The 114,410-nt window shown below is 61.5% G+C and carries 106 protein-coding genes, 1 tRNA gene and 1 riboswitch (2 of these 108 running past the window's edge); of the genes, 59 read left to right on the top strand and 48 right to left on the bottom strand.

Annotated features, from left to right (window positions below):
• Positions 1-585 carry the 5' portion of a lipoyl(octanoyl) transferase LipB gene (lipB, locus tag KYK83_RS11475; protein WP_222828334.1) on the bottom strand. The gene continues 87 nt to the left of window position 1, outside the view, so 585 of the gene's 672 nt are visible here — the first part of the coding sequence; the start codon lies at positions 583-585; its stop codon lies beyond the left edge, outside the window.
• Positions 586-643: 58 nt separating this feature from the next.
• Here lipB and KYK83_RS11470 point away from each other — a divergent pair, with 58 nt between their 5' ends.
• Positions 644-1,468, top strand: coding sequence for a glycerophosphoryl diester phosphodiesterase membrane domain-containing protein (locus tag KYK83_RS11470; protein ID WP_222828333.1), 825 nt, complete (start codon positions 644-646; stop codon positions 1,466-1,468).
• On the opposite strand, the gene KYK83_RS11465 is transcribed toward KYK83_RS11470, so the two are convergent.
• Positions 1,465-2,073 (bottom strand): class I SAM-dependent methyltransferase, encoded by a 609-nt coding sequence (locus KYK83_RS11465; RefSeq protein ID WP_346729464.1) that lies wholly within the window; start codon positions 2,071-2,073, stop codon positions 1,465-1,467. The genes KYK83_RS11470 and KYK83_RS11465 overlap by 4 nt on opposite strands.
• Before the next feature lie 121 nt (positions 2,074-2,194).
• Here KYK83_RS11465 and KYK83_RS11460 point away from each other — a divergent pair, with 121 nt between their 5' ends.
• On the top strand, positions 2,195-3,559 hold the full coding sequence (locus tag KYK83_RS11460) for an MFS transporter (RefSeq protein WP_222828331.1): 1,365 nt from the start codon (positions 2,195-2,197) through the stop codon (positions 3,557-3,559).
• On the opposite strand, the gene arsC is transcribed toward KYK83_RS11460, so the two are convergent.
• The 3 genes from arsC to KYK83_RS11445 are packed head-to-tail and all read right to left on the bottom strand — an operon-like array spanning position 3,556 to position 5,258.
• Entirely contained in the window at positions 3,556-3,900 is a 345-nt protein-coding gene (gene arsC / locus KYK83_RS11455) for an arsenate reductase (glutaredoxin) (protein WP_222828330.1), read from the bottom strand. The genes KYK83_RS11460 and arsC overlap by 4 nt on opposite strands.
• A 22-nt stretch (positions 3,901-3,922) precedes the next feature.
• The gene (locus tag KYK83_RS11450; protein WP_196846817.1) at positions 3,923-4,468 is read right to left on the bottom strand and encodes a (2Fe-2S)-binding protein; all 546 of its coding nucleotides are present in this window, start codon (positions 4,466-4,468) and stop codon (positions 3,923-3,925) included.
• 22 nt (positions 4,469-4,490) lie between these two features.
• Complete coding sequence (locus KYK83_RS11445; protein WP_196846818.1) at positions 4,491-5,258, bottom strand: class II aldolase/adducin family protein; 768 nt, start codon at positions 5,256-5,258, stop codon at positions 4,491-4,493.
• A gap of 119 nt (positions 5,259-5,377) precedes the next feature.
• Here KYK83_RS11445 and KYK83_RS11440 point away from each other — a divergent pair, with 119 nt between their 5' ends.
• From KYK83_RS11440 to KYK83_RS11400, 9 genes are all read left to right on the top strand, one after another.
• A complete protein-coding gene (locus KYK83_RS11440) occupies positions 5,378-6,727 on the top strand; it encodes an MATE family efflux transporter (RefSeq protein ID WP_222828329.1) in 1,350 nt (449 codons plus the stop codon).
• Positions 6,728-6,789: 62 nt separating this feature from the next.
• A complete protein-coding gene (locus tag KYK83_RS11435) occupies positions 6,790-9,177 on the top strand; it encodes a chemotaxis protein CheA (RefSeq protein ID WP_248284410.1) in 2,388 nt (795 codons plus the stop codon).
• Entirely contained in the window at positions 9,174-9,608 is a 435-nt protein-coding gene (locus KYK83_RS11430) for a chemotaxis protein CheW (protein WP_103022430.1), read from the top strand. The genes KYK83_RS11435 and KYK83_RS11430 overlap by 4 nt, the downstream gene beginning before the upstream one ends.
• Before the next feature lie 57 nt (positions 9,609-9,665).
• Complete coding sequence (locus tag KYK83_RS11425) at positions 9,666-10,031, top strand: response regulator (RefSeq protein WP_103022429.1); 366 nt, start codon at positions 9,666-9,668, stop codon at positions 10,029-10,031.
• 11 nt (positions 10,032-10,042) lie between these two features.
• Complete coding sequence (gene cheB, locus KYK83_RS11420; protein WP_248284409.1) at positions 10,043-11,137, top strand: chemotaxis-specific protein-glutamate methyltransferase CheB; 1,095 nt, start codon at positions 10,043-10,045, stop codon at positions 11,135-11,137.
• A complete protein-coding gene (locus KYK83_RS11415; RefSeq protein WP_222828328.1) occupies positions 11,128-11,991 on the top strand; it encodes a CheR family methyltransferase in 864 nt (287 codons plus the stop codon). The genes cheB and KYK83_RS11415 overlap by 10 nt, the downstream gene beginning before the upstream one ends.
• A gap of 145 nt (positions 11,992-12,136) precedes the next feature.
• Positions 12,137-13,636: a putative bifunctional diguanylate cyclase/phosphodiesterase gene (locus KYK83_RS11410; protein ID WP_248284408.1), complete on the top strand. Its 1,500-nt coding sequence runs from the start codon at positions 12,137-12,139 to the stop codon at positions 13,634-13,636.
• Complete coding sequence (locus tag KYK83_RS17250; protein ID WP_248284407.1) at positions 13,633-15,435, top strand: methyl-accepting chemotaxis protein; 1,803 nt, start codon at positions 13,633-13,635, stop codon at positions 15,433-15,435. Before KYK83_RS11410 ends, KYK83_RS17250 begins: the two co-directional genes overlap by 4 nt.
• Positions 15,436-15,491: 56 nt before the next feature.
• Positions 15,492-16,838, top strand: a complete 1,347-nt coding sequence (locus KYK83_RS11400) for a methyl-accepting chemotaxis protein (RefSeq protein ID WP_222828326.1) — start codon at positions 15,492-15,494, stop codon at positions 16,836-16,838.
• Between the two features lie 42 nt (positions 16,839-16,880).
• On the opposite strand, the gene KYK83_RS11395 is transcribed toward KYK83_RS11400, so the two are convergent.
• A complete protein-coding gene (locus tag KYK83_RS11395; protein ID WP_222828325.1) occupies positions 16,881-20,207 on the bottom strand; it encodes an amidohydrolase family protein in 3,327 nt (1,108 codons plus the stop codon).
• A gap of 28 nt (positions 20,208-20,235) precedes the next feature.
• Positions 20,236-21,264, bottom strand: coding sequence for a LacI family DNA-binding transcriptional regulator (locus KYK83_RS11390; RefSeq protein ID WP_222828324.1), 1,029 nt, complete (start codon positions 21,262-21,264; stop codon positions 20,236-20,238).
• A 130-nt stretch (positions 21,265-21,394) separates the two neighbouring features.
• Here KYK83_RS11390 and KYK83_RS11385 point away from each other — a divergent pair, with 130 nt between their 5' ends.
• From KYK83_RS11385 to KYK83_RS11365, 5 genes are all read left to right on the top strand, one after another.
• The gene (locus KYK83_RS11385) at positions 21,395-21,700 is read left to right on the top strand and encodes a hypothetical protein (RefSeq protein ID WP_196846826.1); all 306 of its coding nucleotides are present in this window, start codon (positions 21,395-21,397) and stop codon (positions 21,698-21,700) included.
• A gap of 139 nt (positions 21,701-21,839) precedes the next feature.
• Positions 21,840-23,348 carry a flavin-containing monooxygenase gene (locus KYK83_RS11380; RefSeq protein ID WP_222828323.1) on the top strand — a complete coding sequence of 503 codons (1,509 nt, stop codon included), beginning with the start codon at positions 21,840-21,842 and terminating at the stop codon, positions 23,346-23,348.
• 32 nt (positions 23,349-23,380) lie between these two features.
• Positions 23,381-24,139, top strand: coding sequence for a competence/damage-inducible protein A (locus tag KYK83_RS11375; protein ID WP_222828322.1), 759 nt, complete (start codon positions 23,381-23,383; stop codon positions 24,137-24,139).
• 51 nt (positions 24,140-24,190) lie between these two features.
• A complete protein-coding gene (locus tag KYK83_RS11370) occupies positions 24,191-25,159 on the top strand; it encodes a polysaccharide deacetylase family protein (RefSeq protein WP_222828321.1) in 969 nt (322 codons plus the stop codon).
• Positions 25,156-26,082, top strand: a complete 927-nt coding sequence (locus tag KYK83_RS11365) for a GNAT family N-acetyltransferase (RefSeq protein ID WP_222828320.1) — start codon at positions 25,156-25,158, stop codon at positions 26,080-26,082. The genes KYK83_RS11370 and KYK83_RS11365 overlap by 4 nt, the downstream gene beginning before the upstream one ends.
• 83 nt (positions 26,083-26,165) lie before the next feature.
• Here KYK83_RS11365 and rplA read toward each other — a convergent pair whose 3' ends face one another.
• Together rplA and rplK are read right to left on the bottom strand one after the other, a co-directional pair.
• Positions 26,166-26,858, bottom strand: a complete 693-nt coding sequence (rplA, locus tag KYK83_RS11360) for a 50S ribosomal protein L1 (protein WP_103022418.1) — start codon at positions 26,856-26,858, stop codon at positions 26,166-26,168.
• 4 nt (positions 26,859-26,862) lie between these two features.
• Positions 26,863-27,294, bottom strand: coding sequence for a 50S ribosomal protein L11 (rplK, locus tag KYK83_RS11355; RefSeq protein WP_103022417.1), 432 nt, complete (start codon positions 27,292-27,294; stop codon positions 26,863-26,865).
• Between the two features lie 248 nt (positions 27,295-27,542).
• Here rplK and KYK83_RS11350 point away from each other — a divergent pair, with 248 nt between their 5' ends.
• The gene (locus tag KYK83_RS11350) at positions 27,543-28,541 is read left to right on the top strand and encodes a retroviral-like aspartic protease family protein (protein ID WP_222828319.1); all 999 of its coding nucleotides are present in this window, start codon (positions 27,543-27,545) and stop codon (positions 28,539-28,541) included.
• On the opposite strand, the gene KYK83_RS11345 is transcribed toward KYK83_RS11350, so the two are convergent.
• A complete protein-coding gene (locus KYK83_RS11345) occupies positions 28,542-29,468 on the bottom strand; it encodes a copper resistance protein B (protein WP_222828318.1) in 927 nt (308 codons plus the stop codon).
• Positions 29,465-31,201 carry a copper resistance system multicopper oxidase gene (locus KYK83_RS11340; RefSeq protein ID WP_222828317.1) on the bottom strand — a complete coding sequence of 579 codons (1,737 nt, stop codon included), beginning with the start codon at positions 31,199-31,201 and terminating at the stop codon, positions 29,465-29,467. Before KYK83_RS11340 ends, KYK83_RS11345 begins: the two co-directional genes overlap by 4 nt.
• Before the next feature lie 69 nt (positions 31,202-31,270).
• Between KYK83_RS11340 and KYK83_RS11335 the strand changes: the two genes are divergently transcribed.
• On the top strand, positions 31,271-31,549 hold the full coding sequence (locus KYK83_RS11335) for a metal-sensitive transcriptional regulator (RefSeq protein ID WP_103022413.1): 279 nt from the start codon (positions 31,271-31,273) through the stop codon (positions 31,547-31,549).
• A 93-nt stretch (positions 31,550-31,642) separates the two neighbouring features.
• Here KYK83_RS11335 and nusG read toward each other — a convergent pair whose 3' ends face one another.
• Both nusG and secE read right to left on the bottom strand, forming a co-directional pair.
• Entirely contained in the window at positions 31,643-32,179 is a 537-nt protein-coding gene (nusG, locus tag KYK83_RS11330) for a transcription termination/antitermination protein NusG (protein ID WP_103022412.1), read from the bottom strand.
• 30 nt (positions 32,180-32,209) lie between these two features.
• Entirely contained in the window at positions 32,210-32,413 is a 204-nt protein-coding gene (gene secE, locus KYK83_RS11325; protein ID WP_103022411.1) for a preprotein translocase subunit SecE, read from the bottom strand.
• A gap of 254 nt (positions 32,414-32,667) precedes the next feature.
• Between secE and KYK83_RS11320 the strand changes: the two genes are divergently transcribed.
• On the top strand, positions 32,668-34,206 hold the full coding sequence (locus tag KYK83_RS11320) for an alanine/glycine:cation symporter family protein (protein ID WP_103022410.1): 1,539 nt from the start codon (positions 32,668-32,670) through the stop codon (positions 34,204-34,206).
• A gap of 77 nt (positions 34,207-34,283) precedes the next feature.
• On the opposite strand, the gene KYK83_RS11315 is transcribed toward KYK83_RS11320, so the two are convergent.
• From KYK83_RS11315 to KYK83_RS11295, 5 genes are all read right to left on the bottom strand, one after another.
• Positions 34,284-34,433: a hypothetical protein gene (locus KYK83_RS11315; RefSeq protein ID WP_173829935.1), complete on the bottom strand. Its 150-nt coding sequence runs from the start codon at positions 34,431-34,433 to the stop codon at positions 34,284-34,286.
• A gap of 47 nt (positions 34,434-34,480) precedes the next feature.
• The gene (locus KYK83_RS11310) at positions 34,481-35,641 is read right to left on the bottom strand and encodes a glycosyltransferase family 87 protein (protein ID WP_222828316.1); all 1,161 of its coding nucleotides are present in this window, start codon (positions 35,639-35,641) and stop codon (positions 34,481-34,483) included.
• Positions 35,642-35,647: 6 nt separating this feature from the next.
• Positions 35,648-37,471: a DUF885 domain-containing protein gene (locus tag KYK83_RS11305; protein WP_222828315.1), complete on the bottom strand. Its 1,824-nt coding sequence runs from the start codon at positions 37,469-37,471 to the stop codon at positions 35,648-35,650.
• A gap of 127 nt (positions 37,472-37,598) precedes the next feature.
• A complete protein-coding gene (locus tag KYK83_RS11300; RefSeq protein ID WP_222828314.1) occupies positions 37,599-38,867 on the bottom strand; it encodes a metal-dependent hydrolase family protein in 1,269 nt (422 codons plus the stop codon).
• A 65-nt stretch (positions 38,868-38,932) separates the two neighbouring features.
• A complete protein-coding gene (locus KYK83_RS11295) occupies positions 38,933-39,784 on the bottom strand; it encodes a MipA/OmpV family protein (RefSeq protein WP_103022406.1) in 852 nt (283 codons plus the stop codon).
• Between the two features lie 127 nt (positions 39,785-39,911).
• On the opposite strand from KYK83_RS11295, the gene crtY reads away from it, so the two are divergent.
• The 6 genes from crtY (at position 39,912) to KYK83_RS11265 (ending at position 47,862) form a co-directional block, all read left to right on the top strand.
• On the top strand, positions 39,912-41,087 hold the full coding sequence (crtY, locus tag KYK83_RS11290) for a lycopene beta-cyclase CrtY (protein ID WP_248284406.1): 1,176 nt from the start codon (positions 39,912-39,914) through the stop codon (positions 41,085-41,087).
• On the top strand, positions 41,084-42,622 hold the full coding sequence (locus KYK83_RS11285) for a phytoene desaturase (RefSeq protein WP_222828312.1): 1,539 nt from the start codon (positions 41,084-41,086) through the stop codon (positions 42,620-42,622). Before crtY ends, KYK83_RS11285 begins: the two co-directional genes overlap by 4 nt.
• Before the next feature lie 8 nt (positions 42,623-42,630).
• Positions 42,631-43,212, top strand: a complete 582-nt coding sequence (locus KYK83_RS11280) for an LOG family protein (RefSeq protein WP_103022403.1) — start codon at positions 42,631-42,633, stop codon at positions 43,210-43,212.
• Positions 43,213-43,229: 17 nt separating this feature from the next.
• Complete coding sequence (locus KYK83_RS11275) at positions 43,230-44,231, top strand: phytoene/squalene synthase family protein (protein ID WP_346729462.1); 1,002 nt, start codon at positions 43,230-43,232, stop codon at positions 44,229-44,231.
• 152 nt (positions 44,232-44,383) lie between these two features.
• Positions 44,384-46,255, top strand: a complete 1,872-nt coding sequence (locus KYK83_RS11270; protein ID WP_222828311.1) for an acetyl/propionyl/methylcrotonyl-CoA carboxylase subunit alpha — start codon at positions 44,384-44,386, stop codon at positions 46,253-46,255.
• 56 nt (positions 46,256-46,311) lie between these two features.
• The gene (locus KYK83_RS11265; RefSeq protein WP_222828310.1) at positions 46,312-47,862 is read left to right on the top strand and encodes an acyl-CoA carboxylase subunit beta; all 1,551 of its coding nucleotides are present in this window, start codon (positions 46,312-46,314) and stop codon (positions 47,860-47,862) included.
• On the opposite strand, the gene KYK83_RS11260 is transcribed toward KYK83_RS11265, so the two are convergent.
• Positions 47,859-49,124, bottom strand: a complete 1,266-nt coding sequence (locus tag KYK83_RS11260; protein WP_103022399.1) for a multidrug effflux MFS transporter — start codon at positions 49,122-49,124, stop codon at positions 47,859-47,861. The two genes, KYK83_RS11265 and KYK83_RS11260, sit on opposite strands and share 4 nt — an antisense overlap.
• 65 nt (positions 49,125-49,189) lie before the next feature.
• On the opposite strand from KYK83_RS11260, the gene dinB reads away from it, so the two are divergent.
• Positions 49,190-50,311 (top strand): DNA polymerase IV, encoded by a 1,122-nt coding sequence (dinB, locus tag KYK83_RS11255; RefSeq protein ID WP_222828309.1) that lies wholly within the window; start codon positions 49,190-49,192, stop codon positions 50,309-50,311.
• On the opposite strand, the gene KYK83_RS11250 is transcribed toward dinB, so the two are convergent.
• The 4 genes from KYK83_RS11250 to KYK83_RS11235 form a co-directional block, all read right to left on the bottom strand.
• A complete protein-coding gene (locus KYK83_RS11250) occupies positions 50,308-50,778 on the bottom strand; it encodes an NUDIX domain-containing protein (RefSeq protein ID WP_222828308.1) in 471 nt (156 codons plus the stop codon). The genes dinB and KYK83_RS11250 overlap by 4 nt on opposite strands.
• Positions 50,766-51,386: a 6-phosphogluconolactonase gene (locus KYK83_RS11245; RefSeq protein WP_222828307.1), complete on the bottom strand. Its 621-nt coding sequence runs from the start codon at positions 51,384-51,386 to the stop codon at positions 50,766-50,768. Before KYK83_RS11245 ends, KYK83_RS11250 begins: the two co-directional genes overlap by 13 nt.
• A 73-nt stretch (positions 51,387-51,459) precedes the next feature.
• Entirely contained in the window at positions 51,460-51,921 is a 462-nt protein-coding gene (locus KYK83_RS11240) for a Dps family protein (RefSeq protein WP_222828306.1), read from the bottom strand.
• A gap of 92 nt (positions 51,922-52,013) precedes the next feature.
• Positions 52,014-52,577, bottom strand: coding sequence for a hypothetical protein (locus KYK83_RS11235; RefSeq protein ID WP_222828305.1), 564 nt, complete (start codon positions 52,575-52,577; stop codon positions 52,014-52,016).
• Positions 52,578-52,653: 76 nt separating this feature from the next.
• On the opposite strand from KYK83_RS11235, the gene KYK83_RS11230 reads away from it, so the two are divergent.
• Complete coding sequence (locus KYK83_RS11230) at positions 52,654-53,448, top strand: SDR family oxidoreductase (protein WP_222828304.1); 795 nt, start codon at positions 52,654-52,656, stop codon at positions 53,446-53,448.
• 148 nt (positions 53,449-53,596) lie between these two features.
• Here KYK83_RS11230 and KYK83_RS11225 read toward each other — a convergent pair whose 3' ends face one another.
• The gene (locus KYK83_RS11225) at positions 53,597-55,468 is read right to left on the bottom strand and encodes an ABC-F family ATP-binding cassette domain-containing protein (protein WP_222828303.1); all 1,872 of its coding nucleotides are present in this window, start codon (positions 55,466-55,468) and stop codon (positions 53,597-53,599) included.
• A gap of 90 nt (positions 55,469-55,558) precedes the next feature.
• Here KYK83_RS11225 and KYK83_RS11220 point away from each other — a divergent pair, with 90 nt between their 5' ends.
• Positions 55,559-55,819 carry a hypothetical protein gene (locus KYK83_RS11220; protein WP_103023887.1) on the top strand — a complete coding sequence of 87 codons (261 nt, stop codon included), beginning with the start codon at positions 55,559-55,561 and terminating at the stop codon, positions 55,817-55,819.
• A 54-nt stretch (positions 55,820-55,873) separates the two neighbouring features.
• On the opposite strand, the gene KYK83_RS11215 is transcribed toward KYK83_RS11220, so the two are convergent.
• Entirely contained in the window at positions 55,874-57,073 is a 1,200-nt protein-coding gene (locus KYK83_RS11215; protein ID WP_222828302.1) for an MFS transporter, read from the bottom strand.
• 202 nt (positions 57,074-57,275) lie between these two features.
• Between KYK83_RS11215 and KYK83_RS11210 the strand changes: the two genes are divergently transcribed.
• Positions 57,276-57,464 carry a DUF1328 domain-containing protein gene (locus tag KYK83_RS11210; RefSeq protein WP_103022701.1) on the top strand — a complete coding sequence of 63 codons (189 nt, stop codon included), beginning with the start codon at positions 57,276-57,278 and terminating at the stop codon, positions 57,462-57,464.
• A gap of 78 nt (positions 57,465-57,542) precedes the next feature.
• On the opposite strand, the gene KYK83_RS11205 is transcribed toward KYK83_RS11210, so the two are convergent.
• Complete coding sequence (locus KYK83_RS11205) at positions 57,543-58,325, bottom strand: GGDEF domain-containing protein (RefSeq protein WP_222828301.1); 783 nt, start codon at positions 58,323-58,325, stop codon at positions 57,543-57,545.
• Between the two features lie 454 nt (positions 58,326-58,779).
• Here KYK83_RS11205 and KYK83_RS11200 point away from each other — a divergent pair, with 454 nt between their 5' ends.
• Positions 58,780-59,721, top strand: a complete 942-nt coding sequence (locus KYK83_RS11200; RefSeq protein ID WP_222828300.1) for a LysR family transcriptional regulator — start codon at positions 58,780-58,782, stop codon at positions 59,719-59,721.
• 82 nt (positions 59,722-59,803) lie between these two features.
• On the opposite strand, the gene KYK83_RS11195 is transcribed toward KYK83_RS11200, so the two are convergent.
• Positions 59,804-59,877 (bottom strand) — tRNA-Gly (locus KYK83_RS11195).
• Positions 59,878-60,117: 240 nt separating this feature from the next.
• Here KYK83_RS11195 and KYK83_RS11190 point away from each other — a divergent pair.
• From KYK83_RS11190 to mmsB, 13 genes are all read left to right on the top strand, one after another.
• Positions 60,118-60,324: a hypothetical protein gene (locus tag KYK83_RS11190; protein WP_222828299.1), complete on the top strand. Its 207-nt coding sequence runs from the start codon at positions 60,118-60,120 to the stop codon at positions 60,322-60,324.
• A 145-nt stretch (positions 60,325-60,469) separates the two neighbouring features.
• Positions 60,470-61,543 carry a PLP-dependent cysteine synthase family protein gene (locus tag KYK83_RS11185; RefSeq protein WP_222828298.1) on the top strand — a complete coding sequence of 358 codons (1,074 nt, stop codon included), beginning with the start codon at positions 60,470-60,472 and terminating at the stop codon, positions 61,541-61,543.
• Between the two features lie 30 nt (positions 61,544-61,573).
• Positions 61,574-62,788: a DUF819 family protein gene (locus KYK83_RS11180; RefSeq protein ID WP_222828297.1), complete on the top strand. Its 1,215-nt coding sequence runs from the start codon at positions 61,574-61,576 to the stop codon at positions 62,786-62,788.
• 91 nt (positions 62,789-62,879) lie between these two features.
• On the top strand, positions 62,880-64,373 hold the full coding sequence (locus KYK83_RS11175) for a CoA-acylating methylmalonate-semialdehyde dehydrogenase (protein WP_222828296.1): 1,494 nt from the start codon (positions 62,880-62,882) through the stop codon (positions 64,371-64,373).
• Between the two features lie 27 nt (positions 64,374-64,400).
• Entirely contained in the window at positions 64,401-64,862 is a 462-nt protein-coding gene (locus KYK83_RS11170; protein WP_222828295.1) for a hypothetical protein, read from the top strand.
• Between the two features lie 11 nt (positions 64,863-64,873).
• On the top strand, positions 64,874-65,176 hold the full coding sequence (locus KYK83_RS11165; RefSeq protein ID WP_103022385.1) for an I78 family peptidase inhibitor: 303 nt from the start codon (positions 64,874-64,876) through the stop codon (positions 65,174-65,176).
• Positions 65,173-65,571, top strand: a complete 399-nt coding sequence (locus KYK83_RS11160) for a Rid family hydrolase (protein ID WP_222828294.1) — start codon at positions 65,173-65,175, stop codon at positions 65,569-65,571. The genes KYK83_RS11165 and KYK83_RS11160 overlap by 4 nt, the downstream gene beginning before the upstream one ends.
• A gap of 81 nt (positions 65,572-65,652) precedes the next feature.
• Positions 65,653-66,186 carry a hypothetical protein gene (locus tag KYK83_RS11155; protein ID WP_222828293.1) on the top strand — a complete coding sequence of 178 codons (534 nt, stop codon included), beginning with the start codon at positions 65,653-65,655 and terminating at the stop codon, positions 66,184-66,186.
• Positions 66,187-66,358: 172 nt separating this feature from the next.
• Positions 66,359-66,892 carry an HdeD family acid-resistance protein gene (locus KYK83_RS11150; protein ID WP_222828292.1) on the top strand — a complete coding sequence of 178 codons (534 nt, stop codon included), beginning with the start codon at positions 66,359-66,361 and terminating at the stop codon, positions 66,890-66,892.
• Between the two features lie 111 nt (positions 66,893-67,003).
• Positions 67,004-68,158, top strand: a complete 1,155-nt coding sequence (locus KYK83_RS11145; protein WP_221598035.1) for an acyl-CoA dehydrogenase family protein — start codon at positions 67,004-67,006, stop codon at positions 68,156-68,158.
• A complete protein-coding gene (locus KYK83_RS11140; protein ID WP_103022380.1) occupies positions 68,155-69,198 on the top strand; it encodes an enoyl-CoA hydratase/isomerase family protein in 1,044 nt (347 codons plus the stop codon). Before KYK83_RS11145 ends, KYK83_RS11140 begins: the two co-directional genes overlap by 4 nt.
• Positions 69,195-69,977, top strand: coding sequence for an enoyl-CoA hydratase-related protein (locus KYK83_RS11135; RefSeq protein ID WP_222828291.1), 783 nt, complete (start codon positions 69,195-69,197; stop codon positions 69,975-69,977). Before KYK83_RS11140 ends, KYK83_RS11135 begins: the two co-directional genes overlap by 4 nt.
• Before the next feature lie 40 nt (positions 69,978-70,017).
• Positions 70,018-70,884: a 3-hydroxyisobutyrate dehydrogenase gene (mmsB, locus tag KYK83_RS11130; RefSeq protein WP_222828290.1), complete on the top strand. Its 867-nt coding sequence runs from the start codon at positions 70,018-70,020 to the stop codon at positions 70,882-70,884.
• Here mmsB and KYK83_RS11125 read toward each other — a convergent pair.
• Entirely contained in the window at positions 70,871-71,593 is a 723-nt protein-coding gene (locus KYK83_RS11125) for an Nmad3 family putative nucleotide modification protein (protein ID WP_222828289.1), read from the bottom strand. The two genes, mmsB and KYK83_RS11125, sit on opposite strands and share 14 nt — an antisense overlap.
• Positions 71,594-71,631: 38 nt before the next feature.
• Between KYK83_RS11125 and KYK83_RS11120 the strand changes: the two genes are divergently transcribed.
• Positions 71,632-72,399 (top strand): hypothetical protein, encoded by a 768-nt coding sequence (locus KYK83_RS11120; RefSeq protein ID WP_248284405.1) that lies wholly within the window; start codon positions 71,632-71,634, stop codon positions 72,397-72,399.
• A 134-nt stretch (positions 72,400-72,533) separates the two neighbouring features.
• On the opposite strand, the gene gcvPB is transcribed toward KYK83_RS11120, so the two are convergent.
• The 10 genes from gcvPB to KYK83_RS11070 all read right to left on the bottom strand — a co-directional run bounded on the left by gcvPB (position 72,534) and on the right by KYK83_RS11070 (position 84,439).
• Entirely contained in the window at positions 72,534-74,123 is a 1,590-nt protein-coding gene (gene gcvPB, locus KYK83_RS11115; protein ID WP_222828288.1) for an aminomethyl-transferring glycine dehydrogenase subunit GcvPB, read from the bottom strand.
• Positions 74,120-75,487, bottom strand: a complete 1,368-nt coding sequence (gcvPA, locus tag KYK83_RS11110) for an aminomethyl-transferring glycine dehydrogenase subunit GcvPA (protein ID WP_222828287.1) — start codon at positions 75,485-75,487, stop codon at positions 74,120-74,122. The genes gcvPB and gcvPA overlap by 4 nt, the downstream gene beginning before the upstream one ends.
• Positions 75,488-75,580: 93 nt before the next feature.
• Positions 75,581-75,952: a glycine cleavage system protein GcvH gene (gene gcvH / locus KYK83_RS11105; protein WP_222828286.1), complete on the bottom strand. Its 372-nt coding sequence runs from the start codon at positions 75,950-75,952 to the stop codon at positions 75,581-75,583.
• Positions 75,953-75,955: 3 nt separating this feature from the next.
• Entirely contained in the window at positions 75,956-77,131 is a 1,176-nt protein-coding gene (gene gcvT, locus KYK83_RS11100; RefSeq protein ID WP_248284404.1) for a glycine cleavage system aminomethyltransferase GcvT, read from the bottom strand.
• 155 nt (positions 77,132-77,286) lie between these two features.
• A riboswitch (glycine riboswitch) is annotated at positions 77,287-77,383 on the bottom strand.
• A 74-nt stretch (positions 77,384-77,457) separates the two neighbouring features.
• Entirely contained in the window at positions 77,458-78,399 is a 942-nt protein-coding gene (locus KYK83_RS11095; RefSeq protein WP_222828285.1) for a sulfite exporter TauE/SafE family protein, read from the bottom strand.
• Entirely contained in the window at positions 78,375-80,978 is a 2,604-nt protein-coding gene (metH, locus tag KYK83_RS11090) for a methionine synthase (RefSeq protein ID WP_222828284.1), read from the bottom strand. The genes KYK83_RS11095 and metH overlap by 25 nt, the downstream gene beginning before the upstream one ends.
• A complete protein-coding gene (locus tag KYK83_RS11085) occupies positions 80,975-81,511 on the bottom strand; it encodes a GNAT family N-acetyltransferase (RefSeq protein ID WP_222828283.1) in 537 nt (178 codons plus the stop codon). The genes metH and KYK83_RS11085 overlap by 4 nt, the downstream gene beginning before the upstream one ends.
• Positions 81,508-82,548 (bottom strand): homocysteine S-methyltransferase family protein, encoded by a 1,041-nt coding sequence (locus KYK83_RS11080; protein ID WP_103022369.1) that lies wholly within the window; start codon positions 82,546-82,548, stop codon positions 81,508-81,510. The genes KYK83_RS11085 and KYK83_RS11080 overlap by 4 nt, the downstream gene beginning before the upstream one ends.
• A 2-nt stretch (positions 82,549-82,550) precedes the next feature.
• Positions 82,551-83,450: a methylenetetrahydrofolate reductase [NAD(P)H] gene (gene metF, locus KYK83_RS11075; RefSeq protein ID WP_173829945.1), complete on the bottom strand. Its 900-nt coding sequence runs from the start codon at positions 83,448-83,450 to the stop codon at positions 82,551-82,553.
• A gap of 17 nt (positions 83,451-83,467) precedes the next feature.
• The gene (locus KYK83_RS11070) at positions 83,468-84,439 is read right to left on the bottom strand and encodes an ArsR/SmtB family transcription factor (RefSeq protein WP_103022368.1); all 972 of its coding nucleotides are present in this window, start codon (positions 84,437-84,439) and stop codon (positions 83,468-83,470) included.
• 132 nt (positions 84,440-84,571) lie between these two features.
• On the opposite strand from KYK83_RS11070, the gene KYK83_RS11065 reads away from it, so the two are divergent.
• From KYK83_RS11065 to KYK83_RS11040, 6 genes are all read left to right on the top strand, one after another.
• The gene (locus KYK83_RS11065) at positions 84,572-86,605 is read left to right on the top strand and encodes a glycoside hydrolase family 3 C-terminal domain-containing protein (RefSeq protein ID WP_222828282.1); all 2,034 of its coding nucleotides are present in this window, start codon (positions 84,572-84,574) and stop codon (positions 86,603-86,605) included.
• An 89-nt stretch (positions 86,606-86,694) separates the two neighbouring features.
• On the top strand, positions 86,695-87,672 hold the full coding sequence (moaA, locus tag KYK83_RS11060; protein WP_222828281.1) for a GTP 3',8-cyclase MoaA: 978 nt from the start codon (positions 86,695-86,697) through the stop codon (positions 87,670-87,672).
• A gap of 58 nt (positions 87,673-87,730) precedes the next feature.
• Complete coding sequence (locus KYK83_RS11055; protein ID WP_103022365.1) at positions 87,731-88,144, top strand: DUF2946 family protein; 414 nt, start codon at positions 87,731-87,733, stop codon at positions 88,142-88,144.
• 65 nt (positions 88,145-88,209) lie between these two features.
• On the top strand, positions 88,210-90,219 hold the full coding sequence (locus tag KYK83_RS11050) for a TonB-dependent receptor family protein (RefSeq protein ID WP_430299207.1): 2,010 nt from the start codon (positions 88,210-88,212) through the stop codon (positions 90,217-90,219).
• A 13-nt stretch (positions 90,220-90,232) separates the two neighbouring features.
• On the top strand, positions 90,233-91,612 hold the full coding sequence (locus tag KYK83_RS11045) for a PepSY-associated TM helix domain-containing protein (RefSeq protein WP_222828280.1): 1,380 nt from the start codon (positions 90,233-90,235) through the stop codon (positions 91,610-91,612).
• A 132-nt stretch (positions 91,613-91,744) separates the two neighbouring features.
• On the top strand, positions 91,745-92,656 hold the full coding sequence (locus tag KYK83_RS11040) for an ROK family protein (RefSeq protein ID WP_346729461.1): 912 nt from the start codon (positions 91,745-91,747) through the stop codon (positions 92,654-92,656).
• A gap of 45 nt (positions 92,657-92,701) precedes the next feature.
• Here KYK83_RS11040 and KYK83_RS11035 read toward each other — a convergent pair whose 3' ends face one another.
• A complete protein-coding gene (locus KYK83_RS11035) occupies positions 92,702-93,511 on the bottom strand; it encodes a class I mannose-6-phosphate isomerase (RefSeq protein WP_222828279.1) in 810 nt (269 codons plus the stop codon).
• A 113-nt stretch (positions 93,512-93,624) separates the two neighbouring features.
• Here KYK83_RS11035 and KYK83_RS11030 point away from each other — a divergent pair, with 113 nt between their 5' ends.
• Entirely contained in the window at positions 93,625-95,874 is a 2,250-nt protein-coding gene (locus KYK83_RS11030; protein ID WP_222828278.1) for a sensor histidine kinase, read from the top strand.
• Here KYK83_RS11030 and KYK83_RS11025 read toward each other — a convergent pair.
• The gene (locus KYK83_RS11025; protein ID WP_222828277.1) at positions 95,860-96,459 is read right to left on the bottom strand and encodes a response regulator; all 600 of its coding nucleotides are present in this window, start codon (positions 96,457-96,459) and stop codon (positions 95,860-95,862) included. The two genes, KYK83_RS11030 and KYK83_RS11025, sit on opposite strands and share 15 nt — an antisense overlap.
• 326 nt (positions 96,460-96,785) lie before the next feature.
• On the bottom strand, positions 96,786-98,018 hold the full coding sequence (locus KYK83_RS11020) for an RsmB/NOP family class I SAM-dependent RNA methyltransferase (protein WP_222828276.1): 1,233 nt from the start codon (positions 98,016-98,018) through the stop codon (positions 96,786-96,788).
• Positions 98,019-98,074: 56 nt separating this feature from the next.
• On the opposite strand from KYK83_RS11020, the gene KYK83_RS11015 reads away from it, so the two are divergent.
• Complete coding sequence (locus KYK83_RS11015; protein ID WP_103022359.1) at positions 98,075-98,233, top strand: DUF1674 domain-containing protein; 159 nt, start codon at positions 98,075-98,077, stop codon at positions 98,231-98,233.
• Here KYK83_RS11015 and KYK83_RS11010 read toward each other — a convergent pair whose 3' ends face one another.
• The 4 genes from KYK83_RS11010 to KYK83_RS10995 are packed head-to-tail and all read right to left on the bottom strand — an operon-like array spanning position 98,234 to position 103,936.
• The gene (locus KYK83_RS11010) at positions 98,234-99,634 is read right to left on the bottom strand and encodes a cytochrome P450 (protein ID WP_222828275.1); all 1,401 of its coding nucleotides are present in this window, start codon (positions 99,632-99,634) and stop codon (positions 98,234-98,236) included.
• Between the two features lie 38 nt (positions 99,635-99,672).
• Positions 99,673-100,701: a ferrochelatase gene (hemH, locus tag KYK83_RS11005; RefSeq protein ID WP_222828274.1), complete on the bottom strand. Its 1,029-nt coding sequence runs from the start codon at positions 100,699-100,701 to the stop codon at positions 99,673-99,675.
• The gene (locus KYK83_RS11000) at positions 100,698-102,995 is read right to left on the bottom strand and encodes a xanthine dehydrogenase family protein molybdopterin-binding subunit (RefSeq protein ID WP_222828273.1); all 2,298 of its coding nucleotides are present in this window, start codon (positions 102,993-102,995) and stop codon (positions 100,698-100,700) included. Before KYK83_RS11000 ends, hemH begins: the two co-directional genes overlap by 4 nt.
• Positions 102,974-103,936: an Mrp/NBP35 family ATP-binding protein gene (locus KYK83_RS10995; RefSeq protein ID WP_283249947.1), complete on the bottom strand. Its 963-nt coding sequence runs from the start codon at positions 103,934-103,936 to the stop codon at positions 102,974-102,976. Before KYK83_RS10995 ends, KYK83_RS11000 begins: the two co-directional genes overlap by 22 nt.
• A 76-nt stretch (positions 103,937-104,012) precedes the next feature.
• Here KYK83_RS10995 and hflK point away from each other — a divergent pair, with 76 nt between their 5' ends.
• From hflK to KYK83_RS10980, 3 genes are all read left to right on the top strand, one after another.
• On the top strand, positions 104,013-105,191 hold the full coding sequence (gene hflK, locus KYK83_RS10990; RefSeq protein ID WP_222828271.1) for a protease modulator HflK: 1,179 nt from the start codon (positions 104,013-104,015) through the stop codon (positions 105,189-105,191).
• A gap of 1 nt (position 105,192) precedes the next feature.
• Complete coding sequence (gene hflC, locus KYK83_RS10985; RefSeq protein ID WP_103022354.1) at positions 105,193-106,026, top strand: protease modulator HflC; 834 nt, start codon at positions 105,193-105,195, stop codon at positions 106,024-106,026.
• Positions 106,027-106,177: 151 nt separating this feature from the next.
• Positions 106,178-107,710 carry a Do family serine endopeptidase gene (locus tag KYK83_RS10980; RefSeq protein ID WP_221598061.1) on the top strand — a complete coding sequence of 511 codons (1,533 nt, stop codon included), beginning with the start codon at positions 106,178-106,180 and terminating at the stop codon, positions 107,708-107,710.
• Between the two features lie 109 nt (positions 107,711-107,819).
• On the opposite strand, the gene KYK83_RS10975 is transcribed toward KYK83_RS10980, so the two are convergent.
• Entirely contained in the window at positions 107,820-109,991 is a 2,172-nt protein-coding gene (locus tag KYK83_RS10975; RefSeq protein ID WP_222828270.1) for a transglycosylase domain-containing protein, read from the bottom strand.
• Positions 109,992-110,101: 110 nt separating this feature from the next.
• Positions 110,102-110,503 carry a peptide-methionine (R)-S-oxide reductase MsrB gene (gene msrB, locus KYK83_RS10970; RefSeq protein WP_222828269.1) on the bottom strand — a complete coding sequence of 134 codons (402 nt, stop codon included), beginning with the start codon at positions 110,501-110,503 and terminating at the stop codon, positions 110,102-110,104.
• 211 nt (positions 110,504-110,714) lie between these two features.
• Here msrB and rpsT point away from each other — a divergent pair, with 211 nt between their 5' ends.
• The 4 genes from rpsT to KYK83_RS10950 all read left to right on the top strand — a co-directional run bounded on the left by rpsT (position 110,715) and on the right by KYK83_RS10950 (position 114,195).
• Positions 110,715-110,975 (top strand): 30S ribosomal protein S20, encoded by a 261-nt coding sequence (rpsT, locus tag KYK83_RS10965; RefSeq protein WP_103022351.1) that lies wholly within the window; start codon positions 110,715-110,717, stop codon positions 110,973-110,975.
• A gap of 439 nt (positions 110,976-111,414) precedes the next feature.
• Positions 111,415-112,878 (top strand): chromosomal replication initiator protein DnaA, encoded by a 1,464-nt coding sequence (dnaA, locus tag KYK83_RS10960; protein WP_103022350.1) that lies wholly within the window; start codon positions 111,415-111,417, stop codon positions 112,876-112,878.
• A gap of 112 nt (positions 112,879-112,990) precedes the next feature.
• The gene (locus KYK83_RS10955; RefSeq protein ID WP_221598064.1) at positions 112,991-113,425 is read left to right on the top strand and encodes a DUF983 domain-containing protein; all 435 of its coding nucleotides are present in this window, start codon (positions 112,991-112,993) and stop codon (positions 113,423-113,425) included.
• Entirely contained in the window at positions 113,422-114,195 is a 774-nt protein-coding gene (locus KYK83_RS10950) for a HesA/MoeB/ThiF family protein (RefSeq protein WP_222828268.1), read from the top strand. The genes KYK83_RS10955 and KYK83_RS10950 overlap by 4 nt, the downstream gene beginning before the upstream one ends.
• On the opposite strand, the gene KYK83_RS10945 is transcribed toward KYK83_RS10950, so the two are convergent.
• Positions 114,184-114,410: the final stretch of an NAD-dependent deacylase gene (locus KYK83_RS10945; RefSeq protein WP_196846889.1), read on the bottom strand. 475 nt of this gene lie beyond the right edge of the window; only the last 227 of its 702 coding nucleotides appear in the window; its start codon lies off the right edge, out of view — the gene reads right to left on this strand; its stop codon occupies positions 114,184-114,186. The two genes, KYK83_RS10950 and KYK83_RS10945, sit on opposite strands and share 12 nt — an antisense overlap.

The raw sequence follows: 114,410 nt of genomic DNA, 5'->3' as shown, positions 1-114,410 counted from the left end.
AAGATCGATTCCAAGCCGCTGCAGACTGGTCACACCAAACTCCTCAATGCCACACGGGACGATCCCCGTGAAATGCGACAGGTCCGGGGCGAGATTGACGGAAAAGCCGTGCATGGTGACCCACCGGCGGACACGCACGCCAATGGCACCGATCTTGGCCTCGCGCCCATCGATGTCACGCGTCCAGATGCCGATCCGCCCTTCACTGCGCCAGCTTTCGACACCGATGTCGGCGAGCGTGTCGATGACCCATCCTTCAACCGCATGAACGAAGCAGCGCACGTCACGCCCGCGCTCCTTCAGGTCGAGCATGACATACCCCACCCGCTGACCGGGCCCGTGATAGGTGTAGCGCCCCCCGCGGCCCGCCTCGACAACCTCAAATCTGGGATCGAGCAGTTCGGAACCGGTCGCGCTTGTTCCTGCCGTATAGACAGGGGGATGTTCCAACAGCCACACCATTTCCCGCGCCTCCCCTTCGGCAATGGCGCGGTTGCGTACAGTCATTTGGTCTAGCGCTTCACGATAGCCTACAGGCGCTATCTCGCTCCGCCATTCGACGTTTTCGGGGGCTATGGTCGACATGTGCGATTGCGTGGCGACTGACGAAGCGCTTATCAAGGGGCAAACAGAGGGAAGCTGCATGAAATTCGATCTCGACACCGCCTGGAAAGACACCACCAGCCTGTTGACCCGGAACCTCGGGCTTCTGGCAGTCATAGCCGGGGTCTTCTTCTTCATTCCCTATGCTGGGATCGCCATCGCGCTGCCCGGGATGGGCGAACTCGAAACGGCACAGGCCAGCGGAAATGTCGATGCCATGATGGCTGCTGTCACCGACCTCTATAAAACCTACTGGTGGGTCTTCCTGATCATCGCGATTCTTCAGGGGATCGGACTTCTTTCGATGCTCGCGCTGGTGCGACGCCGTGCCAATCCGACCGTAGGAGAGGCGCTCTCCACCGGTTTGCGATCCGTGCCGAGTTACATCGCGGCGCAGCTTCTGCAGACGGCCCTTATCGCCATCATAGCCGCATTGCTCGTTGGTATCGGGGCGGTGACGGGCGTCTCTGCGCTCGCGGCGCTGGGCGGCATAATCGCCTTTGTCGTGATCTGTTACGTCGTGGTCAAACTGTCGCTAGCGGCACCGATCATCGCAATCGAAGGGGAATTGAACCCGGTCAAGGTACTGAGGCGATCCTGGGCGCTGACACGCGGCAACAGCGTTCGCCTGTTTTTCTTCTATCTGCTGCTTCTCGTCGCGTTCATCGTTCTCTCTGCGGTCATTTCGCTCGTACTGGGGCTGGCGTTCGCGTTTGCGGGCGAGCAGGCGGCACTGTTCGGCGACGCCGTAGTTTCGGGCATTGTAAACGCGGCAATGATCATCGCCATGGTTTGCGTCATGGCGGCGGTGCACACCCAGCTATCGCGATTTGCCAGCCATGGTACGCCGGGCGCGGAGGACTAGTCCTTAGCGTCTTTCCAGCCCCAGAAGAGCTGGCAGGGGAGCACGTTCCAAAGCTCGAAACCGCGATCGATCCTGCGAAAGTGTTTCGCCATGAAATCGCGCGCCTTGGCCGAGAACTGGTAAACAAGGAACGCGCCGCCCGGACGCAGGACTTCGTGCGTCGCTTCGGCGATGGCGGGCCCTACGCCGTCGGGGAGCGTCGAAAAAGGCAGGCCGGACAGGACGTAGTCCGCGCCGTCATGACCATGAGCCTTCACGATGTCGATCACATCAACAGCAGAGCCATGTACGGCATGAAACCGGCTGTCGCGGAAATGCTTCTTCAGATAGTCGATATAGAGCGGGTTGGTATCGATGACGATCAGTGACCCATCCCGCCGAAGCCGGTCGAGCACAGGCTGGCAGAACGTTCCGACACCGGGGCCGTATTCGACGAACACCTCGCAGCGTTGCCAATCCACCGGCGCCAGCATCTTGTTGATCGTAAAGCGCGAGGATGGGATAATTGAACCCACCATCCGCGGCTCTTCGACGAACCCGCGAAAAAACACGCCCCACTGCCCGAAAAGCCGCGAAGCCCGCTTGCGCAAACTCGGCCGTGCGATGGCACCAGCACCGTGATGTCCGGTCAAAATTGCGTACCCTGTGACTGTTTCATCGAACCCCGCCTGTGCCAGCCTGTCCAACCCATTGCAAGGTCGCTGACGGCGGCGTACCGCCGGCACCATGGCCGACTTTGACCCCGTGAAAACCAGGACCGCGCCTCCAGCGTCGCGTTCGCACGCTATCCCGCGTTCGCGCATGGCGCTGCTATTCATGGTCATGCTGACGACGGCCGCGGGCAATACCGCCATGCAATCCGTCATGCCTTCGATCGGCACTTCGCTCGGCGTGGACGATGTATGGATCAGCTTGGCTTACAGCTGGTCGGCGCTGCTTTGGGTGGTCTGCGCCCCGATCTGGGCGGAACGTTCAGATAGAAGGGGACGCAAGGCGATGATGGCGCTCGGCATATCCGGCTTCATTGCCAGCTTCCTGCTGTGCGGGCTGATGCTGTGGCTGGGCCTTGCCGGCATTCTCCCCGCGTTCTGGGCGCTGCTGCTGTTTGCCGCAGCGCGCAGTTTGTACGGCGGTTTCGGCAGTGCTGCACCACCGGCGGTCCAGGCCTATGTTGCTAGCCGTACGCCGAGGTCGGAACGCACGCAGGCGCTTTCCCTTATCGCCTCCAGCTTCGGCCTTGGAACGGTGATCGGGCCGGCGCTGGCGCCTTTGATGGTCATGCCGGTGCTTGGCCTTGCCGGGCCGTTTCTCGTTTTTGCCCTGATCGGGGCGGTCACCCTGATCGCACTAAGGCTGCGTCTTCCGAACGACGAACCCCAGTTCGCCGCTCGCGGCAGCGCGTATGAATCGCCCTATTCCGGCAGCCCTACATCCGAAGTTGCGGAGGAAACCCGCGATGGCGACGAGGATGAGGATTACGGGCCTGAACCAGGCAAATTACGCTGGTTCGAGCCGCGGCTGCGCCCCTGGGTCATCTGCGGCCTTCTTGGCGGACATGCCCAGGCAATGGTTTTGGGCATTGCAGGGTTTCTGGTGCTCGACAGGTTGGGACTTCGTAGCGATCCCATGGCGGGTGCGGGGCCTGTAGGTCTGGTCCTCATGGCCGGTGCGATCGCCACGCTTCTTGCCCAATGGGGTCTGATACCGCGCCTCAATCTCGGCCCCCGGGCAGCTTCGCTTTCGGGCATCGCCATTGCCGCGGTCGGCACGATCGTTCTCGCTCTGGGGCAGAACCTGCACACGATCGCGCTCGGCTATTCCATCGCTTCCTTGGGCTTCGGACTTTTTCGCCCGGGGACCACATCCGGAACATCCTTGGCCCTGACCCGTGCGGAGCAGGGTCGAGCGGGCGGCATTACGGCGTCGGTCGCCGGTGCGAGCTTCATCTACGCGCCGGCTCTAGGGGTCTGGCTCTACAACCATTCCGACTGGCTCGGCTTTGGTTTGATCGTAGCGCTCTGTAGCATCGTACTGGTTTACGGCTGGACCGCTTTGCAGGCCGACAGCACGCTGACACAGGATCGCCGCTAGAGGATTTCGAGTACCAGATCCTGCGGACGGCACAGACGCGCACCCTTTTCCGTTTCCACCAGTGGCCGTTCGATCAGGATCGGATCGTTCGCCATTGCCGCCAGGATCTCCTCGTCCGGAGCATCGGGAAGTCCGCGTTCTTCGGCATCGGTCCCGCGCATTCGCAAACCGTCTCTCGGTGCGATCCGTGCATCCCGGTACAGCTGCGCGAGCTTTTCCGCGCTGGGCGGGTTTTTCAGATACTCGACCACTTCGACATCGACTGAAGACAGGTTTTCGAGAATGGCCAGCGTCTTGCGCGATGTGCCACACTTCGGATTATGCCAGATGGTCGCTTTCACGCCTCGATCTCCATGGTTCTGTTCAGTTCTCGCTTGGGTCCGACAAAGCCGGAATCTCGCGCGCTGCGTCGCTCGCGCTTATCCCTGGCGCCGGCGCCGCGCTAATGATCTCCTGCCGCTTGGCGACGCGTCCCGCGCGCTGGATGGACCGGACTAACCGCGGATACACCCCGCAACGGCATAGGTTGGGGATTGCAGCCTTTATCTCTGCCTCCGACGGAGAACCGTTCTTTGCCAGCAGAGCGCTGGCCGCCATGACTATCCCCGGCGTGCAATAACCACATTGGATCGCCTGCTCTGCTACCATAGCCTGCTGGACAGGGTGCGATCGGTCGCGGCTGAGCCCTTCGATCGTCGTGATGAAGCGACCTTCGGCTTCGGCGATGGTGATCAGGCAGGAACGCAGCGCTTCGCCATCGACGTGTACCATGCAGGCACCGCAATCACCCTCACCGCACCCATATTTGGTGCCGGTCAGGTTTGCCGCATCACGCAACGCCCATAGGAGCGGGGTATCCGGTTCCAGTAGGAAACGCACCGGTTTCCCATTGACAGTCATGCTGGTCATGAAACGGGCTTAGCTCAGGAAGTCAATATTTCCAGCTATCGTCGATCTTCGACACGCGGCGTTTCCACGCTTCGAAATCGAACACGCCAGCACCGCCCTGCGATGCCATGACCGAAAGGTCGCGTTGATGAACATCGACCACGTCCTGCGAGATGATGTTCGCCTCGCCCTGGCTGAGCGTAGCCACCTGAATTTCGCAGGCCCGCTGCAATGCCCACATTTTCACGAACATACCTGGAATGGTCTTGTCCATGACTACCGGGCCATGATTGCGCAGCATCAAGATCGAATGATCGCCGAGGTTTTCGACAAGTCGCTCGCCTTCCTCTGCGCGCACCGTGACACCTTCGAAATCGTGGTAACCGATCTGGTTCTGAAAGTTGCAGGCATAGAAATTCGTCGGAACCAGTCCGTCTTTATGGCTGCAGACCGCCATGGTCGCTGTGGTGTGTACGTGGCAGATCGCGTCTGCGCGCCGGCCCAGATGTTTATGGAAATAGGCGTGCTGCGTGAAGCCGGCCTTATTGACCATATATTGCGACTGGCCGACGTTGTTTCCTTCCACGTCGATCTTGACGAGGTTCGAAGCCGTAACTTCGTCATACAGCAGGCCGAACGGGTTGATCAGAAACACGTCCTCCTCGCCCGGCACGGCAACCGAAATGTGATTGTAGATGCTCTCGCCCCAGCCGAGATGGTCGAAGATGCGATAGCAGGCCGCAAGGTCCTGACGCGCCTGCCATTCCGCATCGCTGCATTCGAAATCGCGTGTCTTCATCTGGGTTGCCATGGCGCTCTCTCCATAAGAGGTTTTGTTTCAGGACCTGTATCGCATGGCGTCGCACCTTTGCGCAAGCGAGCCGACTTCGCGCTAGGCAAGCCCGCCGCACCCCGCTAACGCCCCGACCGATGAGCGAGACGGCCAAACTCACCCGCGGGAGTATTCGCGGCCATCTCGTGGGACAGACCCTGCCGATGATATTCGGCGTTGCCGCCATCATGTCGGTCGGCCTCATCGATGCTTATTTCATCGGCAAGCTTGGCGCACGCGAACTTGCAGCCGTCAGCTTTATCTTTCCTATAACCATTGCGCTCTCCAGTCTTGGCGTCGGCGTAATGGTCGGAATCAACTCGGTCATTGCCCGGGCGCTCGGCGAAGGCGATGTCGCGCGCGCGGAGCGACGGGCGAATTTCGGAGCGATCTTTTCACTCGCTACCGGCGTCCTCCTGGGGCTGGTTCTGTATGTATTGCTCGATCCGCTATTCCGATTGATGCAGGCATCTGACGCGCTGTTGCCACTGATCGGGGACTATATGCGCCCCTATGCCCTTGGCCTCCCTGTCCTTCTTCTCCAGATGGGCCTCAACGGTGTCCTTCGCGGACAGGGTGAAGCAAGGAAAACGAGTTACGTTTCGCTGACCTACTCGGTCGCCAACTGGATACTCGACCCGATCCTGATTACTGGCGCATTCGGTTTTGAAGGCTTCGGCGTGGCTGGCGCAGCCTATGCCACCATCATCGGCTTCTTCATCGCCATCCTGGTCGCGTTGTGGTTGATCAAGGGCGCTCAGCTCCAAATCCATCCAGGCACGATCCGCGAATGTGATATGCGCGCTTCGAGCAAGGCGATCTTGTCAGTCGCGGGCCCCGCTGCCTTCTCCAACGCCATCAACCCGGTCGGCCTGTCCGTACTCACCGCCCTGCTTGCAAGTCAGGGAGAAGCCGCAGTTGCGGGGTTTGGCGCTGCCGGTCGTCTGCAAAGCTTCGCTGTCGTGCCGCTCTTGGCACTCTCTGGCTCGATTGGTGCAATCGTTGGGCAGAACTGGGGCGCGAACCGACCGGACCGCGCGCGACGAGCCATGTGGTGGTCGGGCCTATTTTGCGTCGTATACGGGCTGGCAACGGCCATCGTTCTGTTTCTAACCGGTAATTGGTTCGCCGATTTCTTTACCGACAATCCAGCCGTCATCGAGGAATTCGATCGCTATCTCGTAATCTCGGTTTGGGGCTACGCTGGCTTCGGATTGCTCATAGTAGCCAACGGTGCACTCAATGCAGTCGACAAGGCAGGTTTCGCCCTCGCGCAGAGCGCGGCACGCGTCTTTCTCGTAATGCTGCCTTTTGGCTGGCTGTTGAGAGCGAGCTATGGTTCTGATGCCATTTATGCCGCCGAACTGATCGCCAATCTCGTAGGCGGCGCACTGGCCGCCTTTATCGTTTGGCGCATCCTTCGTGCCGGCCCCGAAAAGGTCGGGTAACGCCAAACCAAACGTTAACCATCGTCGTCCATAGCCTCTCCTGATCGTACGAGGGGCGTTACATGATGGATGACCTGCTGGCGGATTTCGTAGCAGAAACCCGCGAGATGCTGGAAGCGAGCGGCGGCGAGATCGTCGCATGGGAAGCCGATCCCACGGATCGGACGCGGCTCGATACAATTTTTCGTTTCGTTCACACCGTGAAGGGCAATTGCGGCTTCTTCGATTTTCCTCGCCTGGAAAAGCTCAGCCACGCTGCCGAGGATGCCTTGGCCGAATGTCGTGCCGAGCGCCGCGAACCGGACAGCACGCTCGTTTCGGCAGTCCTCGCCATCATCGATCGCATCAGCGAGATGACCGATGCGATCGGGGCCGGCGAAGAGTTTCCCGAAGGCGGCGACGATGCGCTGATCAATGCACTGCAGCCCAAAGAAACCATCGACATCGTGGGTGAACTTGCCTCGGCAAAAACGGATCACCTGACCGCCGAGATCAGCGACGATCCATCCACGCCCAAGACTGCGCGCACATCCGTCCAGCGTTCGATCCGCCTTTCGACCGAATTGCTCGACGAGGTGATGAAGGGCGTTTCCGATATGGTCCTGGCAAGAAACGACCTCGCCCGCCGGTTGCGCGAAGCGGGCGATCAGCCTGGAATCGATGGACCGTTCGATCGCCTCAGCGCCATCCTGACCGATGTTCGAGCATCGATCACTCGAATGCGCATGCAGCGACTGGAGCATCTCTTCACCACCTTCCCGCGACTGGTGCGGGATCTGTCGACCGAACTTGGCAAGCAAGTCATGGTGGATTTCGAAGGTGGCGAGGTCGAACTCGACCGCGAGATGGTGGAAATGGTGCGCGATCCATTGACGCACATTATCCGCAACGCGATCGATCACGGACTGGAAGGTCCGGGCGAACGCCTGAAAACCGGTAAGCGGGAAATCGGTCTGCTGAAATTCGCCGCGCGCCAGGCAGGTAATCAGATAACGATTGTCATCACCGATGACGGTCGCGGTATCGATACAGACCGCCTTGCGGCCAAGGCCGTCGCGGCAGGAATCTACAGCCAGTCCGAAGTCGACGAAATGTCCGAGCGCCGTCGACATTATCTGATCTTCGAACCGGGCCTCTCCACAGCCGAACAGGTCAGTTCCGTGTCGGGCCGCGGCGTGGGCATGGATGTCGTGCGAGCGAATATCGAGCGCGTCGGCGGCTCGATCGCCGTGTCGAGCAAGCCGGACGAAGGGACGAGCTTCTTTCTTAGGCTGCCCCTCACCCTCAGCATCATTGCCGCTCTGACCGTCAGCAGCGGTGGTCAGCGCTATGCCATCCCACGCAGTTACATCGAGGAAATCGTTTTTGGATCGAGCGACCATGTCGATTTCGCCGATGCAGGAGACCGTCGTTTGGTGACCTTCCGCGGCAAACGCGTGCCGTGTCTGTCGCTTGGCCATATTCTTGGCACCGAGGCGAACGACGAAGTCGATTGGAAGAATACCACTCTCGTTCTCATTCGGCTTGCCACCGATGACGTCTTCGCCCTCGCCGTCGACAGGGTTTACGATCACGAAGACGTGGTGGTTAAGCCCATCGCACCGGCCATCATGGAAACCGGTCTCTACGCCGGCACGACCCTGCTAGACGATGGACGGCCGATGATGCTTCTCGACCTGCCGAATATCGCCCAGACGCATCGCCTTGTGAACGAGATGCGAAGCACGGCGCGAGTGGCCGAGCAGAATCAGGTCGAGCAGCGCAAGACGCTCCCGGTCATGCTCTTCCTTGGCCTTGACGGACGGCGGCGCGCCGTTCGCCTGGAACTTGTGCGGCGAATAGACACTGTCTCGCGAGATGCTCTCGATATCGAAGGCGCACGTGCACAGGCCGTCATCGACGGCTCGATCTTTACGCTGGTCGGGCATGAATTTGGCGCGTTACCAGAGGAAAAATGCCGTTTGCTGCGCCTGTCGGACGCTGAATGCGAAATCGCCTATATCGTGCGCGAAGTGCTGGACGCAGCGAACATTAATGGCGAGATCGTTCCCTCGAACGACGAGCCGCTGATCGAAGGAACGACCCTTATCGATAACGGGCTGGTTCCCGTTATCGATGGGCATGCCCTTTTTGCCGTTCATCGGCCCACCGACCGTGGTTGCCAGCCGCTGTCATGCCGACTTCCGACCGACAGCGAATGGGTACGCACCATTCTCGAACCCCTGGTCGAAGCAGCCGGATACCGCATCTCGACCGACGAGAGCGAGGAAACGGACGTGGCGATCCGTCTGGCGGAAAATGCTGCAGAAGTGTTCGGACCGGCACGCCGCGTGATCCATTTGCGACCAGAGCCCGAGGTTGGCGAAAATGACCTCGGCAGCATCTATCGCTACGATCGCGATGCTCTGCTGGCGGCGCTTAAACAAGCTCGCACGGGGACCAGAGCATGAGCGAACTTTTGTTGATGTGCATCATCGGCGGGCATCGCGCAGCGATCCCTGCCATCCGCGTGCAATCCGTCATCGAAATCGAAGAGATCACTCCGATCCCCGGCGTGCCGTCGTTTATTCTCGGGCTTACGGCCCTGCGCAGTCAGGCTCTGACTGTGATCGACTGCTCGGCAGCGCTCGGATTCGAAAGCTGCGGCGACATCACCGAACGGCGCGCCGCAGTCGTCGATGTCGAAGGGCATCTTTATGCGCTGCTGGTGGACGAGGCCTATGATGTCGGCGAAGCGCGCAGCGAACCAGTCGATGTTCCTGGCGGCTTCGGCCCGGGCTGGCAGGCCGCAGCACGCGGCATGGTCGAAACCGATGGAGGCCCGGCGGTGCTTATCGATGTGGAAGTGCTCGTGAAGGGGCGCGTCGCACAGGCAGCTTAAGCGAATAGTTACCTCCCGAAGGTACGAATCGCGTGAAAGCACCAGAGGTCATTTGAAATGAAAACCTGCCTTATCGTCGATGACTCGCGCGTAATCCGCAAGGTATCGAGACACATTCTCGAAACGCTCGGGTTCCAGGTCGAGGAAGCGGAGAACGGACAGGAAGGGCTCGATCGCTGCACCGAAGCGATGCCCGATGTGGTTCTGCTGGACTGGAACATGCCGGTCATGACAGGCATCGAGTTCATCACGCAGTTGCGCGTGCGCGAAGGCGGCGACAAACCCAAGGTGGTTTTCTGCACTACCGAGAACGACGTCGCTCATATTCGGGAAGCCATCAGTGCCGGCGCCGACGAATATGTCATGAAGCCGTTTGATCACGAGACTCTGCAGATCAAGCTTCAGCTTGTCGGCATGGCCTGAGGTAGCGTGACATGGGCGTGCTTCTCCACTCCGATCACGTAATGGCGGATCAATCTTCCCGGATTGGCGCCGACCCGGTGCGGGTCATGATCGTCGACGATTCGCTGACCGTGCGCACCGTATTTTCTCGCATGATCAAGCTGGCAGACGACATGATTGTCGTCGGGACCGCCAGCACTGCGGAAAGCGGCATTGCAGAGCTGGCCGCAACCAGCCCGCACGTCATGCTCCTCGATCTCGAAATGCCGGGCATGGGGGGTATCGAGGCACTCCCCAAGATTATGGAAGCGGCACCCGATACCAAGGTGCTCGTAATATCGTCCCTCACCGCTGATGGAGCCGAAGCAACCATCAAGGCGCTTTCGCTTGGCGCAGCCGACACGATGCTCAAGCCGCGCCCCGGCGGCTTCGACGATGATTACAAGGCGAGCCTCCTTGGCAAAATACGCGCGCTGAAAGGGATCAGGCCAGCAGAGGCAGCCACGGCTGCAAGCAAGCCTCTCTCCACTCGCGCAACCAAATCGCCCCAGGTCGTCGCCATAGGCGCGTCGACCGGCGGCATTCATGCCCTGAACCTGTTCCTGCGCAACGTGCCGAAGAATTTCGATCTCCCGATCCTGATCACTCAGCATCTTCCGTCGAGTTTTATTCCGGTCTTTGCCAAGCAGATGGAAATGGCCGCAGGTCGCGAAGCGATCCTGGCCGACGAGGGCGTCGAAATACTGCGCGGCAAGATTTATATCGCTCCGGGTCACGGCCATATGGTCGTACGCAAATCCGCCGGGCGACACGTACTCGGGCTCGCCTATCACCCAGTCAAAAGCGGCTGCATGCCCTCGGTCGATCCCATGTTCGAAACCATTGCCGAATCGTTCGATGGCAAAGTCGCCGGCGTGCTTCTTTCGGGAATGGGCCGCGATGGATCAGATGGCGCCCAGTCAATCGTAAACGCAGGCGGCTCGATGTATGCCCAGGATGCGGAAACCTGCGCGGTCTGGGGAATGCCGCGAGCGGTAACGGAGCTGGGACTTGCGACGGCCGTCCTGCCGCCTGCGGAACTGGCCGATGCGCTCGTTGACAACGCAGGAGCCGGGGCGTGGAAATAAATGATGCTTCGCACCGCATCATCGGCGAACTTCTTACCCAGCGCACCGGTCAGCAACTGACGGAAGGCCGTCGCTGGCGCGTGTCGAGTGCCTTGTCCGGCCTCTTCCGCGAACTGGGTATCGAGAATGTGGACCAGCTCGCCTGCATGCTCGAAAGACCTGGCGAACAGCGTCTGGCGACAAAGGTCGTCGAATCGCTTTTGAATAACGAGACCTATTTTTTCCGCGATCAGGCCTATTTCTCGCAGCTTTCCAATCATGTCCTGCCTGATCTCGCGCGTAGCCGGGCCGAGTCGAAGCGACTATCGATTTGGTCGGCGGGTTGCTCGACCGGGCAGGAGGCGCTCAGCCTCGCGATGATATTTGCCGAACAGTCGCCCCGTTGGAAAAACTGGACGATAGAAATCCTTGGCACCGACGTTTCGGGCAAGGCCGTCGAGACTGCTCGGAGCGGCCTTTACACCCAATTCGAAATTCAACGCGGCATCAGCGTGGCGCAGATGCTGAACTTCTTCGCGGATTGCGGCGGCCACTGGCAGGCGTCCGACAAGATCCGGTCGATGACGCGTTTCCAGCAGCACAATATCCTCGACTATCCGCCATCGCCTGGCCGGTTCGATCTGGTCATGTGCCGCAACGTATTGCTGTACTTCGATCCTGCGACACGGTCCGCTGCGTTTGACCGCGTGGCCACTGGTATCGCAAGCGATGGCTGGCTGATGCTTGGGGCCGGCGAAACGGTTGTCGGCCAGACCGAACGCTTCAGGCCGGCCAATTGTGGTTCGTCCCTATACCGGCCCGTTCAGGTCGATCTGTCGATGGCGCAGCCAAGTCTTCGGGCAGCCATGCGATGAGGCACCGGCGGGACAACGGTTAGCCTTAAGTCTTGTTTTACCGTTCCTTAGCGAATGCACTCTAGCCCCTTCGAAAAGGTCGCAAACGTGGGGCGCATAGCGGAAAATGACTGCGGGTTCGCAAACTTCTGTCCATAGAGCAGGCTTGCGGACCGTCATCTTCGGTCCGATCGCAGCGCTCGCCAGCATATTCGTCCTGACTTGGGCGGTTGCTGTTGCCAACCGGCTTTACGGCTTCACTTCGCCCTATGCCGTCCTTGGGGTCGGTACCGTTCTGTTTGCTGCAACGACAGCGCTCAGCACCTGTTTCGGCCTTCGCCAGTTGCGCGCTATCGATCAACTTGCACGAAGTGACAGCCTCACCCAGCTGCCCAACAGGCGGGCGCTGCACAGCGATATTCAGGATGAAATCCGCCAGGGGCACGAAGTCGCGCTGGCGATGATCGACCTCGACGGCTTCAAGCTGACCAACGATCATTACGGGCATTTCGTCGGCGATGCCGCCCTCCGGCAATGCGCGGAAATCTTCAAGCAGATCAGCGATGGTGAAGCTCGCGTCTACCGCTTGGGCGGTGACGAATACGCCATGATGATCGGGGGGGCAGTCGCCGGTACCTTGCTGGAAGGCTTGAGCCGCCGGATCATCGAACGGCTGGCCAAGCCGATCCACGTCGAAGACAGGCGTCTGACGATCGGCGCCAGTATCGGGCTGGCCCGCCGTGCTCCCCAGGATGATGTCACGTCGTCGGAACTGCTGCGCCGCGCGGATATCGCAATGTATGCCTCCAAACGCGGCGGCAAGATGCGCTGCACGTGGTTCAACCCGGCGTTCGACCAGAGCCGTGAACAGCTCAAGGAAATGGACGACGAGTTACGCAGCGCGCTCGTCAACAAGGAATTCCGGCTTCACTATCAACCACTGGTGGATAGCACGACGCGCATGATCGTGTCCGCCGAATGCCTGATGCGCTGGGACAGGCCGGACGGTAAACGCATCGGGCCGAATGTCTTCATCCCCGTTGCGGAAGAAAGCGGCCTGATCAATTCGATCGGCCTTTGGGTGCTGCGGCAGGCATGTTGCGACGCGCTCGAATGGGATGGCATCTCGCTGTCGGTCAATATTTCGGCAGCACAGCTACGCAATCCCGAATTCCCAATTCAACTTGGCCACATTCTCGAAGAAACCGGTTTTCCTGCTGGAAGGCTGGAACTCGAAATCACGGAAACGTGCCTGGTTCTGGATCCGGTTGTCGCAGAGCGCAGCCTGGCCGTCATACGGGGCTTTGGGGTGCGCATAGCGCTCGACGATTTCGGAACCGGCTATGCATCGTTCGGCTTCTTGCGCCAGTTCCGGTTCGAAAAGCTTAAACTCGATCGCAGCCTGGTCGTTCAGGCAGGTCAGGACGATGGCAGCCGCGCGATGATGCTGTCCAGTATAACGGTAGCTCGCGCCATGAAGATGGGGGTCACCGCCGAGGGGGTCGAGACCGAAGAGCAGGCCGATATGGTCCGTGCCGCCGGGTGCGACCAGATCCAGGGGTGGCTCTATTTCAAAGCGATGCCGTCAGAGGAAATCACGCAACATCTGGGCAAGCCAATCGGACTTCCGCTCAAGACGAATGACAGGGAAAGCAAAGTCGCATGAGTGCGCTTCAGGATATGGCAAATGACTTGGTGGCCGAACGTAGCGTTCGGCCCGAAGAGCACGTGCCTGAAATTGCGACAATTGGCGTGACCTCGCACGCCTCGGAAAGATCTTATCATGACAGGGCAGGTGGCGTTGCTGCATGGCTGAACCGGCAATCGGTAGGGGAGAAGCTGCGAGCCATTTCGTTCATCAACGCCGGAATCGTTCTGGCTACCCTCCTGGTGGTGCTGGTCTGCGCGTACTTCGCGATCAGTGCCCGCATCGAACGCATGGCGTTGTCTTCGGCGGCCATTGCGGCTGAGCGGCTCGTGGCCGACACCAATGAAGGACGGCTCTTCGTCCAGCGCTACGCCATTTCCGGTAACCGGGACGATCTGACCTCAGCCCTGCGATCGCTCGACCGCGCTGATCGCGATGTCGAACTCTTCGAAGATCGAGCCATCAGTCACGCTCCCACGGTTCTGCCGAAATTGCGGGAACAGGGCGCGATGCTTGAAGGACTGCGGGTTCGGATCACTGGGTCGCAGAACCTGCGCTTCTCGGACGCTAGCCGACATGCCTTCGCTGATGCAATTGACGCGGATGGCCAGAAGATTGTCGATCTGGCCATTATGTCTCGCGAAGAGATCGAACGTATCGGCAATATTGCCGACGCAGAAGCTCGCGCCATGATAACCTGGTTGCTGGTCTGCCTCCTCTTGGCCGCGGTCGTCGGAACCGTGGTCGCCTGGATCAGTCATCGCGTTCTCGCGCGCGACGTTTCGGGCACCCTTCGCCAGATGACTAACGTTGCCGGCCGCTTGGCCGAAGGCGAAAAAGACATGCATATTCCCGCAACGCACCGAAAGGACGAGATCGGCGAACTCGCGCGTGCGCTCGAGGTATTTCTTCATACGTCGCGCCAGATCGAAGAGTTTGCTCAGGAGCGAGAAGCATCGCGCCGTGAGCACGGGCAAGAGCTTGTACGCCTTGCACAGCGTTTCGAAGCCACCGTCGGCGAAGTCGTCAACGGTGTTGCCGCTGCAGCCGCTCAGTTGCAGACAACTGCGGGGTCGATGGCAACCACCGCCGAACAGACGACTTCGAAGGCAGCGATCGTGTCGGATTCCATGATGCAGGCATCCAGCGGCGTCACCGCAGCGGCTGCCGCGTCCGACGAGTTCGCCATGTCCATAGGGGAAATCAGTCGCCAGGCTGCCCATTCTGCAGAACTTGCCCGCAATGCGGCAAACGCAGCAAATGGAGCCGACGAGACGATCTCCGCGCTTGCCGTATCCGCAGACCAGGTCGGGCAGATCATCGAACTTATCCAGTCGATCGCGAAGCGCACCAACCTCTTGGCCCTCAATGCATCGATAGAAGCTGCCAGGGGCGGAGAAGCCGGCCGGGGCTTCGCGGTCGTTGCCAGCGAAGTTAAGGAACTGGCCGCTCAGACGAGCAAAGCGACAGAGGAAGTCGCCAGTCAGATCCGCTCGATGCAAGATTCGACCGGGGCCAGCGTCAGCGCGCTGCGTTCGATCGCAGGCCAGATCAAGGAACTCGAAACAACTTCCGTGTCGATCGCCAGCGCTGTGGATCAGCAGTCGTTTGCCGGTCAGGATCTGGCACGCAGCATCGATCTTGCGGCTCGCTCGACCGATGAAGTTGCGTCGAATATCGACCATGTGCGCGAGACGAGTTTGGCGACCGGTGCTGCTGCGAGTCAGGTACTTAATTCCTCCACGGAACTCGAGGCTCAAGCGCGTACCTTGAAATCGCAGGCAGCCGACTTCCTCCTGCACGTGAAAGCGGCTTAACGCGATTTCAAGCATTCGCCCCGTACAGTTTACGTGACGTTGAGGGGGATGCCGGGATGAATGCTCATAGTTCGCAGATCTACGACGAGGAACTCGCGCGCGAAATCGCAGATGTTGAGATCGTGAACGCCGCGGACGTCCGCGCAATGCGTGGATGGAGCCGCTGGCTTATGGAGCAGCCGCTTGCAAATAAGGCGAAGCTGGCAGCGACCTTCTCGCTTGGCGGCATGACGGTAATCACCGCTCTCGCCTTGGCTGGATTTTACGTGCCGTCCTTTGCGGCAACCGCACAGATACTCATGATCGCTATATTGAGTGCGGCATTCGTCAGTGGAATTGCCAGCGTCCGGTTCGTGCTGAGGCATGTCATCGAACCTTATCTGCAAATCTCCGCGGACATGTCCCGCCTCGCGAACGGCGATCGCGATTTCACCGTATCCAATACCCATCGCCCGGACGAGATTGGCGATCTTGCCCGCACGTTCGCGGTCTTTCTCAGGTCTGGTCACAAACTCGACGAACTCTTTGCCGGCCGCAAGGCAAACGCGGAAGCCCGCAAGCAAGAACTGATGCGCATGGCGAAGGAATTCGAAAATGGCATCGGCGACGTTGTAGGCGGTGTCGCCGCCGCCGCCAGCCAGCTCAATGCTACCGCATCGGGCATGGCCACATCGGCGGAACAAGCCTCGAGTAAATCCCAACTGGTCACCTCGCTCATGGAGCAGGCCAACAACGGCGCCACTGCTGCCGCTGCCGCGTCCGACGAATTTGCCATGTCGATTGGCGAAATAAGCCGCCAGGCCTCACATTCCGCAGACCTTGCACGGCGAGCGACCGATACTGCCAACGGAGCGGACGAAACCATTTCCGCCTTGGCCTCTTCGGCTGAACAAGTCGGAAAGATCGTCGAGCTTATCCAGTCGATCGCGCAGCGGACGAACCTTCTCGCGCTGAATGCCTCGATCGAGGCTGCGCGTGGCGGGGAGGCCGGCCGCGGCTTCGCGGTCGTTGCCAGTGAAGTGAAAGAACTGGCCGCCCAGACGAGCCGCGCGACCGAGGAAGTCGCCGAGCAGATCCGTGCCATGCAGCAATCCACCGGAGCGAGTGTCGGCGCCCTGCGTTCGATCGCCGGGCAGATCAAGGAACTGGAATCGACCGCCATCTCGATCGCCAGTGCCGTCGATCAGCAATCCGTGGCAGGCCAGGACCTGGCACGCAGCATCGATCTTGCCGCACGGTCCACCGACGAGGTTTCGTCTCACATCGGACAGGTCCGCGAGACCAGCCTTGCGACCGGAACCGCCGCAAGCCAGGTCCTCAATTCCGCAAGCGAGCTGGAAGAGCAGGCTGGCGCTCTCAAGAGCCGCGTCGACTCGTTTCTCGGCCAGATCCGCGCAGCCTGAAGCAGAGCGGCGCGTAGCTAGCTGCGCGCCGCCCCTGATACCTCACTCCCACCAATACGGCAGGCGCCGCGCGTCGCCCGTCTCGACCTCGTTCATGGTCCGGGCATCGTATAGCCGCCCGCCGATCATCACGCGCTCGATCTTGTCCGAATTGCGGATGTTCTCGCTCGGATCGGCATCGAGTACGATCAGGTCGGCCAGCTTGCCTGCCTCGAGGCTACCGATATCGCGGTCCATGCCCAGCGATCGTGCGGATTCGATCGTCCCTGCACGTAGCGATTCGACGGGTGTCATGCCGCCACGCACGAAGCTCCACAGCTCCCAGTGCGAGCCGACACCGGCCTGCTGGCCATGGGCCCCGATGCTCACCTTCACCCCGCGCTGCGCCAGCTTTTTGGCTTCACGGGCCGCCTCGTCGTCGACGAAGGCCCATTCGGGGGCCGTCACCCTGCGCGCGGTTTCCGCAATCAGCTGCCGCGGCGGGGTGTGGACCATCAGGGGATTGTCGAACACATCGGTCGCCTGACGCCAGTAGGGGTCGGCCGCCAGCCCGCCATAGGTGACGACCAGTGTCGGCGTGTAATTGGACTGCGATCCGGCCCAATACTGCAGCACGTCTTCGTAAAAGACTTCGCCCGGGACATTATGCTCGATGGTCGAATTGCCATCGGCGATGAGGTTCATGTCCATGCCGAACAGCGAACCGCCCTCTGCCACCACCAGCATGTTTTCCGCACGGGCGGCGGCGACGACCTGCTGGCGCTGTTCACGCCGCGGCTGATTGTAGTTCTTGATCGAAATACCGCCCTGCGCCTTGATACGCTGGATGTGGGCCAGCGCATCCTCGTAACTGTCGATGCGGGCATAAACGCCGGGGGCCTTGGCTCCGTACACCACTTCCGCAGTCGAAAAGATACGCGGTGCCAGCATGTTGCCGGCCTGCTGCCGCTCCGAGGCGGAGAAGATCATGCTGGCGCTGGAAGACGGATCGTGGATCGTGGTCGTACCCATTGCCAGGTTCTGGACGAGCGACCAGTTCTGCTGCGGCACCAGGTCGCCCACACCTTGCGGACCATGCGCATGGGCATCCACCAGCCCCGGCATGATGGTCTTGCCCGCAGCGTCGATCATCGTCGCGCCCTGCGGTATCTGGACGGACAAGGCTGGACCTACCGCGGCAATCCTGTCGCCGACGATGACGATGGTGCCATCGGCAATCTCGCCCGCACCGTCGCCCGTCATCGTGAGGATCTTCGCACCCGTGATCGCCACGGTTGCGCGCGGCTTGTCCGCGCTGACCGTACGCTCAAGCGACGTGCCAGTGGTCGGCGGCACGAACTTCGGTGCGTCCTTGTCCTTCGGTGCGCTGGCGAACATCGATGCCAGGCTGGCGCGATAGAGAACGGGTCCCATCGACCAGGTCAGCATATCGCCGCCTTCGGTCCACCCGATATAATCCGCTCCGCCTTTGGATGCGCGCACGACCGGTAGCGAGCTTGCTTCCTCGCCGACCGTGACCGCCTGTCCGCCCGGCAGCAGCGGCATGGCGAATGCCTCGTAATTCTCCCGGAAGGCCACGAAATCGCCGCGCGGACTGACGTGATATTCGGTCGCCAGTTCGCCTTCGGCATGGACTTGCCTCGCATCGCCATCGAGATCGGCAGACAGAAGCTGGAGCTTGCCGTCCTGCCTGCCAAGCATGAACACTCTGTCGTTCTGGGCACCGAACTGGGGATTGGTCGTATCCCGCGCGATCAGTTCCGGTACGCCGCCGCTCGCGCTGACGCCGTAAACCCCGGCATTCTCCGAAAACTCTGGCGAGGTCAAATAGCCTCCCGAACGTTTTTCGAAAACGATCGTGCTGCCATCCGGCGAAAAGCTCGGCTGCGCATAGTGGCCCTGCATGCTGGTGACCACGCGCACATTGGACCCATTGGCATTGGCGGTCATGATTTGCCCGAGGCCCGCATCGGTCCAGCGCACATACGTGAGCCGCCGCCCGTCGCGGGACCATGACGGCCACAGTTCGAGTGCATCGTCATCGGCGGACGTCACTCGCCGCGCCGTTCCGCCCGCCACCGGCTTCGAATACAGCTTGCCCAAGCTTTCGAACACCACTGTTCGTCCATCGGGCGATACGCTCGTGAACCGCGGGATCTTGGCGGTAAAGCTGTCGGGCGAAACCGGGATTACCGGGTGGGGTGCATCGGCAACGCCGCGCGTATCGTCGATGGTAAAGGGAATAACGCTGGCGCCGCTGCCATCGGCGGCGACGCGCTGTAACTTGCCGCCTGCCCACAGCACGATGGAATTGCCGTCCGGCATCCAGTCCATCAAGGGATAGAAACCATGCACGGCCCAGGTTTCCTGCATGTCCATGTCGAGGTCGCCATAGATCATGCGCTGCTGACCGCTCGCCAGATCCTTGACCCAGAGCTCGGTCTTGTCCTTGTCCCGGCGGATAAAGGCGATGTTCTTGCCATCGGGCGAAGGCTGCGGGCGAACCGCGCCGCCATATCCGCTGACGGCTGTCGTCACTTCGCCGGTTGCCAGGTCGTAGCGCTCGATGGCGAAGGTTCCCTGCGTGGAATCCTGTGCATATTCGAAAATCGGCCCGGATGTGACGTTGCGCGAATAATACACCGCATCGCCATTGGGCGAATAGACGGGCTCGCCCAGTTCCTTTTGCAAGGTGTCGCTCGCCCGCTTCACCAACTGGACACCGCCCCCACCCGAAACATGATAGATCCAGATCTCGCCTGTGCCGAGCGAACGCTGGGTGGTGAAATGCTTCTTGGCGACGATATAATTGCCGTTGGGCGACCAGCTTGCCTGATTGATGAGGCGGAAATCCTCCTTGGTCAGCTGGCGCTTGTCCGACCCATCGGCATTCATGATCCAGATGTTGTCGCCGCCGCCCCTGTCGGAGGTGAAGGCGATGCGGCGGCCATCGGGTGAAAACCGCGGCTGCACTTCCCATGCCAGACCTTCCGCCACACGGGTTGGCGTTCCGCCTGTGACTGGCATGGTGTAGATGTCGCCCAGCAGTGCGAACGCCAGTGTTCGGCCATCGGGGGACACATCGACATCCATCCACGTACCCTCGTCGGTACGGATCGGCACCTGCCGGATATTGGCGCCGCGTGGCGCAGTGACGTCCCACTTCGCTTCATCCGTGCGCTCGGCTGCAGGGTTGGCGGTCGCCGCGGCCGCCTGGACTGTCTGGCCGCTGCCTTCTGCGGGTCCATCCTGCGAAGACGCCTCGACCTCCTGCTCCTCGACGGGATTGGGGCTCGGTTCGGAATCCTGGGCATACGCAGCCTGTCCCGCGAATAGGACGGCAAGAACGGAAGCAATACTTGTCTTCATGATATTCCCCTGAAAGCGAATGCGACGATCAACGCACACTGGCGCGTTCGACGAGGTGAACCTTGACACGTCGTTCGGGGCGATCTTCCCCGGATGCGAGAGCCGTATCGACCAGCGACATGCCGGCCTGAGCGAAATCGGGTTGTACGGTGGTGAGCGGGGGAGCGCTGAATTCGCCGGATCCAAGTCCGTCGAATCCGATCACACCGACCTGATCGGGCACTGCGATCCCGAGCGAGGCCAGTTCCTCCAGCGCACCGAGCGCCATGGCATCGCAGGCGAAAAAGAGCCCGTCGAACCCTGCGCCGCTGTCAGCCATCTGCCTGATCGCGTTGCGTCCTTGGGACACGCGATCCTCGCCGTCGCTGATGACCGGCTCGACCGGCGACAGGCCAGCCTGCTCCATGGCGTCGCGATACCCTTCGTATCGTTCCCGGAACTGACGCTGCGATGACGCCGTATCGCCGACGAAAACGATCCGCTCCGCCCCGCTACGCGCCAGCCGCTCGACCGCCAGGCGCCCGGCTTCCCGATTGTCGGAACGTACCCAGACGCTGTCGTCGAAAGGTGATCCCCAAAAGGCCATGCCTTTCGATTGCTCGGCGCAGGTGCGGAAATAATCCCATGCCGCCTCGTTGGTCGCCGTCCCGATGACCACCACGCCGTCGGCCTGCCTGCGGGCCACATAATGGCCGAAGAATTCCTCCGCTCGCGCCTGGAACGATACCAGCGCCTCGTACCCTCGCTCCGCTGCGGCGGCACAGGTACTGCCCAGCAGGCTGTAGTAGAACGGATTGATTGCCGCCGGCCCCTGCCCTTCGCGGCCGATCACCACGATGGCGATCGTTCCGGTTTCCCCGCGCCTCAGACCGGCAGCGCGCGCGTTGACATGATATCCCAATTGCTCGGCCGCCAGTTCGACACGGCGGCGGGTCGCTTCGGTGATCGTCTCGCTGCCCGACAAGGCACGGCTGACGGTCGATTGGCTGACCCCGGCCCGCTCGGCAACATCGATCGATGTCACTCTACGTAAAGGGGGTTTGTCGTTATTATTCATTGTTAACCGGCTCTCCCCTATGATCGATGCCCTAACGCAGCCGCTTCACGAAAGCGATAGCGAAGCATTTCTTGTCTAAATACTTCTGCCGTCGCTATCGTGGAAAAAAGGGTCACTACGAGAATCGGAAATGTCCAAGGAGTATCGTAGAGAAACGCGGCATACCGTCACTGTTGCAGGGCGCTATCGTGCGCGGCAAGGCGGCGCGCGCGATGTCTGGATCAAGGACATCTCCGAATACGGTTGCCGGTTTTTCGACAAGTTCTCGGTTCTTCAGACGGAAGCCGGAATCCTCGTCAAAGTCGGGAACGTCGGGCCGATCCCGGCTGACGTGAAATGGCGCAAGGGTCATGTCGTCGGCGCGGAATTCGAACAGCCGCTGCATCCCAGCGTGCTCGAACATATCATCCGCGAAATGGATCAGGGCGAAGAATAGACCTCTGGCGTCCCAATGTTCTCGCATCGTCCCGGCACATCCGCGTGGGCGACCGGGAAGCATTTAGGTTTCTCACTGCAACCGAGGCTGGCGCTGAAGCGAAGTCTGGGTTAGGCTCTTCCACACTTGGGAGAGTGACATGAAGAACACGGCGACCGATTTCGATGTTTTGATCGTCGGTGCGGGCATTTCCGGCATCGGTATGGCTGCGCATATGAAAGAGAAGGCGCCTGACCACAGTTTCGTCATCGTGGAACGCCGCGAAAGTCTCGGCGGGACCTGGGACCTCTTTCGGTATCCCGGCATCCGCTCCGACAGCGACATGCACACGCTTGGCTTCGATTTCGAACCGTGGCGCCATGAAAAATCGATCGCGGACGGTCCCTCGATTCTCGAATATCTCGAACGGATCGTTGATGAGCGTAAAATCCGTGACCATATCCGGTTGGAACACAAGGTCCTTGCCGCCGACTGGCGCGAAAGCGATGCACGCTGGCATGTCACGCTGGAAACCGGTGAAGGCGAGCGCAAGCATCTGACCGCCAACTGGCTGTATCTCGGCTCGGGCTATTACGATTACGACGAACCTTACGATCCGGGGTTCGATCTGGGCGAGTTCGAAGGGCAGGTTCTCCACCCCCAGTTCTGGCCGGATGATCTCGATTATTCGAATCAGGATGTCGTCGTCGTTGGCTCGGGCGCGACTGCCGTCACCATCGTTCCATCGATGGCGGACAAGGCGGCGAAGGTCACCATGCTTCAGCGCACCCCGACCTGGATGTTCAGCCGTCCGGCGAAGGATGCCCTTGCGAATTTCCTGCGCAGGATCCTGCCCGAGAAACTGGCTTACCGGCTGACCCGGTGGAAGAACATCACGATGCAGGATTTCGCCTTCAAGATGGCGCGCAACAAGCCGGAGAAGGTTAAGGAAGGGCTGCACAAGCGCATCCGCAAATCCATGGGTGAGGATTACGATCTGGCGCCGTTCACCCCGCCCTACAATCCGTGGGACCAGCGGCTTTGCCTCGTTCCGGACGACGATCTGTTCCAGGCGATGAAGAACGGGAAAGCCGAAGTTGTGACGGGTCACATCAAGGCTTTCGAAAAGGGAGGCGTCCGCCTGAAGGACGACCGCTTCCTACCCGCCGACATCGTCGTTACGGCGACAGGGTTGAAGCTGGCTGTCGCGGGCAAGATCGCGCTTTCGAAAGAAGGTCAGCCGATCGATCTCGCCCAGCACTTCTACTACAAGGGCTGCATGTTCTCGAATGTGCCGAATCTTGCAGTGGTCTTCGGCTATCTCAACGCCAGCTGGACGCTGCGCGCTGACATCAATTCGGATTTCATCTGCCGTGTTCTGAACGAAACACGCAAACAGGGTGTCGACGTGGCCGAACCGATACTCACGCCGCAAGCGGAAGCCGCGATCGAGGAAGACGATATTTTCGATTTCTCATCGGGCTATATCCAGCGCAGCAAGCATATCATGCCGCGGAACGCCGTGGCCTATCCCTGGCGCCTCAATCAGGAATATGTGCTGGACCGCAAGCGTATGAAGCAGGACGCGGTCGATGACGGGTTGCTCGAATTCCGTCGTCACGGGGCGAATGCGAAATTTGCCGATCAGCAACTGGAAGCTGCAGAGTAGCATTCGCCCGCCGACCGCGTTACGCCCTTCCCATGACCGAACGCATCTTTACCGCAGGACTTGTCATCATTGGTGATGAAATCCTGTCGGGCCGAACGCACGACAAGAATATCGCCCAGATCGCAAGCTGGCTTCAGATCCAGGGCATCAGGCTCGCCGAAGTGCGCGTCGTGCCGGATGTGATGGAACGGATCGTCGAAGCGGTGAACGCGCTGCGCGAAGGCAACGATTACCTGTTCACCACGGGCGGCATCGGCCCCACCCATGACGATATTACCGTCGATGCCGTGGCCCAGGCACTGGGTGTGAATGTGGTCGTTCATCCGCAGGCGCGTGCGATTTTGGAAAAGTACTATGCCGACAAGCCCGGCGGCTTGACGGATGCGCGCCTGCGCATGGCGCGCGTGCCCGAAGGAGCGGACCTGATACCGAACCGGATGTCGGGGGCGCCCGGCATCAAGATCGGCAATGTCCACCTGATGGCCGGCGTCCCGCACATCACCGCAGGCATGCTCGATGCACTTACCGGAACGCTGGAAGGCGGCGCCCCGCTCCTGTCGGAAACGGTGGGGTGCTGGACACCCGAAAGCGAAGTCGCAGACATCCTCCGGCAGGTCGAGAAGGCGCACGAACATTGCCAGATCGGCAGCTACCCCTTCTTCCGCGATGGGCGTGTGGGTGCCAATTTCGTGGTTCGTTCGACCAGCGCACAAGAACTGAAAAGCTGCGTCGACAGCCTCTGCGATGGCCTCGCGATGGCGGGGTTTGATTTTACCCCAGGCGGAATTTAAGAACATCCGGATCTGGAGTAACTGTTAACTCCCCTGTTGTAGGTATCGAGAATGACTGCAGTCTACATGACGATCGATACCGAATACTCCGCGCGACTTGCCACGCGCCTGGGCCTGCACGCGCGCCAGGAAGTCTTCGAACGCTCGATTACCTGCGTGACGGACTTCGGCGACGTGGGCATCGGTTACCAGATGGACGTGATGGAAGAGTACGGGATGAAGGGAATCTTCTTCGTCGATCCAATGCCGGCACTTGTCTGGGGCACGTCAGCCATCGCAGCCGTGGTCGAGCCGATCCTGAAGCGCGGTCATGAAATCCAACTCCACCTGCATCCCGAATGGCTGAAAATCGCAGGAGAAGCCAATCCCCTGCCCGGCCGGACGGGCCGCAACATGCATCAGTTTACGGAAGAAGAGCAGGTCGAACTGCTCGAGATCGCGCGCGACCACCTCATGCGTGCCGGGGCGCCCGCCCCCACCGCATTTCGCGCAGGCAATTACGGCGCCAACGATGCCACCCTTCGCGCGCTGGCACGCGTGGGCATCCGCTATGACAGCAGTCATGTCCCGGGGATCAGCCGGTCCGAATGCCGCATCTCGCTAAAGGAAACCGACCAGCGCGTGGTCGAGCATCAAGGCACCATCGAGGTGCCCGTCGGAGCCATTCGAAGCTTCCGCGGCAGGCGTCATGCGCAGATTACCGCCCTTTCGCATTGGGAGATGGCAGCCGCGCTCAACCACTGCCTGCGCAAGGACTATCTCCTCTTCAACATCGTGTGCCACAGCTTCGAACTGATGTGCCGCAAACGCAAGCGCGCCAACGCCATCATTCGCGCACGGTTCGAGAGGTTCTGTCGAACCATCGCCGAAACGCCCGGCGCAAAAGGGGCAACCTTCGCCAGCAAGCCGCCCCGTATCGGCGAAACGACAGGCGCGGCCTGTTTGCCGCAAAGCGAACTTCGCAGTGCCGCGCGCGTTGCCGAACAACTTGTATCGAACGCTATCTACGGGGCCTCGTGACTGGTTCGCAGCCGCAGGCTGCACCGCACCGGATTTCCTATACCATCGGTTCGCGTCGCCTGATTACAGTCGGACGCAATGTCATCCCAGTTGCCTTTTCGCTTACGGATGTGCTTGCAGGCAGGTTTCCTACGATCCCATCCATTACTCATGCTGATGGGTTCCGGATTCTCTCCGCGCCGCCGGCAGCAGAAGCAAAACTGCGCGACGCCATGCCGGGATTTCTCATGGGCGGGCGGGAAGATTACGAGCGCAATTACATCGACATGACCGGTAGTTACGATGATTACCTGGCGCGCTTTTCCGGCAAGACCCGCTCGACCTTGCGGCGCAAACGACGCAAGATGGAAAGCGAAAGCGGCGGATCGCTCGACCTGCGGCTATATTCCCGACCTGAGGAAATGGACGAGTTCGTCCACCATGCCGTTCCGCTATCGCGGATCACCTATCAGGCACGCCTGCTCGACGCAGGGTTGCCCGAAAGCGAAATAGCCCGCGCCGAAATGCGCGAGCTCGCCTGGCAAGATCGCGTCCGCGCCTTTCTGCTCTTCCTGAATGGCGAGCCAGTTGCCTATCTCTATCTACCGGTGATCGGCGAAACTCTGGTCTATGCCTATCTCGGCTACGATCCGGCCCACGCCAACCTTTCGCCCGGAACCGTGTTGCAAATGGCAGCACTCGAAAGGCTGTTTGCCGAACAACGCTACCGCTATTTCGACTTCACTGAAGGAGAGGGGGCACACAAGCGCCTGTTCGGCACTCACAGCGCACCCTGCGCAAGCTTTCTTCTGTTGCGCCCTACCTTGGCCAACCGTGCACTGCTGTCGAGCCTCAAGGCCTTCGACGCGGCGGTGGAAAATGCGCGATCACTGGCAGCGCGAACCGGGGCCGAGCACCTCCTGCGCCGCGCTCTACGCACATAAGAAAAGGGCCGGAAGGTTCGCACCCGCCGGCCCTTTCTGATCTGTCTCCGCCGACCTTGATCGGCGATCCGTCAACGCGGGAATTACGCGCCTTCGATTTCTTCGAGGTCGACCTTGAGGCCAGGCCCCATCGACGAGGTCAGCGTTACCTTGCGGACATACTTACCCTTGGCGCCGGAAGGCTTCGCCTTCACGATCGCATCGGTCAGAGCCTTGAAGTTCGTCTTCAGGTCTTCGTCCTTGAACGACAGCTTGCCGATGCCGGAGTGGATGATGCCCTGCTTCTCGACGCGGAATTCGACCTGGCCGCCCTTGGCGTCCTTAACGGCCTGCTCCACGTTCGGCGTAACAGTACCCAGCTTCGGGTTCGGCATCAGGCCCTTGGGACCCAGCACCTTACCGAGGCGGCCGACGACGCCCATCATGTCGGGCGTTGCGATCACGCGATCGTAGTCGAGATTGCCGTTCTGCATGTCTTCCATGAGATCTTCGGCACCGACCTTGTCCGCACCTGCGGCAAGGGCCTTCTCGGCATTGTCGCCCTTGGCGAACACGGCAACCTTGACGTCCTTGCCGGTACCGCTCGGAAGCGAAACCATGCCGCGGACCATCTGGTCGGCGTGGCGCGGATCGACACCAAGGTTCATCGCGACTTCGACGGTCTCGTCGAACTTTGCCTTGTGTTCACGCAGCGTGGCGAGAGCTTCGTCAACGCTATAGAGCTTTTCAGCGTCGAGCTTGGCGACGATCTGCTGCTTCTTGGTCTGCTTTGCCATGATCTTAGCCCTCCACCACGTCGAGGCCCATCGAACGCGCACTGCCTTCGATGATCTTGGTAGCCTGTTCGATGTCGTTCGCGTTCAGGTCGGCCATTTTCTGTTCGGCGATTTCGCTCAGCGCCGACCGCTTGATCGATCCGGCCGAAACCTTGCCCGGCTCTTTCGAACCCGACTTGAGCTTGGCGGCCTTCTTGATGAGGAAGCTGGCCGGCGGGCTCTTGGTGACGAAGGTGAACGAACGGTCCGCATAGACGGTGATCGTCGTCGGGATCGGCATGCCCTTTTCAAGACTGTCGGTCGCCGCGTTGAACGCCTTGCAGAATTCCATGATGTTCACGCCGCGCTGACCCAGCGCAGGGCCGATGGGCGGCGAGGGATTGGCGGTGCCCGCAGGCACCTGCAGCTTGATATAGCCGTCGATCTTCTTGGCCATAACTGGCCTCCTTTCTCACTGTCGCCCCGGCACTTTCGAACCAAGGCTCATGGTAAGCGGTCAGCGGCCTGCTGTTGCAAGCCTCCCGCACGATTCCCGAAGATGACTTGGGAAGGCGCGCACATAGCGTTTTCGCGTCTCAATGCAAGCAGTCGTTTCGCGTCCGGCCTTTGTCGAAAGCCCATCGCGTGCCACATTTCGCCGGTATAGTGTGAACTGGGATGAAACGATCTGCAAACTCAGCGATAATGGCTGCCCTTGTGTGCGCAGCTTCGCCTGGGTTTGCGCAGAATTCGGCAGCGCCTACCGGCAGTCTCCCAAAACCTCCCACGGCCGTCATCGACGAAGCGCTCGAGATCGGCGGCGAAGAAATTGCGGCAAGCAAGCTACGCAACCGAATGACTGTCGAAGTAAAGATCAACGGCGAAGGCCCCTACGAGTTCGTCGTCGACAGCGGTGCCGACAGTTCTGCGATAGGATCGGCCCTGGCGGGCAAGCTCGCTCTTCCGGCAACCGATCGCGCCTTGTTGCACAGTGTAACGGGTAGCAGCTTCGTCGATCGGGTGGTCATAGACGAACTGCAGTTGGGGCCTACGGTTACCACCGGCCTGGAAGTGCCGATACTCGACGAACGGGCAATGGGCGGCGATGGCATGGTCGGCCTGGACGCCCTAGTTAACCAGCGGCTGATGATCGACCTGGAAGAGCGAACCATCACGGTGGATGACAAGGTCGATTTGGGTGAGATCAGGAACGGAGTAATCGTCGTGACAGGCCGGCTTCGGCGCGGCCAGCTCATTCTTACGCAGGTCACGGCCGGTCGTCAGAAAGTCGAAGCGGTCGTCGACACGGGTTCAGAGGTCACGATCGGTAATCTTGCCTTGCGGGACAAGCTATTGCGCAAGCGCAAAAAGGCGTTCGCCACCATCAAGGTGTTCGGTGTAACAGGCCAAGAAATCGAAATCGAATTCGCAGTCATTCCGACTTTGAAGCTCGGTCCCATCACTCTGCAGAATGTGCCGATCGCGTTCGCCGACATCCCGCCGTTCGCCGTCTTCGGTCTTGAAAAGAAGCCCGCACTGCTGCTCGGTATGGATCTGATGGAGAGCTTCCGCCGCGTGTCGCTCGACTTCAAGGACAGGAAGGTCCGCTTTCAATTGCGTAAATGCCGACAGACCAGCACCATTCTTCGATCTGCGCGGGCAACACGGATCAGCACGACCGAGGAAAGCGCCTGCGCCCGCTAGTCAGAACCAGAAGCGAAGTCCGAACACAACACTGGTGACCGATACATCCCGGCCAGCCGCACGCGAGAAATCGGCGCCCCTGCCCACCTTCCATTCCTGTTCGACACCGACATAAGGCGCGAATTCCGGGACGAATTCATAGCGCAGACGAAGACCCGTTTCGATATGATCGATGCCGGCTCCCACACCCAGTTCGGGAATGTCCTGCGCCGACAGCGCCAATTCTGTGCGAGGCTGCAGAATCAGTCGCTGTGTAATACGCTGGTCGAGTTCCGCCTCGATTCTCGCCGTTACGTCCCCTTTGTTCGAAACGAAGGCTGCGGCGTCCAATTCAAAGAGATATGGTGCCAGCCCTTGCACGCCGATCACTGCGTGAGTTCGCGCTGGACTATTCAGATCCTGCCGGACGCCCGCCTGAAAATCGAACCAGGGGCCAATGGCGTGCGACCAGAGTGCCTGCACTTCGGCCCGTTCCAGCGGGCGGCCCCATTCACCCTCCCCTTCGCTTTTGACCCATATTTTGTCGATGTCGCCGCCATACCAGCCCTGCAGGTCCCAGAGAAATCCGTCGCGCCTCTCGCGTGTCCGCAATTCCAGCCGGTCGCCCTGTACCCACAGTAGCTGCATGCCACCATGCTCACGGGCGAGCGCTGCGCGGCTATCTTGCATTGCGTCCGCTCCCCAGATCGCATCTGCGGCTCGCGGAGGCCCATTGCCAGCCGAATCAGGGGGCCGCGCCAGCATTTTCGGCTCGGCCGCGTTTGGCGAATGCTGGTGGCCATGGTCCATTTCGGAATGGTCCACTTGCTCACGATCTACCGGCTGAGCATGTTTAGGTTCGGAATGGTCGGAATGCCCTTCGTGCTGGGCGAAAGCTGCAGTGCCGACATTGGCGCAGGCGAGCGCAAGGATAAGCGCGTATCTCATGCCTGGCCATCCGGTGAAGCAACCGTAACTACCTGAAACATGCCGGCATGCATGTGATAGAGCAAATGGCAGTGAAACGCCCAGTCCCCCGGCTCGTCAGCAGTGAGATCGAATGTCGCGCTGCCGCCGGGTTGCACGATCACCGTGTGCTTTTGCGGCTGGTGCATGCGATCAGCGCCGTTGACCAGTTCGAAAAAATGGCCATGCAGATGGATGGGGTGGGCCATCATCGTGTCATTCACCAGCTTCACACGGACCCGCTCATTATAAGCAAAACGAATGGGCTGGTCGGCGACAGCGCTGAACTTCCGTCCATCGAACGACCACATATACCGTTCCATGTTTCCGGTGAGATGGATTTGCATGTGGCGACTGGGCTTGCGCAGATCGTCGTTGGGTTCCAGCGCGGTGAGATCGCGGTACGTCAGCACCTTGTGTCCCACCTTGTCGAGCCCGAGACCCGGGTCGCCCATCCGATCGGCAGGATTTGCGCTGACCATGTCGACCCCAAGGCCGACAGCCACGTTCGGCGGCAGGCTGGATGTATCGCGCATTTTCATCGAGCCATGGTCCATTCGCCCGGTCGATGTGGTATGGCCCATGTTCGAATGATCGCCACCCGAATGGTCCATCCCGCCGTGACCCATGTCCGTCATGGTCAACAGAACCGGATCGCGCAGCGATGGCACCGGTGCCCGCGCACCGGCCCGCGAAGTAAGCGTGGCAACAGCCATGCCTGACCGATCCATTGCCTCGGCAACGATAGTATGCGCTTCGGCCGTCGGCTCGACGACGATGTCATAAGTCTCTGCCGTTCCGATCTGAAACTCGTCCACCTCTATCGGATGCACGTTCTTCCCGTCCGCCTGAACCACGCTCATCCGCACCCCGGGAATGCGGATGTTGAAGAAACTCATCGCGCTGCCATTGATAATGCGCAGGCGAACGCGTTCGCCCGGACTGAAAAGATATTCGAGGCTGTCTTCGGGCGCGTGGCCGTTGATGAGATAAGTGTAGGTCGATCCGGTCACATCGGCGATGTCGGTCGGCATCATTCGCATACCCGCCCACATCCTGCGATCGCTTCCGCTCAGGCGATAATCGTCCGTCCAGCTGGTCTTCTGACGGTTGAAATACTCCTCGCCCTTCTTGAGCTTTGCCATGATCGTATGCGGGTGAAGCGGGCTGAACTCGCTCAACAGCAGCACATAGTCGCGATCGGCCTGCACCGGATCGGGACCCGCAGGATCGATAATGATCGGGCCGTAATGGCCCGCCTGTTCCTGGAGATCCGAATGGCTATGCCACCAGTAGGTGCCCGACTGGCGCAGCGCCGGCAGTTCGTAGACAAAGGTTTCGCCGGGCTTGATGCCCGGAAAGCTTACCCCGGGCACACCGTCGAACTGAAACGGAAGGAGCAGGCCATGCCAATGTATGGACGTGTCCTGCGCAAGATGATTGGCTACGCGCAGGGCGACGGCTTCGCCTTCCTTCAGCCGCACCAGCGGGCCAGGCACGCTGCCGTTCACAGCAAAAGCGTGCCCACTTCGCCCGGCAACCTCGATTGCCCCCTGCCCAACCGCAAGGTCGATCACTCTGCCGGATACTTCGTCGAAGCCTTGCCGGATTGGTCCATACGGCATCGCCCGGGCCCACGCAGGAATTGCTGCAAGACCGCCAAGACCAACTGCGCCCTTGAGCATCGCCCGGCGGGTAGTAAATAATGCGCTCATTACCGTTGCAAACTCTCGTCTTGCAGCGCAGCTATACCCCCAGGGGGTATCACACAAGCAGGAATTCCCATGCCGGAAAAGTCAGCACAGCACCGGATCGTCGACCGGCTTCGCAGGGTAGAGGGTCAAGTGCGCGGGATTTCGCAGATGGTGGAAGACGATCGTTATTGCATCGACATCCTGCATCAGTTGCAAGCGGTGAAGTCCGCTCTGGCCCGCGCAGAGGACGAAATTTTGAAGAATCACGCCTCGCACTGTGTGGCCGAAGCTATCGCATCTGGCGATGCGGACGAGCAACGACAGAAATTCGGCGAACTGATCGATCTGTTCGCCAAGGCAAAACGTTAATTCCGGCGGCAACCACGGAACCTGACAGCGCAAACGGAAAGGCCTCGCCCGGCAGATCCGGACGGGGCCTTTCAAACGCGTTTGTCAGCCGTCTTACTTGACCAGTTCGACCTGTTCGAAGTCGAGTTCGACCGGCGTGGCGCGACCGAAGATCGAAACCGAAACCTTGACCTTCTGCTTGTCGAAATCGAGTTCCTCGACAAGGCCGTTGAAGCTGGCGAAAGGTCCGTCGAGAACCTTGACCTGATCGCCGATCTCGTAATCGACGCTGATGTCCTTCTTGGGTGCCGACTTCGCTTCTTCCACACCGCCGAAATAGCGCGCGGCTTCCTTCTCGGAGATCGCCTGCGGCTTGTTGTTGTTGCCGAGGAAACCGGTGACCTTGGGCGTATTCTTGACGAGGTGGTAGATATCGTCGGTCATGTTCAGCTTGGCCAGCACGTAGCCGGGCATGAACTTGCGCTCAATCTGGACCTTCTTGCCGCGCTTCACTTCGGTGACGGTCTCGGTGGGAACCTCAACTTCTTCGACGCCTTCCGACAGGCCCAGACGCTCGGCCTCGGCGATGATCGAATCGCGGACCTTGTTCTCGAATCCGGAATAAGCGTGGATGATGTACCAGCGTGCCATGTGTTCCTAACTACCCTGTCGAATTACTGCTCAGGCGACTGTCAGCAGCCAGCGCACCACAGCGCTGAACAGCGAATCGACGCCGAGGAAGAAGACCGAGAGAATGACCATCATGATGAAAACGAAAATCGCCGTGCGTACCGTTTCCTCGCGCGTCGGCCATACGACCTTGCGCCCTTCGGCCTGGACCTGCCGGAGGAATTCCGCCGGGCTGGTTTTCTTTTCGTCTGCCATCGCTCACGTCTCTCGCGTAAAAATCGTGCCGCCTTCCGCCACATCCCTTTCAGGTAGGTTCTCTCGCCGCCCCGGTTCAAGTCCGGGAGGGGCTTTTATCGATCCCAATGTCGGAAGACGGTGCAGCGTCTAGTTTGCCGCGCGCAAAAAGGCAAGCCGGGGACTGAAGTTCAAAGCCCCCCTTTGCAAGCGTGGCAAGCGCGACTAGCCTGCCCGCTTTCCAGTTAACGGGACGCATGAGGGGAATTTACGACATGGCAACAGGCCAGACGGCAAGTCTGGGCGAGCGGCTGATCGAGCCGGTCACCAACATTTCCGATTTTATCTGGGTGGGCACATGGAACGGCGCGGAGGTACTGCCCTTCCCACCCATGACGATCGTACTGCTCGGCATCGGCCTGTGGATCATGGTCGGACTGAAATTCTACCCCATTCGCAATCTCGGCAACGCATTTGCCGGCCTTTTCAAAGGCAGGAAAAGCGCGGGTGCGGGCGAAATTTCGCCATTCGCGGCCCTGTCGACGGCGCTTTCGGGCCAGGTCGGAACCGGTAACCTTGCCGGTGTGGCGACGGCCATCGCACTCGGGGGACCCGGTGCGATCTTCTGGATGTGGATTACCGCCCTGTTCGGCATGGCGCTCGGGTTTGCGGAAGGCAGCCTTGCCATCCGCTACCGCGAAAAGACGAGTGACGGCGTGCTGCGCGGCGGCCCGATGACCTATATCATGATGGGTCTTGGCAAGAAATGGACATGGCTCGCCGTGCTGTTCTGCCTCGGCACCCTGTTTTCCGCATTGGTGACCGGCAATTCGATCCAGTCGAACGAAGTCGCCAGTGGCCTCAACGAACTGTTCGGGATCGAACGCTGGATGGGCGGCCTGATCGTCGCCATTCTGGTCTTCATCGTCATTATCGGCGGCATCAAATCGATCGGCAACGTTGCCGAAAAGGTCGTGCCCTTCATGGCCGCAACCTACATCGCGATGGCGTTGATCGCGCTGATCCTGAACTTCCAGGACCTGCCCGAAACCTTCGGGCGCATCTTCGGCGGTGCATTCAACATGCAGAGCGCAAGCGGCGGTTTCGCCGGGGCGATGATCATTATCGCAATCCGTGCTGGCGTTGCTCGCGGCCTATTCTCCAACGAAGCTGGTCAGGGTTCGACGGCCATTGCGCACGCAGTCGCACAGACGAACGATCCCGAGCAGCAAGGCCGCATGGCGATGCTGGGCACGTTCATCGACACGATCGTCATCTGCACCATGACCGCCCTCGTGATCCTGACGGTGGAAGGCGATTTCACTTATCAGGGGCAGGCAGTGCAGCATGTCTGGCAATCGGATCTCGGCACGACGCAGATGTCCGGCTTCGTTACCACCTCAGGGGCATTCGCCGCGGCGTTTCCAACGCTCATCGCGGGCATACCGCTCGGCACGCTGGTGGCATCGGTGGCGCTGATCCTGTTCGTCTTCACCACGTTGCTGACGTGGAGTTATTACGGCGAGCGGGCGATTACCTTCCTTTACGACCGTATTCCGGGCTCCACCCGCGGCGGCGAGAAGATCCTGCACATCATCTGGCGGGTAATCTGGTGCATCGGCATTTTCGTCGGGGCGACCCAACCTTCGCAGCTGGTCTGGCGTTTGGGCGATATCTCCAATGCGGCAATGGCCCTGCCCAACCTGCTGGCTCTCGCATTGCTGAGCGGCGTCGTGTTCAAGCTTGCCAAGGGCGAGCGTGACGCAGGGCCTACCCATACGGAAGACACGCCGGAAGAACCGGAAGAATACTGACGGTCGTTAGACTGGCACGAAAAAGGGGCCGGGGGTCAACAGACCTCCGGCCCCTCGTCCTTGGTACGACTGAACCCTCAGCGCAGCCCGAACAGGCGAGCCAGGAAACCTGGCTCCTCCATGGGCAGGATCTTGCCGTGCATCTGATAACGCAGCGAGCTGTCGCTATAGGGTTTCGGCTTGGCCCAGCGATCCGGGCTACTGCTGTGGAAGGACAAACTTGACATGGCAAACCTCCATGAAATCTCTCCCACCGTCCTGATGAGTAAAAACCCTAGGGTTGCACGCTTGTTCCCGGTGGGCGGCCTCCGCGGCTCCAGACCAGCGCCAGCAACGCCAGCGCTGCGAGCGGCATCAGGTTTACACCCAGCGGGAATGCCAGAGCCCGTGTGGCGAAGGGCGCGAAGTAAAGGATGACCAATGCAAGCTTTTCGAATGGCCGAAACCCTCGTTCCAGACCTTGAGTGACCAGCCACAGCGTGGGAAAGACCAGAAATGGCAAATCGTAGTTGAAGAGATAAGGCGACGCGAGAGCGGTCGCCGCCAGCACGACCGCGCCCGTTGCCCTGGCATCGCCATCGAACCGCCGCCATGCGAATATCGCCGAGGCGACAGCCAGGCCGCCAGATGCAAGCCCGGCAATGCTCGCGGGCAAATCCCCCGCCCAAAGCCGTACCTGTGAGAAGAACGTCGCCATCCGCAGGAGGAAATCGGCCTCGACAACTTCCATCAGCGCCCCGCTCGCGCGCCAGCTCGTGGCGTAATCGCTAAGGATGCCCTTTCCGAAAACCAGCACGGAAGAGGCGAGCAGAGCCAATGTCACCCCCCCTGCCGACAGGAAGGCGCGCCACCGCCCACCGGCAGCAAACCAGATCGGGGCAAGCACCGCTAAATGCGGCTTGATTACCAGCGCTCCGATCGCTGCTCCGGACAATGCCGAACGCTTGCCCAGTTCATGGGCGCCAAAAACCAACAGGGCGCCAGTGAGCAGTCCCGTTTGCGCATGCGTTGCCGCGATCACTGCACCGGGATACGCGATTACCAGCGGCCACAGGCGAGGAAATGCCCGCAGGCTCGCCCATGCCCATAGTCCCCATGTCGCGGCGACCCAGGCGATCCATGCGATCGGAAACGGCAGTGCCCCGAATGGCACCGCCGCGAAAAGAAACGGGGGTGGATTAACGAACGCGAACCACCCATCGCTGCCGGTGCCAGTCTGCACTTGCTCTTGAACCGCGAGATCGTATGCCGCCGCCGGATCGCCTGCTGCCGTCACATGGCCTGCACCCCAGAATGCCAGAAAATCCGTACCGACAGGGCCCATTGCCTGAAGGTAGGCGTGACCCACCAGTACAAGGCCCGCCAGCGCAACCAGCCATGCATAGCCGCGCACCCGGTCCCTCGTGAGCCATTCGGCTTTGCGCAGCCAATCCACTTTTGCCTATCCGGCTTTGGCTGCGATCCAGCGGGCGATCTTCGCTTCAAGTACCGGCATGGGGAGGCTGCCGGTGCCTAGCACTTCGGCGTGGAAATCGCGGATGTCGAATTTGTCACCCAACTGTTCCTCCGCGCGCTTGCGCAGTTCCTGAATTTTCAGCGCTCCGACCTTGTAGGCGAGCGCCTGGCTGGGGATCGCGATATAGCGCTCCACTTCCGCCACCACCTCGGTTTCGGTCATGCCACTGTTCTCGAGCATGAAATCGATTGCCTGCTGCCGGGTCCAGCCTTTCGCATGCAGGCCGGTATCGACGACCAGCCGCATGGCGCGCAATTGCTCGTCCTGCAGGGTGCCATAGCGATTCCACGGATCGTCGAAAAAGCCCATCGGGTAGCCCAGTGTTTCGGCATAGAGGGCCCAGCCTTCGACATAGGCCGTATTGCCGCCGAACCGCATGAAGGCGGGCAGATCGGTATTTTCCTGCGCAAGGCTGATCTGGAAATGGTGGCCAGGCGCGCCTTCGTGCAGATACAGCGTGACATTGCCGGTCGTCAGGCGGCTCGGCAAATCATAGGCGTTGAAATAGAACGTGCCCGGGCGCGATCCATCCGGGGCGCCGGAATTGTACGATCCGCCTGCTTCGAACTTTTCACGATACTCTTCGTATGGCTTGATCTCGAGCGGTGTCTTGGGAACGAGCGAGAAATAGTCGCCGATCTTCGCATCAACCTGCTTGCCGATATCGTAGTAAGTCTGCGTCAGCGCCTCGCGGCTTTCCGGCTTGAACTTCGCGTCGGTGCGAACGTAGTCGAAAAACTGGTTGAGCGTGCCTACGAAACCGACCTCTCGCTTGATTTCTTCCATCCCGTTCTTGATCCGCGCGACTTCGGTCAGACCGAGATTGTGCAGATAGTCCGGCTCCAGGGGCAGCGTGGTCGTATCTTCGATAAGCTGTCTATAGAGTTCAGCTCCACCCTTCATCTGCGACAGGCCCACCGTGTCGCGCGCGACAGGCATATATTCGTCCCGCAGGAAATCGCGAAGGCGAGCGTGAACTGCATAGATTTCAGCGGTCCCGGCTCTGTATTCCTCGGTCAGCCGGGCCTTGTCTTCATCTGAAAAATCTTCGGGGAAATTCTTCACCGGCATGAAAAAGGGCGATTCTTCCACCGGCATGGCCAGTTGCGTGTCAAGCTGGCTGACGACATTGCCGATGGTCAGTTTCGTTTCTAAAACGCCGGTTTCCATTCCCTCGCGAAACCTGTCGATCGCCCGGTCGGTGATCGCGATATAGTCCTTGTGCCGTTTGAGATTGTTTTCGTAATCCGTAACTGTCTTGAACGGAGCCGCGCTCTGTCCACTGGCAAAGTTCGGATAGAACGTGTGGAAACCCGAAAAATGATTGATCGGGCGCACCTGTGTGACAGCCAGGATTTCCGGGGCGAAGCCTGCCAGCGTTCTTTGCTGATTGTAGGCGAACACGTCATAAGCCAGCTGGTCCGTGGCCGAAAGCTTGCTGCGGTCGATTTCTGCCAGCATGGCGATGTTCTTCGCATTATCCGCCTTGCTCGCAGCGAGATATTCGTCGGTCAGGTAATCGCCCAGCCGGTCGGCATACCGCATATCGCCACGAAACAGGGCGCCGACAGGGTTCAACTTCAGTTCGCGCTCGTCCGCATCGGCGAAAAGCGCGAACAGTTTATCATGTTCGCCAGCCTCGGCGGCAACCGCAGCATCATCCTGCCGGTCCTGTGCGATGGACGGAACTGCCGAGAGCGCGAGCGCAAAAGCTGCACCTGAAGCGAATGCATGGCTGACGTATTTCATCGCAATTCCCCTGAAACCTCTGAGTTCCGTTACAACACTGGTTTGATATGGCGGACAAGCAGGGTTTGCGACCGATGGCGTAAACGCATCGACCGAACGCCGGCGTCGGTGTCCCCCGACGCGTAGGTCAGTCGATCACGCGCCCGCGAACCATTACCCAACCCACATTTTCGAGCGTAGCCGTGTCTTCCAGCGGGTTGCCATCGATCGCAATCAGGTCGGCGGAATATCCCGGCGCGATCCGACCGATTTCATTTTCCATGCCGAGCACCTTGGCGGCATTTGTCGTCGCCGTGGCGAAGGCTTCGCGGTGGCCCATACCCTGCGCCACCATGAGCGCGAATTCGCCGGCATTGCGCCCATGACCGAAAACGCCGGCATCGGTCCCGAAAGCGATTGGCACGCCCCAGCGCATTGCCTTGCCCATGAATACCCGCGCCGTTTCGGCAACTGCCCGGATCTTCTCTTCGACAACGGGGGTGTAAATTCCTTTGCCCAGCCGTTCAGTCACACCCTGGAAAGCCATGAGCGTGGGGATCAGCACCGTGCCGTTTTTCTTCATTTCGTTGGCGGCCGCTTCGTCCAGATACGTACCATGTTCGATCGTATCGATGCCTGCTCGGCTCGCGGCCTCCACACCGCGGGCACCGTGGGCGTGTGCCATGACCTGCAGACCCAGCGAATGAGCGGTATCCGCGATGCTTTTCATTTCGGCATCGCTGAAATGCGCTTCCAGCCCGCGCCCCTGCTGGCTTAACACCCCACCGGTGGCGGTGATCTTGATGACATCAGCACCGTTCTGGCTGGCGAGGCGCACTTTCTCGGCACATTCCACTGCGCCGGTACAGGTGAACCCCGTGTCGAGAACCTCGTTCACTTCGGGACGGAAACCGCTGACATCGCCATGTCCGCCGACAATCGCCAGCGGGGGGCCCGCCGCTACGATACGCGGTCCGGCGATGAAGCCTTCTTCGGTGCCGCGCCGCAGGGCGAAAGCAGATTCCCGGCCGCTGCCTGCCTCGCGCACGGTCGTGAACCCTGCCAGTGCCGTCAGTCGGGCATTCTTGGCGCCCACGACCACGCCCCATTCGTCGGGTTCGACGGCTTCTTTCCAGAAGTCGCCCCCAGGATCGCCGGTCAAATGAACGTGCAGGTCGACCAGGCCGGGCGCCACGGTCTTGTTCCTGAGGTCGACCACCGTAGCTCCTGTCGGAGCATCGGCAAAACCGTCCTCTATGCTCACGATCCGCCCGTCGGTGACCGTAACGGTCGATTGCCCCCGCGGCTGGCTGTCGGCATCCACCACGACCGCACCGGCATGGATGACCGTCGTGTCCGCCAGCGCAGGCGTGGCAATGATTGCTGCGCCGAGCGCAAGCAGTGCGGCGATTCTCATATGTATCTCCCCTTTGGCGCAAGGGGATGCCTGCCCTCATCGGCGAGGGCAAGCAAAAGCAGGTGTCAGAACGTATAGCCTACGCCTACCGCCCCCATCCATTGGTCGGCATCGCCGCGGATCGAGGTGAACGGGGTGCGTTTCGCGTCTCCAAGCATGCGCGAATAACCGCCCAATGCGATCAGGGCGAGCCCGCCATTGGTCACGTCGCCATCGAGGTCGAATACACCCAGCAGGTTGACCCCGGCGCTTTCGAAACCGCCTTCCGCCTGGAATTCGGGCAGCGGCCCACCAGCCGGGACGGAGTAGTAATAGTCGGCAAAGTCATCGTCGATATGCTTTGCGCTGACGGACAGAGATACGGCGATACCGCGGCTCAGCGGCGTGAAATAGGTAATGGACGGGTTGACCGACATGCCGTTATGCGCGCCGGCCACGTCCCAGACCGCATCGATGTTGAAGCTCAGGCTGTCATAGGGGTTGAGCAGCGCCGGAACGCTGACCCCTGCGCTTGGCCCCACTTCGATCGCCGTTTCCAGCTCTCCATAGCTCCTCACCACCGGATCCTTGATCTGGGCAGCGCGGTTGCGGCTCAGCTTTGCAGCGATGCCGGCGGAAAACGACACTTCGCCGTCCCGGTCGGGAATGAAATCGAGCGCGATGCCGCCGGCTCTCGGGCTGATGCCGACCCCGCCCAGATTGCCCTGAACCACAGGGATCGGGGAGAAGACGTAGTCGTCCGAACCTCTGTAGCTCGGCCCATAGATCACGCCGGCGCCGACGCTCAGCCAGTCGCCGTCGAACACCGTAGGCTCGGCGTTGCCGCTAGCCGCAGCGATTTCGTCCGCCTCTTGGGCGGCGGCAGGTGATGCGCACAGGGCGACGGCAGCGCCCGCAGCGGCAAGAATGGCTTTCATGTGATTTCCCTCGAGGTTCCCTGTTTGCATTGAAACACCCGGTTCGCGCTCCTGTTCCCGCCAGCATCGTCAAGACGATTGTCCCCTGTGCGCTTCGCCTCTAAGCCTCTTGGCGATGACTGAGCGCATGTTCGATATCGCAATCGTCGGAGGTGGGCTCGCAGGCGGGCTTACCGCGCTGGCAGTCCACCGGTCACATCCGCAATTGCGCCTTGCGCTGTTCGAAGCGGGGGAGGTTTTCGGCGGAAATCACCGCTGGAGCTGGTTTGCCAGCGATCTGGATGACGCCGGCACCGATTTGCTCGCACCCTTTCGCAAGACCGAATGGCCCGCGGGCTACACCGTCGCATTCCCCGCCCACAGCCGGACGCTGGGCTCGGCCTATCGCTCGCTCGCCAGCCGAGACTTCGACGCTGCGCTGCGGCGCGAGCTGCCGCAGGAAGCGATCCGCACCCGGTCCCGTGTGGTCGCACTGGCAGCCAACGGCATCACGCTCGATAATGGCGAGCATATTTCCGCCCGGACAGTGGTCGATTGCCGGGATTTCCAACCTTCGCCCCATCTGCGCGGTGGCTGGCAGGTCTTCATGGGCCGCCACCTGCGCACCGATGCACCGCATGGCCTTGCCCGGCCGATCGTGATGGATGCGCGCGTCGCGCAGCACGATGCCTATCGCTTCGTCTACACGCTGCCGCTCGGCGCCGAAGAGCTGTTCGTCGAAGACACCTATTACGCAGACAGCCACGTGCTGGACCGCAACGCGCTTTCGGGCCGGATCGACCGCTATTGCGCCGCCATGGGCTGGCATGGCGACATCCTCGGCGGCGAAACGGGCGTCCTGCCCGTCATTACCGGTGGCGATTTTGCCGCATACCGGCGCGACGTGCGCCAACCTGGGGTGGTCCAGATCGGCGCGCGCGGCGGGTTTACGCATCCCCTCACCAGCTACACGCTGCCATTTGCCGTCGCCAATGCGCTGGTGCTGGCCCGCGAGGCCATGTTGCCGGGCGAACAGCTTGCCGCCCTGTTCGAAAAACGCGCGCATGATCACTGGCGGTCGATGCGGTTCTTCCGCCGGCTTGGCCGGATGCTGTTCGACGCCGCCCGCCCGGACGAACGCTATCGCATCTTCGAACGGTTCTATCGCCTGCGTGAACCGCTGATCGAACGCTTCTATGCCGGAGCCCCGACATATGGGGACAAGTTGCGCATCCTTTCCGGCAAGCCCCCCGTCCCCGTGACCGATGCCGTCCGCGCGCTGCTTGGCAAGGGCAGCCCGCTCGTCCATGAGAAGCCCCAATGACCGCACAGACCAGCCCTGCCCCCCAGGCGGCCCAAACCCCAGCGCCCGTTCCGCCGGGCCGCACCGCCTGCGTCATCGGCGCGGGCTTCGGCGGGCTCGCCCTCGCCATCCGGCTGCAATCTGCCGGCATCGCCACCACCGTGGTGGAGGGGCGCGACAAGCCCGGCGGCCGCGCCTACCACTGGCAGAAAGACGGTTTCACCTTCGATGCGGGCCCCACCGTCATCACCGATCCGAACTGCCTGAAGGAACTATGGGCACTGTCCGGCCACGACATTTCCGAAGATGTCGATCTGATGCCGGTCATGCCCTTCTACCGGCTCGCCTGGCCGGACGGAACGCAGTTCGATTATTCCAACGATGAAGAGCAGCTGTTCCGCGAAATCGCGCAGCTCAACCCGGCCGATGTCGCCGGTTACCAGCGCTTCCTCGAATATTCCGAAGCGGTCTATCAGGAAGGCTATGTAAAACTTGGCCACGTGCCCTTCCTCGACTTCAAGTCGATGATCAAGGCTGCTCCTGCGCTCGCGAAACAGCAGGCGTGGCGCAGCGTCTATTCGGTCGTTTCCAGCTATGTCGATAATGAAAAGCTGCGCGAAGCGCTGAGCTTCCACACGCTTCTGGTCGGCGGCAATCCGATGAAGACCAGCAGCATTTACGCGCTGATCCACAAGCTCGAAATCGACGGCGGAGTGTGGTGGGCCAGGGGCGGCACCAATCGCCTGATCGCGGGCATGGTCACTCATCTGGAACGCCTTGGCGGCACTGTCCGGCTGAACGATCCGGTGGTCCAGATCCACACGCTCGGCAAACAGGTGACCGAGGTGGAAACGCGGTCGGGCTGGAAACAGCGTTTCGATGCCATCGCCAGCAATGCCGACATCATGCACAGTTACAAGGATCTGCTAGCTGGCGCGAAACGCGGTGCCGATTACGCCAAGCGCCTGTCACGCAAGAGCTTCAGCCCCAGCCTGTTCGTCGTCCACTTCGGGATCGAGGGGAGCTGGCCCGGCATCCCCCATCACATGATCCTGTTCGGCCCGCGGTACAAAGGCCTGCTGGAAGACATTTACGATCACGGCGTGCTGCCGCAGGACTTCTCGATCTATCTGCACCACCCGACCGTCACCGATCCGTCCATGGCGCCCGAGGGGATGAGCACGTTCTACGCCCTCGTTCCCGTGGCCCATATGGGCAAGCTGGCGGTGGACTGGGAAGAAATGGGGCCGATGCTCGAAAAGAGCATTCTCGACGAACTCGAACGCCGCCTCATTCCCGGCTTGCACGATCGGATCGTCACCAAATTCCATTACGCGCCCAGCGATTTCGCCGCCGATCTCAACGCGCATATGGGCAGCGCCTTCAGCCTTGAACCCGTCCTCACGCAAAGCGCCTATTTCCGCGGGCACAACCGGGATGACGTGCTGGACAATTTCTATCTCGTCGGGGCAGGGACCCACCCCGGCGCCGGCATCCCCGGCGTGGTCGGCAGCGCCAAGGCGACTGCCGGACTGATGCTGGAGGATTTGGCATGACCCGAACTATGAACCGTCTGGCCGTCTATTGTGGCTCCGCCTCGCCGCAGGATCCGCGGTTCATCCAGCTTGCTTACGATGTGGGCAAGGGGCTGGCACAGCGCGGCATCGGGGTGGTCTATGGCGGCGGACGACTGGGCCTGATGGGTGCCACGGCCCGCGGCGCGCTGGAAGCGGGCGGGGAAGTTATCGGCGTCATTCCCGATGCACTGGCCAATAGCGAAGTCGCCAATCACGACTGCACCGAACTCTACACGGTCGGCGGGATGCACGAACGCAAGCAGCGCTTCACAGATCTCAGTGACGGCTTCGTCACCATTCCGGGCGGCGTCGGAACCATGGATGAACTGTGGGAAGCGATGAGCTGGGCGCAGCTTGGCTATCACGATAACCCGGTGGGCCTGCTCAACGCCTTCGGCTTCTACGATCACCTGATCGCATTCAATCGCCACATGGCCGAAGTCGGTTTCGTGCGGCCCGTGCACCAGAATATCCTGGTCCATGATACAACTCTGGATGGGCTGCTTAACCGTATGGAAGCATACGAACCCCATACCCCCATCTTCCAGATGAAGGCCGACGACCTCTGAACAAGCCCCGTACCCTCGTGCAGTCGCGCTATTTGCGCCCCACCCCCGCAAGGGCTGGCGGCGGGCGCGATCGTGCCGTGCTCGTCGATCGCTCGCTCGAATCGATCGAAGAGGGTTCGCACAGTTTTGCCGCGGCTTCGAAACTGTTCGATCGCACGACGCGCGAACGCAGCTGGCTGCTCTATGCCTGGTGTCGCCGGTGCGACGACATCGCCGATAACCAGGATAAGGGCGGCCCCCTCGGCGATCAGGGCACGCCAAAGGATGCGGAAGACCGCGTCCAGGCGATCCGCGTGCTGACCCGCCGGGCTTTCGAAGAACAGCCCACGGCGGATGCCGCCTTCGATGCATTTGGCCTTGTCGCGGACGAATGCGGCCTGACGCTGGAAGAAGCGAACGATGTGATTGCCGGCTTCGCGCTCGACGCCACCGGGTGGAGCCCGAAGACAGAAACCGACATGATGCGCTATTGCTACCATGTCGCCGGTGCCGTTGGCATCATGATGGCGCGCATCATGGGGGTTCATCCCGACGATGGCGAAACGCTCGACCGCGCCTGCGATCTGGGGCTGGCTTTCCAGCTTGCCAATATTGCGCGCGATATCGTCGAAGATGCGCAGGCCGGGCGCTGCTATCTGCCCCGCACCTGGCTCGACGAAATGGGTTGGGAACAGGGCGAACACGCATTGCCCGAAAACCGTTTCCGCCTGGCCAGCCTGATGCCGCGCCTCATCGGCATGATGGAAAAATACGAAGCCGCGTCGAAGCTCGGCGCCAGGCGCCTGCGTTTCCGTCAGCGTTGGGCCGTGCTGGCCGCCGCCCGCATATATGGCGCCATCGGGCGCAAGGTGCTTACCCGCGGGCAGCTCGCATGGGACAGCCGCACCAGGGTCAGTGGCCCGGAAAAACTGTGGCACATGACGGCCGCCTTCTTCGAAGCGATCGTGAACCGTCCGCAGGTTCCGTCGGAGCCGATCCTGTGGAGCCGCCACGATTTCAGGCCGGTCACCGGCTGGTAAGGCCCGGGGCTGCCGCAGCAGTCATTGCAAGAAAGCCCCATGGGCCGTCGCGCCAATCCATCACGCAGCTTCCTGTGCCGCCAACAGGGCTGACGTTGGTTTGCTTCGCCTACCGCTCGCAATGACTTGAAAAATGGGTTAGCGCCCCGCCCATGATCCAGAAGCTTCTCATCGCCAATCGCGGCGAAATCGCCTGCCGTATCATCCGCACCGCGCGCGAAATGGGGATCGCCACGGTCGCTGTCTACTCCGATGCCGATGCCCGGGCGCTCCATGTCCGCCAAGCTGATGAAGCGGTCCATATCGGCCCTTCGCCTGCTGCCGAAAGCTATCTGCTGGGCGAAAAGATCATCGCCGCGGCGAAGCAGACCGGGGCGGAAGCGATCCATCCGGGCTACGGCTTCCTCAGCGAAAATGCAGGCTTTGCGCAGGCCGTCATCGATGCCGGGCTGATCTGGGTCGGCCCCAAGCCTTCTTCCATCGAAGCGATGGGGCTGAAAGATGCCGCGAAGAAGCTGATGCGCGCAGCAGGCGTGCCGGTGACTCCAGGCTACGAGGGCGAGGATCAGTCGGTCGAACGCCTCAAGCAGGAAGCCGACGCCATCGGTTACCCCGTACTCATCAAGGCCGTCGCCGGCGGCGGGGGCAAGGGAATGCGCAAGGTCGATGCTGCAGCCGATTTCGAAGCGATGCTGGAAAGCTGCCGCCGCGAAGCCAAGGCCAGCTTCTCCAATGACGAGGTGCTGCTGGAAAAATGGATCACCTCGCCCCGGCATATCGAAGTGCAGGTGTTCGGCGATAGCCATGGCAACGTCGTCCACCTGTTCGAACGCGACTGCTCGTTGCAGCGCCGTCACCAGAAGGTCATCGAGGAAGCACCCGCTCCCGGAATGGACGATACAACGCGCGAGGATATCTGCGCGGCTGCCGTGCGCGCGGCCAAGGCGGTCGATTACGAAGGCGCAGGTACGATCGAATTCATTGCCGACGCCAGCGAAGGCCTGCGCGCCGACCGCATCTTCTTCATGGAAATGAACACCCGTCTTCAGGTCGAACACCCCGTGACCGAAGAAATCACCGGCGTCGATCTGGTCGAATGGCAGCTGCGCGTCGCAAGCGGCGAACCTATTCCGCTCTCGCAGGACGATCTTTTTATCGACGGTCATGCCATCGAAGCGCGCCTTTACGCAGAAGATCCGGCAGGCGGCTTCCTCCCTTCGACCGGCGCGCTCGATCACTTCGACCTCGGCGTTGAAGGCCGCATCGAAACCGGCGTCGAGGAAGGCGACCGGATTTCGCCTTTCTACGATCCCATGGTGGCCAAGCTGGTCGTCTGGGGCGAAACCCGCGGCGATGCTATCGACCAGCTCGCCGGTATTGCGGAAAATGTCGAAATCTGGCCGGTAAAGACCAATGCCGCGTTTATCGCGAACTGCCTTCGCGATGAGGATTTCGAACAGGCCAATCTCGACACCGGCTTCATCGAAACCAAGCTCGACGATCTCGTGTCGTCCGACGAAGCAGACGACGATATCTGGCAGAGCGCGGCCGATTTCATCGCTCTGGCCGAAACCGAAGATCATGAGGACCTGCCCATCGGCCTGCGCCTCAATGCCCCCGGCGTGTTGTCGGCAACGCTCACGCACAAGGGCGAAACCCGCACCGTCTCCGCCGCTCGTGCCGGCACGGAAAGCTTCGCGACGGGCTTTGTCGATCCCGCCAGGGCCGTGGTCTTTGCCGATGGGCAGAGCTTCGTCTTCGAACGTCAGTCCCGTGGGTCGGGTGCCGCAGCAGCGGGAGACGGTGCTATCCTCGCTCCCATGCCGGGCAAAGTCATCGCGGTCGATGTTGCCGAAGGGGATACGGTCACCGCGGGCCAGCGCCTCATGGTACTCGAAGCGATGAAGATGGAACACGCCCTCACCGCGCCCTTCGATGGCACCGTAACCGAACTGGCCGCCAGCGAGGGCGGGCAGGTACAGGTCGAGGCCGTTCTGGCAGTTGTCGAGCCGAAAGAAGAATAAGGCTTCACAAAGCCTCTCCTCATTGCGAGCGTGTCCCCCGAAGAGAGAGGGCACGAATGAGCTGGGACAAGGAACTCGAGGAACTCCGCCACCGCGAAGGACTGGCCGAGCAGATGGGCGGCGAGGAAAAAGTCGCGCGTCAGCATTCGCGCGGCAAGATGGATGCCCGCGCCCGGCTCGCCGCATTGGTCGATCCCGGCAGTTTTCGCGAAATCGGCAAGATCGCGGGCAAGGCCTCCTATGACGAGGACGGCAATCTCGAACATATTCTTCCGGCTCCTTTCCTCTTCGGCAAGGCGGAGATAAACGGCCGCCCCGTCGTCGCCACGGCAGACGATTTCACCATTCGCGGCGGTGCGGCCGATGCCGGGATCAGCCGCAAGATGGTGCAGGCGGAAAAGATGGCGCACGAGCTCAAGCTCCCCATCATCCGCATGATCGACGGCACCGGCGGCGGCGGCAGCGTCAAGACGCTGGAACAGATCGGCGCCACATACATCCCCGCCGTGCCGGGCTGGTCGGATGTCGTGAAGAATCTCGATACGGTGCCGGTGGTCGCACTGGCGCTCGGCCCGACCGCCGGTCTCGGCGCCGCCCGCACCGTCGCCAGCCATTATTCGATCATGGTGAAGGGTCTCAGCCAGCTCTTCGCCGCCGGGCCTGCCGTGGTTGATGGCCTTGGCGACAGCTATCGCGGCTCGACCGATCACCAGCAGGCCAAGGAAGATCTCGGCGGCAGCGCGATCCACACCCGCAACGGCGTGGTCGATGACGAAGTGGGGAGCGAAGCCGAAGCATTCGCCCGCGCGCGGCATTTCCTATCGTTCATGCCCGAACATGTTGGCCAGCTTGCCCGCCGGACAGACTGTTCGGACCCTGTTCGGCGCCGCGATCATACGCTTGATTCACTTGTGCCTCGCGATCCGAAGCAGGTTTATTCCATGCGCCGCTGCCTCGACATGGTCTTCGATCAGGGCACGGTTTTCGAGATTGGTCGCATGTGGGGTCGCGCCTGCATCACCGCTCTTGCCCGCCTCGACGGCTGGCCAGTGATGGTTTTGGCCAGCGACCCGTCCTACCTGGGCGGCTCGTGGGAAGCGAAGACCAGCGAAAAAGTGGAACGCTTCGTGAAGCTTGCAGACCGGTTCCGCCTGCCGATCGTCCACCTGGTCGACAACCCCGGCTTCATGATCGGTCGCGAAGCGGAAATGGCCGGCACCATCCGCTACGGTGTCCAGGCCATGACCGCGATTTACAAGGCAAACGTGCCCCTCGCCTCCGTGGTCTTACGCCGCGCCTACGGCATCGCCGGCAGCGCTATGAGCAACGCCGAGAATTTCCAGTATCGCTATTGCTGGCCCTCGGGCGACTGGGGGTCGCTCCCCATCGCAGGCGGGCTGGAGGTCGCCTACAAATCGGATCTCGAAGCCGCAGACGACCCGGCAGCGAAACTCGAAGCGATCCGCGAGCGCTTGGACAAGGTCACCTCGCCCTTCCGCAGCGCGGAACGCTTCAACGTCGAAGATATAATCGCTCCGCGCGACACCCGCCCGCTCTTATGCGAATTCGCCGATCTTGCTTGGCGCAAGCTATACGCCGAAGCCTAGTCTTCTTCCGGCTCGGGCGGTCCGAATAGCGTGCCGCGCTCGCTGATCAGCACGAAGACGAGGCTCAGCACCGCCGTACCGAGAAGGGCAATCGCGAGCGGCCGCGCCGTCCCGTCGTAAAGATAGCCGATATAAGCCCCCAGCGCCGCCCCGCTCGTCATGCGCAAGAAGCCCTGCGCCGACGACGCTGCACCCGCGATATGCTTGAACGGCTGGAGAGCGATGGACCCGAAATTCGCACCGATGAAGCCGAGCAGGCTCATATTGGCGGCCATCAGAGGTACGAACGTCCACAGGCTCTCATCCGGCTGGCTCGCAAACCAGTACTGCGCAGCGGCCACGGCGATGAAGGCGAACAGCGCCACATGGCTGACACGCCGTGCACCGAACCGCTCGACGATGCGGCTGTTCGACCAGTTTGAAATCGCCATGCAACCAGCGCAAATGGCAAAGATCATGGGGAATTTGTCGCCCGCGCCGAAAGCTTCCCCGATCAGCTGCTGGCTGGAATTGATGAAGCCGAACAAGCCACCAAAAACCAGCGCACTGCCGAGGGTGTAACCGATGGTTTCGCGCAAGGTCACGGCACTTGCCATATTGCGCGTGATCGTTGGCAGGTGAATCTGCTGCTTGTCCGATTCATGCAGGGTTTCCGGCAAGCGCACGTACACCCAGGCCGTCATAGCAACACCCGCCAGGGCCATGACGCCGAAAATCCAGCGCCAGTCGCCCATTAGCATCAAGACGCCCTGCCCGATGCTCGGTGCGACCGCCGGAACCAGCAGGAAGATCACGAAAATCAGGCTCATCATGCGGGCCATTTTATCGCCGCCCACACGGTCCCGAATGATGGCGGGCGGCAGAGCAATGATACCTGCAGCAAAGAAACCCTGCGCTGCGCGTAGAGCAATCAGCATATCGAAGCTCGTCGCCAAGGCGCAGGCAATCGATAGGGCGATATAGAAGAACAAGGCCGTGAAAAGCACCGGGCGTCGGCCGAACCTGTCGGCGAAAGCCCCAGGAATGAGCGTACCGATGCCCGCGGCGAGCAAATAGGCGCCGACCACGAACTGACGGTTGTTGCCTTCCACGCCGAGATCGCTGGCCAGGGCATCGAGGGCTGGAAGGATTGCATCGATACCGAAGGCGTTGCACGCCATCAGCAGAGCCATCATCCAGATCAGTTCGCGCTCGCCAATGCTCTTACCGCGCGCAGCGCTCGAAATCGGGCGCTCGCCGCCGGCCAACTGTTCGCTTCGCATCTGCACAAAATGGCAGTTGGCCGACAAGGTTCCGATTTGCAACCCGCGTCGCTATCTATTCTCTCATGAAAGATGGCGAAGTGCGTACCGATGCGGATGACAGCGAAGCCGATGGGCTGCGGAAGATCATTCACGTCGACATGGATGCGTTTTTCGCCAGCGTCGAGCAACGCGACCATCCAGAATTGCGGGGCAAGCCCGTTGCTGTGGGTGGATCGAGCGGGCGCGGCGTTGTCGCTGCTGCCAGCTACGAGGCGCGCAAGTTCGGTGTGCGCAGCGCCATGCCCTCTGTCACGGCCAAGCGCAAATGCCCCGACCTTATCTTTTGCAAGAGCCGTTTCGACGTCTACCGCGAGGTCAGTCAGCAGATCCGCGCAATCTTTCGTCACCACACCGACCTGGTCGAACCGCTCAGCCTTGATGAGGCATATCTGGATGTCACCGAAGACAAGCTGGGCATTGGCAGCGCCACCCGGATAGCGGAACTGATCCGCCAGGAAATCCGCGCCAAGACGAAACTGACCGCCAGCGCAGGGGTCAGCTACAACAAGTTTCTCGCCAAGATCGCGAGCGACCAGAACAAGCCCGATGGCCTGTGCGTGATCCGTCCCGGCGAAGGGGCCGCCTTTGTCGCCGACCTACCGATCAGGCGCTTCCACGGCGTCGGTCCCAAGGGCGCCGAAAAAATGGCGCGGCTCGGCATCGAGACCGGCGGCGATCTGGCGGAAAAGGACATCGAATGGCTGCGCGCTCATTTCGGAAGCTTCGCCGATTATCTCTATCGCGCTTCGAGAGGCATCGATTTGCGGCCCGTTCGATCGAGCCGTATCCGTAAATCCGTTGGCGGCGAGAGGACGTTCAGCCGCGACCTTTCGTCGGGTAGCGAGTTGCGCGACACAATGGAGGACATCATCGATATCGTCTGGGGCTATATCGAGCGCGCGGAAGCAGAAGGTCGCACCGTCACTCTCAAGATGAAATTCACCGATTTTCAGATTTTCAGCCGCGCCAAGACGATGGATCGGCCAATCGCGAACAAAGAGGAATTTGCGGCAATCGGCCGCGCCCTGCTGGAGGAGGTCCTCCCCCTGCCCATGCCGATCCGCCTCATGGGACTGACGCTTTCGAAACTGGAGGGGAACAGTGACCAGCAACCGCGACCTGATGCGCAGTTATCGCTGCTCTAGTTTACGCAGGACTGCCATAATTCCAGCCGCCTTCTGGTGAGCGCGCTCATCGCTTCGGGAAGCAGGCGTATCGCAAAGAAACGCGCTTCCACGATTTCTCGCCCGTCCGGTTCGGGTGCCGCATCCACGACAGTGCTGAAAATATAAGCGCGGTGCGGTGCGCCCGAAATTTCCTCGTTCAATATGCCGACAAGTTTCAGATCGGTCACGAGGCAGCCTGTTTCTTCGCGCATTTCTCGCCGCGCCGCGTGCTCCGGCGTTTCTTCCCGCCCGATACCACCGCCCGGAAAATACCACCCTTGCGGACCGTAACTATGCCGCACCAACAGGATTTCACCCTGCGGATTGGACGCAATGATGGTGACGCCCTCTGCCGTGATCCCGCTGAATTTGCGCCAGTGATGGCGCAACCGATGCGCAACCTTCAGTGCCACTCGGTGGAGCGGCTTGGGGATCAGGTGAAACATGTCACCGGTTGCCGGACCGCAGCGAGCAATCGCGCAATCGGAAGATCGTTATTACCTGCAATAGCCTGATCGAGTACGCTGCGTTTCTCCGCACCGCGAAGAACGAAGACCAACCGGTCGCTTGCGAGAAGCGATGGCATGGTCAAGCTGATCCGATCGAACGGAGCTTCGGGAGGCAGCGGATCGGGCGTCAAACGCACGACCGGTCGCGCGTCGTCGACCTTGGGATCCGTATTCGGAAATAGCGAAGCGACATGCCCGTCAGCGCCCATGCCAAGCCAGGCAAGAGCGAAAGGCGGCACGGCTTCCATCTCGTTCAGAGTGACGACTTCAGCCCCCGCAGGCTCGAATAGTTTGCGCAGCTTCCCCGTATTCGATGCGGCATGATCTTCCGAAACGATACGGTCGTCTCCCGGCCACACAACCAGCCGCGTCCAGTCCAGGTCGTGGCCAAGCAATTGATCCATGATCGGAAAGGGAGTGGATCCCCCGGGAACCGTGATCGTCACCGGCCCATCGGATTGATCCATCCGTTCGCGTAGATGGGACGCCAGCCAATCGGCAATAGCCGCATCACCCTGGCCCTCGATGATCGTCAAATTTTCCATACGCTATTGATACACCAATGCCGCCCGTCCCCAAGGGGAAAGGCGGCATGGGCGCAAACGAATAGGTATGTGCTTACTTGGTAGTCTGATTAAGGAACCAGACGCGTTCTTCGCACTGATCGATCCAATCGTCGACGATACCGCTGGTGGCGTTGTCACCCACTTCTTCCGCGGCGTCTTTTACCTCATTGAGCCGTGTGTGCAGCTTGCGGTTATCGTCACGCAATTCCGCCACCATCGCGTCGGCGGTGATGGTTACATCATCCTGATCGGAAATCTTTGTCTGCTTGGCGATGCTGCCGATCGATGTGAGCGTGAACTCGTCATTCTTGCGGACGCGCTCGCCAATGGCATCCACCGTGCCAACCAGCTGCGCTGCCTGCTCGTCAAAGAGCAGATGCAGGTCGCGAAAACGCGGTCCCGCCACATGCCAGTGAAAATTCTTGGTTTTGAAATACAGCGCCATGGTATCCGCCAGTGCGCCGTTGAGCGCGCTTACCAGTCCGGCTTTCGCGTTGTTGCCCAATTCTGCCATGGTATTTACCCCTTTCGTCGTTTTGAAGTTCACCTCATCAACGGCCTTCCGCCACTCCGGTTTCCCGATTAACGGCGGTTGCTGTGATCGGGTCAGGCGATGATTCCTCTCGCGCTGAGCCCGGTGATCACGCCAAGGCCGAAAAGCAGGACAGCCAGGCCGATCCTCAACCGCCGTAGCGGTAGCCTCGCTTCCAGTGCTGTGCCGGAAAGCCATCCCATAGTGACTGCAGCCCCTCCCCCGATCGCGCCGCCTAATCCCGCCAGCGGCCAGCAGGCGAAAACTACGGCCATCGCCGCTACCAGGAAGCGCGACGCGTCGGTCATTTGCCTGAAGCACAAGACGATGAACGCAGCCCCCAGCGAACGTGTCGGTTCCCGCGGCACTCGCTCCCGATTGGGCCAGGCGCACTCGAAAGCGGCCAGCAGAAGCGCGAGGGCCACGAACATGGTTGCCGCGCTTTCGGACATGGTTCTCGCCAGAAGGCTTCCCAACCAAGCCGCGGTAATCGCGGTCACAGCAGAACTCGTCAATGCCACCACGAGCAAACCGTTCGCCGCACCCAGAGCACCCGCAAGGCGCGCCACCAGCAGCTGGTCGCGCGCACCGATCGCGGCCACGAAGCTGGCAACCATGGCGAATAGCAGTGCCGTCATCCTCGCTCCCGTCCATCTTCCTAAGCGTCCATGCTTGCGATAGCACGGCACGCAGAAAAACGAACAGGAGAGCGATGTGAAACTCGCAGACGGCATGGCGGCAGTGGTCACAGGCGGCGCTTCGGGGCTCGGCAAGGCGAGCGCACAGGCACTGGCGGACGCTGGCTTGAAAGTCACAATCTTCGATGTGAACGAAAAAACGGGCGAAGAACACGCCGAAGCAATCGGTGGAAGCTTCGTGCTGGTGGACATCACCGATGAGCAATCGGTCGTCGATGGTTTTGCGAAGGCCCGTGCGGCCAATGGGCAGGAGCGCGTCACCGTACATTGCGCAATGACCAGCCGGCGCGGAAAAACGCTGGGCTGGGACAAGGACGCATCTCGGTACAAGCGACTGGAAACGGAAGACTATGCCTTTGGCGCCGAAGGCATCCTCGTATCATCCTATCGCATTGCCAGCCTGTCCGCGCTGGGCATGGCCAATTCCGAGCCGCTCAACGAAGATGGCGAGCGCGGTTGCATTATCCTGACGGCCAGCGTGGCGGCGCAGGACGGGCAAATCGGCCAAGTGATTTATGGTAGCTGCAAGGCTGGCGTCAACGGGCTCGTCCTGCCGATGGCACGCGATTTGATGGACATCGGCATTCGCGTGAACTCCGTGATGCCTGGCGTCTTCGCGACCCCGCTGATGCTTGGCATGAAAGAACGTAATCCGCAGCTGTGGGACCAGCTGAATGCGAGCGTTCCCTTCCCCAAACGCCTCGGTCACCCGGAAGAATTCGCTTCGCTAATCTGCGAAATCGCCCGCAACAGCTATATCAACGGTCACCAGTTCAGGCTCGACGGGGCGATAAGAATGCCGCCCAAGTAACCCATTTTAGGCGATTGGCAGATCCATACGACCGGACTTGCTCTCGTTCTACGTGTGACCACGAAAATCTTACATATCGCCAATCCAGAAACGCGCAGCTCAAGCACCGCACTTTAAGTTTCGAAAAAGACGTCCGGATTGGAGGGCCCTAAACCTGCCCGATCGCTTCGAGAGCGGCCCCGGCTGCCAGCCACGCTTCTTCTGCTACCGCCAAGGAATCGACCGTGTCGGCACGCCTTCTCAGCAACTCTTCCATCGATACGCCATCCAATCTGGATGTCTTCGCGCTGCCTTCGAGGATCGAACGGTCGAGTTTTTCGACTTCCGCTGTGAGCCGCTCCATGGTTTTTTCGGCCTTGGCCAGTTCGGACTTGGCCTCGCGGGACTGAGCCTCGGTTTTATTCCCGCGCGAGCCGCGCGATTTTCCGCCTCCACTGCGCCGGTCTCCCTTGGGCTGATTCCGACCCAGAACGAAATCGATGTAGTCCTGCATGCTTCCCGCGTACTCGGACGCAGTGCCACTATCGACCAAGATCAGCCGATCCGCAGTCAGTTCGACCATGTGGCGATCGTGACTGATAAGGATGACGGCTCCCGAATAATCGTTGAGCGCCTGTATGAGGGCCTCGCGTGCGTCGACATCCAGGTGGTTGGTGGGCTCGTCCAGTATCAGCAAGTGCGGCGCATCGCGCGTGATCAATGCCAGCGCCAGCCGCGCGCGTTCTCCACCCGATAGCTTGTCCACTCGCTGCTGCGCGCGCGGGCCGGAAAAACCGAACCGTCCCAGTTGTGCTCGAACCGCACCTTGGGCTGCGCCGTCCATCGCGCGGTTCATCAGGTCGAGAGGCGTGTCTTCGCCAGCCAGTTCTTCTACCTGATACTGGGTAAAATAGCCGACCTTCAGCCGTCCCGGTGCATTCACCTCCCCTTCCGCTGCGGCGAGCTGCGAAGCCAGAAGGCGCGCGAGCGTGGTCTTGCCGTTTCCGTTACGACCGAGCAGCGCAATGCGATCGTCTGCTTCGATCCGGAAGTTCAGTCGCTTGAGGATTGGCGGCGCTTCGCCGTAACCCACGGCCGCCTGCTCCAGCGTGATCATCGGCGATCGCAGCTCTTCAGGATCCGGGAAGTCAAAACTTAGGCTTGGGTCCTCCATGAGCGCAGCGATTGGCTGCATGCGCGCCAGCATCTTCGCTCGCGATTGCGCCTGTTTGGCAGTCGAAGCACGGGCACTGTTACGGGCGACGTAATCCTGCAACTTGGCGCGCTGCGCATCCTGCGAAGCCTTTGCAGCCGCCAGTTGCGCCGCACGTTCGGCCCGCTGTTTCTCGAACGCATCATAACCGCCCGGATACAGCGTCAACTGTCCACCCTGGAGGTGCAGGATGTGATCGACCACCTTGTTCAGGAGGTCGCGCTCGTGACTGATTACTACGAGTGTTGCGGGATAGGACTTGAGGAAATTCTCCAGCCAGAGCGTCGCTTCCAGATCTAGGTGGTTGGAAGGTTCGTCCAGAAGCAGGATGTCGGGTTCGGAAAACAGGAGCGCGCCGAGAGCGATGCGCATTTTCCAGCCGCCCGAAAAGCTTTCGACCGGACGTTTCTGCATCTCTTCATCGAAGCCCAGCCCGCTCAGTATCTTGGCCGCGCGCGACGGGGCACTGTAGGCGTCGATCGCCAGCAAACGGTCGTGTACATCGCCCATGCGATTCATGTCGGTGCAGGTTTCAAGCTCTTCCAGCAATTGCGCCCGCTCGGTAGCAGACGCGAGTACGACCTCTTCCGGCGTCATCGTGCCGCTGGGCGCTTCCTGCGCAATATAGCCAATGCGGGCGCGCGACGGTTTGCTGACTTCGCCCTCATCCGGTTCAATTTCGCCGATAAGCGCTTTCATCAGCGTGGATTTGCCTGCGCCATTGCGGCCGATCAGGCCGACGCGCGCACCAACCGGAACGGTCGCGCTGGCGCCCTCGAGAATGGCCCGGCCGCCAAGCCGCACTGTGACACCATCGATTGTAAGCATGCGCGGCCCCCTAACAGCCTATCGTCGTTCCCCAAAGAAAATACGGACTGTGAAACTTGCAAGATTTGCGTCGTGCGCTAGCCCGTCGAAATGGAGATGCAGGATCTGCTACAGCGGTACTTCGGCACGCCCGATCTGGCCAACGTCGATCCGGCTGCAATGCCGGCGGGGATCGATCGCATGCTTGTCGACCTCGGGCTTGAGCGCGACCGCGGCCGGCGGTTCGCGCTTTGGACATTGCTTTACATGCTGGATGCAGCGCCCGACCTTGATGTCGCATTCAAAGATGAAACCGATCGAGAGGCAGCGCGCAACATGATGGATATGATCGCCGCCGCCACGCCAGACTAAGGCCCCAGGAGACAAGTTGCCTTTAGCTACTGCGCGCCACCAAACGCGTTGCTGCTAGCTCGCTGTCAGCGCGCTTCGCTCTAGGTGACGTTCCAATTTGAATGCCACGCACAGGATCAGGATACCTCCCAGCGCGAGGCACAGGCCTACCCATCCCGGAGCGGTCCAGCCCATTCCGGCAGTGATGGCCAAACCCGCCAGCCAGGGGCCTAGCGCGTTGGCGATGTTGAAGGCCGCATGATGGAGGGCGGCAGCCATAGTCTGCGCCTCGCCGGCGACATCCATCAGGCGAACCTGGAGAATTGGGCCGAGGCCGCCGCCCATGCCGATGGCAAAGCAGACGAGAGATAGCAGCCAGAAATTCGTAGCAGCAAAAGTGAAGGCCGCGAGAAAGACTGCACTCCAGGCAAGCAGGCCGATCGCTGCAGCCTTTAGCGAAATATCCGCCATCCAACCGCCCAGCAGGTTTCCGACGAGAATTCCGACTCCGAATATCGCGAACACCCACGGAACCGAAGCAGGCGTGGCGCCGGTATATTCGGTAAGAACGGGTGCCAAAAAGCTGTATACTGCGAACAGGCCGCCGAAACCCACCGCACCTGCTCCAAGCGTCAGCAGAACCTGCGGATGCGCCAATGCATGCATCTCGCGCCGCATGCTCCGCCCTACTTCCACTGGTTGTCGGGGGGCAAGGATCAGGAGCGCGGTGGCGGTCGCCAGGGCGATTCCCGAGACACCGCCGAATACGACGCGCCAGCCGACATGCAGGCCAAGCCAGTTGGCGAAAGGCGCCCCGATCACCGTGGCGACAGCCAGACCGGCCATCACGTAGGATGCGGCCGCGGCGCGCTTCTCCGGAAGAAGCGAGGCGGCCAAGAGCGCTGCCACCCCGAAGTAGGCGCCGTGAGGCAGGCCGCTAAGGAACCGGAAAGCGAGCAGTGTATGATACGTAGGCGCCCACACTGTCGCCGCATTACCCATCGCGATCAGGACCATCAGCACAACCAGCAGACGCCGCCGCGGCCAACTCGCCCCGAACAGCCCGAGGATCGGCGCGCCGACCACCACCCCGAGCGCGTAGGCACTTACGGCATGCGCTGCGACCGGTTCGGTAACAGCGAAGTCTGCTGCGTAAAACGGCAGCAGGCTCATGGCAGCGAACTCCGTCGTGCCGATCGCGAACCCGCCGAGGGCAAGAGCAAGAATAATGAAGGCTATGCGACTCGTTGAGAGTGGATCTGCGGAATGGGTCATGATGTGGTCTGTCGCGGGGAGTGAGGGGAAGATCGCGCTAGATCGGTAGCGGCGCAGCTTCGATCAAGCCCCACGGCACGTCTCCCGATATTTATCCTAGACGCCAACCGCCTCTGGCGTGTCCCCGATATTGGTACAGACAGTTTGCTCCTCCGGAACGCGATGGCGCGTCGCATCGTTGGATAAACCAAAGGAGATCGTCATGTTCGGTTGGGCCATTACACTTGCCATCATCGCACTCGTCGCAGCAATCCTCGGGTTTGGAGGCGTTGCAGGCTTTCTGGCAGATCTGGCCCTGATCATATTCGTCGTCGCCTTGATTGCGAGCGCGATCTTCTTCTTCCTGGGCTGGAAGGGTGCGAAGGCGGCTGCAGACAAGCTGAAACAGTAAGCCGCTTACTGTGAGTGAATGACCGAACCTAATACCTGGCGAGTTCTGAATCTGCGGATCAGTCGTCGACCATGCGGGTCAATTCAACTGTGGGCTTGCCGCAGATAGACACCCCGGGTCGGTAGTCGGGAGGTGTTGCATGTCCAGGCGACCCCGTCCGGACCGTTTGACATCGTACATAAGGTTATCGGCCAGTCGGATCAGCGAACCTGGATCGGGATAGTTATCGGGGGGGATTACAATCCCGCCTGCACTTGTACTGACACCCCACGGTAGAGTTTCGATCGCTCCAACAAGCGAACTTTGAACACTCTCAGGCCTCGCCGGATCATTTGCGACCTGAAGAAAGACAAGAAACTCGTCGCCGCCGATACGCGCGACATGGTCTTTTTCCCGCAAGACACTTCGCAGGGCGGTGACGACATGACGCAGTACTTCATCGCCCCCCGAATGTCCGTAGCGGTCGTTGATCGATTTGAAGTGATCAAGATCTAGAAATATCAGAGCTGTCGTGCGGTCGTCACTTTTTGCCTTCGCCAATTCCGTCCGAAGCATTTTCTCGAAACCGCGCGGTGTGAGCGCTCCTGTGAGCTTATCGACATTCGCCGCCTTTTCGGCGTCGTTAAATCCAGATCTCGCTCTGCTCACGCCCACTCCTGCAGCGAGTGTCATGGGGACCAGTAAATATGCTTCCCATGGCATGTCATGCACCCACGCTGAAATCAGCAAGACAGCGCATGCCGACAGGATGATCAGGTGAGAAATCGGTTTGCGGAAGTGCCAGCAGGCGAAAGCTGTGAACAGCAGATATCCGCACTGTCCAGATGCTGAGGGAGGCGCCGCGATCAGCGCGGGGGTCAATAATATTTGCCCTGCCAAAAGGCCGTAGCCCAAGTGAGCCTGAGGCAACAATCCGCGCGACCGAACGGCCCCGGAAGGGTCGCTGTCGAAGTTGTATGAGTTGTCTCTCTGGCCCAACCGCATCGAGGCGAACTCCGCTCCTTACGGGTTGAATGCCGTCCCGGGCCACCCACGCACCCGGCAAGCTACGACCTCTCGCTGCGCACGTATAAGACCCACGACCAATTCCCCTGCTCAAACCCCAAATGCTTCGCCTATGCCTAACTTGCGCTAACTGGATTCGCACATGGCTTGCGCGCGCGATGAAGCAGTTGCCTTTCCGCATGGAAACCGTAGAAATCAGAATAGTGCATATTCCGATCGGCAATAATAACGACGAAGGCCTTGAACTTCTGAAGTAATTGCCCTGATAGAAGCAATGCTAGCGATGACGTGGTATTTGCGGGGGCGATAAATGCTTGGCTCGAATGAGGCTCAGCAAGAGCGGCAGAGCCGCCATCTGCGCAAGCTCGACCTTAATTTGCTTATCGTGTTCGAAACCGTCTACAAGACCGGCAGCGTCAGCGAGGCAGCCCGGGTTTTGGGTATGACGCAGCCTACTGTCAGCAATACATTGGCGCGCCTTCGAGATCATTTCTCCGACCAGCTCTTTGTGCGCCGGGATCGTAGCATGAAGCCAACGGCGCGCGCCCGGGCTCTCCTACCTCCAGTGAAAGAAGCGCTGACCGCTTTGCGGCGCGGCCTATCGCTCGAAACCGACTTCGATCTGATTACCGCCGATCGCCGGTTTCGGCTGCTCTTGCACGATTTCAGCGTACCGTCGGTTCTGCCGCCGATCATCAAAGCGCTCGATGATGCGCAGTCATCCTGCTCGGTCGAAGTGATTACGCCGGACTGGTCGCGACCGCACGAGGCGCTCACCAATGGCGACGCCGATATCATGCTCGACATTTCCCTGCACGATCAGCCGGGTGTCACGCTCGAGCCGCTTATGGACGGCGAGGCGGTCTGCGTCGTCCGGGCAGCCCACCCCACGATCGGGCACGCCCTCTCGACAGAGCAGTTCGCGGAGAACGGGCACGCCGTGGTCGAAAAGGAAATGCGACTGCACCTTCCCACGGCGCGGCTGGTGATGGCGGCCGGGTTGGAACGCCGGGTCGTAGCCGTGGTACCGAATGCTGCCAGCCTGACGGTTACGATCGCAACGACAAACCTGATCGCGATAGTGCCGCGACGCTATGCTGAACTGGTGGCACCGATCTATCGGCTGAGAATACTTCCGGTCCCCTTTGAATATCCAAAAACCAAAATTTTCTTGGGTTGGGCCACAGAGCGCGCTGACGATCCAGGACTTCAATGGCTACGCGGCCTGATCCGGGCGACCTTCGCCGCCTGACCAATTCCCGATGTGCCAGACCAAAGGCTGCACACCTTACGGTTCGCTAACCGGTGGTTATCTTGAGGCACGCTAGGAAAACTGGAGCGGGTGAAGGGAATCGAACCCTCGTCGTCAGCTTGGGAAGCTGCTGCTCTACCATTGAGCTACACCCGCGAACCATGTCCGACTTCATGCCGTAACGGCCATACAACGCGTCGAGGCGACTGCCACGACAGGGCTCGATCAGTCAATATGGCTTGGCTGCCCCTACGTGATGCACCAGCGAACCCCGACCGAACCCAATTAGGGAATGAAGTCACCATCTGGTAAGTAGGCTCCCGTTCACCATCACTGGACGGAGTCGCAGGCTTTCAACCGACCACTTGGCGGACTCCCCGATCGGAGGGGGCTTATATGCACGACTATAATCTCGACTATGTGGATGACGATGGGCTCTCCCAGACGATCTCGTTTTCTGCTCTTACGCCCAATGGCGCGCTGGATCGGGCCATGACGATCTCGCCTGGTCGGTGGGCGAAGCTGCGCGACGAAGCGGGCGACATCTGTCGGATCGAACGTCTGTCCCATTCTGCCGTGTGGCGTATCGCGCGCAAGGCCTGACAGCCTTTTGTCGGCCGGCGCCGTCTGTCCTTTGCAGCGCGTGTATCGTCCGGCGTTGACCTGCCGCTAGCGCGATCTCCGACCAACCGCGGAAAACGTGTCCGGCGAGGGTTCCCTCCCGGGAGGAGGGCTATACAAGGCCCCAATGTCGACCAATCGTGAATGGGTGAACTGGGCCATCGGCCGGATCGAAGCCGATTTCCATCGGTCGGCCGATACTCATCTCATACCTTTGCCCGTTCCGGCCCTGCCGGATATCGCCATCTACCTGAAAGACGAATCCAGTCATCCGACCGGCAGCCTGAAGCATCGCCTTGCCCGATCACTATTTCTGTATGGTCTGTGCAACGGATGGATTTGCGAACGCACCGCTATTGTCGAGGCGTCCAGCGGATCCACAGCCGTTTCGGAAGCCTATTTCGCCAGGATGCTCGGACTGCGTTTTATCGCAGTCGTTCCACGCTCGACAGCGCAGGCAAAGCTTGATGCCATCGCCTTCTACGGAGGGGAATGCCACTTCGTCGATCGGCCATGCGAAATATACGATGCAGCGCAGTCGCTCGCCGATGAACTGGGCGGCCATTACATCGACCAGTTCACTTTTGCCGAACGCGCCACAGACTGGCGCAGCAACAACAACATTGCCGAATCGATCTTCGCCCAGATGGAGCGTGAGCCGCATCCCGTACCGCGCTGGATCGTGTGCGGTGCAGGCACGGGCGGGACGTCTGCCACCATCGGGCGCTTTGCACGATATAATCGTTTCGACACGCGCGTATGCGTGGCCGATCCGGAAGGATCCGTGTTTCACCGCCACTGGCAGGATCGCTCGATCGAGCGGGTGGATCATTCAGCGGGCTGCATAGAAGGCATCGGCAGGCAGCGGGTCGAGCCCAGCTTTCTCCCCGATGTGATCGACCGCATGGAAGCCGTGCCGGACGTCTGCTCGATCGCGGCGGCGCACGAAGTCAGCCAGCGTCTGGGTCGCCGCTGCGGCGGATCCACCGGAACGAACGTCTGGGCGTGCGCGAAGATCGCGGCGGAGATGGCCGAACGCGGCTGGAAAGGATCGATCGTGTCCATCCTTTGCGATGACGGCGCGCGCTATTCCGATACGATCTTCGACAGCGCATGGCTCGCTGCGCGTGGTCTGGACATCATGCCGCAGCAAAAGAAAATCGCGCATTTCTTCGAAACCGGCACATTCGCGGCCGAATGACATTCAGGCAGGATAAGGGGCCGCACTATCATGATCAGCGATGACAGGATAATCCTTGGCCTCTTGGCTCTCGTCCTCGCGTTCGTGTTCGCCACGCGCGACAGGCCCGGCTGGCAGCGATTCTACGTCTTCGTGCCGATCATCCTGATCTGCTACCTCGTGCCAAGCCTGATGACGACCTTCGGCCTGATCGACGTGTCGCAGAGCAATCTGTGGCCCGTGGCAAAGGACTATTTCCTGCCCGCCGCGCTGTTCCTGATGACGCTCAGCATCGACATCAAGGGCATTCTGGGCCTCGGCAATAAGGCCATCATTATGTTCCTCACCGCCACCGTCGGCATCATCCTGGGTGGCCCACTGGCGCTGTGGATCGTTGCGCAGTTCGAACCATCGATTATCGGTTCCGGCGACACGGCAGCATGGCGGGGCCTTGCCACGCTCGCAGGAAGCTGGATCGGCGGCGGAGCGAACCAGACCGCGATGCTCGAAGTCTATGGTTATCCTCTCGAAGGTTTCGCTGCGCTACTGGCTGTCGACATCATTGTCGCCGAAATCTGGATGGTCTTTCTGCTCTATGGCGCTGGCGCGCATGAGCGTGTCGACCGCTGGCTGGGCGCGGACAGTTCTTCGATCGCCAAGCTGCGCGATACGATGGCCGACTACACCGAAAGTATCGAACGCGTCGCCAAGGCAAACGACTACGTCCTGCTATTCGGCATTACTTTTGCGGTTGTCGGCCTCTCGCATCTGCTCGGCGGCTGGCTCGGGAATTTCTTCGCCGAATTGCAGGGCGAAGAGGCGACGCTGGCCAGCGAATTTTTCTGGGTGGTGGTCATTTCGACCACTGTCGGCCTTGCCGCCAGCTTTACCCGCGCCCGCAAACTGGAGGGTATCGGGGCGAGCAAGTTCGGTGTGCTGTTCATTTTCCTGCTCGTTGCAGTAATCGGCACGCGAATGGATGTTACGAAGATCGCGGATGCTCCTGCTTTCATGGCGATCGGCTTCATCTGGATGCTGTTCCACGTGATACTGCTGCTGGTTGTCGCCAAGATCATAAAGGCGCCGTTTTTCTTCGTCGCGGTAGGTAGCAAGGCCAATGTCGGCGGGGCCGCGTCCGCACCGGTCATAGCCGCTGCATTTCACCCCGCCCTCGCCCCAGTCGGCGTGCTGCTCGCCGTGCTTGGCTATGCACTGGGAACATACGGCGCCATCCTGTGCGCGCAGATGATGGCAGGGGTCGGCTAGACCGCAGTTCGTGAAGGTTTCAGCCGATACCGGTTGATTTCGGACCTCTCGTGCGTATTGGCCGTTGCCAACGAAAGAGAGGATTTTTCCTATGCGTCAGGTTGACCATTTCATTGCCGGCAACAGCCCGGCAGCCACCCGCAAGCACAAGATCTGGAACCCGTCGACGGGCGAGGTTCAGGCCGAAGTTGCGCTGGGCGATGCTTCCCTGCTTGATCAGGCGGTTGCGGCTGCCAAGAAGGTCCAGCCCGAATGGGCCGCGACCAATCCGCAGAAGCGCGCCCGGGTCATGTTCGAATTCAAGCGACTGGTTGAAGAAAACAAGCAGCAACTTGCCGAGCTGCTCGCCAGCGAACATGGCAAGGTCGTGGACGATGCGCATGGCGATGTGCAGCGCGGGCTTGAAGTCATCGAATATGCGTGCGGCATTCCGCAGGCGCTCAAGGGCGAATACACGCAGGGCGCTGGGCCCGGCATCGACGTTTATTCGATGCGCCAGCCGCTGGGTATCGGCGCGGGCATCACTCCGTTCAATTTTCCGGCGATGATCCCGATGTGGATGTTCGGCATGGCGATCGCGGCGGGCAACGCCTTCATCCTCAAGCCGTCCGAACGCGATCCCAGCGTGCCCGTTCGCCTCGCCGAACTCTTCGTCGAAGCTGGCGCACCCGAAGGGCTGCTGCAGGTCGTCCACGGCGACAAGGAAATGGTCGATGCCATCCTCGATCATGAGGATATCGCCGCCGTCAGTTTCGTCGGTTCGAGCGACATCGCCCACTATGTCTACAAGCGCGGCGTTGCTGCGGGCAAGCGCGTGCAGGCCATGGGCGGCGCAAAGAACCACGGCATTGTCATGCCGGATGCCGACCTCGATCAGGTAGTCAACGATCTGGCCGGGGCAGCCTTCGGTTCGGCGGGCGAGCGTTGCATGGCGCTGCCCGTGGTCGTCCCGGTGGGCGAGGATACAGCGCACAGGTTGCGCGAAAAGCTCATCCCCGCGATCAATGCCCTGCGCGTTGGTGTCAGCACCGACAAGGACGCCCATTACGGTCCCGTCGTTACGCCCGAACACAGGGCGCGGATCGAACAGTGGATCGACACGGCGGAAAAGGAAGGCGCCGAAGTTGTGATCGACGGTCGCGGCTTCAGCCTTCAGGGCCATGAAGACGGCTTCTTCGTCGGCCCGACCCTGCTCGACCGCGTCACCACCGACATGGAAAGCTACCAGGAAGAAATCTTCGGACCCGTGCTGCAGATTGTGCGCGCCCGGGATTTCGAGGATGCCGTTCGCCTGCCGAGCGAGCATCAATACGGTAATGGCGTCGCCATCTTCACCCGCAACGGCCACGCCGCCCGCGAATTCGCCCACCGGGTGAATGTCGGCATGGTCGGCATCAACGTGCCGATCCCCGTCCCCGTCAGCTATCACAGCTTCGGCGGCTGGAAGCGCTCTGGCTTCGGCGACACCGACCAGTACGGCATGGAAGGCCTCAAGTTCTGGACCAAAGCCAAGAAGGTCACGCAGCGCTGGCCAGATGGCGGCGGCGATGGTTCCAACGCCTTCGTCATCCCCACGATGGGATAAGACCTTTGGCAGGAGCGTTGGGGACTGATGATGACACGCAAAGCTCTCTCCTTCGCCCTGCCCATGGTCCTGCTGGCCGCCGCCTGTTCGGACAATTCCGACACCGATCCCGATGCCACGATGACGGTCGAACCCGATGGCGGCATCGGCGACGGGGCCGGTCCGCCCGAACCCGTCACGGCGGATACCGTCCCCGCTGCGTTTCTGGGTGTGTGGGATGCTGGTAGCGGCGATTGCGCCCCCGCTTCGCTCACCCGGATGGAAATCCTGCCCACCACATTCCAGTTTTACGAATCGCACGGCGACGTAACCCGTATCGAAGTCGACAGTCCCGAAAAGATCGTCGTCTCGCTGGCGATGGAGGGCGAAGGCGAACAATGGCAGATGGCCCGTATGTTCACCCTTTCCGATAACGGCCAGAAACTAACCCCGTCCGCTGTCGATCCCGAAGAACAATTCGAACCCACACCCCTGACGAAGTGCGAATAGGAGCCCCCATAATGCGCATTCTCACCCTGGGCCTCATGGCCGTCCCGCTTGCCGCCTGTGCCACCACCCCGGCGCCCGATACCCCAGCAGATCAACCGCCGCCCATGGCCGGGGCCTGCAACGCTGACGCTGCGCAATCGCATGTTGGCAGCACGGTTTCGGCGGCAATCGGCGCCACCATCCAGAAGGAAAGCGGTGCCCGGTCGCTGCGCTGGGGCCCGCCCAATTCGGCATGGACGATGGATTACCGAGAAGACCGCGTGAATGTCCGCTATGACGACGAGATGAAAATCACCGAAATTACCTGCGGGTGACACGCCGACACGCCTTCACCGGATCGCCCTACGAAGCGCAATTCGGCTTCGCTCGGGCGGTGCGGCAAGGCAATCGAATAATCGTGGCCGGAACGGGTCCTGTGGAAGACGATGGCTCGTCCACGCCCGGCGATGCAGCCGCTCAGGCCGAACGCTGCTGCGTCCTCATCCTGCGCGCTATCGAAGAACTGGGCGGCAGCGCAGATGATGTCGTACGCACCCGCATGCTGCTGACCGATCCGGCCGATCAGGATGCTGTCGGGGCTGTCCATGCCCGCTTTTTCGGCGAAGCGCGTCCGGCAGCGACGATGGCGGGCATCGCGTGGCTCTGCCGTCCGGAATGGAAGGTCGAGATGGAAGCGGAAGCTTTGCTGGGCATGCCACCCTCGCGCTGATTGTGCCCATCGACCCGATTGGAACGTGGGACAGCACAAACGGTTGATCGCAAACGCCAAGGCATTTCCCGGAGATTGTTTATGAAGCCGCTGCTGTATCTTGCCCCGATTGCTCTAGCGGGCCTTGTCGCCTGCTCCCCGTCGGGCAATACCGATGAAACATCCGCGGATGCGACCGTTGAACCCACCCCGGCCGGAACTATCGAACCTGATCCGAACGGACCTGCGGCGAACCCCGGCGCTCCTGACGCGATGGGCGATACAGCACCCGTCTCGAATGACAGGACCTTCCCTGTCGCCCTGCGTGGCAAATGGCGTCTGACCGATGGCCCTGCGCCCACCGCAGCGCAGTGCGAAGGGGCGACAGGCGATAATATCGGCAAAGTACTGGAAATCCACGAAACCCGCTTCAGCGTCTTCGAGAATGGCGGCAAGTTCACCGAAGTGAAGCAACGCGGGGCGGGCATGGTCCGCGCCATATTCGATACGACATATGCCGATACGCCGACCAGCGCGGATCTGACATTCGCAGTCGATCCGGAAAGCCGGACGCTTACGGTTACCGATAATGAAGGGCGGGACGAAGCGCGCGTTTACAAACGCTGTCCCGGCTGAAGCGCGCCCGGGCGGCATTCGGCACTGATCCTGCTGCACACGGCTACCGCATTACGCCGCCCCGCCCCCTTTCCGGCGAAGCACTGCCTTATCATGATTTCCGCATGATCCGGCGCGGCCTTCGTGATATCGCTCGATTGGGTCGACGCATAATTGGGGGCATACAATTACAATGAAATCACATGTCTGGTGGATAATCGGCGGAATAATCGCTCTGATCGGCGGCTTCTTCGCTCTTCTCAATCCTGTACCTGCGACGCTCGCAGTGAACTTTTTCTCTGGCTGGTCCTTCATCATGTTCGGCATTCTCGCCCTCGTCGGCGTGTTCCAGCTCGACAGGGGACGCCACAAGATGTTCATGGCCATCTTCGGCCTTGCTGCACTGCTCCTTGGCATTTCGCTGATCGCCAATCCGCTCGCCGGCGTACTGACGCTTACCCTACTGGTTGCCAGCATCATACTCATCTCGGGTATTGCGCGGATATTCTCCGCATTTCATCTGCGCGGCACCCGCCTGTTCTGGCTGATGCTCGTCTCTGGCGTTATCTCTGTCCTCCTTGCAGTCCTGATCTTCGCGGATTTCCCAGCTTCCGCCATGAGCATTCTGGGACTTTTCCTGGGCTTCGAGCTTCTCTTCAGCAGCATCTCCATGTTTTCCATGGCATCTATCGCTGCACAGGCCGAAAAAACCCGCGGGCAATTCTGATCTCACTGGCTGTGCCCGATCCATTCCAACGACCTTGGTAATCTGATCGGGCACCGCCCTCCTCCGGACGCCCCCTTCCCTCGCCTGTCCGGCGGCGCTACAGCGCGCCCCATGACGACGAATGCAGGACAATTCCAGCTCACCGAAGAACAGCTGCAGATCCAGGAAATGGCGCAGCGCTTCACGGCCGACAACATCACGCCCTTTGCCGGGGAATGGGACGAGAAATCGCACTTCCCTATCGACGTGATCAAGCAGAGCGCCGAACTCGGCTTCGGCGCGATCTACGTCAGCGAGGAATCAGGCGGTATCGGCCTCGGTCGGCTTGAAGCGGCGCTGATCATGGAAGCCATGGCCTATGGCTGCGCGGCGACCAGTTCCTTCATATCCATCCACAACATGGCCGCCTGGATGATCGACCGCTTCGGTGGAGAAGAACTCAAGGGTCGGTACCTTCCCGACCTCGTCACCATGAACAAGGTCGCCAGCTATGCCCTGACCGAGCCGGGCAGCGGATCGGATGCCGCGGGTCTCAAGACCACTGCGAAGCTCGATGGCGACCACTACGTGCTGAACGGAACCAAGCAGTTCATCTCGGGCAGCGGCTTCAACGATGTCTATGTCACGATGGTCCGCACCGGCGAACACAAGACCAAGGGGATAAGCTGCCTCGTGATCGACAAGGACACGCCCGGCGTGTCTTTCGGAAAACCGGAGAAGAAGCTCGGCTGGAATGCCTCACCCACCGCACAGCTCATCTTCGAAGATGCGCGGGTGCCGGTCGCCAATCGTGTCGGGCCGGAAGGCGATGGTTTTCGCTACGCCATGGCGGGCCTAGACGGGGGACGCCTCAACATCGGCGCCTGTTCGCTGGGCGGCGCACAGCGCTGCCTCGACGAAGCGGTGAAATACACCAAGGAACGGCAGCAGTTCGGCCAGCCGATCGCGGATTTCCAGAATACCCAGTTCATGCTGGCCGACATGGCTACCGATCTGGAAGCTGCCCGCGCGCTGCTTTACCTCGCGGCGGCCAAGGTCACCGACAACGCGCCGGACAAGAGCAAGTTCTCCGCCATGGCCAAGCGGCTCGCAACCGACAGCGGCAGCAAGGTAGTCAATGACGCGCTGCAACTCTTCGGTGGCTACGGCTATCTCAAGGAATATCCGATCGAACGCTTCTGGCGCGATCTGCGCGTCCATTCGATCCTTGAAGGCACCAATCAGGTCATGCGAATGATCGTCGGGCGGGAGATGCTGAGACAATGACCGAAGACGTAAACATTCATGTCCACGGCCACGCCGGCCATCTTTCGCTCAACCGCCCCAAGGCGCTGCATGCACTGACGCTCGACATGTGCCATGCAATCAGCGCGGCGCTGACTGACTGGGCGGATGACGAAGCCGTGCAGGCCATCATTCTCGACCACGCCGAAGGGCGCGGCTTCTGCGCGGGCGGGGACATCAATCTCCTGCGCAATTCGGCGCTCAACGACGGCGGTAAAAGCGGCCGTGAATTCTTTCACGACGAATACCAGCTCAACCACCAGATGTTCGAATATGAAAAGCCGATCGTGGCCTTCATGGACGGCATCACCATGGGCGGCGGCGTCGGCATCGCCATGCCGTGCAAATATCGCGTCGCGACCGAGAACACGCGCTTCGCCATGCCGGAAACAGGGATCGGCCTGTTTCCTGATGTCGGTGGCGGCTGGCACCTGTCGCGCCTCGGCGGGCGGCTCGGACAATTCCTTGCGCTTACCGGTGCGCGGCTCGATGGCGCGGAATGCGTGTGGGCAGGAATTGCCACGCATTATCTCGATCCAGCCGATCTGGCCGAAGCCAAATCGCGCATCGCCGCCGGTCACGAACCGGGGCAGGTCTTGAGCGCGCTTGCCAAGACCCCGCCGGCTGCGCGGCTCGAAAGCAACGAAGCTGCCATCAAGAAGCATTTCGCATCCGACCGCTACGAGGACATCCTCGCAAGCCTTGAAGCGGACGATAGCGAATGGGCAGCGAAGGAACTCGCGACGCTGCGCACCAAGAGCCCGCAGACCTGCAAGGTAGCCCTGCGGCAGCTTAAGGAAAGCGAACAGCTCGACAGCTTCGCCGACAACATGCGCATGGAATACCGCATCGCCAGCCGCGTTCTGACCCGTCCGGATTTTTCGGAAGGCGTGCGCGCAGTGATCGTGGACAAGACCAACGACCCCAAATGGGACCCGGCGACGCCCGAGGGCGTGAGCGAGGAACTGCTCGACCAGATCTTCGCCCCGCTTCCCGCCGACGAGGAATGGAGACCCCTATGAGCTATGAAACCATCACGGTCGAACAGCGCGATGCCGTGACGCTGATCACCCTGAACCGCCCCAAGGCGCTGAACGCGCTTAACAGCAAGGTCCTGGAAGAACTGATTGATGCGTTCGCCGCCTATCAGGCCGACAGCAGCCAGCTATGCGCCGTGCTGACCGGATCGGGTGACAAGGCATTCGCGGCAGGCGCCGACATCAAGGAAATGAGCGAGAAGGAAGCAGCGGACTTCTATCTTGAGGATTTCTTCGCACCCTGGACCAGCGAGATCGTGAAGAAGACCCCCAAGCCGTGGATCGCCGCGGTCAACGGCTTCGCGCTGGGCGGTGGATGCGAACTTGCGATGATGGCCGATTTCATCATCGCATCGGAAAACGCCAAGTTCGGCCAACCGGAAATCAAGCTCGGCGTTGCCCCGGGCATGGGCGGCTCGCAACGCCTCACCAAGGCCGTCGGCAAGTCCAAGGCCATGGAAATGTGCCTGACCGGACGCATGATGGATGCCGAGGAAGCGGAGCGCAGCAATCTCGTCGCCCGCGTCGTGCCGCACGATCAGCTTCTCGACGAAGCAATGAAGACAGCGAAGCAGATCGCCTCGATGCCGCCGATGGCCGCGATCGCGAACAAGGAAATGGTCAACGCCGCTTTCGAAACCAGCCTCGATCAGGGCCTGATCGTCGAACGCCGCATCTTCCAGATCCTCGCCGCGAGCGAGGATAAGAAGGAAGGCATGGCCGCCTTCGTCGAAAAGCGCGAAGGCCAGTGGAAGGGTCGCTAAGCCGATCCCCTCGGAATAAAAGAATACCCGGAGAGAGAACATGAAAATCGCCTTCATCGGCCTCGGCAACATGGGCGGCGGCATGGCCGCGAACCTCGTCAAGGCGGGGCACGAAGTGAACGCCTTCGACCTGTCGGAAGAAGCGCTGGCAACGGCCAAGTCCAACGGCTGTGAAACTTTCGCAGATCCGGGCGAGGCCGTCCAAGGCGTCGACGGCGCCGTGACCATGCTGCCCAATGGGGAGATCGTGAAGTCGGTCTACGAAGGCAGCGTGATCGGCAAGGCTCCGCAAGGGGCCGTCCTGCTCGATTGTTCGACCATCGACGTTGCCACCGCCAAGGAGGTGAACGCAGCGGCCGAGGCCGCCGGATATGACATGGTCGACGCGCCGGTTTCAGGCGGGATCGCGGCGGCCAACGGCGGCACGCTGACCTTCATGGTCGGCGGGACAGAAAAGGCTTTCGGACGTGCCGAAGAGGTGCTTCAGGCCATGGGCAAGGCCGTCATTCACGCTGGCGATGCAGGCGCTGGCCAGACCGCCAAGATCTGCAACAACATGCTGCTCGCCATTTCCATGATCGGCACTGCCGAAGCCATGAAGATGGCAGAGAAGCTGGGCCTCGACCCGCAGAAATTCTACGAAATTTCCAGCCAGTCGTCGGGCTACTGTTGGTCGCTCAACGCCTATACCCCGATGCCCGGTGTCGGCGTGGAAAGCCCGGCGGACAAGGATTACAAAGGCGGCTTCGCTACGGGTCTAATGCTCAAGGACCTGCGTCTCGCGATGGAAGCCGCACAGACCGCCGATGCTTCCACCCCGTTGGGCGCCCACGCGAAAGAGCTTTACGAACAGTTCGCCAAGGACAACGCCGGCCTCGATTTCTCGGCGATCATCAGGACGCTCTGATTTCATCGAGTACCCGCGCGAGCCATTCGCGCGGGGCCTTGCGGCGGCCGATATCGGCTACGAATTCCTGTCCGCGGGCGACGCTTTTCAAGCGTCCGCCCCACAGCCAGCGGTCGGCGCGATCATGATAGCTCAGCCCACCGCGCGCCATCCAGGGCGGCCTCTCCCATACGGATGGCGACGCGCCCGCAGCGGTCAGGCGCAAGGCATCACTGGCCCGCCGTGCCTCTTCGCCCGCCCCCGAATATATCGTGTCGTTCGAAGCATGCATGGCGAGGGCATGCGGGTGTCCATGCTCGATCAGTCGGTCCGGAACCTCTCCCGTCAGGTCGATCACCTCACCGACTTCGAGATAGCCGAAGATGCGATGATGCGGATCGCCCCCGTCTTCGCGAAACAGGCCGAAGAACAGGAAGACATCGCCCAATCCTACGCCGCGATTGGAGAGGTGGGTTTGCGCCGCCCCGCACTGGCCGAACAGGCAGGTGCCATTGCCGAGAAACATCGGGTCGTGATGGCACAGATCGTCTGCTCCAAGCCGCCCTCTGCTGGCCTTGGCTGCGTGAGCGCCGAGACCAAGATCGCCAAATGTGGTGCGCGACGCCGCTCCTGCGGGAATCGGCAGGCTGAACGGACGCCCCTCGACGATCGGCGAAGGTCCACCGCCCGACGCGCTATCGAACCCCTTGCGTGAAAAGATGATCCGCATGCCCCCTCCACTGCCCGAGGGCCGGTACAGTGACAACCATGACCATCGCGCCTATCTGCCATGGCATGAGCAGCGTTTACGATGGCAAGGTCAACGCCCTGATCGTGGCTGGGACAAGCTCCGCCGCGCTCGATCCGCTGGCCGAGCGCGCGGGCGTGTCTCACAGATACCTGGTTCCCGTCGATGGGATGCCCATGATCGAGCGGCTTGTCATGAATGCCGCCTTGAGCCCGCGCATCGGCGCAATCCGCATCGCCGCACGCGAGGCCAATGAAATCGCAGCCATTCCATCGATTGCAAAGCTGGTCGATAAAGGACGGCTGGCATTCACGTCAGAAGCGTTCGACATCGTCGACAGCATGTTCGCAGGCGCCGATGGCGCGAACTATCCGATCCTGATCACGACGGCCGACAACTGCCTGTGGCTACCCCGGGACTTTACCGAGTTTGCCGACAAGGCCATCGCGAGCGAGGCCGCTGCCGCCGCCGCGATTGCCCGCGAGGAAGACGTGATCGCGGTCGATCCGGTCAGGCAAAAGGGGAGCTACGAATTTTTAGGCGGTGCATATTCGAGCTGCAACACCTACTGGATCGCCGATGCCTGCGCACTTTCCGTGGCGCAGATCATGAGCAGCGGCGGAGAGTTTGCGAAGGATACCGGTCGCATGGCCGAAGCGTCGCAGCGCGACGGCTTCGAACTCGTTCCGATCGAGATGGAGCACGGCTACTGCGCGATCGCCGTAAACGATGAGCACAGTTTGCAGGTCACCCAAAAGCTGCTGATGAAACGCCTCGCCACGGCCTGACAATCAGACCGCACCGACGTGCCGCCCTATCCGCCAGTGTGTCTGACCGGGCGCTGCATCGACGCGGTGCTGATGGGACGAAGCCCAGGGAATATGCCCGCGGGCTCGCCTGCTGCTAGCGGCGGCCCGGAGTATCATGCCATATCGGGATCGTTCCAGGCCAGCACCGGCTTGCGCGCGGCTTGCGTTTCGTCGAGGCGGCGACGCGGCGCGTAATGCGGCGCGGTCTTCAGGCTTTCGTCGCCCTCTTTCGCGCGCTCGGCAACGCTGCGCAGAGCCATGATGAACTGGTCCAGCGCCGCCTTGCTTTCCGTTTCGGTCGGCTCGACCAGCATGGCCCCGTGGACGACCAGCGGGAAATACATGGTCATCGGGTGATAGCCTTCGTCGATCATGGCCTTGGCCAGGTCCAGCGTGGAGAGACCTACTGCAAAGCCCTTATCGCTGAACAACGCCTCGTGCATGCACGGGCCGCTTGGTCCGAACGGCGCATCGAGCACGTCGTCCAGGCTGCGCAGGATGTAATTGGCGTTGAGCACGGCATCTTCGGCAACCTGCTTTAACCCGTCCGCCCCGTGGCTGAGGATATAGGCGAGCGCCCGCGTGAACATGCCCATCTGGCCATGGAACGCGGTCATCCGGCCGAAATGCTGCAGCGCCCCGCCGAAATGTTCCTTGGCGAACTCTTCCGCGTCCTCTTCTTCGATCAGGTGGACGACGCCGTCCTCGGTCCGCGCCGTGTAGGGCAGCGGTCCGAACGGAGCGAGCGCTTCGGAAAGGACGACCGGGCCCGAGCCCGGGCCGCCGCCGCCATGCGGGGTGGAGAAGGTCTTGTGGAGGTTGATGTGCATCGCATCGACGCCGAGATCGCCGGGGCGGACTTTGCCGACGATGGCGTTGAAGTTCGCGCCGTCGCAATAGACGAAACCGCCCGCCGCATGGACTGCGTCGGAGATCGCCTTCATGTCGCGCTCGAACAGGCCGCACGTATTCGGATTGGTAATCATCACGCCAGCGACATCGGGGCCTAGCCGCGCCTTGAGCGCTTCCAGATCGACGCGGCCTTCGGCGGTCGCGGGAATGTCTTCCACCTTGTAACCGGCGAAGGCAGCGGTCGCGGGATTGGTCCCGTGGGCGCTTTCCGGCACCAGGATCACCTCGCGCGCATCGCCCCGCGCTTCGAGTGCGGCGCGAATGCACAGGATGCCGCACAATTCGCCATGGGCGCCCGCCTTCGGGCTCATGGCGACGGCGTGCATGCCGGTGAGATCGATGAGCCAGTGAGCGAGTTCATTGATGACTTCGAGCGCACCGCGCACCGTGTCGACCGGCTGCAGCGGATGCACGTCGGCAAAGCCCGGCATGCGCGCGATCTTTTCGTTGAGCCGCGGATTGTGCTTCATCGTGCACGAGCCCAGCGGAAAAAGACCGAGGTCGATCGCGTAATTCTGCCGCGACAGGCGCGTGTAATGACGGACGGTTTCCGGTTCGGACAGGCCCGGCAGGCCGATCGCCTCGCTCCGCTCGAAACCGCCAAGCCGGTTCGCCCCGCTCCCGGGATCCGGCAGGTCCACACCGGTCGTCTCGACATGGCCGATCTCGAACAGCAGCGGCTCTTCCAGCATCAGCGCGCGATTGCCGGTGGCCGTATCGGGACCGCTCATTGCGTTATGGCCTTCGACGGGGGTGCCGGGCTTCCAGCCCGATGCATTGGGCGTGCTCATGCCAGCACCTCCTCGAGTGCGGAGGCAAGCGTTTCGATGTCCTCCTCGGTGGTGGTTTCAGTGACGGCAACCAGCAGTCCGTTTGCCAGATTCCCGCTTCCCGGGAACAGGCGGCCGAGCGACACGCCAGCAAGAACGCCGTCATCGGCCAGTTGACGCACGACCGTGCGCGCATCGGTGCCGAGAAGGACTGTGAATTCGTTGAAGAAGGTATCGTTCAGCACCGTGACACCGGGCACCTTCGCCAGCCGATCCGCGGCGAGGCACGCCAGGCGATGGTTTTCCATCGCCAGCCGGCGCAGGCCCTTTTCGCCAAGCAACGTCATGTGGACGTTGAAAGCCAGCGCGCAGAGGCCCGAATTGGTGCAGATGTTGCTGGTCGCCTTTTCGCGGCGGATATGCTGCTCGCGGGTGGACAGGGTCAGCACGAAGCCGCGCTTGCCCTCCGCATCTACCGTTTCGCCGCACAGGCGCCCCGGCATCATGCGCACATGCTTTTCATCGCGCACGGCAAACAGGCCGAGGTAAGGGCCGCCGAACTGCAGGCCCACGCCGATCGCCTGGCCTTCGCCGACCACAATGTCCGCCCCCAGTTCGCCCGGCGACTTGATTGCCCCCAGCGCGACAGGTTCGGTATTGACTGCAATCAGCAGGGCGCCCTTGTCATGCGCGGCTGCGGCAATCTTCGCGAGGTCGGGCAGACGGCCGAGAATGTCGGGATATTGCACCACGACACAGCTCGTATCGGCATCGATGCGGGCAATCAGGCCATCATCGTCGGGCTTGGCGGTCAGGCTCGGCGGGGCGCCGGCGATCTCGTCGTCGGTGAACTTCGCCATGGTCCGCACGACTTCCGCGTAGTGCGGGTGCAGTGCGCCTGAAAGCACCACCTTGCGCTTCTTGCCGCGCGCCACGCGGCCCGCCATGGCGACCGCTTCCCAGCACGCGGTCGAACCGTCGTACATGGATGCATTGGCCACCGCACATCCGTAAAGCCGCGCAACCTGGCTCTGGAACTCGAACAGCATCTGCAGCGTGCCCTGCGCGATTTCCGGCTGATAGGGCGTGTAGGCGGTCAGGAACTCGCCGCGCTGGATAATGTGATCGACGCTCGCGGGGATGTGGTGCTTGTAAGCCCCCGCCCCCAGGAAAAAGGCCGCATCCGATGCCGCCAGATTCTTCTTCGACAACCGCCGCATATGCTTTTCGACGGCCATCTCGCTGGCGTGCATCGGCAGGCCCTCGATCGGTCCGGAAAGGCGGGCCTCTTCGGGCACATCGGCGAACAGGGCATCGATGTCCGGTGCGCCGATCACGTCCAGCATTGCCGAACGATCGGTATCGGTCAGGGGTAGGTAGCGCATTTCAAAGTCCCGTCATCCCGGCAAAGCCTGGGATCTCGTGCAGCTATGTCCGGCGTGGCGGCCGGACGATCCCGGTTCGCGCCGGGAGGGCGGTTACAATCCGTCGCAGAAGCTCTTGTAGGCGGCTTCGTCCATCAGACCGTCGAATTGCGATTTGTCGCCAATGGTCATCTTGAAGAACCAGCCATCTTCTTCGGGCGAGGTATTCACCAGCGCCGGATCGTCTTCGAGCGCGGCATTGGTTTCCATGACCTCGCCACTGATGGGGGCATAGACGTCGCTGGCGGCCTTGACGCTTTCGACTACGGCGGCATCCTTGCCCTTGTCGATCACGGTGCCGACATCCGGCAATTCGACGAAGACGATATCGCCCAGCTGGCCTTGTGCGTAATCCGTGATGCCGACAGTGGCGGTTTCGCCCTCGACGTCGATCCATTCATGTTCATCGGTGAAGTAACGGGCCATCGGTCAGTTTCCTCTGTGATAGCGGTGTGGGACGAAGGGCAGCTTGGTGACCTTCGCTGGCAATCTCTTGTTACGAACCTCGACTTCGAGTTCGGTTCCCTCGGAGGCGAGCGCGGTGTCGACGTATCCCATGGCGATGGGCCGCTCGAGCGTGGGCGAAAAACCGCCCGAAGTGATCCGGCCGACTTGTGTGTCGCCCGAATAAATCGGCGCGCCTTCACGGGCAGGCATCCGCCCGTCGATGGCAAGGCCAACACGCTTTTGCGCAGGGCCGTTTTCCAGCACGTGCATGACCTTTTCGTGCCCCATCCAGCCGCCTTGCTCGCGGCGCTTCTTGGTCAGCGCGAACCCCAAATCGGCAGACACCGGGTCGGTATCCGTCGTGATGTCGTGGCCATAAAGGGGAAGGCCTGCTTCGAGCCGCAGGCTGTCGCGTGCGCCAAGCCCGATGGGCCGCACTTCGATTTCCGCGCACAGGCGATCGGCCAGGCTTTCGGCGAATTCGGCCGGGACGGAAATTTCGAACCCGTCCTCGCCGGTATAGCCGGAACGCGTGATGCGCAGCGGCCATTCGCCGAACTCATGCGTCACGCTTTCCATGAAGACCATGTCGTCGATGACATTGCGCATGACGCGGTTCAGCGCGGTTGCGGCACTGGGGCCCTGCAACGCGATGAGCGCGTGTTCGTCCATGTGGGTGAGCGTGACATCGTCGTCGATGAACTCGCGCAGGTGGCCGATGTCTTCCCACTTGGTCGCACCGTTGACGACGAGGTAATAGGCAGGCTCGCCCCAGCGCCCTTCGTCGCCTGCATCCACATCACCTTCGATCCAGGGCGTGGCATTGGTGACCATCAGATCGTCGAGTATGCCGCCATCCTCGTCTAGCAGCAGCGAATAGCGCACCTTGCCCGGCTTCAGCGACGCAATCGCGCCGGGGAGGAGCTTTTCCAGCTCTTCGGCCGCTTTTTCGCCGGTGACCATGATCTGGCCCATGTGGCTCACGTCGAACAGGCCTGCCTGGCTGCGGGTCCAGTTGTGTTCGGACACGATCCCGTCGAACTGGATCGGCATGTGATAGCCGGCAAACGGCACCATGCGCGCGCCCTTGCGGCGATGCCATGCATCCAGCGGCAGCGTTTCGGTTTCGGCAATGGTATCGTCAGTATCGTCGCTCAAGTCCCGTCCTTCGCAAAGCATGGGTGCGCCCCGCAAAGGTGCGCTAAGAAAACCCATGCCCCCTCTGTCGGGAAACCTGAGAGACTGACGCACTAATGAGTGCGCTTACCCCTTCGGTGGCCCCCGCCGGAGCGGAGACGCTTTCCAGAGTGTCGATGGTGCGCACGGTCCGTTTAGCCTGAGAGTTTCCGGGGCGGTTGCTCCTTCGGCGCCGGATGGACGCCGCCACCCGAACTCTCCCGTACGCGCCTGCCGCAGAATCGCCTCTGCAGCCGACGCCTGCTGCACTGCGATATTCGGCGGTAGCGGTCAATCGCCCAGCTGCATCAAATACGGTTCAGCCACAGCAAATATGCCGCCGATGCGACGATCCATGCCCCGTCCAGCGTCTTGAGCCGGCGCGCGCCCAGCCACAGGGCGATCGGACGGGCGAAAAACCCGCCGACCGCAGCGGCCGGCCCCGCCAGCAGGACGACCTCCCACTGGATCGTGCCCGCGCCGATATGCCAGACCGAGCCCGCGATCACGCTGACAGACGAAATGACGCACGCGGCACCGGTGCACAGCAGCACGGGATAATGCCGGATGAAGAGATAGAGCGCGACCAGCTCTCCCACCCCCACCGAAAACAGCGCCGTCAGAATGCCGCCGGGTATGGCGAGCAGGATGAGCACCATCAGATCGCCGCGCTGCAGCGTCCCGCGTTCCGGTCGGGCGAGATTGACCGTCCATGTGGAGGCGATCAGCGCCAGTCCGAGCAGGATCGAAAACGCCTTGTACCCCATCAGCACCGCATGCTGATCGAATGCCGTCAGCCTTTGCGTAAGCAGCATCGCGGGAAGCGACAGGGCAAGAACCGCCAGTGCGACGGTAAAGAAATCGCCCGGGGCAACCCGTGCGTGAAGCGGCGCGGGTTCTGGCTGGTGATAAAGCCGGTCGGTCCAGCGCAAAGCGCCCATGGTCATGCCGAAGCTCTGGATGGCCATCGATACGCCGACGACCTGCAGCGGTTGCAGGTCCATGACCGACCATTCGCGAAGCGCATTGAACACCGGCACGAAGACCACGCCCCCGCCAGTGCCCGACGTATTCGCGATAATCGCGCCGATCACACCGATGCCGGGCAGGAACCACAGCCTGCGCAGCAGGTCGGCATCGTAGGAAACGAGCAGCACCAGGAGCAGCCAGACGGCGAGCAATATGCCGCCGCCGATCAGCACCAGCCTCCCTCTGGGGAGCGCGGTCAGTCCAGATTGGGTCGCAGCCATCGCTCGGCAGTCGCCATATCGACGCCGCGCCGCTGCGCATAGTCTTCCAGTTGATCGCGCCCGATGCGGGCCACGCCGAAATACTGCGCCTCGGGATGGGCGAAATAGAACCCGCTCACCGCCGCGGTGGGATACATGGCGAAATTCTCGGTCAGCGTGATCCCGGTGTTGGCTTGGGCATCGAGCAGGTCGAACAGCATCGGCTTGAGGCTGTGATCAGGACAGGCGGGATAGCCGGGCGCAGGGCGGATGCCGCGGTATTTTTCCTTGATCAGCGCCTCGTTGGTCAGCTGTTCCTGCGGCGCATACCCCCACAGTTCCGAACGGACATGCTGGTGCAGCCGCTCGGCAAAGGCCTCCGCAAACCGGTCGGCCAGCGCTTTGAGCAGGATGTCGGAATAATCGTCCTTGTCCGCGAGGAAGCGCTTTGAATGCTCTTCGATCCCGTGGATGCCGACCGCAAAACCGCCTATCCAGTCGCCCGCCGGGTCGATGAAATCGGCCAGGCACATGCTCGCCCTGTCCCGGCTCTTCTTCACCTGCTGGCGCAGGAACGGCAGCACCGTGTGCGTTTCGCCATCGAGATCGTGGATGGTGACATCGTCGCCATCGCGTGCGCAGGGCCAGAAGCCGGCGACACCGCGGGCGGTGAGCCATTTTTCCGCAATGATCCGCTCCAGCATGGCATCGGCATCCGCCTTCAGGCTGCGTGCGCTTTCGCCGACCACGTCGTCGTCGAGGATCTTGGGGTAGGTCCCGTGCAGTTCCCAAGCGCGGAAGAAGGGCGTCCAGTCGAAATAGTCGCGCAGTTCGGCAAGGTCCCATTCCCCAAACACATGCGTGCCCGGCTGCAGCGGCGGCGCGGCCTTGTCCGACAGATAGGCATCGTAGAAATTCGCCCGCGCATCTTCCAGGCTGAGCAATTCGCTCTGCCCCTTGCCCGCCCGCGCATCGCGCACATGGGCATAGTCCGCCGCGGTGGTCGACACGAATTCCTCGCACTGCGTATCCGACAGCAGACGGCTCGCCACACCCACCGCGCGGCTGGCGTCGAGAACGTGGATGACGGGCCCGGGATAGGCCGGATCGATCCGCAGCGCGGTGTGCACCTTGCTGGTGGTCGCCCCGCCGATCAGCAGCGGCATGGTCATGTTGGCCGCCTTCATCTCTTCCGCAACGGTCACCATCTCGTCGAGCGAGGGGGTGATCAGGCCCGACAGGCCGATCATGTCCGCATCGTTTTCGTTCGCGGCTTCGAGGATCCTCGCCCACGGCACCATCACGCCGAGGTCGATCACTTCATATCCGTTGCACTGCAAGACCACACCGACGATGTTCTTGCCGATGTCGTGCACGTCGCCCTTGACCGTGGCCATGATGATCTTGCCCTTCGCGCGGGCGCCCGCTTCCTTTTCCGCCTCGATGAAGGGGATGAGATGCGCCACCGCCTTTTTCATCACGCGGGCCGATTTGACCACTTGCGGCAGGAACATCTTGCCGCTGCCGAACAGGTCGCCGACAACGTTCATGCCGTCCATCAGCGGGCCTTCGATCACCTCGATGGGCCGCGCGAACTGCTGGCGCGCTTCTTCGGTATCGGCGACGACATGCGCGTCGATCCCCTTGACCAGCGCATGTTCCAGCCTGCGGCCCACTTCCCAGCCGCGCCATTCCTCGGCTGCCTTTTCGTCGGCCGCGCTCTTGCCCTTGTAGCTTTCGGCCAGATCGATCAGCCGCTCCGTCGCATCGGAACGGCGCATCAAAATCACGTCCTCGCAGGCTTCGCGCAGCACCGGGTCGATCTGGTCGTAAACGTCCAGCTGCCCGGCATTGACGATCGCCATGTCGAGCCCAGCAGGAATCGCGTGATAGAGGAACACCGAATGCATCGCGCGGCGCACGGTCTCGTTGCCGCGGAAGCTGAAGCTCAGATTGGACAGGCCGCCGCTCGTCTTCGCATGGGGGCAGCGCGCCTTGATCTCGGCCACCGCCTCGAGGAAATCGAGGCCATAACGGTCATGCTCCTCGATCCCGGTCGCCACGGCGAAGATGTTGGGGTCGAAGATGATGTCCTCGGGCGGATAGCCGATGTCCGTCAGCAGGTCGTAAGCCCGCGCGCAGATTTCTACCTTGCGCTCCTTCGTATCGGCCTGGCCCGTCTCGTCGAACGCCATGACGACCACCGCGGCCCCGTAATCCATGCATTTGCGCGCATGGTCCAGAAACGCGTCCTCGCCTTCCTTCATGCTGATGGAATTGACGATCGGCTTGCCCGATACGCATTTCAGTCCGGCCTCGATCACGCTCCATTTGGAACTGTCGATCATCACCGGGACCCGTGCGATATCGGGTTCCGCAGCGATCAGCTTGAGGAAGGTCGTCATCGCCTTTTCGGCATCGAGCAGGCCTTCGTCCATGTTGACGTCGATCACCTGCGCACCGTTTTCCACCTGCTCGCGCGCGACTTCGACGGCGGTTTCGTAATCGTCCGCCATGATCAGTTTCTTGAACCGGGCGGATCCGGTCACATTGGTGCGTTCGCCGATGTTGACGAACCGGGCGGTGGATTTGTTGCTCATGATCTCAAAGTCCGGTCGAGTGCGCGCGCCAGCACGACGTCATCATAAAAGGTTCCGCCCACGTCGAAACGACGCGTGGCGATCTGTTCGAAGCCCTGCTTCCTGTAGAAACCAATGGCCCGCTCATTGTCCTGCTTCACGCCCAGCAGCAGGCGGTCGTGGCCTGCAGCCCCGGCCAGCGCCGCCTCGAACAGCCGCCCGGCAATACCGCTGCCGTGGAAACGCGACAGCAGGTAGATTTTCTTCAATTCGATATCGCCGGGTTCCGCCGCGTCCAGTTCGGGCCGGTTGACCAGCGCATAACCGATCGGCGCCGCGTCCAGTTCGGCCAGCCAGGCCTTTGCCCCTGCCGCCAGCAGCTGGCGCAGATAATCCGCCGCATGTGCCCGTTCGCAATGCGCGACCAGCGCCTCGCCGCTGATCATCCCGGCAAAGGTTTCCAGAAACGTGGCATCGGCCACCAGCGACAGGCGGCCCGCGTCCGCTGCCCCGGCCTCCCGGATGACCACTTTGCTGGCGTCGAACCCGGTCATGCCGCGATCGTGAACGGCTCGAGCCCGGCCAGATGCATTTCGGGATTGCGGCTCGGGCGCTTGCGCGGGGCCAGCCCTTCGACCGCCTTGGCCATCGCTGCGATATGCGCAGGCGTCGATCCGCAGCAGCCACCCAGCGCATTGATGCGCCCGTTTTCGGCCCAGACCCGGGTCAGCGCCGCCGTCGTTTCGGGCATCTCGTCATATTCGCCCAGATCGTTGGGCAGGCCGGCATTGGGATAGGCCATCAGCCAGCTGTCGGCGATGTCCGACAGCAATTGCACATGCGGGCGAAGCTGTTCGGCGCCGAAACTGCAATTGAGGCCGATGGTCAGCGGCTTGGCATGGCTCACAGTGTACCAGAATGCCTCCACCGTATGGCCCGACAGATTGCGGCCCGAAAGATCGGTCAGCGTCAGCGATATCATCAGCGGAATGTCGCGGTTCAGTTCGCGCTCGAGCTGCTTCACCGCCATGATCGCAGCCTTGCAGTTCAGCGTGTCGAACACGGTTTCGATCAGGATGAAATCGGCTCCGCCCTCGACCAGTGCGGCGCATTGTTCGCGGTAGACATCCACGATCTCGTCGAAAGTCACCTCGCGGAAGCCCGGGTCTTCCACGTCGGGCGACAGCGACAGCGTTTTGTTGGTCGGCCCCACCGCCCCGGCAACGAAGCGCGGCACGCCATCGTTACGCGCATCGATCGCTTCGCGGATGATCCGCGCTGCCGATATATTGATGTCGCGCACCAGTCCCTCGGCCCCGTAATCGGCCTGGCTGATGCGGTTGGCGTTGAAGGTATTGGTCGCCAGGATATGCGCGCCTGCATCGATATAACTGTCGCAGATCGTGCGGATCACCTGCGGCTGGGTCAGATTGACCAGATCGTTATTGCCCTTCTGGTCGTCTGCCAGCCCGGTATCGCCTGCATAGTCCTCCGGCGCCAGTTTCGCGCGCTGGATCGCCGTACCGTAGGGGCCGTCCTTGATCAGGATGAACTGCTTGGCAGCGGCTTCGAATTCTTCGCGTTTGGTCATGGTCAGGCCTTCGGACGCAGGCCGAGCATGTGGCAGATCGCATAGCTCAGCTCGGCGCGGTTCAAGGTGTAGAAATGGAACTGGCGTACCCCGCCTGCATAAAGGCGGCGGCACATCTCGGCAGCGATCGTGGCGCTCACCAGCTGGCGCGCCTCCGGGCGTTCGTCGAGGCCTTCGAACAGGCCTTCCATCCAGTGCGGGATGGCGGTGCCGCACAGTCCCGACATGCGCTGCACGGCGGCAAAGCTCATCACCGGCATGATGCCCGGCACGATCTCGCCCTTGATGCCGGCCGCTGCCGCCTGATCGCGGAAATCGAAGAAACATTCCGGCTCGAAAAAGAACTGCGTGATGGCCCGCGTCGCGCCGGCATCGAATTTCGCCTTCAGATTGTCGAGATCGGCCTTCCGGTCGGACGAATCCGGGTGAACTTCGGGATAGGCCGCGACCGAAATTTCGAAATCGGCCACTTTCTTCAGGCCCGCGATCAGTTCGGCGGCATTGGCATAACCGCCGGGGTGCGCCGAATAACGCGATTGTCCGTCGGGCGGATCGCCGCGCAGGGCGACGATGTGGCGGATGCCTTCTTCCCAGTAATGGCGGGCAACGTCGTCCACCTGCTCGCGCGTCGCCTCGACACAGGTCAGATGCGCGGCGGCCGGAATGCCGGCCTCGTTCTGGATCCGCACCACCTGCTGGTGCGTGCGTTCACGCGTCGACCCGCCTGCGCCATAGGTAACGCTGGCAAAACGCGGGCCCAGCGGCGCAAGCGTTTCCACGCTCTGCCACAGGGTCTCGCCCATCTTGTCGCTCTTTGGCGGAAAGAATTCGAAGCTCACCTCGATATCGCCGGGCAGGCCGGAAAAAAGCGGGGCTTCCAATGCGCGCTGTGCCTCGCGCATCTGGTCAAGGGTCGGGCTCACACTGCTGCCTTCCTGCTTTGGGTGCGCCGCTGCGCAATCCAGATTTTCACCACGAGTTCGCCGTCTTCCAGCGCAATCGGATCGGCCGGTTCGAAATCCGCTTCATGCAGCAGGGTGCGCATCTGCCCGTCTTCGAAGCCGAGGCGCGCATGGGCATGCCTGTCGCGCAGTTCCTCGCGCTGGTGTGCGGCGAAATCGACGATCGCGATGCGCCCTTCGGGTCGGGTAACGCGCGCGGCTTCCATCAGGACGGCGCCGGGTGCCTGCGCAAAATGCAGCACCTGATGGAACAGCACCGTGTCGAAACTGGCCGCCGGGAAGGGAAGCGATCCGAAATCGCCCTGGACCAGTTCCACGCGCTCGGTCGGGAAATGGTGCAGCTTGGCCCGCGCCACCCGCAGCATGGCCAGACTTTTGTCGAGCGCTACGATCCGCTCTGCCCGTTCCGCGAACAGTTCCGCCATGCGGCCCGTACCCGTCCCGATATCCAGCAGGCGCCCCATCGGCATATCGCCCAGCGCAAGGGTCAGCGCTTTTTCGACCGCTTCGTCCGATGAATGCATCCGGCGCAATTCGTCCCAGTCATGGGCGTGATCGGAAAAATAGGCCTGCGCCTCGTTTTCGCGGTGCTCGCGAATTTCGGCAAGCCGCCGCCGGTCCAGCTCGCATTCCTCGGCGAACTGCGAATCGCTGGCTTCCGCTTTCACCAGCAGGTCGGCGATCGCCGTGCTCAGCGGCGGGGCATCGTTCGTATTGGCGCAGGCGCGCAGGAAGACCCAACTGCCCTCGCGGCGACGCTCTGCCAGACCGGCGTCGCACAATATCCCGATATGGCGCGAAACGCGGGGCTGGCTTTGCCCCAGCACCTGGGCCACCTCGCCCACGGCAAGTTCCATCGAACCCAGCAGGCGCATGATCCGCAGGCGCGTGGGATCGGCAAGGGCCCTGAAGATGGTCTCGGTCCGCATGATGAAATGGATATAAAGATATTTTTATATCTGTAAATCGCTTCCATGGCCAGTCGTCGAAATGAGCCGGGCGAGCGACGAAATCTCAAATCCAAACCTGATATTTACCATTAGGGCCGAAACCGGTTGGCTATGGCACTACGCCCAACCGACCATGGCGCAAAGCGCGAACGCTTCGTCGAAGACCTGCTCGACATCATGTCGATGGAGGAAAAGATCGGTCAGCTGGTGCTGCGCCCGCTGCCCACTTCCGATGATCCGCAGGACATCCGGCACATCCGCGATCAGTTGAAGCGTGGTCATCTCGGTGGCCTGATCGGCAGCGCTTCGCAGGTCGAAAGTGCCACCTTCCGGCGCATTGCGGTCGAAGAAACCCGGCTCGGCATTCCGCTGCTCTTTGCAGACGAGGTGAGCCGCGGGGACGCCGTCGTCATGCCCAGTCCCTTTGCTCTGGCCGCAAGCTGGTCGCCCGACATCGTCGAACGCGCAGCCGCGGTCGTCGCCGACGAAGCGCGTGAAACGGGCAAGAACTGGCTGCTCGGCCCCGATGTCGTGCTCAGCCATCTGTCGGCCGACCGCAATGGCGCCGCCACCTGGGGCGCATCGGAATTCCTGGCGCGCACTCTTGCTGCGGCCACCGTACGCGGGCTGGAAAACGACGATGATGAAAGCGGCGGCTCGCTGGCTTGCCTGCGGGTGGACGATCCGTCCTGGACCGATCGCCGCATGCCCGACGCCATAATCGACAAATTCCGCCTCGTTGCAGGCATTCTGGGCATCTCGACCCCTGCCAGCGTCGCGCTCGACCCAGCAACCCAGTACGCACTCGATATTGCGGGCGCGGACGATCCTGCCTTCTCCATCGGCGGGCCGGGCGGGTATGAAGGCATCGACCTTTCCGAATGGGCCGCCATCGCCCGCGCGGCCGGTCAGGACGATCGGCGCGGCCCCTATATCGGCCTCTCGGTCGATGCGGTGATGGCCGCCTTCAGGGCCGGGCGCATCACGCAGTTGCAGGTCGACGACGCGGTTCGCCGGGTTCTCGGGGCAAAATACGATCTCGGCCTGTTCCGCTCGCATGGCCGCGCGGATCGCAGCCCGCCAATGCCGGCTCCCGCCCCGCTCGACCCGCGCGCCGTCGCGCTCGATGCAGCGCTGCATTCGATCGTGCTGCTGCGCAATGAACCGGCGGTGCTCCCGCTAGTTTCGGGGCCGCACGAAATCCTCGTGGTGGGTACGGCGGCCGCTGAGCGCTCCCTTTCCATGGGCGATGCGATGGCGGACGGGGCAAGCCTTCTCGACGGCCTCGATGGCCTCGGTCTGCGCTATAAATATGTTCCGGGCCTCGCCCTTCGCGATGAAGGGGAACGCTCGCAATCGGGCAAGCTGGTCAATGCCGACCGGATGGCCATCGGCATGGCCAGCGAAGCGGCGCGCCGATCGGAAACGGTCATTATGGCGCTCGGCGAAACCGACAGTCTCGGCGAAGCGGCACAGGCCCTGCTCGATGCGCTGCACGCCGCCAACAAGAACCTCGTGCTGGTCACGCTCGGTTCGCGCCCGCTCGATCCCGACGTGAGTGGGCACAAGCTGCCCTGCGTCCTGCATGCAGGCCAGCTGGGCAGCGCGTCGGGCCACGCCATCGCTCTGGTTCTGACCGGGGCGTTCGCCCCGCGCGGACGCCTGCCCGTCGCCCTCATCGACAAGGGCCGGATCGGCCTTCCCTTCGGACACGGTCTGGGCTTCTCGCAATTCGAGCTGGAAGATTACAGCATCGAACTGAGCCATGATCGCCTCATCGCCAGCACCGTCCTCTACAACACCGGGGACAGCGAAGGGCAGGAAACCGTGCAGGTCTATCTCAAGCGTCCTGCATCGCGGGACCGCGGTCCCTCGGAACTGGCAGACTTCCAGCAGATATCGCTGCTGCCCGGCGAAAATCGTCGCCTGCTTTTCGAACTGGGCGGCAACCAGCTCGGCCGGTTCGAACGCAATGGCCGGTTTGTCATCGATCCCGGCAGTTACACGATCGCCGTCGGTCTCAGCGAAGGACAGGCGCAGGCGGCGGAAATCTCCATTCCACCGACGGTTGCCGAAGCGATGGGCAAGGCCCGCTCGCTGGAGCCGTTCCCTGCACTGTTCGGGCGAATGCGTCGTTCGGCCTGACAATCAAACGTATGATTGACATGTGATTTCTGGTGCAGGGTCCACTATTTCCGTTTCGGGATGGCCCTGCACCGTGTAGGGGCGTCGCCATGCACGATGCATTTGGACGCCGGATCAACTACGTCCGCCTCTCGGTGACGGACCGCTGCAACCTGCGCTGCACCTACTGCATGGCCGAGGACATGCAGTTCATGCCGCGCCGGGATCTGCTCACTTTCGACGAAATCGAACGCCTCGCCCTCCACCTCGTCGGCCGCGGCGTAAAGCGTATCCGCCTCACCGGCGGCGAACCTCTCGTCCGCAAAGGCATCGTCGATCTCGTCTCCCGCCTCACGAATCTGCGCGAGCACGGGCTGGACGAAGTCACACTGACGACCAATGGAACGCTGCTGCCCGAACTGGCCGCTAACTTGGCAGCCGCCGGCATCCGCCGGATCAACGTCAGCCTCGACACGCTCGATCCGGCACGCTTTGCAGAACTGACCCGGCGCGACGAATTCGACAAGGTCATGCGCGGCATCGACGCCGCGCGCAGCGCCGGCCTCGCCGTGCGTATCAACACGGTCGCCATGCGCGGCGTGAACGATGGCGAACTGCCCGCCCTGCTCGAATGGTGCGGCGAACGCGGCTTCGATCTTGCGATGATCGAAGCCATGCCGCTCGGTGACGTCTCCGTCGACCGCAAATCGACCCATCTCGATCTGACCGAAGTGCGCAAGCTGCTGCAAGAGCGCTTTACCCTTTCCCCATCCATCCACCGCACCGGCGGCCCAGCTCGCTATTTCGACGTTGCCGAAACCGTCACCCGTATCGGTTTCATCACCCCGCTGAGCGACAATTTCTGCTCGGGCTGCAACCGCATCCGGATCGCCGCCACCGGCACGGTTTACGGATGCCTCGGCCACGATCAGAAGGTCGAACTGCGCGAAATCCTGCGCGCAGAAGGTCCCGGCACGCTGGACGATGCCCTCGATCGTCTGCTGGCCGGCAAACCGCTCCGTCACGACTTCGACATAGACCGCGCCGAACCTGCCCTGGCACGCCATATGAGCGCCACGGGCGGCTGAGAAAACGCGCTGCGCAATAGGTGCTGACAACGGACCTTCGATTGCATATGGGGCCGCCATGAAACGCGTTCGCGGCCTGGTTGAAGACCACCGCTATCTCTTGATGCTGCTGCTGGTTCTGGCGTTTTGCGTCCGGGCTGCGATCCCTGCCGGGTACATGATCGCGCCTTCGACCGAGAAGCTGGTCGAGGTTTCCATCTGCCATGGCGGTACCGGCGAGCGCAGCCTCGCCACCATTGCCATTCCGATGAAGACCGACGCGGACGAAAGCCGGCATTCACCGGACGCGAAGGACACGCATTGCGCGTTTTCCTCCCTCGCCCAGCCCTTGCTCGGCGGCATACCGCCCGTACTGCTCGCGATTGCGCTGGCAGCGATCATTCTGCTGGGTCTGGCGCCGCTTGGCCGCCTGCCCGTTGCGCCCATTCCCTACCTCCGCCCGCCCTTGCGCGGACCACCGGCCTCGATCTGAACCCGTAAACTTTCAGATCAATTGCGCGGGAATGCGTGCGCAGAGCCGCACCGCGCAGCAGGGGAATTACCGTGAAATCTTCTATTTTCGTCCTTGGGGCGGCAACCTTCGCCGTGGCCGCGCCCGCTTATGCCGAGACATCCGAAAGCGATGCCGCCGGCGAGTCGGACCGTACGATCATCGTGACCGGCCAGCATGCGTCGACCGAAGCCAAGCGGCGCGCCGATGCCACGCCGGGCGGCACCGATGTCGTCACGCATGAAGACTATGCCGACAAGTCGCTGGTCAGCCTGCGCGATGCGCTTGCCTTCTCGCCCGGCGTCTATCTCCAGCCCCGTTACGGCCAGGAGGTTCGCATCTCGATCCGGGGCTCGGGTCTTTCGCGCGGTTATCACATGCGCGGCATCACGCTGCTGCAGGATGGCGTTCCGATCAATCTCGCAGATGACAATGGCGACTTTCAGGAACTGGAGCCGATTTTCTTCGACTATCTCGAAGTATATCGCGGCGCCAACGCGTTGCGCTTCGGGTCGGGCACGCTTGGAGGAGCAATCAATGGTGTGACACCCACCGGTATGATGGCCAGTGGCATGTACCTGCGCGCCGACACCGGCAGCTTCAACACCTGGCGCGGCTTGGCTTCATACGGCGCAGCGAGCGGCGCTGGCGATGTGTGGGCCGCTGTCAGCTACGATCATTCCAATGGCGACCGGGACCATGCCCATCGCGAAAGCCTGCGCTTTCACGGCAATGTCGGATTGCAGATCGCCGATGGCGTAGAGAACCGCACATATGCCAGTATCAACCGCATCGATCAGGAACTTCCCGGCGCGCTCGACCTGCCGACCGCGTTGACGGCGCCGAAAACCGGCAATTTTGTCAACGATCAGGCGCGTGACATCGACTCTCTGCGACTGCAAAACCGCACCCGGTTCAGTTTCGCCGATGGCCAGCTCGACGCCGGCGTGTTTATCAATGCCAAGTCGCTCCACCACCCGATCTTTCAGGTCGTGGACCAGAAATCCGTAGATCGCGGAGCCTATGCACGGTTCGATTATGCGGCCGGGCCATTCGAACTGACGCTCGGCGGGGAGGCGCGTTTCGGCGACGTCGATTCAAGACGCTTCGTCAACATCGACGGCGAACGCGGAGCAAAGACTTTCGAAGCCAAGCAGGAAGCGCGGACCGCCAACATCTACGGCGAATTCCGCTTCCGTCCAGTCGACCGACTCCAGCTCATTGCCGGCGGTATCTATGCCGATGGCCAGCGCGAACAACATCTTCTGTTCGACAGCTTTGCCGGCGGGGTCACCGATGTAACCGGCTCGGCAGGCTTCAACGCGTTTTCACCCAAGTTTGGCGTACTGTACGAACCGGCCGACGGCATCCAGCTGTTCGCCAATTACAACCGTTCGGTGGAATTTCCCGGCTTCATCGAACTGGCGCAGGTGGCAAGCTTCGTGAATCTCGATCCACAGAGGGCGTGGAGCTTTGAAGTCGGAACTCGTGGGCGTGCGGGGATCGCCGAATGGGATTTGGCCGCCTATCGCGCGGACATTCGCGGCGAGTTGCTGCAATTCAATGTCGGCCCCGATATCCCTGCATCGACTTTCAACGCCGACGAAACCTTCCACCAAGGCGTCGAGGCGGCGCTTTCCATCGATCTGGGGGAATGGGCCAAGCTGCGGCAGGTGTACCAGTACAGCGACTTCCGCTTCAAGGATGATGCGCAATACGGCGATAATCGGCTGCCGGTGGTACCGCGCCATGTCTATCGTGCGGAACTGCGTCTCGGAACCGACAGAGTACATGTTGCGCCCAATGTGGAGTGGGTGCCGCAAGGTGCATGGGTGGACTACACCAACTCGTTGAGAACCGATGGCTATGCGCTGGTCGGTCTATCAGCCGGAGCAACGGTGACCGCTGGGATCGACCTTTTCCTCGACGCCCGAAATCTGCTTAACGAGAAAGCCGTCGGCGATATCAGTGCGGCCATAACGGCCACACCGGCATCCGTCGTCTTCTATCCCGTGGAACGCCGCGCCGTCTTCGGCGGCGTACGCGCACGGTTTTAGGGGGGAGAAGACCGTGGCCGATACTGCGACCTACCGTACGATCTGGCGCTGGCATTTCTATGCCGGCCTGTTCGTCCTTCCTTTCATCCTCATCCTGTCGCTGAGCGGGTCGATCTATCTGTTCAAGCCACAGATCGACCGGTGGGAAGAGCGTAACTATCGCGGCCTGTCGCTCGAAGGCGCAGTGTCGGCCGACCGGCAGCTCGAAGCCGCACAGACGGCTTATCCGCAAGGCAGCTTTCACCATTACCGCATGCCGGAACATGCCGGCGATGCCGCCATGATCCAGCTTGGTCTACCCGGCGGGGCGTTGACGGACGTCTTCGTTTCTCCGCAGGGCCAAGTTCTGGGTACGCTTGATCCGACCGAACGCATCCCGAATGTCATCGCGACATTCCACGGCTCGCTTCTGCTCGGGGATTGGGGCGATCGGCTGGTCGAACTTGCAGCGAGCTGGACGATCGTAATGATCCTGAGCGGCCTGTATCTGTGGTGGCCGCGCCCGTTCAGGGCAGCGGGCACGTTCTGGCCGCGCCTCTCTCTCAAAGGACGTGCGCTGATGAAGGACCTGCACCGCGTGACAGGTTTCTGGATTGCAGGGCTGGTCCTGGTCATGCTTGCTAGCGGTTTGCCCTGGGCAGGCACATGGGGCAGCGCCTTCAAATGGGCACGCACTGAACTGGGGCTGGTGGAAGGACCCCAGGACTGGAAGATCGGGTCGGGTCCAGAGATCGTTCGGCATGAACCGGCAGGCAACTGGATTGCCCCTGCGGCCCATGCCCATGCCGGACACGATCACGGCGACATGGCAGCGCCAACGATGCCAGCACGACAGGCCACCAAGGGCGAACCGCTGCCGCTCTCAAGCTTCGTCTTGAAAGCCAGTGAAGAAGAGATGGCGTTTCCGGTGCTGGTACTGCCGCCTCACGCCCCGCAGCGTTTCGGCCCGCCAACAGGTGATGTATGGACGATCAAATCGGAAACGCAGAACCGTCCCTTGACCCAAAGTGCCACTTTCGATCCGATTGATGGGCGAGAGGTTTCGCGCACCGACTTTGCAGACAAACATCCGATCGATCGTGCGATCAATTACGGAATTGCCTGGCATGAAGGGCAGTTATTCGGCCTCGCCAATCAGATCATAGGTCTGATGACCGCGTTCGCCTTGATCGGGCTATCGGTGCTTGGGGTGATCATGTGGCTCAAGCGAAAGCCGTCGGGTAAACTGGGTGCACCTGCCGGATCATCGGTTCCGCATGGTCCCGGTCTGATCATCGTAGTGGTGCTGCTCGGCTTGCTGTTACCCCTGTTCGGCCTGTCATTACTGGCAATTTTGGCGCTCGAACGCGTGGTCGGTCGTTTCGGGAAACGGCGCAGCAAACGCGTGCGATGATTATCGGGAGGGGCGGTGTCCGAACCCGCCCCGCCCGCCTGGCGATCTCGACCAGCCCTGACGGGCGAAACCCTTGCGCCGCCGGCGACTTCCCCCCACAGATCGACACGTCAATTATTTACGGGAACGACGGTGGCAAATCATCGACAGACCGGCGGGCCATATCTGGCCGGGGTCGAACTTGGCGGTACCAAATGTATATGCGTTCTTGCGGATACATCCGGCGCCATCTTCGCGCGGGAAAGGGTGGCGACGGGGCATCCGAGCGAAACCCTTTCGCGGATCGAGACGGTTCTTCACGGTTGGCGCCGTGAACATGACATCGCGGCAATCGGGATTGCCAGCTTCGGCCCACTCGATACGGATCCCGCCTCCGCAAACTATGGCCAGTTGCTCGCCACTCCCAAACCGGGATGGGCCGGGGCGGATTTACGCAGGCTACTCTGGGACATTCCATTCCTCATCGATACTGACGTCAACGGCGCGGCCCTCGCCGAAGGCGTCTGGGGCGCGGCACGCGATCTGCGATCCTGGTGCTATATCACGATCGGAACCGGGGTCGGCGTGGCCCCCATTATCGATCGCCGACCGGTGCTCGGCCTCGGACATGCCGAGGCCGGTCATATGATTGTCCCCTCGCCGCAGCCGGGCTGGGCGGGAAGCTGCAGCTTTCACAAGGGCTGCGTCGAAGGCTTCGTTAGCGGGCCCGCATTGGAGGCCCGCTGCGGCCAGCCCGCATCGGACATCGCAGACAGTGACGATGTATGGGACGATGTGGCACAGATCGTTGCGACCTTGTGCCATAATCTCGCTGTGACAGTGGTCCCGGAGCGTATCATGCTGGGAGGCAGTGTCGCTATCAATCGACCACATCTGCTTGAAGTCATTCGGGCGAAGCTGAACGCGAGCCTCGCCGGTTATGCGCACGGCGCTCGGATAGCTCTGATGCCGGAGTTTCTCGTCACCGCGAAGCTGGGCGAGGATGCCGGGCCGCTCGGGTCCATACGCCTAGCGCAATTGGCATTGGCGACATCGGCTCCCTGACAAACCGGCTACCCGCAGCAGCGCCTACGCGCGGTGCAAGCGGGATTACAGAGCTTGGGCCATGAAACCGAGAGCGCCCAGCGAAAAACAAATCTCACGCGCATCCTGTGCAAACATACACTGTCCGGGCTCAACCCGTTCAGACCCGACCGTTGCCGTACCGCGATATGGCAACACAAAAGCCTTCCCGGAACTGGCGGGCTTATCGTCATTCGACGATCCATCCACCCGCCAAAGGCGGAAGTAAGGGCCGTCAACGAGCAACGCATTGCCCACGTCGCCTACTTGGCAATGCAGCGACATATCGTAAGGTTCGCGCTCCGCGATTGCCAAGGCTTCGTCGAGATGAAGTTCGCGAGGGCGCCCGTAATCGTACAGCCGATAGGTCACGTCGGAGTTCTGCTGGATTTCGATGATGCTGATGCCAGCCCCGATCGCATGTACGGTATTGGCGGGGATGTAGAAGAAGTCGCCCGGTTTGACGTTATGCCAGGCGAGCAAATCCATGATCGACCCATCCTCTGCCCCGCGCTGCACCTCATCGCGAGAAACGGAGCGTTTGAAACCGATAGCGAGCTTCGCCCCGGGCTCGGCATCGAGTACGTACCAGCATTCCTCCTTGCCCGCTCGGCCCAGACCTGCTGCCATGGCCTGATCGTCATTGGGATGCACCTGCACCGATAACCGCTGGCTGGTGAAAATATACTTCAGTAGCAGTTCGTCAGCCTCAGTGGGAGGCTCGAACCAGATTTCCCCAATCGTATCTCCGGGCGTCTTGTCGAACGGCGCCGAGAGCTGCTTCCGCCCCCAAGGCTTTTCGACATGCCGCGTTCGAAGTTGTTCGGTTGCCGCCATTTGCTCAGATACCCATCGCCATGGCGATAACGGGTAAACCAAGCGGCCCATGTTGCAAACCAAACTGATTGCGAATTGACACCGACACAATTGCGTAGAAGATTGCGCGCACAATGGCGTCGCACTCGTGGCTTACCGCATTGGTGGCATTTGTACTGGCTTTCTGGCCACAAGCGTTACGCGCCGATGAATTGCCACCAGCAATCGAACTGAAGCCAGACGTCAGCGCAACCGACGTTGTCGCGCACATCCGCTATACGCGTGACCAGGACGTGATCGACGGCCTCAGCCTAACGGCTTTCCTGAACCAACGGCTGCAACCGATTTCCGGCAGCGCGGCTCATTTCGGGGCGCCGGGTGACCGAATTGCCCTAGCCATCCGGGTTCGCAACGTGGGCCAGGAGGCTGGCAGCTGGATCGTTTCGACCGGGCGCGGATCACTCAGCTATTTCCGCATGTACGAAAGCCGCGGGGATCGTCTCGCTTTACTTGTAGATGGCACCGATCCTTCGGCGGCAGCGGAAAATTTACGTACCTATCAGGCCTTCAGCAGCGAACTGCTTCTGCAGCCGAACGAAGAGCGGACGATCGTCATCGACTTCAGGTCGGAGAACTCGACCTACATGCCACTGGTCATCCAGACCTATGGCGATTTCTTTTCAGATCGCCGCACGAACATCGCCATGGTGGCAGGCGTTGTGCTGGGCGTTCTGGTACTGATCTTTCTGAATTTCGTTTTCTTTTCCATAACCGGACATCGCGAGTTCGCTTGGCTGGCGCTGGCTCAAGCGCTGTTCGCGCTGAATACGGTTCATGCGGAAGGGTACCTGACGATATTTTTCCTGCCCGACAGCCCGATGCTCGGCGTGGCGATAGAAGACGCGATCAAATGCGGATTTGCAGCGGCCATGACGCAGTTCGCCCGTAGCTTCATGCGCACGGCCGAACTCTTTCCGCGGCGCGACTTGTTTCTGAAAATCGTGATTGCGGTAAGTCTGCTGGTGATCGCTTTGCAGGCCGGGCTGGCGATCTACGAACCTGCTTTGCGCAATGCCATCCATGCCATCGCCTGGCTGGTTGCGGTCGTCGTCGCGCTTTACCTCCCCTTCCTCGCCGTGGCGGGTATGCGGACGATCGGGCGCCAGCTCTGGCCCTTGCTGATTGGTTGGGGAAGTCTCGCATTATTCATCGTATATGCCGCCGTTGCATCGATGGGTGTATTCGACTGGCTGCCGATAAACTGGCATTTGGCGGGCCCCGTCGGATTGTTCGAATCCCTTATGGTCACGCTTGCTCTCGGTCTTCATCTCAAAAAGCTTCAGGCTGACAAGCGCGAGGCGGATAGCAATTATGCGCGATCGATGGCCGAGCGCCTGGCGATCAGCGAAGATGCGCAGCGTCTTGCCGAAGAGAAAGCTTTCGCACTGGCCACCGTGAACAGTCAAAACGCTCTGCTGCACGCCTCGGGCCATGACAGTCAGCAGGTTATTCTGGCGCTTAACAGTGCAGTTCATGTGCTCGATGAAAGCGGCGATCCAGACAACCGCGAACTGTCCGACATGCTCAGAAGTTCGGCAGACTATCTGGCTGAAATCGCAACGACGACGATGTCGGGCGCTGCGATCGTCGGAGAGAATTCTGGCGCAGCGACCTTGAGCTGCTTCAGTCTGCGCCATCTGGCCGAACCGCTGATCATGATGTTCCGTGGCTCGTTCGCCGCCAAGGGGCTGACGCTGCAGGACGATATCGAAGAGGGTCCCAGCATCGTCTCCGACCGACCGGTACTTATGCGTGCTCTCGCGAACATTTTGAGTAATGCCTACACCTACACCAGTTCCGGCGGCGCCCGATTATCCATGCGCGTGAGCGGCGGTAAGCTGATCATTGAGCTAACGGACACCGGCGAGGGCATCGAGGAAAGCGTGCTGAAACAATTGCACGACGATCACGCCAACCGCACAACGGCAGGAGAGAAACGCCAGGGTACCGGTTCCGGGTTCCGGTCGGCCAAACGCCTGATCGAAGGATTGGGAGGGGAACTGACCATCGTGACGTCTGGACCTGACGGCACCATTATTCACGCCATCCTCCCCGGAACCTTCGAGCAGAACCGGTCGTGCACGATCGCCGAGCTCGAAGGCCGGGCGCCGGGATGGCACATTATCGATGTGGACCGAGTACCGGCTGACCAAACATCGATCGCACGTCGGGTGGATGGGCGTAAGCTTGCAGCCGCAACCTACGACGATACTACCATAACACGAGGAAGGCTCAGTCGATCTGTCGATGTCATCCTGATAAAGCCGCTCTGCTGCGAAATGGCCGACCACCCCCTGCTGAAGCGTGAATCACAGCAGCTTTAGCTCCTGCGCCCGGTCAACGATCTTGCGGTTGCTAGGCACATCGAGCTTCCGGCGCAGTTCGGCAATGTGGAAAGAGACTGTCGGCTGCGCGATCGACAGGCGGTAGGAAATCTCTTTATTCGTTTCCCCCTGAGCCAGATAATGAAGGATCGCCATCTGGCGCGGAGACAAAGCGATTTCGGGAGCCTGCACCGACGCCAGCCCCCTCCGCATCATTGGTGACAGATAGACTTCACCATCGAGGGCAGCATCGCACGCGCGTAGAATTTCCGTCGCAGGCTCGCTTTTACTGACGGCACCTCGAGCGCCCAGCTTAAGCGCGTACTCGATCTCCGTGAACTGCGTTTCGCCGGTCAGGATAATCACGGTCATGTCATTGGAACCGACGATTTCCGCCAATACGTTTATGCCGCGCAGGCCAGGCATATTCATGTCCAGCACCACCAGATCGACTTCCTGCGAGCGAACGAAGGCGCTTACTGGAGCCCCATTGTCGAGCACGCCGACAATTCGATAGCGATCGCTCGTGGCAAAGACGGAACGCAACCCGCCCTGGGCTATCGGGTGATCATCGACAATCAGCACCTTGCAGGGATCCGAAGTGCGGCAATTGCCCGGTTCCGAACTGCCTGCATCCCTCACGATGCAAGGGAACCTTGAAAATTTGAACGACCGGGAAGCAGGTGAGCGGGCGGCACGGAAAACCTCTCGACCGGAATGCGGTCCGCTCATCAGTTTGGCGCAAACAGATACGCAATCAACCCTAAATTAATTCAGCTTGCGACTCTTCTCCGCGCGTGGGCAAATCGACGTGCGACCCGGAGGGCGTAACAGCCCTTTTACCTTTAGCGCCTCGCCTTCGGGCGGGGCGTTTTTTCTAGGCCTTGCCCGACCGGCAAAATTGTGAAGAGCTATGTAGCCCAGCGCGCGATGAAAAATCCGTCGAGGCCACCAACTTCCCCAAGCATGCCCGGATCGGTGCGCAACCAGCCTTCGGCGGTCGGTTCGAGACCAGCCGGAAGGTTCTGCGAGCCGATCGGCAGCGGCGCAAGATCGACGGCGCTCGTCTGATCTTCGCCTTCTTCGCGCTCCAGCGAACAGGTTGCATAGACGAATATGCCACCCGGCTTATGCCATCCCTTTGCCCGGTCTAGCAGGGCCGCCTGCAGTTCTGCCATTTCCTCTATCTGCCGAGCGCCGATACGATGCAGCACGTCTGGATGGCGCCGCGCGGTGCCGGTGGCTGTACACGGTGCGTCCAGCAGAATCGCGTCGAACTGATGTTTCGGCTCCCATGTCAGCGCATCCGCGCGCACGGTGCTGGCCGCAAGCCCGGTGCGTTTCAGATTGGATTTGAGCAGTTCGAGGCGCCGCTTGGATATATCGAGCGCGGTGACCTTCCAGCTCTGCGCCGCCAGTTGCAAAGTCTTGCCGCCCGGTGCTGCACACAGGTCGAGCACGTGGCGGCCTTCTCCATCTCCAAGCAGCCTTGCTGGGAGAGACGCGGCGATGTCCTGTACCCACCAGGCACCTTCGGCAAAGCCTGGCAGTTTTTCGATGTTGTCGCCGCGCGCCAGCCGCAAGTGACCCGGCATCAGGCTGTCTGCAGATAGCTGGACCTGCCAGTGCTCCGTCTCTGCCGGATCGCGCAAGGTCAGATCGAGTGGGGGTGGATCGGCAAGTCCGGCTGCGATGGACGCGGCACGATCGCCCCACCGGGTAGCGACCTCTTCGGGCAAGGTCGGGGCGGGCGGCAAAGCGACCTCGCGTTTGGTGAGCGTAGAGAAAACCCCGTGCGCAAGCCGCCTTGGACCGCCGGCCAGCAAATCCAGCCCCGTCGCCACAACGGCGTGCGGCGGCGTCTGTAGCCGAAGCCATTGAGCGAGCATCATGCGCAGAACCATCCGCACCTTGGCATCGTTGGGCAGAGGCTTTTTCGTGGCGCTGTCGATCAGCCCGTCGAGATCGACCATCCAGCGCAGGACCTCGGCGGCAATCGCGCGGGCGAGAGCCTTGTCTTCGAACTTGCGCACGTCCTTGGTCGCGCCGTTGAAGGCGACGTCGAGCGTTTCACCGCGGCGTAGGACTGCATCGAGCAGGCGCAGCGCAGCGCGGCGAGCATGGATACCTTGGAGTTCAGCCATTGGCCGCGCCCTTACGCGGACTTGCGCAATGCCGCCAGCACCATCATCTAGAGGACATGACGAAGCAAGAGAGCAAGCGTCCGCAGGGTTTCGAAAAGCCCGCGCACTGGACCAACGATCCCCCGCCCGAACCGAAAAAGGGGACAGACGAGGAAGAACTGAGTCCGACCCGCTACGGCGACTGGGTCAAGGATGGCATCGCAATCGATTTCTGATCAGAGCGCTGTCAGCTTGATCTTCAATCCATCTTTCGGCTTCGGGATTGGCCAGGCCTGCCATTCCGGATCGCCATCGGCCAGTTCCACCCGGTAACGCGGCAGCAGCTGCGCCATCAATATCTTCACCTGCATGTAGGCGAAGTGGAGGCCAAGGCACATATGCGCGCCGCCACCAAACGGTACCCAGGCATACTTGTGCCGCGCCTTTACCTGATCCGGCGTAAAGCGAAGCGGATCGAACTTTTCGGGTTCGTCCCAGTACTCTTCGCTATGGTGCGTCCAGTGGATATTGATGCCGACGGGCGTCCCGGCAGGAATTCGGTAACCGCCATACTCGAATTCTCGCAAGGCACGGCGCGGCATTGACGGCACCGGGGGAACGAAGCGCAAAGCTTCCTTGAACGCCATTTCGGTAAGTTCCAGCTTGCCCAGATCCTCGTAAGCAAGGTCGCGCGGTCTCCCGTCAGTGCCCGTACCACCGGTGACGGCCTCCACTTCCTGCCGCAGCTTTTCCTGCCATTCGGGGTTCTTGGCGAGCAGCCACAATAGCGATGTCGCGCTCGACGTGATCGTGTCGTGCGCGGCCATCATCAGAAAATTCATGTGATCGACCACTTCGTCGACAGGCATCAGGCTACCGTCGTCATACTCGGCCGTGGCGAACTGGCTGAACATATCCTGCCCCCCGCCCTCGGCCCGGCGGCGATGCGTTTCCTGCGTGAAATAGTCGACGAGGAACGCCCGTCCATCGACCCCTTTTTTCATCTGCGTGAAGGGAAGCGGTTTGCGTACGGGCGCCACGCTGGCTTGCACCATGTCGACAAAGGCCCGGTTGATCCGGTCTGCTTCCGGGCCCCAGGAAATGCCGATGAAACTGTCTGCCGCAAGATCCAACGTCAGTTCCTTGATCGCGGGATAGAAGCGCATATCTCCCGCGCCCCATTTTTCGACCTGCCGGCCGATCCCCCGATTGAGTGCATCGGCATAGTGGCGCATCGGTCCCGGCTTGAATGCGATCGACAGCGCGCGGCGGTCGGCCCGGTGGTGATCGAAATCCATCAGCATCAACCCACGAGGGAACAGCCGATCCAATATGGGGCCCCACCCCTGTTCGGAAGAAAACAGCTTTTCGCGGTCGAACAGGACCAGCTCATTGGCGTCCGCCCCGATCAACGCCACGTTCCAGCCGCCAAAGGCCTTGTTCTTGTAGACCCGGCCATATTTGGCGACCATCGCCTTGGCCATGCCATGGGGATCCGCGAGCATTTTGAAGGTATTGCCGACGAGCGGCCAGCCTTTTTCGCCCGGGATGTGGGCAAGCGTATCCTCATCCGGATTGCCCTGCGTCCAATGCGCGGGTGCAGCGTCGATGGATTGATGAGCGGCAAGCGTAGCCATAGGTAGCTCCTGACAACTTACCTTAGTGTAAGTAATTCCTAGGCGCTAATCCACCCCGACAATTCGCGTCGCAAAAGCGTCTCCAGCATGGCGAGTCCGGGATCGGATGCGTTCAGGCACGATAGGGCAGCAAACTGCTCGCCGCCGGCCTCGGTAAATTGCTCGCGCCCCTGGATTGCCAGTTCTTCCAGCGTTTCCAGGCAATCGGCAGAAAATCCCGGTGCAGCGATGGCCAGCCGCTTCGTTCCTGCCTTTGCCTCTTCCGCCAGCACCGTATCCGTTGCGGGTTCGAGCCATTTCGCGCGGCCGAAACGCGATTGGAACGTGGTTCGGAAATTAAGGCCCGGCCTGTGCAGCTTCTCCTGCAGGAGGCGCGACGTCTTCTGGCAATGGCAATGATACGGGTCGCCAAGATGCAGTGTGCGTTCGGGCATGCCGTGGAAGCTCAGCAGGAGCACTTCCGGCTCGAAATCGAGCGCATCGAGCTGCTTCGCCAAGTCGGATGCCAGCGCATCGATATAGGCGGGATCGTCGTGATAGGGTGGCAGAGTGCGCAGCGCTGGTTGCCAACGCATTGTCCGCAGGCAATCCGCAGCCTTGTCCACAACAGTGGCTGTCGTTGCCCCGGAATATTGCGGGTAAAGCGGCGCGAGCAGAATTCGCTCGCAACCGGAATTCTTGAGAGCCTGCAAACGGTCCGGAATGGAGGGTGATCCATACCGCATGGCCCAGTCGACGTGCGCTTCATCCCCCAACCTTGCTTGCATAGCCTCGGCCTGCTGACGCGTAATGACCGCCAATGGTGACCCAGCGTCGGTCCAGACCTGGCGGTACGCGTGCGCACTTTTCTTGGGCCGTGTATTGAGGATGATGCCGCGCAGAATGGGCTGCCAGGCAATGGGCGGTATCTCCACCACCCTTCTGTCGGAAAGGAACTCCGCGAGATAGCGTTTGACCGCCCCAGGCTCTGCCGCATCCGGCGTACCAAGATTGACGAGAAGAACGCCGATCGCCCCGGATTTTACCTGCGGATGGTCGGCTGGAAGCTGTTGATCACGCCAGGTCATATGCCCTCCGAAAGCAGTGGCAGACGGCGAAAGCGGACTCCGGTCGCAGAGTAAAGGGCATTCGCAATTGCAGGCGGGGCAACCGCCACGCCGAGTTCACCAGGATCGAACGACGGTGCATCGCTCGTAATGAACTCGACTACGATGTCCGGACAATCCGCCAGCGTCGGAAGCGACAGTCCCGACAGACGGTTGGGCACAGGTTTACCGTCTTCATACGCGATGCTGGACCCGGTCGCGAAGGATAACCCGAAAATCAATCCGCCTTCGATCTGCTGCCGGGCGATGTCATGATTGACGATCCGTCCGATATCGACGGCCGCATGCAGTTTCGTGACACGGACCCCGCCCTCGCCCAATGCAGCCTGCGCCACGCAGGCAATACGCCCGCCGCTGTCGGGAGAGCCCATCCGGACCATGGCCAGCCCCTGACCGGTGCCGCGCCTGCCGCCGTCCCACCCGGCAAGCCGGGTTGCCCGGCGCAGGCAATCGGCCATGCGCGGCATGCGGCCCAGCATCTCCATGCGATAAAGGAATGGATCGCGCCCTGCGCGTTCTGCCAGTTCATCGATAAAGCATTCGGTAAAGAACGCCGTGTAGGCCGGCGCATTGCCGCGCAGCCGCCCCGTTGGAAACGGCAATGAAACGGGCAGATGATCGATGGCCACGTTATCGATCGCATAGGGCGGAACGGCGCCTTCACAGGCCAGCACGTCAGCTTCCCCCTCGGAGTGTTTCATTGCAGCTTCGGCGGTCTTGTTGTCGAACAGCCGTCTGCCGAATTCGCGAGCGGTGGCGGGCATGGCAAGGCGTGCGCGCCATGCGGCTATGCGCCCACCGCTGGCAGGCACGAATGCGGCCTCCATGCGCGCACTGACCGGGGTGCGGACCGGCACCGACTGAAACTCCTGCACGCGAGGCCATGTCAGTTGCACTGGTCGGCCAACCTCTTTGGCGATCTGCGCGACTTCGATGGCATGCCGCCTCTCGAGGCGGGCATCGAAGCTTCCCCCCGCCGCCGTGGGATAGAGAACGACATCTTGCGGTGACAGTCCGATCGCCTTTCCCGCCGCCCGGCGCGTCATTTCCGGTGCCTGTGCGGCAATCCATAATTCGAGCGTGTTGCCGTCGAAACGCGCGGTGGCGCTGGCCGTCTCGATGGCAGCATGCACTGCCGGAGCGACCGTGTAGGTTTCCGCATAATCGGGACGAGCCAGCAGATCGTCGGCGTCGCCCACATTGATGGTACGCTGTGCATCGACGGCACCATGCGCGGCCTCCAGCGCTTCCATCGCGGCGTCGCTTTCTACAGCGCCATCCCCGCCGAAGACGGGCCGGATTTTGCGTAACGCCTGCTCGGCGATCCACCAGCTCTCGGCTGCTACTGCGAGGTATTTCTGCGACTTCACCACGGCGACGATACCCGACATGCCGGTAACCGCCTCGGTGTCGAACCGCAGCAGGTGCGATGCACCGAGAGGGCCATGCCTGATCGATGCATAGACCATTCCCGGCAACCGGATGTCGCCTGCGAAAAGGAAACTGCCATCGACCTTTGCAGGAAGGTCGAGGCGGGGGAAAGCCGGGGCAAGTTCGGCTTCGGCAGGCGAGGGATCTTCGGCGGCGCGTTCGACCTTCACCGGGGGCGGTTCGGGCGGATCGAATTGCGCTGCATCGACCACCAGATCGCCGAATGCAAATTGCTGTTCGCCATGGCGAACGAGGCCGCCAACAACTTCGCATTCCTCCCAGTCGACATTCCATCGCGCTGCCGCTGCCATGGCGAGCAGGGACCGTGCGGTGGCGGCAGCTTCGCGCAGGGGTGGCTCGTATCCTGCCAAACTAGTGCCATCTGCCGTGGCGATGAAGGCGTTGCTGCGAGCGAAGTTCTCCGCCAGCCGACTGCCAGGATCATCGGCAAGACTAGGCAGATTAGACCAGAGCGGCGCCCATTTCGCAGCGAGAGGAACATTCGCATAAAGGCCGGAAGGCGGCGCGGGCTCGACGGCAATCTGTCGCCAGTCCGCGCCAAGCTCGACGGCCACGACCTGCGCAAGCAGGGTTGTGACCCCCTGCCCCATCTCCAATTGGGGAACGGCTACCGTCACCACGCCATCGCGGCCGATGGTGATCCAGCCGCCGAATTCGCGCTCGTCCGGTCCGGGCGTTAGGGGGCTCGAATAGTGACGCGGCCATAGCCACCACGCGACAGCAAGCCCGCCACCCGCCGCTGCGCCTGCAATAAGGCCGCGCCGGGTCACGGGGAGCTGACTTAACTTTTCGCGCCAATCCATTCGTCGACCTTGGCGGCGATATCGTGAAAGGGCTTCGCGAGCGCATCATCGCCTGCGGCCGGCGGTGTACCGCGATCGCTTCCCTGCCGAATGGCGAGGTCGAGTGGGATGCGCCCGAGAAAAGGCAGTTCCAGCCGTTCCGCCGCCGTTTCCACTCCGCCTTTACCGAAAGGGTCAGAAACCTCGCCGCAGTGCGGGCAGGCGTAGCCGGCCATGTTTTCCACCAGCCCGATGACCGGAACGCCGGCCTGATCGAACAACTGGCCTGCCCGCGCCGCGTCGATCAGGGCGAGGTCCTGCGGCGTCGAGACGAGGACGGCGCCCATGGGCTTGTAGCGCTGGAGCATGGTGAGCTGGACGTCGCCGGTGCCGGGGGGCAGATCGACCAGCAGCGTATCGACATCGCCCCAATGGGCATCGATCAACTGCGAGAGCGCATTGCCTGCCATCGGCCCGCGCCATGCAAGCGCGCGGCCCGGCTCCACGAGATGGCCCATGGACAGCATCGGAACGCCGAAGGAACTTTCGATCGGGACGAGCTTCTTGTCGCGCGCGATGGGTTTTTCGCCCTGATTCCCAAAGATCACCGGCTGCGACGGGCCGTAGATATCGGCATCGACGAGCCCGACAGCCCGGCCCGTTTTCTTCAGCGCGATGGCGAGATTGGCGGTCAGGGTCGACTTGCCGACGCCGCCCTTGCCGCTGCCGATGGCGATCAGGCGGCGCTGCTTGCGCTCCGCAGTCATGACGATGCGGACGTCGGAAATGTCGTCATACTCCAGCAAACGGATGTCAATCAAACGTTTGATTTCGTCGCGTTGATGCTCGTTCAGTCCGGCAGCGTCGACGACGGCAATAGCCCTGCCGTCCTTGACGGAAAGCGTGGTGACGTGTTCGGCAAGGCCGGCGGCAAGTAGCGATTTCGGGTCGGTCGAACTCATGGGCGAGGCTGCTGTAGCATCGAAAAGCGCGCGGCAACCCCTGTTTTTCCGCCGAACCACACCTATAAGGGTTCGCATGAGAATTTTTGACGGGTTCGGACACAGGGTTTCCCTGGCAATGGCGGGCAAGAAAAGCCCTTGGGGCGGAGGCTCCGGGGATGACGGCGACAGCGACGGCGGCAAGCCGACGGGTTCTGAAGGCGGCGACAAGCCGAAGGGTCCGCGCAATCCATGGCTGCCACCCGGTAGTGGCGGTGGCAGCGGCGATGGTCGCCGCGGCCCCAATATCGAGGATATCTTCAAGAGCCGCGGTCCCGAGGGCCCACGGCGCCGCGGCGGCGGTGGCGGTGGCACCGGCGGGCCGAACATGCGCTTCCCGCAGCGGCCCGGCGGCAAGAGCTGGTTCCCGATCGCCGTGATCGCGATCATCGGCATCGGTGTATTGGCGACCAGCGTGCATCTGGTCGGCCCGCAACAGCAGGCAGTGGTCAAGACGCTCGGTAATTATACCCGCGCCATGCAGCCGGGTCTCAATTTCTCGGCCCCCTTCCCGATCGAAACGGTCGAAGTCGAAGATGTCGAAGGTGTGCGTTCCGTCCGCATCCCCGGCAACGACAATCAGGCCAAGCTGATCCTGACCGGCGACCAGAACCTGGTCGACCTGAGCTATATCGTGCGCTGGAACATCAAGGACCTGTCGGACTTCAAGTTCCGCGTTGTCGATCCCGTCGACACGGTCAACGAAGCGGCAGAAGCCGCCATGCGCGCCGCAGTTGCCGAAACCGAGCTGGACGAAACCTTCTCTGGCCAGGGTCGCGCCGCGATCGAGCTGGATGTGCGCGAGCGCATGCAGCGCACGCTCGACGGCTACCGGGCCGGCGTCAACGTGCTCGGCGTCGAAATCGAAAAGGCCGACCCGCCCGCGCAGGTCGTCGATGCCTTCCGCGACGTACAGGTCGCCGAACAGAATGCCGATGCCGCCCGCAACCAGGCGCGCGGTTACGCGCAGCAGGTTCTGGCACAGGCGCAAGGTGAGGCGGAAGCCTTCGACAAGGTGTACCAGCAGTATCGCCTTGCCCCGCAGGTCACCCGCCAACGTCTTTATTACGAAACCATGGAGCGTGTGCTGAGCCAGACCGACAAGACCATCGTCGAGACCGGCAATGTGACGCCCTATCTGCCGCTTCCCGAAATCCGGCGACGCGCCCAGCAGAGTTCACCTGCCACCGTTGTGACAGCACCGGAGGGCCAGTGACATGAGCAACTTTTTGCAGAACCACCGCTACACGGTCATCGCATTGGGCGTACTGCTCGTCATCTTCATGATGAGCGCCTACATCGTGCCCGAGGAAGAACAGGCCGTCATCATCCGCACCGGTGAACCGGTCGGCACGGTCAACACGCCCAATGGCACGACCAATGCGGGCATTTATTTCCGCGTACCGTTCATCGACAGCGTTCGCCGCGTCGAGAAGCGGCTGCTCGATCTGGAAATGACCGACGAGGAAGTGCTGTCCGCCGACCAGCAACGTCTGCTGGTGAACGCCTATGCCCGTTTCCGCATCACCGACCCGGTCCGCATGGTGGAACGTGCCGGATCGACGGACGGCGTGCGCAACGCGCTGCAGCCGATCCTGAACTCCGTCCTGCGTCAGGAACTGGGCCGCCGGACCTTCCAGGCCATGCTGACGGCAGAGCGCGGCAGCGCGCTGGCCAACGTCCGCGCCAATCTCGACCGTCAGGCGCGCCAGTATGGTGCCGAAGTGGTCGATGTGAAGATCATGCGTACCGATCTGCCCGAAGCGCCGTTGCAGTCGGCCTTCCGTCGCATGGAATCGGACCGTGCCCGTGAAGCGCGGACGATCCGGGCGCAGGGTGACCGCGATGCCCGGATCATCCGGGCCGACGCCGACGCGGAAGCCGCGCGGATCTATGCCGAAAGCTTCGGTCAGGATGCGGAATTCTACGATTTCTACCGTGCGATGCAGAGCTACGATGCGACGTTCTCCAACAGCGAGAATCCGTCGGAGAGCAGCATCATCCTGTCGCCGGACAACGAGTATCTGCGGCAGTTCCGCGGTCGGCGTTGATCGTTCGTCGAACGATCCCGGTGCCGTTCAATCGGCATTCAGCGGCCAGCGACACAGTCGTTCGCCGGAACGTCAGGCTCGTTAGGCGGTAAGTCTGCCGTCGGTAGAGTCGGTGCAAGTATTTGAAGAGGACGAAAAGGACGTGAAGCCAGTGCGATATGCATATTCCGTGACGAGTGCGCTGCTGGTAGGCGGCGCCGCGATCTCGCTCGCGACCGGTTTTCCGGCTGGAGCCCAGGTTGCGCAGAACGACGACAGCCATATGGCCCGTGTCGTCCCGCGCGCCGGTGCCCCAGAGAGTTTCGCCGACCTGACGGCGCAACTGCAGCCAGCGGTGGTGAACATTTCGACCCGGCAGCGGATCGAAGTGCCGACCAGCTCGGGCAACCCTTTTGCAGGCACGCCGTTCGAAGGCCTCTTCGGCCAACGCGGCGGCGCGCAGCAGGAACCGCAGTACCGCGAAGGCCAGTCGCTGGGTTCGGGCTTCATCATTTCGGCCGACGGTTACGTCGTGACGAACAACCACGTCGTCAGCCCGACGGGGCGCGGGACGGTGGAAGAGATTACCGTCATCATGCCCGACGGGACCGAACATAATGCCGAACTGGTCGGCACCGATGCATCATCCGATCTCGCGGTGCTGAAGATCAGCGGCAGCAAGGCTTTCCCCTTCGTCGAGTTCGGCGATTCGCGTCAGGCGCGGCCGGGCGACTGGGTCGTGGCCATCGGCAATCCCTTCGGCCTGGGCGGAACGGTAACGTCCGGCATCATTTCGGCCATCCAGCGTGTCACCGGACAGGGCGGCGCATACGACCGCTACATCCAGACCGACGCCAGCATCAACCGCGGCAATTCGGGCGGTCCGCTGTTCGACATGCAGGGCAATGTCATCGGCATCAACAACGCGATCTTCTCGCCTTCGGGCGGCAGCGTGGGCATCGGCTTTGCCATCCCCGCCGAGATCGCCGCGCCTATCGTGCAGAAGTTGCGTGACGGCGTGGAAATCGAACGCGGTTATCTGGGTGTGCAGATCCAGCCGGTGACAGACGATCTGGCAGCATCGCTGGGCATTGCACAGAAGCGCGGTGAATTCATCCAGTCGGTCCAGCCCGGCGAAGCGGCCGAAAAGGCCGGCATCGAGGCTGGCGACATCGTGACGAAGATCAACGGCAAGGATGTGACGCCCGAACAGACGCTGTCCTTCCTCATCGCCAATATCCGGCCCGGCACGACCATCCCGGTCGAACTGATCCGCAACGGTGAAACCCGCCGCGTCAATCTGACCGTCGGCCGACGCCCGTCGGAAGAAGAACTGCGCCAGCAGCAGCAGTTCAATCCCGATGCGCAGGACGAGGATTCGATGGAGCCGGGCGACAATGCGGTGATCGAGGACAACCTCGGCCTGCAGGTGCTCCCGCTCACGGGTCAGATCGCGCGCCAGCTTGGCGTCGATGCCGATACGCAGGGTGTCGTCGTGGCCGGTGTCGATCAGAATTCGGACGCAGCCCGCAAGGGCCTGCAGCGCGGCGATATCATCCTGACGGCGAATTACCGTCCGGTTACCACGCTGGAAGGCCTGGAGAATGCGGTACGCACCGCACAGAGCGAGAACCGCGAGGCCTTGCTGCTGCGGGTGCAACGCCGCGGCCGTCCGCCGCAGTATGTGGCCGTGCGCCTTCGCTGAAGCATCTGCAACACGGACAAGAAAAGGGCGGCCGCCGGAATGGGGGCCGCCCTTTTTCGTACCCGGGCCAAATCATTGAGCCTTCGGGGCGGCGCTGGCGCCGCCGGGGCTATGGGCGCTGGTCGCGCCTCGCCCCCGTGGCTTCGTTGAGGAAGTCGTCCCCGATCGCCTGAGGCGCGCCATCGACCCCGCGCGGAGGCTGTTGGGGCTGGGGCGGCTGCTGCGACTGCTGCGGCGGCCTTTGACCCGGTATGGGCTGACGCGGCCGGTCGCCTTCGAGTGCCCGGTCGAACTCGTCGCCGAAGGGATCTTCGCGCGGTGTGTCCGACGTGCCGGGTTCGATCAGATTGCCCTGCTCGTCGATAAAATAGTAATCTTCCGGATCGCCGAGCATGTACTCGTCATCCGGTTCGAGTTGCCATTCCGGAAGCTGCAGATCGGTGTCGAACTGTTCCACCGGGCGATCCTTGACGGCATAGCGCATATAGGCGGCAAAGGCGCGCGCCGGCGCAGTACCACCCTGCAATCCGCCCACGCGCACATTGTCGTCCCGGCCCATCCAGACCCCGGTCGTGATGCCGGAGGAAAAGCCGACGAAATAGCCATCCTTGTTGGAGCTTGTCGTACCCGTCTTGCCCGCTACCGGCCTGCCGATATCGGCGGCGCGGCCGGTCCCGGTGGCGACTGCGGTCTGCAGCAGGTCCGTGATTCCGGCAGCGACATAGTCGGGTACCAGCTGCGTGCTGCGCGTGTTGCGCTCGTGCTCGTAAAGCAGGTCGCCATCGGTCGTTTCCACTTTAAGGATGCCATAGGGTTCGACCGAATTGCCGCCTGCCGACACCGCGGCAAAGGCACGCGTCATGTCGATCAGGCGAACCTCGCTCGTGCCAAGCACCATCGATGGATAGGTGTTGATTTCGGTCGTGATCCCGAAGCGCCGCGCCATGGACGCGACCGTACCGAAGCCGACTTCGTTGCCGAGCTGCGCGGCGACCGTATTGATCGAATAGGCAAAGGCCGTGCGCAGATCGATTTCACCGACATTGCGGCCCGACGAATTGCGCGGGCTCCACCCGTTGATGCTGACCGGCGTATCCACCACGCGGTCGTCGGGCGTGTAACCGGCCTCGAGCGCTGCGAGATAGACGAACAGCTTCCACGACGAGCCCGGCTGGCGACGGGCATCGGTGGCGCGATTGTAATTGGTCTGGATGTAATCGGTGCCGCCGATCAGCGCGAGCACCGCCCCGTCACGGTCCATGCTGACGAGCGCACCCTGCGCGCCATCGGGCGTATTGGACTTTATCGATGCGGTGGCGGCCCGCTGCATCCCCACATCGAGCGTAGTCCACACCTCGATCGGTTCGAACGTTTCGGGCAGCAGAAGATCGAGCTGCGGCAAAGCCCAGTCGGTGAAATAGCGGACCGAGTTCTGGCCCGCTTCTTCCTTGAGCTTCACGGCGCTGGGATCGACGGTCGCATCGGCGGGGATGCGGCCCTGTTCCTTCATCAGGCGCAGGACGACACTGGCGCGGCCCACTGCGGCATTCACATCGGCCGTGGGCGAATAACGGCTGGGCGCCTTGACCAGCCCGGCGATGATCGCCGCTTCGGCGGTGGAGAGTTCGGTCGCCGGATGGCTGAAGAATTTGCGGCTGGCAGAATCCACGCCATAGGCGCCGCCGCCGAAATAGACCTTGTTGAGATAAAGCTCGAGGATCTGTTCCTTCGAGAACTTCGCCTCCAGCGCCATGGCGAGCACAGCTTCGCGCAGCTTGCGATCGAGCGAACGGTTGTTGTTGAGAAAGACGTTGCGCGCCAGCTGCTGGGTAATCGTCGAGGTTGCCGACACGCGCCGGTCACCGGTCGCCGCGGTATAGACGGCGCGGACGAGGCCATAGGGATCGATCCCGAAATGCGAATAATATCTGCGGTCCTCGACCGAGATCATCGCATCCTTCATCACCTGAGGGATTTCGTCGGAAGTCAGCCACTTGCCGTAGCTGGGGCCGAGTTCAACGATCTCGGTCCCGTCGCGTGCGCGAACGACGATGGTCTGCGCCGTCTGCGTCGCCTTGAGCTGATAATAGCCGGGCATCGACCGGGCCGCGAAGACGACGGCGAGGCCGACGAACAGGGCGACAAGGACCGCCAGCGCGCCGCCCCAGATGACAAGGCGGCGCATCCAGAACTTGATCCGGCTCTGCGGCTCGTCCGCTGCTGCGCGCGATGCGCCATCCTTGCGCGCGGCGCTCTTGCGGCGGCTCCCTCTCTTATCCATCGGTTATGCAGATACCCATTGTTAGTCGCCGGCTCCAGTCGGAGGCCCTATAAATATCGGGACATCGCATGGCGAGGTCTAATCCCGCCTGAATGGATGCGGGTGAAGCGTCAGTCGTCGGGTTCGAAATCCAGCGCAGCCGAATTGATGCAATATCGCATGCCGCCGCGATCGGGCGGGCCGTCGGGGAACACATGGCCCAGGTGGCCGCCGCAGTTCGAGCAGGTCACTTCGGTGCGGATCATGCCGTGGGATACGTCGCGGTGTTCGTCCACGACCTCGCCCTCGGCCGGGGCGGTGAAGGCGGGCCAGCCGCAGCCGCTGTTATATTTGTCGTCGCTTTCGAACAGCTTCTGGCCGCAGCCCGCGCAGTAATATTCGCCGGCATCGTAATGCTTGTCGTATTTGCCGGTGAACGCGCGTTCGGTGCCCGCTTCGCGCAGGACGTGGTACTGTTCGGGGGTCAGCTTTTCGCGCCATTCGGCATCGCTGGTGTCGGGCTTGTCGCTCACATACTTGTCCTTTTGCCGGAGGTCCTACATATAGGAGCAACCGGAGCCGATGCACGCAGTTCCGCAACCGCGTTCCGGTCGCCACCACGATTTGCTTGACGATTCGCAGGGGCGCCGCTAAGTGCGCCGCTTTCCGGCGGCCCGTGCCGCCCATTCGCACGCACCCAAAGAGATTTCGCCGCGCATGCCGTGCGGCCTGACGAGGACAAACATGGCCAATACGCCGCAAGCCAAGAAGCGCATCCGTCGCAACGAAAAGCGCGCCGACATCAACGGTGCCCGCCTGAGCCGCATCCGCAACTTCCTCAAGAAGGTGGAAGTCGCAATCGAAGGCGGCGACAAGGACAACGCCCAGGCCGCGCTCAAGGCAGCACAGCCGGAACTGGCACGCGGTGTCGCTCGCGGCGTGTTCCACAAGAACACCGCTGCTCGCAAGATGAGCCGCCTGTCGAAGCGCGTTTCCGCGCTCTGATTCGCTCTCGCCGGTACGCCGGCAGGGTAAGACAAAAGGGGCCGCCGGTCGAACCGGCGGCCCTTTTGTCGTTTTCGCGTTTCGTTTTGGTACGCACCTTTCGGGCGGCCTCGGGAAGAAGCACCAGAAACCCGCGATTCGCATCCTGATTTCGAGCAATTGCGAGCAAATTCATCGACTTGAACGGGGGCCTGCGGCTTACATCTGAGTCAACAAGTATATTTCAGGTTTTTTACAGTTATCCCCCTTGCGACTCATCCGGCCCGCGACCTAGACAATGGTCATCGGCTCGGGACGGGACAGCCCGGGCTCTTAGAAAATCGATAAAGTGAGGGAGACCTCCGGAAGCACCGATTCCGGAGCATGGCCAAACTGTGCCTCTTTCGCTGACCATCAATTCAAGGGTGCCGCACGGCGCCCTTCGGGGGACTGTACGAGAATGCGCGACGCAGCGAAATCCGGGGCGACCAAAAAGGCACAGGACGATTTCATGGAAGATCTGGAAGCGGTAAACCTGGCGGCGGATTGGGCGGACATCAGCCAGGGCCTGCGAAAGGATCTGGGACACCAGCTTCACAGCCAGTGGATCAAGCCGATCCAGGTCGGCGGCATCGAAAAGGATACGGGCACGCTCGACCTTTTCCTGCCCACCGAATTCAGCGCCAACTGGGTCAAGGATCGCTTTGCCGACCGCCTGAGCCTGGCATGGAAGATCGCCCGCAGCGAAGTGCGCGATGTCCGCATCCAGGTGCATCCGGGTCGCCGTCAGGTCACCGATCTGCGCCTGCATTCCGATGGCCGCCGTCCGGCGAACGACGGCGCGGATACCTCGATGATGGCAATCGGCGCCGATACGCTGGGCGACACCGGTTTCACCAGCTCGGTCGGGCTCGACCCGTCGCTGACCTTTGCAGCCTTCATCACCGGCGAAGCGAATGTGCTCGCCTTCAACGCGGCGCAGCGCATGGGCGCCACCGAGAAGCCGCAGTTTTCGCCGCTCTATCTCAAGGCCGCTACGGGCCAGGGCAAGACTCACCTGCTCCACGCAATCGGCCACAGCTTCCTGCAGGCTCATCCGCGCAGCCGCATCTTCTACTGCAGCGCCGAACGCTTCATGGTCGAATTCGTCCAGGCGCTGAAAGCCAATCAGATGCTGGAATTCAAGGCCCGCCTGCGCAGTTTCGACCTGCTGCTGGTGGACGACATCCAGTTCATCATCGGGAAGGCCAGCGCGCAGGAAGAACTGCTCTATACGATCGATGCGCTGCTGGCCGAAGGCAAGCGGCTGGTATTTGCCGCGGACCGCGCGCCTCAGGCTCTGGACGGTGTGGAGCCGCGCCTGCTTTCGCGTCTCTCGATGGGGCTGGTGGCCGATATCCAGGCAGCCGATATCGAACTGCGCAAGAAGATCCTCACATCCAAGCTTACCCGATTCGCGCCGCTCGAAGTGCCGGCAGATGTGCTCGATTTCCTGGCCCGGACGATCACGCGCAATGTGCGCGAACTGGTCGGCGGCCTCAACAAGCTGATCGCCTATGCGCAGCTGACGGGGCAGGAAGTGTCCCTGCAGCTCGCCGAAGAACAGCTGACCGATATCCTTTCGGCCAATCGCCGCCGGATCACGATCGACGAAATCCAGCGCACCGTGTGCCAGTTCTACCGGATCGACCGGTCCGAAATGAGCAGCAAGCGCCGTGCGCGCGCCGTGGTCCGTCCGCGTCAGGTTGCCATGTATCTCTCCAAGGTTCTGACGCCGCGCAGCTATCCGGAAATCGGGCGCAAGTTCGGTGGCCGCGATCATTCCACCGTCATCCATGCCGTCCGCCTTATCGAAGACCTGCGCCAGCGCGATGCCGATATGGATGGCGATGTACGCAGCCTGTTGAGACAGCTGGAAAGCTGACAGGAAAACCCTGCAGCTCTTCGGGCCGCTTCCACAATCCATGCACCGCCTGTCGACAGGACCATACACAGACCTGTCGACAGGCTGCGCGTGACAGGCCAAAGGGCTGCGGATGCCGCATCACGACTCCCCTGCCCCGCGAGCGCATATCGACCTGCCGCATTCCTTCGCCGCCGTGCTCATCCGCGGTGCGCGCGGCGATTGTCCGCGCTGCGGGGAGGCGAAGATCTTCCGCAAATGGCTCAAGCCCCATGATCGCTGCGCAGCCTGCGCGCTCGACCTTTCGGTCCAGAGCGCAGACGATTTTCCGGCTTACATCTCCATCTTCGTGACAGGCCATTTGCTCGCGCCGATACTGATCATGCTGGCCAGCGATTTCGCCCTTTCGGCCATGGCGATCGTCTCGATCATCATCCCGCTCGCCATCGCCATGCTGCTGGCGCTGCTCCAGCCGTCCAAGGGCGCCGTGATCGCCATGCAGTGGTGGCATGGCATGCATGGTTTTCGCAAGGAACGTGCGCCCGAGGGCGAGGACGAACGCGCGTGAGCCTGTCACCGGAACGCCTCGATCGCTTTGCGCGCCACATCGTCCTGCCGGAAATCGGCGGCGCGGGGCAGATTGCCCTGGCAAAAAAGCATCTCGTGCTGGTCGGGCTCGGCGGTATCGGCAGCCCTGCCTTGCAATATCTCGCCGGTGCGGGGATCGGAAAACTGACCCTGGTCGATGACGACCGTGTCGATGCCAGCAATCTCCAGCGCCAGACCTTGTTCAACGAACGCGACATCGGTCATGGCAAGGCCGTCATCGCCAAGCGTTGGGTAACCGGCTTCGATCCCGAACTGGACGTGCAGATCAGCGACCGGCGGATCACGTTAGCCAATGCACCCGACCTCGTGATCGGGGCGGACCTCGTACTCGACGGGACCGACAATTTTGCCACGCGCCTTGCCGTTTCCGACGCCTGCGTAGCAGAGCGCGTGCCCCTGCTCTCGGCTGCTGTCGGGCGCTTCCAGGGGCAGGTCGGCGCCTTTGCCGGACATCTCGCCGGGGAAGCCTGCTACCGTTGTTTCGTGGGCGACGCTTTCGATGCAGAAGACTGCGACACTTGCGCCGAGGACGGCATGCTTGGCGCCATGGCGGGATGGGTTGCCACCTTTGCAGCGATGCAGGCGATCCGCATCGTGCTCGACGGCGTCAGCACCTTGGGCGATGCCGATTGGGGCCGCGTCCATCTGCTCGATGGCCTGAAGCCGGGCATGCGCAGTTTCGCCATCGCCAAGGACCCGGCTTGCAGCGCCTGCGGATCAGCCGCCTAGCACCTCGTCGACCCATTGCGGTACCAGCTGCGTGGCAGGGCCATGACGCGATTCGTGGAACCAGCGCGAACCCATGCTTGCCTCCAGATTGAGTTCGAGTGTCCGCACGCGCATTTCGCGCGCTTCCTGTACAAAGCCGGCAGCCGGATACACCGCGCCCGACGTGCCGATACTCACGAACAGATCCGCCTTGCGCAAGGAAGCGTAGATGCGGT

Source organism: Qipengyuania pacifica (assembly GCF_019857205.1).
Taxonomy (GTDB): Bacteria; Pseudomonadota; Alphaproteobacteria; order Sphingomonadales; family Sphingomonadaceae; genus Qipengyuania; species Qipengyuania pacifica.
The sequence above is the reverse complement of the archived record's forward strand: the minus strand, read 5'-3'. Positions and strand labels throughout refer to the sequence as shown.

Coding starts and splice junctions, on each gene's coding strand:
- KYK83_RS11470 (WP_222828333.1), top strand. CDS start 644: ATGAAATTCGATCTCGACACCGCCTGGAAAGACACCACCAGCCTGTTG.
- KYK83_RS11460 (WP_222828331.1), top strand. CDS start 2,195: ATGGCCGACTTTGACCCCGTGAAAACCAGGACCGCGCCTCCAGCGTCG.
- KYK83_RS11450 (WP_196846817.1), bottom strand. CDS start 4,468: ATGACCAGCATGACTGTCAATGGGAAACCGGTGCGTTTCCTACTGGAA.
- KYK83_RS11445 (WP_196846818.1), bottom strand. CDS start 5,258: ATGGCAACCCAGATGAAGACACGCGATTTCGAATGCAGCGATGCGGAA.
- KYK83_RS11440 (WP_222828329.1), top strand. CDS start 5,378: ATGAGCGAGACGGCCAAACTCACCCGCGGGAGTATTCGCGGCCATCTC.
- KYK83_RS11435 (WP_248284410.1), top strand. CDS start 6,790: ATGATGGATGACCTGCTGGCGGATTTCGTAGCAGAAACCCGCGAGATG.
- KYK83_RS11430 (WP_103022430.1), top strand. CDS start 9,174: ATGAGCGAACTTTTGTTGATGTGCATCATCGGCGGGCATCGCGCAGCG.
- KYK83_RS11425 (WP_103022429.1), top strand. CDS start 9,666: ATGAAAACCTGCCTTATCGTCGATGACTCGCGCGTAATCCGCAAGGTA.
- cheB (WP_248284409.1), top strand. CDS start 10,043: ATGGGCGTGCTTCTCCACTCCGATCACGTAATGGCGGATCAATCTTCC.
- KYK83_RS17250 (WP_248284407.1), top strand. CDS start 13,633: ATGAGTGCGCTTCAGGATATGGCAAATGACTTGGTGGCCGAACGTAGC.
- KYK83_RS11400 (WP_222828326.1), top strand. CDS start 15,492: ATGAATGCTCATAGTTCGCAGATCTACGACGAGGAACTCGCGCGCGAA.
- KYK83_RS11395 (WP_222828325.1), bottom strand. CDS start 20,207: ATGAAGACAAGTATTGCTTCCGTTCTTGCCGTCCTATTCGCGGGACAG.
- KYK83_RS11390 (WP_222828324.1), bottom strand. CDS start 21,264: ATGAATAATAACGACAAACCCCCTTTACGTAGAGTGACATCGATCGAT.
- KYK83_RS11385 (WP_196846826.1), top strand. CDS start 21,395: ATGTCCAAGGAGTATCGTAGAGAAACGCGGCATACCGTCACTGTTGCA.
- KYK83_RS11380 (WP_222828323.1), top strand. CDS start 21,840: ATGAAGAACACGGCGACCGATTTCGATGTTTTGATCGTCGGTGCGGGC.
- KYK83_RS11375 (WP_222828322.1), top strand. CDS start 23,381: ATGACCGAACGCATCTTTACCGCAGGACTTGTCATCATTGGTGATGAA.
- KYK83_RS11370 (WP_222828321.1), top strand. CDS start 24,191: ATGACTGCAGTCTACATGACGATCGATACCGAATACTCCGCGCGACTT.
- rplA (WP_103022418.1), bottom strand. CDS start 26,858: ATGGCAAAGCAGACCAAGAAGCAGCAGATCGTCGCCAAGCTCGACGCT.
- rplK (WP_103022417.1), bottom strand. CDS start 27,294: ATGGCCAAGAAGATCGACGGCTATATCAAGCTGCAGGTGCCTGCGGGC.
- KYK83_RS11350 (WP_222828319.1), top strand. CDS start 27,543: ATGGCTGCCCTTGTGTGCGCAGCTTCGCCTGGGTTTGCGCAGAATTCG.
- KYK83_RS11345 (WP_222828318.1), bottom strand. CDS start 29,468: ATGAGATACGCGCTTATCCTTGCGCTCGCCTGCGCCAATGTCGGCACT.
- KYK83_RS11340 (WP_222828317.1), bottom strand. CDS start 31,201: ATGAGCGCATTATTTACTACCCGCCGGGCGATGCTCAAGGGCGCAGTT.
- KYK83_RS11335 (WP_103022413.1), top strand. CDS start 31,271: ATGCCGGAAAAGTCAGCACAGCACCGGATCGTCGACCGGCTTCGCAGG.
- nusG (WP_103022412.1), bottom strand. CDS start 32,179: ATGGCACGCTGGTACATCATCCACGCTTATTCCGGATTCGAGAACAAG.
- secE (WP_103022411.1), bottom strand. CDS start 32,413: ATGGCAGACGAAAAGAAAACCAGCCCGGCGGAATTCCTCCGGCAGGTC.
- KYK83_RS11320 (WP_103022410.1), top strand. CDS start 32,668: ATGGCAACAGGCCAGACGGCAAGTCTGGGCGAGCGGCTGATCGAGCCG.
- KYK83_RS11315 (WP_173829935.1), bottom strand. CDS start 34,433: ATGTCAAGTTTGTCCTTCCACAGCAGTAGCCCGGATCGCTGGGCCAAG.
- KYK83_RS11305 (WP_222828315.1), bottom strand. CDS start 37,471: ATGAAATACGTCAGCCATGCATTCGCTTCAGGTGCAGCTTTTGCGCTC.
- KYK83_RS11300 (WP_222828314.1), bottom strand. CDS start 38,867: ATGAGAATCGCCGCACTGCTTGCGCTCGGCGCAGCAATCATTGCCACG.
- KYK83_RS11295 (WP_103022406.1), bottom strand. CDS start 39,784: ATGAAAGCCATTCTTGCCGCTGCGGGCGCTGCCGTCGCCCTGTGCGCA.
- crtY (WP_248284406.1), top strand. CDS start 39,912: ATGTTCGATATCGCAATCGTCGGAGGTGGGCTCGCAGGCGGGCTTACC.
- KYK83_RS11285 (WP_222828312.1), top strand. CDS start 41,084: ATGACCGCACAGACCAGCCCTGCCCCCCAGGCGGCCCAAACCCCAGCG.
- KYK83_RS11280 (WP_103022403.1), top strand. CDS start 42,631: ATGAACCGTCTGGCCGTCTATTGTGGCTCCGCCTCGCCGCAGGATCCG.
- KYK83_RS11270 (WP_222828311.1), top strand. CDS start 44,384: ATGATCCAGAAGCTTCTCATCGCCAATCGCGGCGAAATCGCCTGCCGT.
- KYK83_RS11265 (WP_222828310.1), top strand. CDS start 46,312: ATGAGCTGGGACAAGGAACTCGAGGAACTCCGCCACCGCGAAGGACTG.
- KYK83_RS11260 (WP_103022399.1), bottom strand. CDS start 49,124: ATGCGAAGCGAACAGTTGGCCGGCGGCGAGCGCCCGATTTCGAGCGCT.
- dinB (WP_222828309.1), top strand. CDS start 49,190: ATGAAAGATGGCGAAGTGCGTACCGATGCGGATGACAGCGAAGCCGAT.
- KYK83_RS11250 (WP_222828308.1), bottom strand. CDS start 50,778: ATGTTTCACCTGATCCCCAAGCCGCTCCACCGAGTGGCACTGAAGGTT.
- KYK83_RS11245 (WP_222828307.1), bottom strand. CDS start 51,386: ATGGAAAATTTGACGATCATCGAGGGCCAGGGTGATGCGGCTATTGCC.
- KYK83_RS11240 (WP_222828306.1), bottom strand. CDS start 51,921: ATGGCAGAATTGGGCAACAACGCGAAAGCCGGACTGGTAAGCGCGCTC.
- KYK83_RS11235 (WP_222828305.1), bottom strand. CDS start 52,577: ATGACGGCACTGCTATTCGCCATGGTTGCCAGCTTCGTGGCCGCGATC.
- KYK83_RS11225 (WP_222828303.1), bottom strand. CDS start 55,468: ATGCTTACAATCGATGGTGTCACAGTGCGGCTTGGCGGCCGGGCCATT.
- KYK83_RS11220 (WP_103023887.1), top strand. CDS start 55,559: ATGGAGATGCAGGATCTGCTACAGCGGTACTTCGGCACGCCCGATCTG.
- KYK83_RS11215 (WP_222828302.1), bottom strand. CDS start 57,073: ATGACCCATTCCGCAGATCCACTCTCAACGAGTCGCATAGCCTTCATT.
- KYK83_RS11210 (WP_103022701.1), top strand. CDS start 57,276: ATGTTCGGTTGGGCCATTACACTTGCCATCATCGCACTCGTCGCAGCA.
- KYK83_RS11200 (WP_222828300.1), top strand. CDS start 58,780: ATGCTTGGCTCGAATGAGGCTCAGCAAGAGCGGCAGAGCCGCCATCTG.
- KYK83_RS11190 (WP_222828299.1), top strand. CDS start 60,118: ATGCACGACTATAATCTCGACTATGTGGATGACGATGGGCTCTCCCAG.
- KYK83_RS11185 (WP_222828298.1), top strand. CDS start 60,470: ATGTCGACCAATCGTGAATGGGTGAACTGGGCCATCGGCCGGATCGAA.
- KYK83_RS11180 (WP_222828297.1), top strand. CDS start 61,574: ATGATCAGCGATGACAGGATAATCCTTGGCCTCTTGGCTCTCGTCCTC.
- KYK83_RS11175 (WP_222828296.1), top strand. CDS start 62,880: ATGCGTCAGGTTGACCATTTCATTGCCGGCAACAGCCCGGCAGCCACC.
- KYK83_RS11170 (WP_222828295.1), top strand. CDS start 64,401: ATGATGACACGCAAAGCTCTCTCCTTCGCCCTGCCCATGGTCCTGCTG.
- KYK83_RS11165 (WP_103022385.1), top strand. CDS start 64,874: ATGCGCATTCTCACCCTGGGCCTCATGGCCGTCCCGCTTGCCGCCTGT.
- KYK83_RS11155 (WP_222828293.1), top strand. CDS start 65,653: ATGAAGCCGCTGCTGTATCTTGCCCCGATTGCTCTAGCGGGCCTTGTC.
- KYK83_RS11150 (WP_222828292.1), top strand. CDS start 66,359: ATGAAATCACATGTCTGGTGGATAATCGGCGGAATAATCGCTCTGATC.
- KYK83_RS11145 (WP_221598035.1), top strand. CDS start 67,004: ATGACGACGAATGCAGGACAATTCCAGCTCACCGAAGAACAGCTGCAG.
- KYK83_RS11140 (WP_103022380.1), top strand. CDS start 68,155: ATGACCGAAGACGTAAACATTCATGTCCACGGCCACGCCGGCCATCTT.
- KYK83_RS11135 (WP_222828291.1), top strand. CDS start 69,195: ATGAGCTATGAAACCATCACGGTCGAACAGCGCGATGCCGTGACGCTG.
- mmsB (WP_222828290.1), top strand. CDS start 70,018: ATGAAAATCGCCTTCATCGGCCTCGGCAACATGGGCGGCGGCATGGCC.
- KYK83_RS11125 (WP_222828289.1), bottom strand. CDS start 71,593: ATGCGGATCATCTTTTCACGCAAGGGGTTCGATAGCGCGTCGGGCGGT.
- KYK83_RS11120 (WP_248284405.1), top strand. CDS start 71,632: ATGACCATCGCGCCTATCTGCCATGGCATGAGCAGCGTTTACGATGGC.
- gcvPB (WP_222828288.1), bottom strand. CDS start 74,123: ATGAGCACGCCCAATGCATCGGGCTGGAAGCCCGGCACCCCCGTCGAA.
- gcvPA (WP_222828287.1), bottom strand. CDS start 75,487: ATGCGCTACCTACCCCTGACCGATACCGATCGTTCGGCAATGCTGGAC.
- gcvH (WP_222828286.1), bottom strand. CDS start 75,952: ATGGCCCGTTACTTCACCGATGAACATGAATGGATCGACGTCGAGGGC.
- KYK83_RS11095 (WP_222828285.1), bottom strand. CDS start 78,399: ATGGCTGCGACCCAATCTGGACTGACCGCGCTCCCCAGAGGGAGGCTG.
- metH (WP_222828284.1), bottom strand. CDS start 80,978: ATGAGCAACAAATCCACCGCCCGGTTCGTCAACATCGGCGAACGCACC.
- KYK83_RS11085 (WP_222828283.1), bottom strand. CDS start 81,511: ATGACCGGGTTCGACGCCAGCAAAGTGGTCATCCGGGAGGCCGGGGCA.
- KYK83_RS11080 (WP_103022369.1), bottom strand. CDS start 82,548: ATGACCAAACGCGAAGAATTCGAAGCCGCTGCCAAGCAGTTCATCCTG.
- metF (WP_173829945.1), bottom strand. CDS start 83,450: ATGCGCGAGGCACAGCGCGCATTGGAAGCCCCGCTTTTTTCCGGCCTG.
- KYK83_RS11070 (WP_103022368.1), bottom strand. CDS start 84,439: ATGCGGACCGAGACCATCTTCAGGGCCCTTGCCGATCCCACGCGCCTG.
- KYK83_RS11065 (WP_222828282.1), top strand. CDS start 84,572: ATGGCACTACGCCCAACCGACCATGGCGCAAAGCGCGAACGCTTCGTC.
- moaA (WP_222828281.1), top strand. CDS start 86,695: ATGCACGATGCATTTGGACGCCGGATCAACTACGTCCGCCTCTCGGTG.
- KYK83_RS11055 (WP_103022365.1), top strand. CDS start 87,731: ATGAAACGCGTTCGCGGCCTGGTTGAAGACCACCGCTATCTCTTGATG.
- KYK83_RS11035 (WP_222828279.1), bottom strand. CDS start 93,511: ATGGCGGCAACCGAACAACTTCGAACGCGGCATGTCGAAAAGCCTTGG.
- KYK83_RS11030 (WP_222828278.1), top strand. CDS start 93,625: ATGGCGTCGCACTCGTGGCTTACCGCATTGGTGGCATTTGTACTGGCT.
- KYK83_RS11020 (WP_222828276.1), bottom strand. CDS start 98,018: ATGGCTGAACTCCAAGGTATCCATGCTCGCCGCGCTGCGCTGCGCCTG.
- KYK83_RS11015 (WP_103022359.1), top strand. CDS start 98,075: ATGACGAAGCAAGAGAGCAAGCGTCCGCAGGGTTTCGAAAAGCCCGCG.
- KYK83_RS11010 (WP_222828275.1), bottom strand. CDS start 99,634: ATGGCTACGCTTGCCGCTCATCAATCCATCGACGCTGCACCCGCGCAT.
- hemH (WP_222828274.1), bottom strand. CDS start 100,701: ATGACCTGGCGTGATCAACAGCTTCCAGCCGACCATCCGCAGGTAAAA.
- KYK83_RS11000 (WP_222828273.1), bottom strand. CDS start 102,995: ATGGATTGGCGCGAAAAGTTAAGTCAGCTCCCCGTGACCCGGCGCGGC.
- KYK83_RS10995 (WP_283249947.1), bottom strand. CDS start 103,936: ATGAGTTCGACCGACCCGAAATCGCTACTTGCCGCCGGCCTTGCCGAA.
- hflK (WP_222828271.1), top strand. CDS start 104,013: ATGAGAATTTTTGACGGGTTCGGACACAGGGTTTCCCTGGCAATGGCG.
- hflC (WP_103022354.1), top strand. CDS start 105,193: ATGAGCAACTTTTTGCAGAACCACCGCTACACGGTCATCGCATTGGGC.
- KYK83_RS10975 (WP_222828270.1), bottom strand. CDS start 109,991: ATGGATAAGAGAGGGAGCCGCCGCAAGAGCGCCGCGCGCAAGGATGGC.
- rpsT (WP_103022351.1), top strand. CDS start 110,715: ATGGCCAATACGCCGCAAGCCAAGAAGCGCATCCGTCGCAACGAAAAG.
- dnaA (WP_103022350.1), top strand. CDS start 111,415: ATGCGCGACGCAGCGAAATCCGGGGCGACCAAAAAGGCACAGGACGAT.
- KYK83_RS10955 (WP_221598064.1), top strand. CDS start 112,991: ATGCCGCATCACGACTCCCCTGCCCCGCGAGCGCATATCGACCTGCCG.